Genomic DNA, 109381 nt, shown 5'->3' with positions numbered 1-109381 from the left:
AGGCCTTGGATGATCAGGCCTTCGGGGCCACCTTCGAGAGGCCGTTGATGATGCGGTCCATCGCGTCGCCGCCCGTCGGGTCGGTGAGGTTGGCCAGCATCTTCAGGGTGAACTTCATCAGCACCGGGTGGGTCAGGCCGCGCTGGGTCGCGATCTTCATGACCTTCGGGTTGCCGATGAGCTTCACGAAGGCGCGGCCCAGCGTGTAGTAGCCGCCGTAGGTGTCCTTGAGGATCTGCGGGTAGTTCCGCAGGGCCAGCTCGCGCTGGGCGGGGGTCGCGCGGGCGTGGGCCTGGACGATGACGTCGGCGGCGATCTGGCCGGATTCCATCGCGTAGGCGATGCCCTCGCCGTTGAACGGGTTGACCAGGCCGCCCGCGTCGCCCACGAGCAGCAGGCCCCTGGTGTAGTGCGGCTGCCGGTTGAAGGCCATCGGCAGGGCCGCGCCCCGGATCGGGGTGGTCATGTTGTCCGGCGTGAAGCCCCAGTCCTCCGGCATGGACGCGCACCAGGCCTTGAGGACCTCGCGCCAGTCCAGCTCGCGGAAGGCCTTGGAGGAGTTGAGGATGCCGAGGCCGACGTTGGAGGTGCCGTCGCCCATGCCGAAGATCCAGCCGTAGCCGGGAAGCAGCCGGTCCTGCGGGCCGCGCCGGTCCCACAGCTCCAGCCACGACTCCAGGTAGTCGTCGTCGTGCCGGGGCGTGGTGAAGTACGTCCGGACGGCGACACCCATCGGCCGGTCCTCGCGCCGGTGCAGGCCCATGGCGAGGGAGAGCCGGGTCGAGTTGCCGTCGGCGGCGACGACGAGCGGCGCGTGGAAGGTGACCTCGCGCTTCTCCTCGCCGAGCTTGGCGTGCACGCCGGTGATCCGCCCGGTGCGGTCGTCGACGATCGGCGCGCCGACGTTGCAGCGCTCGTGGAGACGCGCCCCGGCCTTCTGCGCCTGCCGGGCGAGCAGCTCGTCGAAGTCCTCGCGCTTGCGGACCAGTCCGTAGTCCGGGTACGAGGCGAGATCCGGCCAGTCGAGCTGGAGCCGCACCCCGCCGCCGATGATCCGCAGGCCCTTGTTGCGCAGCCAGCCGGCCTCCTCGGAGATGTCGATACCCATCGACACCAGCTGCTTGGTGGCGCGCGGGGTGAGCCCGTCGCCGCAGACCTTCTCGCGCGGGAACGCGGTCTTCTCCAGGAGCAGGACGTCGAGCCCCGCCTTGGCCAGGTAGTACGCGGTGGTCGAACCCGCCGGGCCGGCCCCGACGACGATCACATCTGCGCTGTGCTCGGACAGGGGCTGCGGCTCGGTCACGGCGGGGTCTCCCGAGGGGTCGAGGAATGAGTGATGAGGAACGAGGGCGAGGGAAGTCTATGGGTGAGGCCTGCGGCCCGTACGGGCGCCAGGGCCTGTCCGGCGGATCCGGCCCTGGGCCTGATCCGAGCCCAGGCCTACGCCTTGAAGCCGCGGTGCATCGCCACGATGCCGCCGGTCAGATTGCGCCACGCGACCTTCGACCAGCCCGCCTTCTGCATCATCCCCGCGAGGGTCGGCTGGTCGGGCCAGGACTGGATGGACTCGGCGAGGTACACGTACGCGTCGGGGTTGGACGACACGGCGCGGGCGATCGGCGGCAGCGCGCGCATCAGGTACTCCTCGTACACCGTGCGGAACGGGCCCCAGGTGGCGTGCGAGAACTCGCAGATGACGACCCGGCCGCCGGGCTTCGTCACCCGGTACAGCTCGCGCAGCGCCTGGTCGGTGTCCTGGATGTTGCGCAGGCCGAAGGAGATGGTGACGGCGTCGAAGACGTCGTCCTTGAACGGCAGCTTCGTGCCGTCGCCCGCCGTGAACGGCATCCACGGGTGGTTCTTCTTGCCGACCCGCAGCATCCCGAGCGAGAAGTCGCACGGCACGACGAACGCCCCGGCGCGCGCGAACGGCTGCGAGGAGGTCGCGGTGCCGGCCGCCAGGTCCAGGATCCGCTGCCCGGGCCGCGCGTCGACCGCCTTGGCGACCTCCTTGCGCCAGCGCCGGTCCTGGCCGAGCGAGAGCACGTCGTTGGTGAGGTCGTAGTTCGCGGCGACGTCGTCGAACATCGAGGCGACTTCGTGCGGCTGCTTGTCCAGGGTTGCGCGGGTCACTGGTGTTCGCCTCACCTTGTGTCGTACGGCCGGATCACTTACGCCCGCATTGTCGCAGGGCACTCTGGACAGATGGGTCAGCGGGCCCGGTAGACGAGCCGTCCGCCCAGGACCGTCGCCACGCAGGTCGCCGGGCCGCGGCGGACCAGCTCCGCGCGGTCGGCCACGTCGAAGACGGCGAAGCGGGCCGGGCCGCCCGCCGCCAGTGCGGGAAGCAGCACGAGCGGGCTCGGCGTCAGGGACGGCGGGCCCGGGAGGTTCGGCGGGCGCTGCCCGATCGCGAGCCCGGCCCGCCGCACCGCGTCCTGCGCGGCCCGCCCGCGCAGCTCGCCGCCGATCGCGACCGTGCCGTGCGCGAGGAGCCGCTGCACCCCGCGCCGGGCGCTGGCGCCGAGCCGTACCGGGTCGGCGCGGAAGATCTCCCGCGCCCGCTCGCCCGTGATCGGCTCGGTGCCGTACGTGTCGGCCTCGCGCGGATCGGGGTGGTAGGTCCCTTCGAGCAGCTCGGGGCCGTACGGGTTGAGCAGCCCGGGCGTGAGGATGCCGGGCCACAGGCGCAGCCGCGCGTCCTGGTGGGCGGCGGCCAGCTCCTCGTACGGGCCGACGGCCGCGAGGCGGGCTCCGTCGACGAGGACGGCGGTCTCGGGCGACGCCTCGGCGGCGTGCAGGGTGAGCATCAGCGGTCCGCGATCAGTTCGCGTCGAGGAGCTTCAGCTCCGGATGCGCCGTCCCGCCCTCGATCGCGATCGACGAGATGTGGGAGGCCACCCGCTCGTCCACCGGGTCGTTCGCCGGGTCCTCGTGCACGACCAGGTGCTCGTACGTCGTCGAGCGCTGCGCCGGCACCCGCCCCGCCTTGCGGATCAGGTCGATGATCTCCAGGCGGTTGGAGCGGTGCTTGGCACCGGCCGAGGAGACCACGTTCTCCTCCAGCATGATCGAGCCGAGGTCGTCCGCGCCGTAGTGGAGCGACAGCTGGCCGACCTCCTTGCCGGTGGTGAGCCAGGAGCCCTGGATGTGCGCCACGTTGTCCAGGAAGATGCGGGCGATCGCGATCATCCGCAGGTACTCGAAGAGGGTGGCCTGCGTCCGCCCCTTCAGGTGGTTGTTCTCCGGCTGGTAGGTGTACGGGATGAAGGCCCGGAAGCCGCCCGTCCGGTCCTGCGTGTCGCGGATCATCCGCAGGTGCTCGATGCGCTCGGCGTTGGTCTCGCCGGTGCCCATCAGCATCGTGGAGGTGGACTCGACGCCCAGCTTGTGGGCGATCTCCATGATCTCCAGCCAGCGCTCGCCGCTCTCCTTCAGCGGGGCGATCGCCTTGCGCGGCCGCTCCGGGAGCAGCTCGGCGCCGGCGCCCGCGAAGGAGTCGAGCCCGGCCTGGTGGATCCGGGTGATGGCCTCCTCGACGGAGACCTTGGAGATCCGGGCCATGTGCTCGACCTCGGACGCGCCGAGGGAGTGGATGACCAGCTCCGGGAACTCCTTCTTGATGGCCGAGAAGTGCCGCTCGTAGTACTCGACGCCGTAGTCCGGGTGGTGCCCGCCCTGGAACATGATCTGGGTGCCGCCGAGCTCCACGGTCTCCGCGCAGCGGCGCAGGATGTCGTCGAGGTCGCGGGTCCAGCCCTTCTTGGTGTCCTTCGGCGGCGCGTAGAAGGCGCAGAACTTGCACGCCGTCACACAGACGTTCGTGTAGTTGATGTTGCGCTCGATGATGTACGTCGCGATGTGCTCGGTCCCCGCGTAGCGGCGCCGGCGTACGGCGTCGGCGGCGGCGCCCAGCGCGTGCAGCGGCGCCGAGCGGTACAGGTCGAGCGCCTCCTCGGGGGTGATCCGGCCACCGGCGGCGGCGCGGTCGAGAACGGACTGCAGGTCGGCCTTCTCGGTCACCGGGTGTGTCCCTTTCGGAGGGGTGCGGACGCGTACTGAACGGACCGAGCCAGCCTACGCCAGGGGCTTCGGGCGGATTCTTACCGGTCCCGAGCCAACCGAACGGCTCCCATGCCCCTCTCCTCCTCCGGAATCCTCCGTATCGCCCGAATCGCACCCGGAGCACGTCATGACACGCCGTCGCCGCCCGACCCGGACCCTCGCGGCCCTGCTCGCCCTGGGTTCCTCGCTCGCCCTGGTCACCGGCTGCTCGTCCTCCGAGTCCGACAAGGGCGGCCCGGTCTCGTTCGACACGCCGCGCGGCGACAGGACCGCCAACCGCCAGATCGCGCAGCAGCAGCACAAGCACGGGGGCGGCGGCGCCGAGGTTCCGGAGACCGTCTTCCCCACCGGCCCGAAGGCGACGTTCACCACCGCCGACACCCTCGACGACGGCACGAAGATCGGGGTCACCGAACTCCACGGCGGGAAGTCCGGGTTCACGGGCAAGGTGTGGGTGTGGGCGCCGAAGCAGTATTTCGATCCGAAGTACGCCGACAGCGGCTTCCCCGTCCTCATCTCGCTGCCCGGCGCCCACGGCTATCCGACGAATTACTGGAGCAACCCGGACCGCGAACTGGAGTCGAGCATCGCCCGGTGGTCGGAGGAGGGAAAGAGCCTTCCGTTCATTGTCGTGATGCCTGTGCTCAATCCCGACGCCAAGTACTACTACGACGGCAGTGATATTCCGGGCCGGCCGCGAATGGGCACCTGGCTGACCGAGGACGTACCGGATTTCGTCCGGGCGAATTTCCGTACGTTCACGTCCCGGGACGGCTGGGCCTTCATGGGTTCGTCCTCGGGCGGCTTCGTGGCCCTCAAGTCCGTACTGCAGAGGCCGGACCGGTTCAAGGCGGCCATCGCCTCCGGCCCGGACCTCATCCCCGACTCGCCGCTGTGGAAGGGACACGAGAAGGAACGGCGGGCGAACGACCCGGGGCGGCTCGCCGCGGCGCTCGGCGCGAAACCGGACACCAGGGCGAACCAGGTCTTCCTGGCCTTCCAGGTGGGCAGCAAGGAGACCCGGATGGCGCCCCGCCTCAACGCCTTCATCCGGACCCACACCAAGGGCCCCGTGAAGTCCCGGCTGCAGGTCATCCCGGACGGCGAGCACAACCCGCGCAGCTACATCCGCGGCATGGACGCGGGCTCGATCGCCTGGATCAGCAAGCAGCTCCAGGCGCCGATCCCCGCGCCCTGAGGGCCGCCGGCGTCAGTACGACGGCCGTCAGCGGGACGGCAGCAGCTCCACCCGTACGTCCGCCGGGAACCCGGTCGTCGGGCCGGTCCGGCGGGCGAACTCCCGCACCCCCGCGAGCTGCTCGGGCCCGAAGCGGAAGTCGAGCGTACGGAAGTAGCGCTCCAGCAGCTCCGCGTCGAAGGTCTCCCAGCGCGCCGCCTGCTCGGCCACCTTGGCGACCTCCTCCAGGGACAGGTCACGGGAGGCGAGGAAGGCCCGGTGCACGTCGTGGACGGTCTCCGGCTCGCGCGCCAGGAAGTCCTTGCGGACCGCCCAGACCGCGAAGACGAACGGCAGGCCCGTCCACTCCTTCCACATCAGCCCCAGGTCGTGGACCTGGAGCCCGAGCCGCGGCGCGTCGTGCAGCGAGGCCCGCAGCGCGGCGTCGCCAATCAGCACCGCCGCCTCCGCCTCCTGCATCATCAGGCCGAGGTCGGGCGGGCACGTGAAGTAGTCGGGCGACACGCCGTACGACTCGGAGAGCAGCAGCTGCGCGAGGCGCACGGAGGTGCGGGAGGTGGAGCCGAGCGCGACCCGCGCGCCGTCCAGTTCCGCCAGCGGGCGCTGGGAGACGATCACGCACGACATGACGGGGCCGTCGCAGCCGACGGCGATGTCCGGGAGCGCGACCAGCTCGTCCGCGTGCCTGAGGTATTCGACGAGCGTCACGGGACCGATATCGAGGTCGCCGCGGACCAGCTGCTCGCTGAGCTTCTCCGGCGTGTCCTTGGTCAGCTCCAGGTCGAGCAGCGTTCCCGTACGGGCCAGACCCCAATAGAGGGGCAGACAGTTCAGGAACTGGATGTGGCCGACCCGGGGCCGGCTCCGCTGGTGGTCATCGGTTGCATTGTCCACATCGCGAGGCTAGACCCGTCTCGTACGATGGACATCGCCGGGTCCGCGCCGGGCGCGCCGGGGCCGTACCGGGCCCACGCTGTCGGCACATCCGCGTCAGCTCATCAGAAGCGCATCAAACATGTGAGTGACGTGATCTTTCCCTCTACCGCTTCGCGCACGCTGCGTGCTACGCTCGACGCAAGTTGCAGTTTGGTTTCCCTTGCAGTACAGAGCCTGCGGAGCATGTGACCCGCAGGCTTTTGTAGTTTTCAGACTTGGTTGCAGGTTCTGGAGCAGGGCGACCCTTTGGCCCATAGGAGGGCTCATGGCTACCGGAACCGTGAAGTGGTTCAACGCTGAAAAGGGCTTCGGCTTCATTGCCCAGGAAGGCGGCGGCCCGGATGTCTTCGTCCACTACTCCGCGATCAACGCGTCTGGTTTCCGCTCCCTCGAGGAGAACCAGCAGGTGAACTTCGACGTCACCCAGGGCCCGAAGGGCCCGCAGGCGGAGAACGTCACCCCGGTCTAAGGACCCCCGGGTCGACGATCGCGATCCTCTAGAGCTGTACCCAAGGAGCCCCGCTCAGTGCGCGCACGCCGCGCACGAGCGGGGCTCCTGCCCGTTGTGGGCCCCGTTTCACGTGGACGAGGCCCGTTTCCGGAACGCCCGGCGGTTCGGGATCACGGTTTCGTACGCTGGACGCATGACCGAACGCAAACCGCCCGGAGTCAGCTTCGAGTCATTCGTCGACAAGCAGATCCGCGAGGCGGCCGAGCGCGGCGACTTCGCCAAGCTGGAGGGCTTCGGGAAGCCCCTCGACGACGACACCGTGCCGTACGACGAGCTGTGGTGGATCAAGCGCAAGATGCACCGCGAGGGCATGTCCGCGCTGCCGCCCGCCCTGGCCCTGCGCAAGGAGGCCGAGGACGCGGCCGAGGCGGCCCGTACCGCCGTCTCCGAGTCCCAGCTCCGCCGCATCCTCGGCGCCGTGAACACCAAGATCGCCGAGGCCCTGGCCCGGCCCCCGGCCGGTCCGCCGCTGAACCTGCGCCCGTTCGACGTGGAGGCGGCGGCGGAGGAGTGGCGGAAGGCGCACCCCGGGCGCTGAGGTACGCGGCCGCCAGAGCCCCCGGGCACCCGGACCCCAGCCCCCGTCCGGAACCGGCATCCCCTCCTCGCGAGTCCTCATCTACCCTGAGGCGCGTTCGACTTGACCATGCATCAGGTGTGACGACCAGGGGGACCGGACCGGCATGAGCGGCGAGAACGGGACACGCGCGCCCGAAAACGGGAGCGGGAGCGGGCACGGGATGGAGCCGCTCGGGAGCGGGGATCCGCGGGCGATCGGGCCGTACCGGCTGCTCGGGCGCCTCGGGTCCGGCGGGATGGGCCGGGTGTACCTGGCGCGCTCCGGAGGCGGGCGGACCGTCGCGGTCAAGGTCGTGCACGCCGAGCACGCGCAGGACCCGCAGTTCCGGGCCAGGTTCCGGCGCGAGATCGCGGCCGTACGGAAGGTCGGCGAGCACTACACCGCGCCCGTCCTCGACGCGGACCCCGAGGCCGAGCGGCCCTGGGTGGCGACCGGCTTCGTGCCCGGGCCGTCCCTGGAGCAGGTGGTACGGGAGCACGGGCCGCTGCCCGCCGACTCGGTCCTCGCGCTCGCGCTCGGCCTGCTGCGGGCCCTCCAGGGCATCCACGGCGCCGGCATCCTGCACCGGGACCTCAAGCCGTCCAACGTGATGCTCACCGTCGAGGGCCCCAGGGTGATCGACTTCGGCATCGCGCGCGCCCTCGAACCCTCCGTCGAGTCGCTGCTCACCAGCACCGGCATGGTGGTCGGCTCCCCCGGCTTCATGGCCCCCGAGCAGGTCCGCGGCGAGGCCCTGGGCCCGGCGGCCGATGTGTTCGCGCTCGGCTGCGTCCTGATGTACGCGGCGACCGGGCGGCTGCCCTTCGGGCACGGCGCCAGCAACCAGCACGCGATCATGTTCCGGATCGTGGAGGGCGAGCCGGAGCTCGACCGGGTGGAGTCCGAGGAGCTGCGTGCCTTCCTCGCCCGCTGCCTCGTCAAGGACCCCGCCGAGCGCCCCGCCATCGCCGCCCTCCTCGCGGACCCCGCCCTGCCGGGCGAGGAGTCCGGCCGCGGCCCGGCCGCCGCGGGCGGGACCTGGCTGCCGCCCGAGCTGGTGGCACGCCTCGCCCGGCAGGCGGCCCGGCTGCTCGACATCGAGGCACTGACGCAGGAGCTGGGGCGGGACGCGGCGGGTGCGGCGGGCTCGGCGGACGCGGCGGGCGCGGCGGACGGCGGCGGAGCCGGAGCCGGAGCCGGAGGACCCGACACGGGGACGGTCGGGCTGCGCCCGCAGGCCCCGGGCCCCACGGGGGGCACGGGGGCCACGGCTGCCCCCGGCGCCCCCGGCACCGCCGAGCCGGTCGCCGCGACCCCCGTCGCCGTACGCCGCGAGCCGCGCCGCGCCTCCCGGATCTGGACCGTCGTCGCGGCCGTCTTCGTCGTCCTCGGCGTCAGCGGCACGGTCGTGAAACTCATCGACGACAACGCCCGCCAGCGCGACCTCCAGGCCGCCCACGACGCCCCGGGCGCCACGACCACCACGCCCGGCACGACCACCGGCGCCACAGGCACCACCGGCCCCTCCAGCACCCCGCCGGCCACCACCACCGGCCCCACGTCCGCTCCCCCGCCCGGCCAGGCCCCGCCCCCGGCCGGGCGGCCCCCCGCCGACGCGAGCGGCGGGGGTGCGGGCGGAGGCACGGCCTCCGGCGGCTCCTCGGCCTCGGGCGGCTCCTCCGGCGGCTCCTCGACGAGCTCGGGCGGCGGCGGTACGACGTCGTCGGGCGGCGGCGGTACGACGACCAGGCCACCCGCCACCACCGCGCCCCAGACCACGGCCCCCAGCAGCACGGGCCAGGTCCCGTCGGCGTTCGTCGGCACCTGGTCGTACACGAGCCCGTACAACATCGGCCAGCCGAAGACGGTGTACATCTACCGGGTGGCCCCGGGCCAGATCGCCGCCAGGATGATCACCGAGATCAACGGCGCCCACTGCGAGCACGTGGCCAAGCTGGTCTCGATCACCGACGGCGGCAAGCGCATCAACCTCGGCACCACCATCCTGGACCAGGCCAGGTCCAGCTCCTATCCGTCCTGCACCAACGGCGACGCGTCCGCGTTCCTCCTCGCCGTGCCGACCGGCCTCACCCACGACGTCGGCCCCGCCCACGGCGACGGCTACCACTACGAACGCGCCTGACCGCGTACCGTGACGCCATGAACAGCGCCGAGCTTCTGACCGACGCGTTCGACCGAGTCCGGGAGGCCGTGCACGAGGCCGTCGAAGGACTGTCGGACGACGAGCTGACCGCCCGCGTCGACCCCGACGCCAACTCGATCGCCTGGCTCGTCTGGCATCTGACCCGCATTCAGGACGACCACATGGCCGACGCGTTCGACACGGAGCAGGTCTGGACGTCCGACGGCTTCTCCGGCCGCTTCGGCCTCCCCTTCCCCGAGGACGCGACCGGTTTCGGCCACTCCTCCGCCCAGGTCGCCGCCGTCCGCGCCCCCGGCGAGCTGCTCCTGGCGTACTACGACGCCGTCCACGCCCGCAGCCTCACCCACCTCGCCTCCCTCACCGACGCCGACCTCGACCGCGTCGTGGACACCCGCTGGACCCCGCACGTCACCCTCGGCGTCCGCCTCATCAGCGTCGTCGCCGAGGACAACCAGCACGCGGGCCAGGCGGCGTACGTCCGGGGCGTGGTGGAGCGGGCGGCGGCGGGCTGAGCGGCAGCCCGGTCAGATCCGCTGCCCGGGCCCGATGATCGCGAGCCCCACCTGCGCGGCGAGCCAGTGCGCGTAGGGCTCGCGCGTCTGGACGCCGTCGTGGACGGTGCTGCGGACGTGCACCAGGACGGTGTGGTCGTCGGCGGGCTCTGCGTATTCGCGGTCGCGGGTGTTGAAGAGCAGGGTCACCTCGGCGTGCTTGGACTCACCGTAGAAGCCCGCCTCGGGCGCGTCCGGCCAGGACAGGGACTGCCAGTTGATCTCGCCCGTGTGCGGACCGATCGCGGCGGTGAAGGCGTCCTCGATGCTGCCGACCGGAAGGTCGAACTGCTCGAACTCCACCGGCAGCCGCCCCTCGTACGCGGCCGGGTCGGCGGGCAGGCCGGCCGCCTGGACGCCGATGACCAGCGGAGGCTGTTCGTCGAACGGCACGCCCTCGAACTCCCAGCCGGACTCCCCGCGCCCCTCCCGCCCCCGGAACCACCCCTCGGGCAGCGCCTCGGCCACCCTCCGCACCTCCGCGACCGAGGGCAGCTCGGCGTACACGGACACGTCGGAGTGCTCGCATCGGCCGAACTCCATGAGCCGGCGGGCGGTGGCCAGAGCGAGTGCGGGGTCGGGCGTACGGAAGACGGGATAGGCGATGTCGTTGGACATGCGAAGGACCCTGCCAGGTCCGCTCCCCGCAGGTCATCGCATTTACGCCCACGAAGTGGCCGACGGGCGCCCGGCTCGGCGTAGCCTCTGGCGCGTGACCAGCGAGAACACCTTCGTACTCTTCGACGTCGACGGCACCCTGATGGACGCCGTCGAGAACCAGCGGCGCGTCTGGCACGCGTGGGCCGAGCGGCATGGGCTCGACGGGGCCGAGGTGTACGCCGTCGCGCTGCGGACGCGGCCGGTGGAGACGTTCGCGGCCGTCGCGCCGGAGGCGGATCCGGAGGAGTGCCTGGCGCTGCTGCACGCGCTGGAGGACGAGGACGTACGGACGGGGGTGTACGAGGCCTTCGCCGGCGCCGCCGAGCTCCTGAAGGCGCTGCCCGCCGGGCGTTGGGCGCTCGTCACGTCCAACTACGAGCACCGGGTGCGCGGGCGGTTCGAGCGGACGGGCCTCCCCATGCCCGAGGTCGTCGTGGACGCGGCGTCCGTGGCGGAGGGCAAGCCGTCGCCCGTGCCGTATCTGCGGGCGGCGGAGATCCTCGGAGCCGACCCCGCCCACTGCCTGGTGATCGAGGACGCGCCCTCGGGCGTACGGTCGGGGCGCGCGGCCGGGATGACCGTCTGGACCGTCAACACTGCGGCGGAGGCGGCGGACGCGGCGGACGCGGCGGACGCGGCGGAGGGTTCGCACCGGCACTTCGGGACGCTGGCGGAGGCGGCGCCGGAGATCCTGGCGTGGGCGGGTCCTACGGGTGGCCGTTGCTGGTGAGCTTCTGGTGCGGCCGCCCTCACTCCGAGTGTGGCCCCCTCCACCACCGCCTCAAGGGCGCCTCCGGCGTCGCTTCGCGATGGGCTGCGCCCACCCTTGACCCGGCGCCTCCGGGGTCCTTTTCACACTCGGAGGGCGGCCCGGGGGGCCCGGCCGCGCGGGGGCGTTGTCGTTCCCGGGCGCCGTAGGCGGCCGGAAGGCCGGTGGGTGGGTAGGCCCGGGTATCGCTCCCGAGCGGAGGGAGCCAGCCGGCCGGTGGGTGGGGGCCCGGTTCGCGGCGGGGGTGGGCGGGGCCGTGTCCGCCGGTCCGGGGTGCGCGGGAGGGGAATGGGGCGGCCTGGCCCGGCTCAGCGGCTGACGGCCGTCATCGGGCCGGGGCGCATGCCCCGCTGGTCACTCCCGGTGGGCGGTGCGAACCCCGCCCGCGCGAGCCCTTGGGCCGCCATCGACCCCATCAGACCGCCACCGGAGTCACAGCAGTCCCACATGCCCCACCGAGGGACGGGGATGGCGGACTTTGCACCGCCCCGCAAGGACAGGCGAGGGTCGCGGGCAGGCAGGCTCCGCTCGCGCGAGCCCTTGGGCCGCCATCGACCCCATCAGACCGCCACCGGAGTCACAGCAGTCCCACATGCCCCACCCGTGAACAGGGATGGCGGGCTTTGCACCGCCCCGCAAGGACAGACGACGGTCGCGGGCGGCCTTGGGGCGGCATCGACACCCACGGACCACCACTGGAGTCACAGCCGTCTCACCCGCCCCACCCAGGGACGGGGATTTCGCAGTTTGCGCCGCCCGGCGGGGCGGGCGGGCGTGCCGGGATCCCCGGCCCGTGGTCGTCTCCCTCGTCACACGGGCCCCGAACCGGGCCGGGATTCCCGACGTGGAACCGCGCTGCGGGACTCAGCCGCCGAGCGGCAGCCCGCCGAGGGTCGAGAGACCCGAGGTCGGCAGGGCGCCTCCGAGGTTCGTCAGGCCACCGAGGCCCGAGGTCGTCGCACCGTCGGCGCCGGCGGTCTCGGTGACACTGCCGAGGGCGTTCGTCACCGTCCCCAACGGCAGGGGCGCGGCGCTCGCGGCCGGGGCAACGGCACCGGCGACGGCGAGGGATCCGAGTACGACAGCGGCAGCCTTCAGCGGCTTCATGGGTCCAACCTTTCTTCGGCGACCTGCGGTCGCCCGGGGACGTTCATCGACCGGGTGCGTGCCCGGCGATCGATACGCCGTGGATAACGACGAGGTCACGAAGCAGACACCCCTTCCGGGCCGATTACCGGCAGACGAACTCGATCGTGGCGGACGAAGTAGGGAATCCCGAGCCCGGAATGGGGCCCCCGTGCACTCGTGTGACGAGGGAGGCGCCTCCTCCCCCGCTCCGGCTCCGGGATTCCCGACTTCGCCCGCCCGCGCCCCTCGCCTGCCCTTGCTGGGCGGTGCAAAGCCCGCCATCCCTGTTCACGGGTGGGGCGGATGGGACTGCTGTGACTCCGGTGGCGGTCTGATGGGGTCGATGGCGGCCCAAGGGCTCGCACCACCCACCGGTCGTGACCAGCGGGGCATGCGCCCCAGCCCGACGGCGGTGGTCGGCCGCCGAGCCGGGAACGGCCGCCCCATTCCCCTCCCGCGCACCCCCAACAACGGACACGACCCCGCCCGCCCCGCCGCGAACCGAGCCCCCACCCACTCACCCGCCACCCGCCCACGGCGGGGACGGCTACCCGGACCGATCCGCGCGGCCCCGCCCCCGGCCGCCCTCCGAGTGTGAAAAGGACCCCGGAGGCGCCGGGTCAAGGGTGGCCGAAGGCCATCGCATCGCGACGCCGAAGGCGCCCTTGACGCGGTGGTGGAGGGGGCCACACTCGGAAAGAGGGCGGCCGCACCAGAAACCCGCAAGAAGCGGCGACCCGTAGGGCCCAAGACCCGCACCCGACCTTTCCCGGCATCGATCGTCGGGTGCTGCGAGGCCGGCCCTTCCTACGGTGGACACACCCCACAAGGGGTGGAAGGACACAGAGGGCGGAAGGCGGATGGCCGTGTTGGAGGGGCTGAACAAGGCGCTGGACCATGTGGAGCGCCATCTCGCCGAACACGACGTGGACGTCGCCGAGGCCGCGCGGATCGCGGCGACCTCGGAGTACCACTTCCGGCGTCTGTTCTCGGCGCTCGCCGGGATGCCGCTGTCGGTGTACGTGCGCCGGCGCCGGATGACCCTGGCCGGGGCCGAGGTGCTGTCCGGCGAGCGGACCCTGCTCGATGTGGCCGTGTCGTACGGCTACGGCTCGGGCGAGGCCTTCGCCCGCGCGTTCCGCTCCGTGCACGGCATCGGGCCGGGCGAGGCCCGGCGCACCGGCGCCGCGCTCGTCTCGCAGCCGCGGATGTCCTTCCGGGTCGTCGTCGAAGGGAGCAGCAGCATGCAGTACCGGATCGTCGAGAAGGAAGCGTTCCGGATCGCCGGCCGGAAGGCCCGGATCCCACTCGTCCACGAGGGCGTCAACGAGGCCGGCGCCGCGCACGTGGAGAGCCTGGGCATGGAGGCGATCGTACGGATGAAGGAGCTGTCCGACCGGGAGCCCGCGGGGGTCCTGTCGGCCGTGCAGCATCTGACCGAGAGCCGTGAGGAGGGCGCCGAGGTCGACTACTGGATCGGCGTCGCGACCGGCCCCGAGGCGGTGCCGACGGAGGACCTCGACGGCCTCGACGGCCTCGACGTCCTCGACGTACCGGCCGGGACCTGGGCGGTCTTCGACAACCACGGCCCCTATCCGCTCGCCCTCCAGGAGCTGTGGCGGGATGTGTTCACGCAGTGGTTCCCGTCCAACCCGTACGCGAGCCGGCCGGGTCCTGAGCTCCTGAAGACCCAGCCGGTGGCGATCGGCACGGAGACGGACTCCCAGCTGTGGATCCCCGTCGAGCGGGTCAGCGGGGGCGCAGGGGCCTGAAGACGGGGACCTGGAACTCGCCGCTCCCGCCCTCCGGCCGGAAGGCGAGTTCCAGGTCCATCCCGATCCGCAGGTCCGTCTCCGGGCAGTCGACGATCTCCGTCATCATCCGGGGGCCCTCGGCGAGGTCCACGACCGCCGCGACGTACGGCACGCGGTCGCCGAAGGGCGGCAGGTCGTTGCGGTGCACCACGGACCACGTGTAGAGCACCGCGCGGCCCGCCGCCCGCCGCCACTCGACGGCCTCGCTCCAGCAGTACGGGCAGAACTCGCGCGGGTAGTGGTGCGGGCGGTCGCAGGCGGTGCAGTGGCGCAGCAGGAGGCGCCCCTCGGCGGCGGCGTCCCAGTAGGGCCGGGTGAAGGCGTCTACCTCTGGCACAGCCGTCATCAGAAGAGTCCGATCGCATGGTCGAGGGACCAGGTCTGCCAGGACATCGTGAAGAGGGCGACGAGCGAGATCAGCGCCATCATCGCGTTCTGCCCCTGCTCCGCCCAGTCGTGGATCATCAGCGTGAGGTAGAGGAGGTTGAGGAGCAGCCCGCCGACGAGCGCGACGGGGGTCAGCAGGCCGGTGATCAGCCCGAGGCCGAGGGCGAGTTCGGCGTAGACGACCACGTACGCCATGAGCCTGGGGCGCGGCGCGACGACCGTCCGGAAGCCGCTCCGTACCGCCTCCCATCGGTGCTTCCCGGCGACGTCCGCCGCCCAGGCGATGCCCGTGCCGCGCTCGAACCAGCCCTTCTTGTCCTTGTGGCGCCAGCTCTCCAGCCACCACAGGCCGAGGCCGATGCGCAGGACGGCGAGCCATTCGGCGCCGGTGAGCCAGATCGTCCGCATGTGCCCCGCCCGCCCCTCGGTCCGCCGAGGCGGACATGAGATCCGACATGAGATCCGGCATGACATCTGAGATGACATCCGACATGACATCCGACATGAAATCTGACAGGCCGTCAGTTCACCGGATGTCGATGGTTCTTCGCAAGACCTCTGCGGGCGTGATCGATTCGCAACCGAACTCCCTCTTGACCGAGACCCACGGCGTGTACGCGTCATTACGCTCAGCAGTCATGACCGTCACCCCCCAGCCCCACCCCGTCTACGTCATCGGCGCCGGCCCCGGTGGCCTCGCCGTCGCCGCCGCCCTGCGCGCGCGGGGCGTACGGGCCGTCGTCCTGGAGAAGGCCGACGCCGTCGGCCACTCCTGGCGCCACCACTACGACCGCCTGCGGCTGCACACCACCCGGCGCCTCTCCTCACTGCCCGGGCTCCGGATGCCGCGCTCCTTCGGACGGTGGGTGGCCCGCGCGGACGTGGTGCGTTACCTGGAGAAGTACGCCGAGTTCCACGACCTGGAGATCGTGACGGGGGTGGAGGTCACCCGCGTCGAGCGCGCCGAAGCGGAAGGCGCGGAGGCGAAGGGCCCGCAGGGCCCGGAGGCGCGCTGGGTCCTGCACGCGACCGGCGGGCGGCGGCTCGTCGGCTCCGCCGTGGTCGTCGCCACCGGCTTCAACCACACGCCCCGCCTTCCGGACTGGCCCGGCCTGGAGACGTACACCGCGAAGGCGGAGCTCGTGCACGCGAGCGCGTACCGGAACCCCACGCCGTACGAGGGCCGCGACGTCCTCGTCGTCGGCGCGGGCAACACCGGCGCCGAGATCGCGGCCGACCTCGCCGGGGGCGGCGCCGCGCGCGTCCGCCTCGCGGTGCGCACTCCCCCGTACATCGTGCGCCGCTCCACCCTCGGCTGGCCCACCCAGCGCAGCGGCATCCTGGTGCGCCGCCTCCCCGTACGCCTGGTCGACGGGCTGACCGGACTGCTCGGGCGCTTCATGGCAGCCGACCTCTCCGCGTACGGGATGCCCCGCCCCCAGGGCGGCCTCTACTCGCGCGTCCGCGCCGGGGCGATCCCGGTGCAGGACGTCGGCCTGGTCGCCGCCGTGAAGGCGGGCACGGTCGAGCCGGTCGCCGCCGTCGCCTCCTTCGACGGCTCCGAGGTCGTCCTCGCCGACGGCACCCGCCTCGCCCCGGACGCGATCGTCGCGGCCACCGGCTACCGCCGGGCCCTGGAGCCGCTGCTCGGGCACCTCGGGGTGCTCGACGAGCGCGGGCGCCCGGTCACGGGCAAGGCGCTGCCGCCGGGGCTGTACTTCACCGGGTTCACGAACCCGATCAGCGGGATGTTCCGGGAGATGGCGCTGGACGCGGAGAGGATCGCGCGGCGGATCGCGAAGCAGGCGGCGGCGTAGCGGCGCCCGGGCGCCCCCTCCTCTGCAGCACCTCGCCCCCCACCGATCGCGACCTCCACCGACCCCGGCCCCGACCTGCCCGCCCCGACCTGCCCGCCCCGGCCAGCCCAGCCCCGACCTGCCCGGCCCTGACCTTTCGCAACCGCTTCAGGCGCCCGCGACCAGCATTCCGCCCATGGCCAGCATGGTCGCCGCGACCAGCCCGTCCAGTACGCGCCAGGCCTTCGGCCGGGACAGGACGCCGCTCAGCAGCCGGGCGCCGAAGCCCAGGGCGAAGAACCAGCCCAGGCTGGCCAGGGCCGCGCCCACGCCGAAGGCCCAGCGCAGGTCGCCGCGGTCGGAGGCGAGCGAGCCGAGCAGCAGCACGGTGTCCAGATACACGTGCGGGTTCAGCCACGTCATCGCCAGGCAGGTCAGGACCGCCCGGCGGGCCGAGCCGGCCTCCGGTCCGCCTGCGGTCAGGGCGGCGGCCGGATCCGGGCGCAGGACGCGCCGGGCCGCGAGGAGGCCGTAGCCGAGCAGGAACGCCCCGCCCACCAGGCCCACCGCGGTCAGCGCCGCCGGCCACGCCGTGACCACGGCGCCCACCCCCGCCACGCCGAGTGCGATCAGTACCGCGTCCGAAACGGCGCAGATCGCGACCACCGCGAGGACGGCGTGACCGCGGGCGCCCTGGCGCAGGACGAACGCGTTCTGGGCGCCGATGGCCACGATGAGGGAGAGTCCGGTCCCGAATCCGGCGACGAGGGCGGCGAGGATGCTGCTGGTCATGACGTCGACCGTAAGGAATACGCCATGATGAGAACAGCTAAAGATTCTTAAGTACCCTTAGCCCCACTTATGGACGAGCTCCCCCTGGACCAGGTCCGGACGCTGCTCGCGGTGGTCGACGAGGGCACCTTCGACGCCGCGGCCGCCGCCCTGCACGTGACACCCTCGGCCGTCAGCCAGCGCGTCAAGGCGCTGGAGCAGCGCACCGGCCGGGTCCTGCTGATGCGCACCAAGCCGGTGCGCCCCACCGAGTCCGGCGAGGTGGTGGTGCGGTTCGCCCGCCAGCTGGCACGCCTTGAACGGGACGCCCGCGCCGAGCTGGGCCTGGCGGCCGAGCGGGGCCCGGTCCGGATCCCGATCGCGGTCAATGCCGACTCCCTGGCCACCTGGTTCCTGCCCGCGCTCACCCGGGTCCCGCAGGACCCGCCGATCTGCTTCGAGCTCCACCGGGAGGACGAGGCGCACACCACCGCCCTGCTGCGCGAGGGCCAGGTGATGGCGGCCGTCACCTCCTCGCCCGACCCGGTGGCCGGCTGCACGGTACGGCGGCTCGGGCTCGCCCGCTACCGGGCGGTGGCCGCACCCGAGTTCGCCGCCCGCCATCTCCGGGGGCCCCTGCCGGAGGACCTGCGCGAGGCACCGACCGTGGCCTTCGACCGGCGCGACGGCCTCCAGGACGCCTTCGTCCGGTCCCTCACCCGGGGGCGTTCCGGCGCCGGTCGCATCCGCCACCTGGTGCCCACGTCCGACGGGTTCCGGGACGCGGTGGCCTTCGGCCTCGGCTGGGGCATGGTGCCCGAACCCCAGGCGGAGCCGCTCCTGCGCTCCGGCCGGCTGGTGGAACTGGCGCCGACGCGGCCCATGGACGTCCCGCTGTACTGGCAGCAGTGGAAGCTGGACTCGCCCGCCCTGTCCACAGTCGCCGAGGTCGTGGCGACGGCCGCCGCAGAGGCACTGCTGACCGACCGGGGAAGCGGCTCGCCCGAGCACCCGTGACACCCGTGACACCCGAACGGTTCGCCCGGCGGCGCGCCCCCGCCCCGCCCCCGCCCCCGCCCCGCTTCCCCAAGGGCCGCCGTACGACCTATTCCTGACTCACCGTCAGTTGAGTAATAATCTGACTCATCGTCAGATAGCGCCGGGACCCCACGGGACGGGTGGTCCGGTCTTCGGGATGGGCGGTGCGGAACGATGCTGGGATCGACTCACGGGACCTTCACCACCGGCCTCCGGGCCCGGGTCGACGCCTGCGGCGAGCAACCCGGGCGGACCGTCGTGCACGGCGTCGCCGCCGTCGAGGGCGACACGGACGTCAGCGGACGCCCGCTGCACACGCCGGTGCCGGAGCTCGACCGGTTCTTCCGGCCCCAGGTGGTCGCCGTCGTCGGGGCGTCCGACACCGAGGGGCGGCCGAACACCGGGATCACCAGGCAGCTGCTCGACTGGGCCGGGCGGGTCGGGGCGCGGGTGGTGCCGGTGCACCCGACCCGTACCGCCGTCTTCGGGATCCCGTGCGTGCCGTCCGTGGACGGGCTCGCCGGCCTCGACGAGCCCGTCGACCTCGCCGTCCTCCTCGTCGGCGATCCCCTCCCCGTCGTCGAGCAACTCGCCGCGGCCAAGGTGAGGTTCGCGGTCGCCTTCGCGTCCGGCTTCGCCGAGACCGGGGAGGCGGGCGCCCGCGCCCAGGAGCGGCTCGCGGCCGCCGTCGCCCGCTCCGGGATCCGGCTCCTCGGCCCCAACACCAACCTCAACGCCTTCGAGCGCTTCCGCGAGGACCTGGAGGGACCGGCGGTGGCCCTGATCACCCAGTCCGGGCACCAGGGCCGGCCCGTCTTCACCCTCCAGGAGCTGGGCGTCCGGCTCTCGCACTGGGCGCCCACCGGCAACGAGGCCGACCTGGAGGCCGCCGACTTCATCTCGTACTTCGCGCACCGGCCCGAGGTCGGGGCCATCGCCTGTTACGTGGAAGGGCTGAAGGACGGGCGTTCCTTCCTGCTCGCGGCCGACCGGGCCGCGCGCCGCCAGGTGCCGGTGGTCGCGGTCAAGGTCGGCCGGACGGAGGCCGGGGCGCGGATGGCCGCCTCGCACACCGGGAAGCTGACCGGCGCCGACCAGGTCGTGGACGCGGCGATGCGGCAGTTCGGGGTGATCCGGGTCGACGGGCTCGACCAGCTCCAGGACACGGCCGCGCTGCTCGCCCGGGCGCGCAAGCCGGTGGCGGAGGGGGTCGTCGTCTACTCCATCTCCGGCGGTACGGGGGCCCACTTCTCCGACCTGGCCACGGCGGCGGGCCTGCGGCTGCCCGCCCTGTCGCAGGCCCGGCAGGACGAGCTGCACCAGTGGATCCCGGAGTATCTGAGCGTGGCCAACCCGGTCGACAACGGCGGGCACCCGGTGGGCGACTGGCGCGGCCGGAAGATCATCGACGCGATCCTCGCCGATCCGGCGGTCGGGGTGCTCATCTGCCCGATCACCGGCCCCTTCCCGCCCATGAGCGACCGGCTCGCGCGGGATCTGGTCGACGCGGCGGAGCAGACGGACAAGCTGGTGTGCGTGGTGTGGGGCTCGCCGGTCGGGACGGAGGAGGCCTACCGTACGACCCTGCTCGGCTCGTCGCGCGTCGCCACCTTCCGTACGTTCGGCAACTGCATCGGCGCGGTCAAGGCCTACCTCGACCACCACCGCTTCACCACCGGCTACCGCTCCCCCTTCGACGAGGCCCCGCGCACCCCGTCCCCCTCGCTCCGCAAGGCGCAGGCCCTGATGCGCCCCGGCACCCGGCTGAGCGAGCACGCGGCGAAGCAGCTCCTGCGCGCGTACGGGATACGGGTGCCGCGCGAACAGCTCGTGACGAGCGCGGCGGCGGCCGTACGGGCGGCGGGCCTGGTCGGCTACCCGGTGGTGATGAAGGCCTCGGGCCCGCAGCTCGCGCACAAGACGGAGCTCGGTCTGGTGAAGGTCGGGCTCACCTCGGCGAGCCAGGTGCGGGACGCCTACCGGGAGTTGACCGACATCGCCCGTTACGAGGACATCGATCTGGACGGCATCCTGGTGTGCCAGATGGTCGGGCGCGGGGTCGAGATGGTGGTGGGCGTGACGCACGACCGGCTCTTCGGGCCGACGGTCACGGTGGGGTTGGGCGGGGTCCTGGTGGAGGTCCTGAACGACGCGGCCGTGCGCGTACCGCCGTTCGGGGAGCGGGAGGCCCGCGACATGCTCGGCGAGCTGCGCGGGCGGGCGCTGCTCGACGGGGTGCGGGGGGCGCCGGCGGCGGATGTGGACGCGCTGGTGGAGGTCGTGCTGCGGGTGCAGCGCATGGCGCTCGAACTGGACGGCGAGCTGGCCGAGTTGGACATCAATCCGTTGATGGTGCTGCCGCGGGGGCAGGGGGCGGTGGCCCTGGACGCGCTCGCGGTCTGCCGATAGTCGAAGGGGTTCGCGTGTCGGACGTTCTGCACTCCGCCGAGAACGGCGTCTCATGGATCACGCTCAACCGCCCGGAGGCGATGAACGCGGTCACCTGGGACCAGCGGGAGCGGATCATCGCGCTCCTCGCCGAGGCGTCCGCCGACCCGGCGGTCCGGGCGGTGGTGATCACGGCCACCGGCCGGGGCTTCTGCGCGGGCGCGGACCTGCGGGGCGGGCCGCAGTCCGGAGACCGCGTCCCCGGTGACGTGACCCGGATGATCCGCCGGGGCGCGCAGCGCTTCGTCTCCGCCGTCCTCGACTGCGAGAAGCCGGTCATCGCGGCGGTCAACGGCACCGCGGCCGGCCTCGGCGCGCATCTCGCCCTCGCGTGCGACCTCGTCCTCGCCGCCGAGTCCGCGACGTTCGTGGAGGTGTTCGTCCGGCGCGGGATCGTGCCGGACGGCGGCGGCGCGTATCTGCTGCCCCGGCTCGTCGGCCCACAGCGGGCGAAGGAGCTGATGTTCTTCGGCGACACACTCCCGGCGGCGGAGGCGCGGGCGATGGGCCTGGTGAACCGCGTCGTCCCGGCGGAGGACCTGGAGAAGACCGCGCGCACGTGGGCGGAACGCCTCGCCCAGGGCCCCACCCGCGCCCTCGCCCTCACCAAGCACCTGGTCAACACCTCCCTGGACACCGACCGCGCCACCGCCTTCGCGGCGGAGGCGACGGCCCAGGAACTGTGCATGACGACACGCGACGCGCAGGAGGGGGTGGCGGCGTTCGTGGAACGGCGGTCGCCGTCGTACGAGGGCCGGTAGAAGTCGCCAGGGCTCTTCTCATCTGACGGTGCGTCAGCTTCAATGGGCGACATGATGGGACACGCTGGGATGGCCGCCGCCGCCGTCCGATACCTCAGGTCGGCCGGGGCGCCCACGGCCGTGGAGCCCCTGCCCCGCCCGGCGCTGCGGGCGGTGCGGGAGGGCGAGCGGATGCCCGTCGACCGGGGCGAGTTCCGGCGGGTGCTCGGGCACTTCGCGAGCGGGGTCACGATCGTGACGGCCCTCGACGAGGACGGCCCGGCGGGCTTCGCCTGCCAGTCCTTCGCCTCCCTGTCCCTCGACCCGCCGCTCGTCGCCTTCATGGTCGCCCGTACGTCGACGACCTGGCCCCGGATCGCCCGCGCCGGGCGCTTCTGCGTGAACGTCCTCGGCGCCGACCAGGGCGCCTTGTGCCGGGCGTTCGCGGTCAGCGGCGCGGACAAGTTCGCGGGCGTCACCTGGACCCCGGCCCCGTCCACCGGCTCCCCGCGCCTCACGGGCGCCCCGGCCTGGATCGACTGCGAGATCACCGCGGTCCACACGGGCGGCGACCACCTGATCGTGGTCGGCCGGGTGACGGCCCTGGACGCGACGGACGGGCCCGAGGGCGGGGACCCGCTGCTGTTCCACCGCGGACGGTTCGGGCGCTTCGCGGGCTAGGACGCGACCCACCCGCGAGCCCCTGTGGCCGCGCCACCCGTTCGGGTACTCCTGAGCGGAACGGCTCCCGCAGGACTAGGCTGTCTATAACGTCCACGTTATGTCGTGGGGAAGCGTTGAAGTCGAGCCGGAGGTGGAGAAGTGGTTCCTCGGGCTCAGCCCTGGCCATCGCGGTACGGTCGCGTTCTACATCGACCTGCTGTCGGACCAGGGGGTCCACTTGGGCGAGCCGTACACGCGGCAACTGTCCGGCAAGGTCCGGGAGTTGCGCTTCCACCTGGACGGCGACGCGATGCGCATCACGTACTGGATCGCGCCGGAACGGCGGATCATCCTCCTGACCGCTTTCCGCAAGACCCGGCAACGGGAGCCGGCCGAGATCGAGCGCGCCGTCCGCGCCTGGGGCCGATGCGTCGCGCAACAGCACACCGTCGACGAGGGGTGACTCGATGACCAGCCGCGGAGACTGGGCCCAGCTGCGGGAGGACGCTCTGCGCGACCCCGAGGCCGGAGCCGCCTACGAGGCCGCTCGGATCCGGTTCGAGCTGGGCAACACCGTGCGGGAGCGGCGCGAGGAGCTCGGCATGACGCAGGCCCAGCTCGCCCGCGCGGCCGGGCTCCAGCAGCCCGCCGTCGCCCGTTTCGAAGCCGGTGGCACCATGCCGACGCTGCCCATGCTCGAACGCCTGGCGGCAGCCCTGGGCATGCGTCTGCGTGTCGGGTTCGAGCCCGCGGACCGCGTGGCCGGCTGAAGGCAACCGCTCCCGGTCAGGGTCGGCCTCCCGCCGTGCCGTCGGTCCAGGTCCCGGCGGACTGCACCGTGTTCGACCGAGGCGGCTCGTCGCCGACCCCTGCCCACAGGGCGAAGCCGGTGAGCGCGAACGCGGTGACGAGGGCGAGCGTCCCGTACAGCGCCACCCAGCCGAACAGCGCGCCGCCGCTGACGTACGGACGGTCCGTGAGGAGCAGTCGACGGGAGACCAGGGCCGGGACCGTGAGTCCCGCCGTGGCCGCGAGCCAGCACACCGGGCTCCACAGCGGCCCGGCCCCCAGCTCCGCCGCCCCGCCGAGGACCGGCAGGACGGTGACGGCGGCCGTCACCGCCGGCACCCAGTACCAGGACGCGCGCCCCTCGATCCGGCGGCCGGTCCAGTCGGCGAGCATGAGCAGCGGCGCCACCACGGCGACCGACAGCAGAGCCCCGACAGCGGTGCCGGCCACCGCGGAGACCGGCACGAGCAGCAGCAGGGCGAAGATCGTCCCCGGGGTGTAGGTCAGGCTCGGGCTCCACATGAACAGCACGGTCGCGCCGATCACTACCTCGATGCCGAGCACCGTCATCGACACGATGATGATCGCGCCGAGCCGGTCCCCCAGACGCAACAGCCGTTCTGAACGCATTCAAATCCCCTCCGGCCCCGCAGCCTACGCCATGGCGACCCCCGGCCGCCGCCGGATCACCAGCGCCATCAGCGCCGCCGCCGCGCACAGCGCGCCCGAGGCGTACCAGACGACGTCGTACGAGCCGAAGACGTCCCTGGCCAGGCCGCCCGCGAAGGCGATGGCGGCGGCGCCGACCTGGTGGGAGGCGAGGACCCAGCCGAAGACGATCGCGCTGTCCTCGCCGTAGTGCTCGCGGCACAGCGCGATGGTGGGCGGGACGGTCGCGACCCAGTCGAGGCCGTAGAAGACGATGAAGAACAGCATCGGCGGGTGCACGGCCGGGGCGAGCAGCATCGGCAGGAAGAGCAGCGAGATGCCGCGCAGCGCGTAGTAGACGGCGAGCAGACGGCGCGCCTCGAAGCGGTCGGTGAACCAGCCGGAGGCGACCGTGCCGACGACGTCGAAGACGCCGATGACCGCGAGGAGTCCGGCCGCCGCCGTGACCGGCATGCCGTGGTCGTGGGCGGCGGGCACGAAGTGGGTCTTGACCAGGCCGTTCGTCGAGGCGCCGCAGATCGCGAAGGTGCCGGCGAGCAGCCAGAAGGGGCCGGTGCGGGCCGCCTTGAAGAGGACGGCGACGGCGCGGCGCGCGGCACCCGTGACGGGCGCGGGCTTCTCCGCGTACTCCCCGCCGTACGGGGCGAGCCCGACGTCCGCCGGGTGGTCGCGCAGGAGCAGCCACACGAACGGGACGACGACGAGCGCGGCGAGCGCCACCGTCACGGCCGCCGGGCGCCAGCCGTGGTGCTCGACCAGCCACGAGAGGAGCGGCAGGAAGATCAGCTGGCCGGAGGCGCCGGCCGCCGTGAGGATGCCGGTGACCAGGCCGCGCCGCGCGGTGAACCAGCGGTTGGTGACGGTCGCGGCGAAGGCGAGGGCCATCGATCCGCTGCCGAGGCCGACGAGCACGCCCCAGAAGAGGATCAGCTGCCAGGCCGCCGTCATCCATACGGTGAGCAGCGACCCGGCCGCGATGACCGTGAGGGCGACGGCGACGACCCGCCGGATGCCGAACCGGTCCATGAGCGCGGCGGCGAACGGCGCCGTCAGGCCGTACAGCGCGAGGTTGACCGACACCGCGAAGCCGATCGTGCCCCGCGACCAGTGGAACTCGCCGTGCAGCGGCTCGATGAGCAGCCCGGGGAGGGAGGCGAAGGCCGCCGCGCCGATGATCGTGACGAAGGCGACGGCCGCGACGAACCACGCGCGGTGGATGCGAGGGGTACCGGGGTTACGGCGCCGAGGAGGGGCGGGTGCGGTGGCGAGGGGCTCGGTTGTCTGGGTCACGTCACCCAGCATCCCGAGCGGGCCCCTCCCCTGCCATTGGCCCGAATGACAGCTTTCCAAAGGATCGGGCCAACGAGCCTCATACTCTCGGCAACGTCCTGATCGGGCGCACCACCAGCAGCGCCGCCACCACCAGGACCGCGATCCCCGAACCCGCCAACAGCACCTCCTCCGTGCCGACCACCGCCGCCACCGGCCCCGATAGGGCCCGGCCGACGCCCATCATCAGCAGCGATCCGGCCACGTCGTACGCGTGCATCCGGTTCAGCGCGTCCTGCGGCACATGCGTCTGCACCGAGGTCGACCACATCACCAGCCAGAACGCGAACGCCGCACCGCCCACGAACGCGCCCGCGTGCAGCAGCGGCACCGGCGCCCCGATCCCGAGCAGCAGCAGGTTCACCGGCAGGCCGAGCAGCGCCACCGCGCCGGCGGCGAGCGGGCGCACCGGGCGGATGCGGAGCGCGAGAAGGCCGCCGACGGCGCTGCCCGCGCCGTTCACGGCCATCAGGACGCCGTAGGTGGCGGAGCCGTACTCCTCGGTGATCAGGCTCGCGGTGAGCGGCACCATCGGCCCGGCGACCGTCAGGCCGTACACCGTCCAGATCGCGATGACCCCCCACAGCCAGCTGCGGGCCCGGAACTCCCGCCAGCCGAGGGCCATTTCGGAGAGGAGCGAGCCGCGGGGCGCGTCGTCGGACGGTATCGGGGCGACCCGGAGGAGGACGAAGCAGACGGCGCTGACGGCGAAGGTCGAGGCGTTGACGGCGAAGGCCGCGCCCGCGTTCCAGAGTGCGACGAGCAGACCGGCGAGCGCCGGGCCCGCCATGGTCATCAGCGCCTCGACCACCCGCAGGACCGCGTTCGCGCGCTGCACGTCCGGCGCGATGCGCGGGATGGTGGACGCGACGCCCGGCTGGAACAGCGCGGCGCCGACGCCGGCGACGGCCGACAGCACGTACACCGCCCACAGCGGCGGGCTGCCGAGCGCAAAAGTGACCGCGAGCAGCAGCGCCCCGGGGAGGCGGAGCAGATCGGCGAGGATCATCATCCGGCGGGCGGTGAAGCGGTCCGCGAGGACGCCGCCGAAGAGTACGAAGACGGCGAAGGCGGCCGTCCAGAGGCCGAGCGCGTAGCCGACGGAGGAACCGGGATGGCCGGCGCCGAGGAGTCCGGCCGCGAAGGCGACCGGGACCATGCCCTCGCCGAGGACGCCGGCGGCGCGGGCGACGAAGAAGAGCCGGAAGTCGCGGTTCCAGAGGGCGGCCGGCGGCCCGGCCGGCGCAGAGGCCCTTCCGGCCTCCTCGGCCTCTTCGGCCTCTTCGGCCCCTTCGGGCTCTTCGGCCGCTCCGGGCTCTTCGGCCGCTCCGGCCGCTCCGGCCGCTCCGGCCGCTCCGGCCGCTCCGGGAATCCGGCCGGCGGCCTCAGACTTGTACATGTTGTCCGTCACGAACACAGACACGTATCAGCAATGTGGTCTGGACCACCAGTGATTTAACGTTAAACGGAGGGATCCCCCATGCGGGCGCACCGCGTCGCCGTCCTCGCCCTGCCCGGGCTCCTCCCCTTCGAACTCGGCATCCCGCACCGGATCTTCGGCCGCGCCAAGGACCCGCAGGGGCGGCTCCTGTACGAGATCGTCACCTGCGCGCCCGCCCCCGGGCCGGTCCAGACGGACGCCGACTTCTCCATCCACGTCGAGCACGGCCCGGAGGCGCTCGCCACCGCCGACACGGTGGTCGTGCCCGCCTCGTACCAGCTGGGGCCGGTGTACGAGGAGGGCAGGCTCACCGAGGAGCTGGCCGCCACCCTCGCCCACATCCGGCCCGGCACCCGTCTGGTCTCCATCTGCACCGGCGGATACGTGCTCGCCGCGGCCGGGTTCCTCGACGGGCGCCCGGCGACCACGCACTGGTCCTCCGCCGACCACTTCCAGCGCCTCTTCCCGAGGGTGCGGGTCGACGCGGACGTGCTCTTCGTCGACGACGGGGACGTCCTGACCTCGGCCGGCGTGGCCGCCGGGATCGACCTGTGCCTGCACATCGTGCGCCGCGACCACGGCACGGGCGTCGCCAACGACGTGGCCCGCCGCACGGTGGTGCCCCCGCACCGGGACGGCGGGCAGGCGCAGTACATCGCCCGGCCGCTGCCCGAGCCGGGCTCCTCGACCACGACCGCCGCCCGGGCCTGGGCGCTCGCCCACCTCCACGAGCCGATCCAGCTGCGCGATCTGGCCGTACGGGAGTCGATGAGCGTACGGACCTTCACGCGCCGTTTCCGCGAGGAGGTCGGCGTCAGCCCCGGGCAGTGGCTCACGCAGCAGCGCGTGGAGCGGGCCCGGCACCTGCTGGAGTCCACCGACCTGCCGGTCGACCAGATCGCCGCGGACGCGGGCTTCGGCACCGCCCAGTCGCTGCGGACGCACCTCCAGGCGGCGATCGGGGTGACGCCGACGGCGTACCGGCGCACCTTCCGGGACGCGGCGGGCGTGGCGGGCGTGGCGGGCTGAGCCCTCCGGGCCTTCTGGACCTGGGCCTGGGCCTCCCGGGCCTCGTACTGTGGCGGGGAGGTCCTTCCCGCCGCCACGGGCCCGCCGCCACAAGCCCGACACTCCGAACCCGACACCACGAGGTCGACGCATGAAGCACACCGCCCAGCCCCGTCATGTGATCTTCGGTACCGGCGCCGTGGGCACGGCCGTCGCCGAGGAGTTGGTGCGCGAGGGCGAGTCCGTCCGCGTCGTCAACCGGTCCGGCCGCGCCGACGTCCCCGACGGTGTCGAGGTGGTCGCCGGCGACGCGGCCGACCCGGCGTTCACCACCGCCGTCGCGGCCGGGGCGGCCGTCGTCTACCAGGCGCTCAACCCGCCGTACCACCGCTGGCAGCAGGAGTTCCCCGCGCTCCAGGACGCCGTGCTCACCGCGGCCGAGGCGGCCGGCGCCCGCCTGGTCTCGATGGACAACGTCTACAGCTACGGCCCGCCCGGGGGCCGCCCGTTCACCGAGGAGAGCCCCGACGCCGCGACCACCCGCAAGGGCCGGCTCCGGGGCCGGATGCGCCGGGATCTGCTGGCGGCGCACGAGGCCGGCCGGGTGGAGGTGGCGATCGGCCGCGCCTCCGACTACTTCGGGCCGCGCGGCGGCGCCCAGTCCAACCTCGGCGACCTGGTCTTCCCCGCGCTCCTCGCCGGGCGCACCGCGACCGTCCTCGGCGATCCGGACCAGCCCCACACGTACACCTTCATCCCCGACATCGCGGAGGCGCTCGTCCTCCTCGGCCGCCACCCCGACGCCCCGGGCCGCGCCTGGCACCTCCCCAACGACCCGCACACCCGCACCACGCGCGAACTCGTCGACCTGGCCCACCGCGCCACCGGCCGCCCCGGCGCCGCCCGGCTGCGCCGGATGCCGACGGCCGCCCTGTACGTGATGGGCGCGGTGAACCGGACGGTGCGCGAACTGATCGAGATGCGTTACGAGTTCGCGGAGCCGTTCGTGGTCGACGCCGGCCTCATCCGGGAGCGGCTCGGCGCGGTCGCGACGCCGTACGAGGAGGCGTTGGCCCGGACGGTGGAGGCGTACCGCGCGCGGGAAGCCGGTAGCTGATCCCTCGAACCGGCGCGTGATCCCTCAGAACGTGAGCACGCCCCGCGCCACCTTCCCCTGCTCCGCGTCCTCCACCGCCCGCGCGAACTCCTCCACCGGGTAGGTGGCGGTGACCAGTTCGTCGAGCAGGAGGCGGCCGGAGCGGTAGAGCTCGGCGTAGAGGGCGATGTCCTTCTGCGGGCGCGAGGAGCCGTAGCGGCAGCCGAGGATCGACTTGTCCAGGAACATCGCGGCGGGCGGGAAGCTCGCCTCGGCGGTGGGCGCGGTCATGCCGAGCAGGATCGCCTGGCCGTGCCGGTCGAGCAGGTCGATCGCGGTGCGGACGAGGCCGGTGTGGCCGACGCACTCGAAGACGTGGTCCGCGCCGGTGGGCAGCACGTCCCGTACGGAGTCGGTGGAGGCGGAGGTGAGGAAGTGGGTGGCGCCGAAGAGGAGGGCCGTCTCCTCCTTGGCCGGGTTGGTGTCGACGGCGACGATCGTGCGCGCACCCGCGATCCGGGCGCCCTGGATCACGTTGAGGCCGATGCCGCCGGTGCCGATGACGACGACGGTCTCGCCGTACGCCACCTTGGCGCGGTTGAGCACGGCGCCGACGCCGGTCAGGACGCCGCAGCCCATGAGGGCGGCGGAGGTCAGGGGGATGTCCTCCGGGATCCGCACGGCCTGGACGGCCTTGACGACGGTCCGTTCGGCGAAGGAGGAGTTGGACGCGAACTGGAAGAGCCGGGTGTGCGGGGTCCCGGCCCGGGAGAACGGCCGGCCGGGCCGCCCGATGGCCTTGCGGCACATGGTGGGCCGGCCCCGGTCGCAGTCGGCGCAGGCGCCGCAGTTGGCGAGGGTGGACAGGGCGACGTGGTCACCGGGCGCGACGTGCGTGACGCCGGGTCCGACGGCTTCGACCACCCCGGCGCCCTCGTGGCCGAGGACGACGGGCGTGGGGAAGGGGATGGTCCCGTCCACGACGGACAGGTCGCTGTGACAGAGCCCGGCGGCCCGTATCCCGACGAGCACCTCACCGGGCCCGGGCTCCCGAACCTCCAGATCGCCGACGACCCGGACCTCCTTGCCGTCGAAGACGACGCCTCTCATGTGCATGCACCTCCGTCGTGGGCGGGGCCTGGGGAATTCCCCCACCCCGCCCCTTCCCGAAACTCTGACGAGACTGGTGAGGCAGGCGACACCTGGGGCGCCGCCCAGGTCCGGCGCGGGCGGGCCGCGGCCCGCGCCCCGCTGATACGGGGGGCAGGGCTGAACGGCGCACGACACGAGCCGGTTCGACGCGGGCCCGGTGCGGGTCGCCCCGGGCCAGACACGGCGGGGGTGCCCGCCAGTACACCCCCGCGCCCCGCTGCCGCCGGGCAGGGCTGAACGGCGCCCGGCACGATCCGCCTCGACGCGGCCGCCGGACCCGCTGACGCGGCCCGGTGCGGGTCGCCCCGGGCGGGCCGGGCGCAGCCCGCGACCCCCGGACCAGACACGTCCCGGCCCCGCCCGCAGGGGCCCGGGCCGCCCCCGGGCGGGGCGGGCTCGACGCGGGCGCCGGGCCCGCTGACGCGGGCCGGCCGAACAACGTCCCCCGCCCGGGTTGACCCGGCCGGACACGGCGCACGCCCGCGCCGCACGGCGCCCGGCCGCGAGCGCGCCCCCGTCCGCAACATGCGCCCGCACCCCCCTACGCGTTCGGGCGCGAGCCCCGGGCCGCCGCTCGGGACATTTCCTCCAGTTGCTGGAGCATCGGCATCGGGTCGATGCCGACCGTGGCCGGGAGGACGTCGGCGATGCGGTCCGGGGTCCAGGTGCCGGACTCCGTGTAGGCGGCGCGGAGTTCGCGGGGCTGGGCCCAGACGGCGATCTTGGGGCCGGCGATCGTGTAGACCTGGCCGGTGATCTTCTCGGCCTTGGCGCGGTCGGAGAGCAGGTAGACGACGAGGGCGGCGACGTCCTCGGGCTCGCCGATCTCCTTGAGCTCCATAGGGACGTTGGCGGACATGCGGGTGCGGGCGACCGGGGCGACGGCGTTCGCCGTGACGCCGTACTTGTGCAGGCCGAGCGCGGCACTGCGCACGAGGGAGATGATGCCGCCCTTGGCGGCGGAGTAGTTGGCCTGGGCGACCGAGCCCGCGTGGTTGCCGCTGGTGAAGCCGATGAGCGTGCCCGAGCCCTGGCGGCGCATCACCGCGGAGGCGGCGCGGAAGACGGTGAAGGTGCCCTTGAGGTGGGTGGCGACGACGGGGTCCCACTCCTCCTCGGACATGTTGAAGAGCATCCGCTCGCGCAGGATGCCGGCCACGCACACGACACCGTCGATGCTGCCGTACTCGGCGAGCGCCACGTCCACCAGGCGCTGCCCGCCCGCCATGGTCGAGATGTCGTCGGCGACGGCGACCGCCGCGCCGCCCGCCGCCTCGATCTCCTTGACGACCGCCTCGGCCACCGCGCTCGTCGGCTCGCCGCCCTCGATCGAGACGCCGTAGTCGTTGACGACGACCTTCGCGCCCTCGGCGGCGCAGGCGAGGGCGACCGCACGGCCGATCCCCCGCCCCGCGCCCGTGACGGCGACGACCTTCCCTGCCAAGAAGTTCCCCACGCCCGGCCCCTTCCCGCGCTTTCTGACGGTCCGTTAGATTCGTGCGTCAGCAGGATTCTACGACCCGTCAGATACCGGAGAACAAGACCCCGGAGGCGCCCGATGTCACTTCCCCCGACACCCCCTTCGGCCCTTCCTCCCGAGTTCCACGAGATCGCCAAGCGCGTGAACAACTGGGGGCGTTGGGGTCAGGACGACGAGATCGGCACCCTCAACCTGATCACCGACGAGGTGGTACGGGCGGCCGCCGCGACCGTACGGACCGGCCGGCGCGTCCCGCTCGCCGTCGACCTCAAGCAGGACGGCGTGCAGAGCGGGGTGATCCCGGGCCGGGTCAACCCGCTGCACGTCATGGTGCAGGTCAACCAGGAGCTCTTCGGCCCCGGCACGGTCGCCACCAGCGACGACGCCGTGACCATGGGCCTCCAGGCCGGCACCCACTGGGACGCCCTCACCCACGCCTCGCACTCGGGCCGGATCTACAACGGACGCCCCGCCACCACCGTCACCGCCCACGGGCGCTCCGAGTTCAGCGGGATCCACACCGCCCGGCACCTGGTGAGCCGCGGGGTGCTGCTCGACGTGGCGGCGGCCAAGGGGGTGGACCGGCTGCCCGGGGACCACGCGGTCACCCCCGAAGACCTGGACGAGGCGGCCGAGTTCGGCGGGGTCACGGTCCGGTCCGGCGACATCGTGCTCGTACGCACCGGGCAGATCCAGGTCTATCTGGCCGGGGACCGGCACGGTTACGCGTTCCCGTCGCCCGGCCTGTCCGTCCGTACCCCCGCGTGGTTCCACGCCCACGACGTGGCGGCGGTCGCCGACGACACGCTCACCTTCGAGATCTTCCCGCCGGAGATCGAGAACCTGTGGATGCCGGTGCACGCCCTCGACCTGGTCGAGATGGGCATGCTCCAGGGCCAGAACTGGAACCTCGAAGAGTTGTCCACAACCTGTGCACAAGAGCGGCGGTACACGTTCCTGCTCGCCGCGATGCCCGAGCCCTTCGTCGGCGGCACGGGCACACCCGTGGCACCCGTGGCCGTCTTCTAGAAGGGATCACCCGTCTCCCGGACGGGATGGATCGCGGGTGGCGGCACACTCGCGCGCGCCCCGAGCACGGCACGACCGCCGCCGCCACCCGTCACGACCCGCGCTCACCGAGGGGCACGGCACGGCCCCTCGACTCCCCTCACAGAACGAATCGCTCACCCAAGGGTGATCAATTCGCCACGAACCGTCAACAGCGCACCCAGGAGGGTGACACCCGATCGGGCTGACCCGGTCCGGCGCCCGGCGCCGCCGCCCGGTCGACCTCGCACCAGATGCTCTTGCCCGCGCCCTCGCGCTGCCAGCCCCACCGGTCGGCGAGGCCGTCCACCAGCTCCAGGCCGCGCCCGTTGGTGTCCTCGCCCTCCGCGCGCCGGGGCCGCGGCGGCCGGTCGCTCGTGTCGGCGACCTCGACCCGCACCCCGCCCCCGCCGAAGAGCATCCGCAGCACCGCCGGACATCCCGTGTGGACCACGGCGTTGGTCACCAGCTCGGAGATGAGCAGCACCAGCGTCTCCGCCAGCGGCTCGTCGTCCCCTATGCCGGACCCGGCCAGCCGCTTGCGCGCCCAACGCCGGGCCCGCCCCACCTCGGCCGGGTCGGGCCCGACCTCCAACTGCACCTGAAGCACCTGCACCGTTCACACCATCCGAACCGGCGGACACACCTTTACGGAACGTGATTCCCTTGTGAGACAGCATGGTTGACGTACAGTCACGGCAACAAGCGCTTCGGGCATATTCCAGCGCGAAGGAGTACGCGTGGTCCATACTGTGCGACGCACGCCGCGCGGAGTCGAACGCGGGGCGCTGAACCCTGCCCGGGCCGCGGACATTCCCGGCCGCGGAGCCGCCGCGTCGGCGGCACCGGCACGCCCCGGGCCCACAAGCACTCGCATTCAACGGAGCGTACCGGAGCGGACACCCGACTCCGGCGCGTGACCACCCCCGCGAAGGACACAACACGGTATCGACGCTGAGTGACGTCACAGGTACGGTCACGTCACCCCTCGATCAGCTGTCGCCCCACAGCCGCGCGGCCACCAGCTCCTCCGCCGCCGCGCCGCCGAGGCCGCGCTCGGCCCGTACCCAGGCCCGTTTCAGATGCAGATGGACGTCGGCCTCCCACGTGAAGCCCATGCCGCCGTACACCTGCAGGCAGTCCCGGGCGCCGGCGACGGCTGCCTCGTCGGCGAGCAGCCGGGCGCCGGCGATCTCGACGGGGTCGGCGGTGACGGCCGCCGCGTAGACCGCGGCGCGGGCGAGCTCGGTCCGTACGAGCATCCCGGCGCACAGGTGCTTGACGGCCTGGAAGGCGCCGACGGGCTGCCCGAACTGTTCTCTCGTACGGGCGTGGGCGACGGCGAGTTCGGTGCTGCGGGCGGCACTGCCGAGCTGCTCGGCGGCGGTGAGGAGCGAGACGAGGGAGGAGAAGGGGGAGGAGAAGGGGAAGGAGAGGGAGGAGAGGGAGGAGACCGGGACGACGAGGTCCGGTCCCGGCTCTCCCACGGCACCCGCCCGACGCACGCGGTGCAGCGGCGTCAGCGGGTCGACGGACCGCAGCGGTACGGCTCCGGACGCGTCGCCGAGCACCACGTCCGCCGCGTCCAGCCACTCCACCACCCCGCTCCCGCCGTCCACGGCCGTCACCACGGCGTCCCCCTCCGCCGCGCCCGGCACCTCCCCCGCCGCCAGGTGCGTGGCGATCAGCGGCCCGGGCAGCAGCGCGCGCCCGGCCTCCTCGAAGAGGAGCACGGCCTCGGGCAGGCCGAGCCCGGCCCCGCCCGCCTCCTCCGGAAGCCGCAGCGCGAAGAACCCGGCCGCGCCGAGCTCCCGCCACAACGCGCGGTCCAGGGAGCCGGCGTCCACGGCCGCCCGGAGCGCCTCGCGCCCGAAACGGCGGTCCAGGAGCTCCCGTACCCCCCGCTTCAGCGCCCGCTGGTCCTCGGTCAGTCGGAAGTCCACGGTGTCGGCTCACCGCCCCTTCGGCAGGCCGAGGATGCGCTCGGCGACGATGTTCCGCTGGATCTGGGAGGTGCCCGCGGCGATCGTGTACGACAGCGAGGACAGCCGGTCCAGGTTCCAGTCGCGCCCGAGGTCGAGCGCGTCCGGCCCGAGGACGGCGGCGGCCGCGTCGTACAGCTCCTGGCGGGCGTGCGAGTAGCGCAGCTTGAAGACCGAGCCGCCGGTGCCGGGGACGCCGCCGGTGGCCTGGGCCTCGCTGACGTTCCACTGGGTCAGCCGCCAGAGCGCCTGGAACTCGGCACCGAGGCGGCCGAGCCGGCGGCGCAGCACCGGGTCGTCCCAGCGCCCGTTCTTCCGCGCCTCGCGGGCGAGTTCGCCGAGGACGCGGCGGCAGGCGACGACCTCGCCGACGAAGGCGGTGCCGCGCTCGAAGGAGAGGGTCACCATGGTGACCCGCCAGCCGTCGTTCTCCGCCCCGACGCGAGAGGAGACCGGCACCCGCACCTCGTCGAGGAACATCTCGGCGAACTCCGCCGACCCGGCGAGGGTGCGCAGCGGCCGTACGGTGATCCCGGGCGCGGACATCGGCAGGGCGAGCCAGCTGATCCCGCGGTGTCTGGGGGCCTCCGGGTCCGTCCGTACGAGAAGTTCGCACCAGTCGGCGGCCTCGGCGTGCGAGGTCCAGATCTTCTGCCCGGTGACGACGTACGCGTCCCCGTCCCGGACGGCCCGCGTGCGCAGGGACGCCAGGTCGGAGCCGGCGTCCGGCTCACTGAAGCCCTGGCACCACACCTCGTCGCCGCGCAGGACCGGCTCCAGCCAGCGGGCCTTCTGCTCCTCCGTCCCCTCGGCGGCGATGGTGGGTCCCGCGTGGAGGAGGCCGACGAAGTTGGCGCCGACGTACGGGGCCCCGGCCCGTTCGGTCTCCTCCAGGAAGATCAGCCGCTGGGTCGGCGACGCGTCCCAGTGGACGTGCCCGTACCCCGCGTCGTAGAGCCGCCGCTGCCAGCCGCAGTCGTACGCGCGGCGGCCCGGCCAGTCCAGCGGGTCGGGCCTGGCGGGGAGCGTCGGGAGCTCGGCGGCGAGCCATTCCCGCAGCCGCCCCCGGAACTCCTCCTCTTCCTCCGTGTACGTGAGCTCCATCAGACGATTCCGAGACCGAGCATGCGGATGGCGTTGCCGCGCATCAGCTTGTGGACGGTCTCGTCGTCGAGGCCCCTGACGTGGTCGAGGGCGATCTCCTTGGTGTGCGGGAAGGTCGAGTCGACGTGCGGGTAGTCGGTCTCGAAGGTGGCGTTGTCCCGCCCGACGACGTCGATCGCGTCGATGCCGTGCTTGTCGCGGAAGAAGCAGCAGAAGATCTGCCGGTAGTAGTACGTGGACGGCGGCTCCGGGATCAGGTCGCGCACCCCGCCCCAGGCCCGGTGCTCCTCCCACACGTCGTCGGCGCGCTCCAGGGCGTACGGGATCCAGCCCATCTGGCCCTCGCTGTACGCGAGCTTGAGGCGCGGGAACTTCACCAGGACGCCGGAGAAGAGGAAGTCCATCATCGAGGCCATCGCGTTGTTGAAGCTGAGCGAGGCCTGGACGGCGGGCGGGGCGTCGGGGGACGCGGCGGGCATCTGGCTGCTGGAGCCGATGTGCATGTTGACGACGGTCCCGGTCTCCTGGCAGACGGCGAAGAACGGGTCCCAGTGGCCGGAGTGGATCGACGGCAGCCCGAGGTGGGTCGGGATCTCGGAGAACGTGACGGCCCGGACCCCGCGGGCGGCGTTGCGCCGGATCTCGGCGACGGCCAGGTCGATGTCCCAGAGCGGGATGATGCACAGCGGGATCAGCCGGCCGCCGCTGTCGCCGCACCACTCCTCCACCATCCAGTCGTTGTACGCGCGGACGCACGCGAGCGCGACCTCCTTGTCCTTCGCCTCGGCGAAGGTCTGCCCGCAGAAGCGCGGGAAGGTCGGGAAGCAGAGCGAGGCCTCGACATGGTTGAGGTCCATGTCGGCGAGACGCGCCTTCGGGTCCCAGCAGCCGCGCCGCATCTCCTCGCGGGTGATCCCCTCCAGGGTCATCTCGTCCCGGTCGAAGCCGACGGCGGCGATGTTGCGCTTGTACGGGAACTTCAGGTCCTCGTAGATCCACCAGTCGGTGGGCGGCCCGTCGGGGTCCATGGTGATCTGGTACTTCCCGCCGATGTACGCGAGCTCGCCGATCCCGGCGGTGAGCGGCTGCGGCCCCCGGTCGCGGTACCGGGCGGGGAGCCAGGTCGCGAAGAGATGCGCGGGCTCGATCACGTGGTCGTCGACGCTGATGATGCGGGGCAGTTCCGCCATGACCCCTCCAAGGATCCCGTTTCCCGTTTCGCGTTTCGCGTTTCTGATGGACCGTCAGATTTGGACGCGACCATCAGGCTAGTCCCGGACCCCTGGACCGACAAGGACCACCCCTCTACGCTCTCCGCACGATCTGACGGACAGTCAGCTACCGGGAGTGGTCATGACCGAAACCGCACACGCCCTGGGCGCCTCCCGCACCCTCTGGGAGCTCGTCGAGCGCCGCGCCGCCCTCACCCCCGACCGTCCCGTCCTCCTCCAGGGCGACCGGGTGCTCACCTTCGGCGAGCTACGCGACCGGGCCGAGCGGTGCGCCGCCGGGCTGTACGGGAGGGGCGTGCGGCCGGGGACGGTCGTCGCGTGGCAGTTGCCGACCCGGATCGAGACCGCGGTGCTGTCCTTCGCGCTCGCCCGGCTCGGGGCCGTACAGACCCCGGTCATCCCGTTCTACCGGGACAAGGAGGTCGGCTTCGCGCTGCGCGAGTCCGGGGCCGAGTTCTTCGCCGTGCCGGGGGTGTGGCGCGGGTTCGACCACACGGAGATGGCCCGGCGGCTCGGCGCGCGCGGCGTCTTCGAGGCGTACGCGAGCCTCCCGGAGGGCGACCCGGCCCTGCTGCCGCCCCCGCCCGCCGACGGCACCTCCGTCCGCTGGATCTACTGGACCTCGGGGACCACCTCCGACCCCAAGGGCGTGCTCCACACCGACCGCTCGCTGATCGCCGGCGGCTCCTGCCTCGCCCACGCGCTGCACCTGAGCGCCGAGGACGTCGGCTCGATGGCCTTCCCGTACGCGCACATCGCGGGCCCCGACTACACGGTCATGCTGCTCCTGTACGGGTTCCCCGCCGTCATGTTCGAGCAGTTCGCGCTGCCCGAGGCGCTCGCCGAGTACCGCAGGCACGGCGTCACGGTGGCCGGCGGCTCCACGGCCTTCTACTCGATGTTCCTCGCCGAGCAGCGCAAGCGGCCGGGCGAGCCGGTCATCCCCACCCTGCGGCTGCTCGCGGGCGGCGGCGCGCCCAAGCCGCCGGAGGTCTACCACGCGGTGGTCCGCGAACTGGGCTGCCAGCTCACCCACGGCTACGGCATGACCGAGGTCCCGATGATCACCATGGGCGACCCGGGCGACACGGCCGAGAACCTGGCGACGACGGAGGGGCGGCCGCCCGCCGGGATGGAGATACGGATCGCCGAGGGCGGCGAGGTCCGGCTGCGCGGGGAGGCGGTGTGCCGGGGGTATCTCGACCCGGCGCAGACCGCCGCCGCGTTCGACGCGGACGGCTTCCTCATCACCGGCGACGTCGGGCATCTCACCGCCGACGGACATCTCGTGCTGACCGGGCGGCTCAAGGACATCATCATCCGCAAGGGGGAGAACATCTCCGCCAAAGAGATCGAGGACCTGCTGCACGAGCACCCGGGCGTCGGGGACGCGGCGGTGATCGGCCTGCCGGACGCCGAACGCGGCGAGCGGGTGTGCGCGGTGATCGAGCAGCCGGCCGGCGCCGAGCCGCTCGCCCTGGACGAGGTCACCGCCTTCCTGCGCGAGGCGGGCCTGTCGGTCTTCAAACTGCCCGAGCAACTGGAGGTGGTGGAGGCCCTCCCGCGCAACGAGACGCTGCGGAAGGTCCTCAAGTACAAGCTGCGCGAGCGGTACGCGTAAGCCCGGCCAGGCGGGCGGTACTCAGTCCGTGACGGCCTCGCCGGCCGCCTCGTCGGCGTCCTTGTCGGCGCCCTCATCAGCTGCCTTGTCGGCGTCCTCGCCCGCCGGCTGCGCCTCCCGGCGCCCGGCGCGCCGCTCGCGCCACCAGGCGACGAGCGCGACGATTCCGGCGAAGGCGGCGACACCGCCCTTCAGGCCGATCTTCACCGCCAGATAGCCGACGAACAGCTGCCTGGGCCAGTCCAGCGCCCAGAGCACCGCGAGGATCAGCGCGGCGACGGCGACCGCCACCAGTGTCCCGATGACCGTACGGGTCGCCTTCGTGGGCCCGTGAGCATCCCGTTTGCCTGTCTCGTCATGCACGGAATCTACGATCGGGCCAACTTTCCGTATTTCCGTACGACTTCAGGAGGATTCACACGGTCACGCCGACAGCGGCACGGCCGTCTCGTCGAGGGCCGCGGGCACGTCCGCGTACACCTCGAAGAGGCGGCGGACGCCGAGCGCGGCGAGGACGCGGTTGACGTGCGCGCCGTCCTCCGCGCCGCGGGCGGGCAGGATCAGGCGCAGCCGGCCGCCGCAGGAGCGCATCAGACGGCGGGCGGCGACGAGTACGCCGACGCCGCTGGAGTCGCAGAAGCGGACCGTGGAGAGATCGAGGACGACGTCGCGCCGGCCGCCCGCCACGGCCGCGTGGAGGCGTCTGCGGATCAGCGGGGAGGTCACGAGATCGAGCTCCCCGCTGATGCGCAGCACGGTCCACGGTTCCTGCTCGTCCTCGTCGACCTGGATCGTCACGAGCGGCGCCTTTCAGACGGCAAACGGAGGGAGGCCTTCCTGTCCCCTCCCGCTGCCCCGGCTCAGCGTCTTGAAACCCGGGTTTCCAGGGTTGTCGCTTTCCTTACCATCCGCCGGAACCGTCCGGAGCACACTTGCCGCAAAGCATCGTGCGCCGGGGCCCCGGCGCATTACTTTGGAGTTCGGAAGTCGGGTCGGGAAGGTGTCGCATGGCGACGAAGGACGCACCACCGCGCTGGGACCGCCGGATGCAGCAGCGGCTGGCGCGCGGCGAGGCCGCGGCCCTCGGCGAGTTCTACGACAGGTTCGCCTCGCTCGTGCACAGCCTGGCCCACCGGGTGCTCGACGACGACGAGGCCGCCGACCAGGTCACCCGCGAGGTCTTCGGCTACGTCTGGGAGAACCCCGACGCGTTCGACCCCAAGCAGGGCAGCATGCGCGCCTGGGTCGCCCGGCTCGCCCAGCGGCAGGCTGTGCACCGGCTGCGGCAGGCCGAGGCCCTGGCGTACGCGGAGACCGGCGAGGGCACGGCGGAGGAGCTGGAGCAGAAGGTGCGCCGGGCCTCGGTCGCGGCCCGCGCCGACTACATCGTGACATCGATGCCGACGCCGCTGCGCCGGGCGCTCGAACTGGCGTATTTCCAGCGCCGCGACTACCGGCAGACGGCGGCCGACCTCGGGGTGACCGAGGACGAGGCGCGGCGCCGGCTGCGGCTCGGGCTCCAGCTGCTCTCGTCCGCCCACACCCGTCCCCTGGAAGGCTCCTCACCGCCGGGCGGCGGCAGTTACGGGCGGACGCTGTGAGCGGCGCGAACGACGAGCCCGAGGAGGTCGCACGGGCGCCGCGCATACCGGGCCCGCGCCGCTCGGCGGACGACCACGCGGACCTGACCTCGCCGTTCGCGGACCCGCGCACGAACCCGGAGCCGGAACCGGCGCCGTACGCGGACGGTTTCACGGACGGGTTCGCGGACACGTACGCCGAGCCCTTCAGGGAAGCGGCTCCCGCGCCGGAGCCGGAGGAGACCGCGCCCGTCCTCGAACTGCCCCACCGCGTGCTGAAGTCGCTCCTCGGCGCGTGGGCGCTGTCCGCGTGCTCGGCCGAGGAGACCCGGGCCGTCGAGGCCCACCTCACCGAGTGCGCCCCGTGCGCGGACGAGGCGCTGCGGCTGCGCGACGCCGTCGGGCTCCTGCACGCCGAGCGCGATCTGGACCTCGACCCGCTGTTGCGCTCGCGGGTCCTGGAGAACTGTCTGGGCCGCCGCCCCGCCCGTATCCCCGTACCGGCGTGGGCGACTCCGTACGACGCCGAGACCGCCCGGCTCGACGCGCTGCTCCGCGACATCGGCGAGTCGGAGTGGCACGCTCCGGTACGGCTCAGGTGGTACGAGGACGAGCGCGCCGTGAGCCGGAAGACCACGGTCGCCGGGGTGATCGGGCATCTGCTGGCCGTGGACGGCCTGGTGGCGGCCTCGCTCGGGCTCGACGACCCGCTGGGCGCGGGCGTGGGCGAGCTGGCGCCGACCGAGCGGACCGAGGCGTACTGGGCGAGCGCGGGCCGGCCGCCGACCATGGCGATCCGCGAGCCGTGGCGCGACCAGAGCCACACCCTGATCCGTACGGTGTCCTTCGCCGGGCGCGGGGTCGCGGACCTCACGGTCACCTACGGGGACTTCGCGATGCCGCTCAAGGACTCGCTCCTGGAGCGGGCCTTCGAGTGCTGGCGGCACGCGGACGACATCGCGAACGCGGTGGCGTATCCGTACGACCCGCCCAGCGGCAGCCATCTGCACGGCATGATCGACCTGGCCGCCCGGCTGCTCCCGGCGGCGCTCGCCGACCGCCGCCGCACCGGCCTCGCGGGCCCGCCCCGCGAACTCGTCACGGCCGGCGCGCCCGGCCGCTCGCTCCACCTGGAGATCGAGGGCGCGGGCGGCGGCCACTGGTACATCGCCCTGGACTCCCCCGCCGCCCTCGGCTCCCCGGACCACACGGTGGCCCAGGTCGCGATGGACGGCGTCGAGTTCTGCCAGCTCCTGGCGGGCCACATCCCGCCCCAGGACGCGGCGGCGGGCCAGGAGGGCGACCGCGAGGCGATCCGGGACGTCCTGTTCGCGGCGGCGTCGCTGAGCCGGATGTAGGGGCTGGGCGCCCGGCGGGCGCCCGGCAGTCGCCTACGCGAAGACGACCGTCCGGCGGCCGTTCAGGAGGATCCGTCGCTCCGCGTGCCACTTCACCGCGCGTGCCAGCGCCTGGCACTCCACGTCGCGCCCGATCGCCACCAGCTGGTCCGGGGTCACCTCGTGGCCGACGCGCTCGACCTCCTGCTCGATGATCGGGCCCTCGTCGAGGTCGGCCGTCACGTAGTGCGCGGTGGCGCCGATGAGCTTCACGCCGCGCGCGTGCGCCTGGTGGTACGGCTTGGCGCCCTTGAAGCTCGGCAGGAAGGAGTGGTGGATGTTGATGATCCGGCCGGAGAGCTGCTTGCACAGGTCGTCGGAGAGCACCTGCATGTAGCGGGCCAGGACGACCAGCTCGACGTTCTCCTCGCGAACCAGCTCCAGAAGCTCCGCCTCCGCGTCCGCCTTGGTGTCCTTGGTGACCGGAATGTGCCGGAACGGGATGTCGTACGAGCCGACCAGTTCGGCGAAGTCGGTGTGGTTGGAGACCACCGCGACGATCTCGACCGGCAGCGCCCCGATCCGCGAGCGGAACAGCAGGTCGTTCAGGCAGTGCCCGAACTTCGACACCATCAGGACGACCCGCATCCGCTCGTCGGCCCGGTTGATCTGCCAGTCCATCTCGAAGGCGTCGCCGACGGCCGCGAAGCTCGCCCGCAGCTTGTCCACGGTGACCGGGGCCTCGCCCGAGAAGTGGACCCGCATGAAGAAGAGACCGGAGTCACGGTCTCCGAACTGCTGGCTGTCCTCGATGTTGCAGCCGGTGATGAAGAGGTAGCTCGACACGGCGTGCACGATGCCCTGCTTGTCGGGGCAGGAGAGGGTGAGGACGTACTGGTCGGTCATTCGCCCAGCCTGCCACACGCGCGCGTGCGGGCAGGACCACGTCCGTCAGGCGGACCCCGTCAGGCGGACCGCGTCACGCGGACCGCGTGATGATCCGCAGCACTTCCAGCGAGCGCGGCGGCTCGTCCGGGTCCTCCCCGTCCGCCGTCGCCATCCGTACGTGCGCCTCGCGCGCCGCCCGGACCGCCTCCGGCCAGGCGTGGTGCTCCATGAACGCGGACACATGGGCGTCCGCGCCCACCTGGTGCATGATGCGCAGCACCCGCAGCACGGCCACGTCGACGAGGGCGGCCTCGCCGGAGTCGCGGAAGATCGTTCCCACGTACTTCTCCGCTGACCAGCTGTCCAGCCACGTGTCCTCCACGAGTCGGTAGACGGCGTCGGTGACGTCGCCGTACCCGTCCTGGCCGGCCAGCCAGGTCGTCTCGTGGAAGCCCGGGTCCGAGAGCATGTGCAGCGCCGAGCGCACATTGGCGCGCCAGCGCCACCAGGGCATGTCGTTGAGCGGCATGCCGCCCATGGTGGAGGAGCGACGGCCGCGACGGGAAGAGTTCACCGAAGAGGAGGTGCTGGGGGAGGTGCTACCGGACACCGTTCGATCGTACGTTCCCTCGAATCCGGAACCGAGCGGCCCCCGTAATTCACCTTCACGTCACCCGCCGTTGATTCTCGCTCACTGTCGCGTTACCCATGGGGCGGAATTGTGCATGCCCATGACCGGTAGGCGACTTCCTTCCCTTCTCGCGTACGTCACGACAGCGGCGGCCGCAGCGTCGCTGCTCGCCGGCTGCGGCGTACTCCCTGGGGCCACGGGGGGCTCCAGGGAGCCCGTCACCGTCATGACCTGGGCTCCCGACCAGACCCGCGCCACCAACATGCCCGGCATGCCCGCCATGGCCCAGGCCTATGCCCGCTGGGTCAACGCCAACGGCGGCATCGACGGGCACGAGCTGCGCGTCCTGACCTGCAACGAACAGAACACCAACGCGGGCGCCGCCGCCTGCGCCCGGCGGGCCGTCCACGAGGGCGCCGTCGCCGTCGTCGGCTCGTACAGCCAGTTCGGGCGGGCCTTCATGGCCCCGCTCGAGTCGGCCGGCATCCCGTACATCGGCGGCTACGGGATCTCGGAGGACGAGTTCGCCAGCACCCTCTCCTACCCCGTGAACGGCGGCCAGGCCTCGCTGATCGCCGGGCACGGCCTGCAGCTCGCCGAGAGCTGCCGCAAGGTCTCCCTCGTCCGCCCCGACACCATCGCCGGCGACCGGCTGCTCAACCTGCTCAACTCCGGCCTCCGCAAGGCCAGCCACGGCAGCGCCGTCGACATCCCGGCTCAGGAGGACTCCGCCGAGTACACCCAGCCGGCCACCCGGGCCCGTACCAAGGCGGGGTCCGACGACGGATGCGTCACCGCCGTGCTCGGCGAGCGCACCCAGACCTTCTTCGACTCCTTCCGCCGCCTGCCCGGCCAGGGCGGGGCGCAGGAGGGGACGGAGAGCGGGAAGAGCGGGAAGAGCGACAAGAGCGACGACGGCGCCGTCCGGATCTCGTCCGTCCTCGGCAGCGTCGGACAGCCGCTCATCGACCGCACCGGCGGCGCGCACAGCCCCTTCGAGGGCGCCTACGTCACCGGCTGGTACCCCTCGGCCGACGACAAGGCCTGGGACCCGATGCGGAAGGTCATCAAGGAGCACGCCTTCGTCGACAACCGGGTCGACCCGACCGACGCGGGCGTCCAGACCACCTGGATCGCGTACACCGTGCTCAAGCAGGTCGTCGAGGGGCTCGACAGCGACAAGGTCACCCCGCTGCAGATCAGCCACGCCCTCGACCAGGGCGAGAAGATCGACACCGGCGGCCTCACGCCCCCGCTGCGCTGGCGTTACGACGACCTGCTCGGCGCCCGCGACTTCCCCCGGATCGTCAACCACGACGTGACCTTCCAGGTGGTACGGGAAGGGCAGCTGGTCGCGCAGAAGCCGGGCTTCGTCGACGTGGGCGACACGGTCCTGGCCGCGCCGTGACGGCCAGGTACCTCCCTCGGCTCGCCTACAGCTGGGTGTAGGTGCGCTTCGTCAACGAGTACTTCGCGGCGGTCGGGTTCCACAGCCCGGCCGCCTCCTTCTTGGCGGCGGTCGCCTCGTTGCTCTTCTTGTCGCCCTCGTTGGCCGCGCCGGTGTGCTTGGCGTGGCCGCCCTTGCAGACCTTGTCGTTGCTCTTCGCCTGGTCCGCCCAGGAGGCGTAGAAGGTGTCCGCGGCGGCCGAGGCGTTCCAGGCCTTGACCAGGGCGGCGGAGAGCGCCGTGTTGTCCGGCACCTTGTCGATGGTCAGCCCCTGGAGGCGGGTGACCAGACCGCGCCGCTGCTGGGCCGCGGCGCGCAGATCGCTCGCCGCCTGGTCGAGGTTCTGGCACTGCCGGATCGACGCGACGGCGGAGATCACCGAGTCGCGGCTGCTGTTGCTGTCCGCGAGCAGCTTGTCGAGCGCCTCGGCCTGCGCCTTGGCCGGGTCGGCGGCGGGCTCCCCGGACGACTGGGCGGAGGGCGCGGCGGAGCCGGCGGCGACGTTCTGGCCGCCCTTGCCGCCCGCGTCGTCCTTCTTGTCGTCGTCCCCGCCGCTGAGCAGCGCGCCCGCGCCCAGGCCGACCACGGCGCACCCGATGACGACGGCGGCGATCAGCGCGGCCGGCGACTTGCGGCGCGGCGGCTCGGGCTCGTCGTCGTAGTAGGCGTCCTGGTACGCGCCCTGGTACCCCTGCTGCTGCGGCGGCGGGTACGGGCCGCCCTGCTGCTCGTAGCCGTACGGCTGCTGGTGCTGCGGCGCCGGGGGCTGCTGCGGGTAGCCGTACCCGTATCCGGGCGCGGGGGCCTGCTGCGGGGCCGGGTTCGGGGTGTCGCTGCGGAACAGGTTGTCGAAGTCGGCGAGCGGCGGGCGCTCGCCCGCCGGTGCCTGCGGCGGCACCGGCGCCATGTACTGGGTCGCGGCCTCCTGCGGCGCCTGCTGCGGCGGGACGGGCGGGAGGTACTGCGTGGCCTGGTCCGGCTGGGCCGGGGGCGCCTGGTGCGCCTGGTGCGCCTGCGGCGGCACGGGCGCTATGTACTGCGTCGCCTGCGAGTCCGGGCCCGGGTAGCCGTACCCCGGCTGGGGCTGGGGCTGCGCCGGGGGCTGCTGCTGCGGGTAGCCGTACGCGGCATGCGGGGCCTGCGGCGGGACCGGCGGCAGGTACTGCGTCGCCTGGGCATCGGAGTGGCCACCAGGGGTCACCTCAGGGGGGAGGGGCTGAGCGGCCGGATACTGCTGCTCCGGCCCCTGTCCGCTGTGCGTCACCGGGACTCCTGTTGATGGACCTAGCTGATGGGCCTACGCGATCGTCGGCCCACGCTACCGGCTACGCCCCCGCGCCCGCACACGCGTGTGACAGAGGTGTGACGTACCCCCCTCCCCCGTCACGCCGCGTGCAGATCCAGCCGCGCGCCGAACTCCCGGACCGCCGCCTCCGCCGCGTACGGCTCCAGGCGCTCGCGCAGGTCGACGAGGTACTCCGCGCCGCGGCTGGAGCGGAGGGTGCCGAGCAGATCGAGGGCGCGGCCGGCGGTGTGGCAGGCCTCCTCGACCTCGCGCTGCTGGACCTGCGCGGCGGCGAGCAGGGCGAGGCCGATGGCGCGGCGGCGGGCCCGGGACTCGGGGTGGCCGGCGAGCGAGCGCTCGGCCGCGGCGGCCGCCTCGCGGGCCTGGCCCAGGTCGCGGTGGCAGTGCGCCAGCTCGTCCGCCAGATACGCCTCGTCGAAGTGGGCGATCCAGGCCGGGTCGTCGCCCGCCTCCGGATCGGCCCGCTCCAGGACCTCCTCGGCGTGCGCCGCGGCCTGCGCGAAGGACCGGGCGTCACCGAGCAGCGCGTGCCCGCGCGCCTCCGCCGCCAGGAACATCGCCTGCGCCCGCGGCGGCACCTGCCCCCGCGCGCCCTCCTGCGCGGCGCGCGCGAGCTGCGCGATCTCCCGCGGGTTGCCGAGCTGCGCGGCGAGATGGCTCATGGACGCGGCGAGCACGTAACCGCCGTACGCCCGGTCGCCCGCGGCCTGCGCGAGCCGCAGCGCCTGGATGTAGTAGCGCTGGGCGAGCCCCGGCTGGCCGGTGTCGACGGCCATGTACCCGGCCAGCTCCGTCAGCCGCGCGACCGCCGCGAACAGCTCGCGCCCGACCGCCTCCCGGTACGAGCCGGACAGCATCCCGGACACCGCGCTGTTGAGGTAGTGGACGACCACCGGCCGCACGTGCCCACTGCCGAACTGCCGGTCCAGGTCGACCAGGGCCGCCGTCATGGCCCGTACCGCCGCGACGTCCGAGAGCCCGACCCGCGCCCCCGCGTGCCGCGCGACCTGCGGGTCGGTGCCGGTGATCAGCCAGTCGCGACTGGGCTCGACGAGCGCCGACGCGGCGACCGTCGTACCGGACAGGAAGTCCCGCCGCCCCACGTCGCTCCGCCACAGCTCGCAGACCTGCTCGATCGCCCCGAGCACGGTCGGCGCGAACTGGAGACCGACCCCCGAGGCGAGATTGCGGCCGTTGGCCATCCCCACCTCGTCGATGGTCACCGTGCGCCCGAGCTTGCGGCCGAGGGCCTCGGCGATGATCCCCGGCGCCCGGCCGCGCGGCTGCTGCCCGCGCAGCCAGCGCGCCACGGACGTCTTGTCGTACCGCAGATCGAGGCCGCGCTCCGCGCCGACCATGTTGACCCTGCGGGCGAGGCCGGCGTTGGAGCACCCGGCCTCCTGGATGAGCGCCTGCAGCCGTTCGTTGGGCTGGCGGGCGACGAGTGGCCTGGCTGCCATGTGACTACCCCCTGAGGCCGGTGTGATGAGCGAGTGCGGTGAGCCGGGTGCCCTCTGCGACTGGCTGGATCACTGCCCGGCGAATATCCGGTCAATGCAGATGTGAACACGCGAAACCGGACACGTCGGCCGACAACCGGCCGCAGCGCGGCACGGCTCCGACGCCCCCCACCTGTGGATACCCGCCCGCCGCTCCCCGGCCCCACGCGCGCCCCCGCCCGTGCACCCGTGCGCCCCGCATGCAGGATCGATGCGCCACACCGCTGTCCACGGCGCCCGTAACCCCTGGTGACGTGGGGAGTTGTGTTCGACGTGGAAGAGACCATGGGAGTCACGGAAGCCGCACAGATCCCCAAGCAGCGGGGCGAGCTGCTGCTGGACAACGCCGTGCGGTACGCGGAAGAGCGGCACTGGGACGTGTTCCCCGGGACCTGGCTGGAGGCGGTCGAGGGCAGGGAGCGCTGCTCCTGCGGCGCGGACGAGTGCCCGGCGCCCGGTGCGCACCCCGCCCGCCCGGACTGGTCGACGCAGGCGACGGGCAGCGCCGTGGGGGCGCGGCGGATGTGGTCGAAGCAGCCGAAGGCGTCGATCCTGCTGCCCACCGGCCGTACCTTCGACGCGATCGAGGTGTCCGAGTCGGCCGGCTTCCTCGCCCTGGCCCGCATGGAGCGGATGGATCTGACGCTCGGCCCGGTGACCTGCACGCCCGACCGCCGGATGTTCTTCTTCGTGCTGCCGGGCGCCGCGGTCAAGGTGCCGGACCTGGTGCGGAAGCTGGGCTGGGTGCCGTCCTCCATCGATCTCACCACGCGCGGCGAGGGTTTCTACGTGGCGGGCCCGCCGACCCGGGTCGGCGGCAGCGGGGCGGTGCAGTGGGCCCGTAAGCCCACGGCCGCGAACCGCTGGCTGCCGGACGCGGAGGAGCTGATCAGCGCGCTGGCGTACGCGTGCGGCCGGGAGGCGGCGGACGCGCGGGCGCGCAAGGGGTAGCGGGCACAGGGGCGGGTCCGCTGCCCGGTTCCGGCAATCTGCGGGGCCGATCATGGCGTGGTCCTTGCCATGTGGCGCGATCGCGCTCAGCCGTAAGGTGGTTTCCGACTACACGGGGACAACCGAAGGGTTGACGCAGCATGGTGCCTGACCGGGCATACGAGGGACAGTTCGCGGGGGCGGGCGAGACGACGGGCACGACGGCGGGCGACGCACCGGGGCACGGGCACGGTGCGCCGCCCGCCGTTCAGGTCGAGGGGCTCTGGAAGCGCTTCGGACAGCAGATCGCCGTCAACGGCATCGATCTCGTCCTGCCCGCGGGCAAGTTCATCGGTCTCGTCGGCCCGAACGGCGCCGGCAAGACCACCACCCTCTCGATGATCACCGGTCTGCTGCGGCCCGACGCCGGCCGGATCCGGGTCGCCGGCCACGACGTGTGGGCCGACCCCGAGTCCGTCGCCCAGGTGAAGGCCCGGATCGGCATCCTGCCCGAGGGACTGCGGCTCTTCGAGCGCCTCTCGGGCCGTGAACTCCTCGCGTACAGCGGGCGGCTGCGCGGTCTGCCCGGCGCCGAGGTCGACAAGCGCGCGGCGCAGCTGCTCGACGTACTGGACCTGACCGGCGCGCAACACAAGCTGGTGGTCGACTACTCGACCGGTATGCGGAAGAAGATCGGTCTCGCGGCGGCGCTGCTCCACAACCCGGAAGTGCTGTTCCTGGACGAGCCGTTCGAGGGCGTCGACCCGGTGTCGGCGCAGACCATCCGCGGGGTCCTGGAGCGGTACACCTCATCCGGCGCCACCGTCGTCTTCTCCAGCCACGTCATGGAGCTGGTGGAGTCGCTGTGCGACTGGGTGGCCGTGATGGCCGCCGGCCAGATCCGCGCGCAGGGCCCGCTCGCCCAGGTGCGGGGCGAGGCGCCGTCGCTCCAGGCCGCGTTCCTGGAGCTGGTGGGCGCGAACGGGCGGGACGCGGGCGCGTCGCTGGACTGGCTGGGCGGCGGTTCGCCCCGATGACGACCCTGTCCCCCGCGGCCGAGGCTCCGTCGCTGACCTCGGTCTTCGTACGGCTCAAGCTGTCGCTCCTGAAGAACGGCCTGAAGCAGTCGGGCGGCCGCACCGCCGCCTACGTCGCGTCGATCGTCGTGGCGTTGTTCTTCGCCGCGGGCATGATGCTCGCCTTCCTGCTCCTGCGCGGCCACACCGACGCCGCCACCGTCACGGTGCTGATCGCCGGCGTCCTCGCGCTCGCCTGGACGGTCATGCCGCTGTTCGTGCCGAGCGGGGACGAGACCCTCGACCCCTCGCGCCTGACGATGCTGCCGCTGGCGCCCCAGCCGCTGGTACGGGCACTGCTCGTCGCCTCGCTCGTCGGCGTCGGCCCGGTCCTCACCCTGTGCCTGGCGACCGGCTCGGCCCTCGCGCTCGCGCACGGCGCCGCCGGGGTGGGCGCCGCCGTGCTCGCCGTACCGCTGCTCGTGGTGGGCTGCGTGGCGCTCTCGCGGGCCGTGGCCGCCGCGAACGTACGGCTCCTCACCTCGCGCAAGGGCCGCGACCTCGCCGTGCTCTCCGGCCTGGTGATCGCGGTCGGCGTGCAGGTGGTCAACTTCGGCGCCCAGCGGCTCAGTCAGTCGGGGGGCGGCCTCTCCACCCTCGAACCGGCCGCCGAGGTCGTCGGCTGGCTGCCGCCCGCGTCCGCGGTCTCCGCGATCGACGCGGCGAGCACCGGTGATTACGCGGTCGCCGCGGCCAAGCTCCTGCTCACGGCCGCCGCGCTGGCCGGGCTCCTCCGCTGGTGGCAGCGCTCGCTCGTCCGCCTGATGGTCGAGCCCGACGGCTCCACCATCGGCGCCGCCTCCGATGCCGGCGCCAAGGACAAGTCCTCCTCCGGCCTCCTCGGCCGCATCCTGCCGGGCGGGCGCACCGGCACCGTGATGGAGCGCAGCCTGCGCTACATCTGGCGCGACCCGAAGACGAAGGGCGCGTGGGTGACCTCGCTGGCGATCGGCGCGATCGTCCCGCTCTTCAACGCGATCCAGGGCACCGGCTCGCTGTACTTCGCGTGCTTCGCCTCCGGCATGCTCGGCGTGCAGATGTACAACCAGTTCGGCCAGGACACCTCCGCCTTCTGGATGGTCGCCCAGACCATCTCGACGACTGCCGACGCCTACGCCGAACTGCGGGCCCGCGCCCTCGCCCTGCTCCTGATCACGGTGCCGTACACGCTGCTCGTGCTCGTCGCCACGGCCTCCGTCCTCGGCGAGTGGGGCTCCTTCCCCGAGGCCCTCGGCACCGCGCTCGCGCTGCTCGGCGCGATGATGGCGACGGGTGCGTTCGCCTCGGCGAACTTCCCGTACTCGATCCCGCAGGACAGCGCGTACAAGAACGTCGCACCGGGCCAGGCCGGCCTCGCCTGGATCTCCATCTTCGGCGGCATGCTCTCCGCGGCGGTCCTCTGCGCCCCGGTGCTCGTCGCCAACCTCGTCCTGCACCTCACGGACCAGGAGTCGGCGCTGTGGCTGCTGCTCCCGGGCGGCGCGCTCTACGCCGCCCTGATGGTCTGGGGCGGGCTGAAGCTGGCGGCGCCGCGGGTGGCGAAGCGCCTGCCGGAGATCCTGGCGGCGGTCAGCAAGGGCTGAGTCGTACGCGGCCGCGCGTGGCGTGGGGCCCGGTCCGGAACGACGGACCGGGCCCCACGGCGTTCCGGGGGCGGCGGTTCCGGACGATCATGGGGGCGGGCGACTGGTCCAAGCCTGGACGATTACGGGATCGGTGCAGGTCAGCGGATTGTTTCGGCTTGTACGGACCGGGCGCGCGGCTCGCGCGGGCGGCGGGTCACGGCCCGGCGGCGTACCGGAACACCGCCTGCCAACTGCCCGAATGACCGTTCAGTAACCGGGCGTTGAGGGCTCGCACACACGTGCGGCCGGATTCTTGCGGCCGGATGTGCGATCACCCTCCGCGTCGACAAGACTCCGGACCGCAGCCGGCGGGCGCCGCGCCCGACCAACGCGGCCGAGCCGGCGCGCATCCCCCGATCCCCCGTGAAGGGACAGTCCCCGTGCGCTACTTCCGACCGCTCGGCGCCACCGTGTTCGCCACCGCGACCGGCCTCGCCCTGGTCACCACGGCGTTCACCGGCTCGGCCACCGCCGAACCCGTGACCGCCGCCGCCACCGCTCCCGTCACCGCCACCGCCATGACGCCCGGCCTCTACGCACCGACCGCGCTGGTCCTCACCGTCGGCAAGGGCGAGCACCCTCGCACCGCCACGACGATCCGCGCCGTCACCCTCGCCTGCACCCCGGCCCCCTCCGGCACCCACCCCGCCCCCGTCGAGGCCTGCCGCGAACTCGCCGAGGTGAAGGGCGACTTCACCCGCCTCAGCGTCGTCTCCCGCCACCGCCCCTGCACCCGCGAGTGGGACCCGGTCACGGTCACCGGCGACGGCGTCTGGCAGGGCAAGCGGGTCCGCTGGTCGGCGCGCTACGGCAACGAGTGCGAGCTGCGCGTGGCGACGGGCGAGGGCTCGGTCTTCGCGTTCTGACGGGCCTCGGCTCGCCGTCAACTCCCCCTCCGCATCGTGTACTTGGTTGAACCGAAAACGGCACGGATATGACCAGCCTCACCTTTGCCGGGTGCGACCGATCATGCGAGGATCACCCTCCGAATCCTGAAATAGGCGACGAGCAGGGGGAGTTGGCGTGCGAAGATCGGCAGCCCTGGGGGCGGTTCTGGCGGCGTTTCTGCTGGCCGGGTGTGGTGGCGGTGGTACGGACGCGGGTGCGTCGGCCGGGCCGAAGGCCTCGGCGACGACCGGCGCCGGGCAGGACGGGCAGGACGGGCAGAGCGGACAGGGCAAGCCGAAGACGGACCCCGGCAAGCCCGCGGCTCCCCCGCTCACGGACGCCCAGCTGTCCACGGCGCTCCTGAACCTCGCCGACATCAGCGGCTACATGTTCCAGGACTGGCCGGTCAGCCCCAGGGACAGCCTGAAGACGTCCCCGGCCGACTGCCAGCCGATCTACGACATCAACATCCCGAGCAAGACCCCGGCACCCAAGGCCGCCAAGGGCCAGATCGCGCTCAGCATGATGGGCGAGACCAACGGTTCCGGCTTCACCATCGTCCTGCTCTCGTACGAGCAGTCCGACGCCGAGAAGCTCCTGGGCAACCTGCGTACCGCCCTGGAGAAGTGCACGGCGTTCGAGGGCGGTGTCCCCTCCCGCACGACGGTCAAGCCCCTCAAGGCCCCGGACGCCGGCGACGAGGCGGTGGCCTTCCACCTGTCCAGCGCCGGCTCGGCGGGCAGCTACTTCACGGTCGTGCGCCGCGGCTCCACGGCGGCCCTGTTCATCACGGCTCCGTACGACAAGAAGCCGGTCGAGCCGCCGAAGGAACTCATCGACGCCCAGGTCAAGAAGCTGGGCTGAGCGGTCTCACCCGACGGCCCTGACCACCATCGCGTGGAGCAGGGCCGGTTCCACGAAGGGGTCGGTGTCGGTCGGCCGCGACCGCCAGTCGAGCGGCCACGTCACCCCGTACAACGCCGGAATCCCGACGAACGCCTCCCCACCGACGGCACCCCCGCTCCGGCCCAGCGCCCGCGCCGGCGCGGGCCACGCGCGCGCGGCGGCTGCGCCGGGCGCGAGCAGGAAGTAGTGGTACGTCGGACCGTTCGCCGCGCGGACGATCGGCCCGGCGCTGAAGTCCGTGAACTCCATGAGCCGGTACGCCACGTCCTCCCCGAGGAACCCGGCGATGCGGACGGCGTCGAAGTGGACGCCGACATGCCGGAGGGCGTGGCCGGTCGCGGGTACCCATGGGGGCATCGTGTCAAGCGACTTGCGCGAATTCATGCGGCCAGCTTGGCGGCCCGGCTGTACTTGTGACCAGCGCCACAGGACGTTTGTGGCGGACTGTGAGATCAGGGAGGTCGGGTGTGAGCAAGGCGAGCCCAGGGGCTGCGAAGGCCTTCGGAAGACTGCTGCGCTTCTACCGGGAGCGGGCGGGTGTTTCGCAGGAGAAGCTGGGGTCGGCGACCGGGTATTCCAAGTCCCAGGTGGCCATGATCGAGCGCGGCGAGCGCCGCGCGAGGGGGAACTTCGTCCCGATCGCGGACGACACGCTGGGTGCACAAGGTGCACTGATGGAAGTCGCGGAGGAGGTGCCGCTCAGCGCGGTACCGGCCTGGTTCGAGGACTACCTGGAGGAGGAAGCCAAGGCCGTCGCCATCTCCGCGTACGAGAACCGCGTCATCCCGGGGTTGCTGCAGACGCCGGAGTACGCGCGAGCGGTGTTCAACTGCGCCATCCCGCCGTGGGAGGACGGCGAGCGCGAGACCATGATCGAGGCCCGTATGGCCAGACATGCGGTGCTCCACCGCAAGCCCGCGCCGCTCGTCAGCTTCGTCCTGGAGAAGACCGTGCTCACCCGCCCCATCGGGGGTCCGCAGGTCCTCAAGGACAACCTGTTCCACATCCTTGATGTCGGCCGAATGCGGCACGTGGAGATCCAGGTCATGCCGGAGGATCTGGAAGTCCATGCCGGCCTCAGCGGCTCGTACATCATGCTGGAGACCGAGCGTCGCGAGAATCAACTCGTGTATGTCGAGGGGCAGAGCGGCAGGTACTTTCTCACTGAGCAGCCCGACTTGGGGGATGCCTTCGCTCGCTACGGCACTCTGCGAGCCCAGGCGCTCTCGTCGGAAGAATCAGCACGATGGATCGAACAGGTGGCGGACAAGCTATGAGCAACGACCTCAACTGGTTCAAGAGCAGCCACAGCGGCGAGCAGCTCGACGCCTGCGTAGAAGTTGCCGTCGCCTGGACGAAGTCCTCGTACAGCGTCGAGCAGGGCGGCGACTGCGTCGAGGTCGCCGCCTGCCCCCACGCCGTGCACGTCCGCGACTCCAAGGACACCGCCCTCCCCTCCCTCACCCTCTCCCCCGCCGCCTGGGCGGCCTTCGTCACCGCCGCCCGCTGACGCGGGCCTGGCTGAGGGTGCGGGTCCGCACCCGTACCCTCAGCCGCGCTCAGGCCGAACCGGCGCGGGTGCGCAGTTCCTGGAGGCGGCGCAGGGCGGACTGCCGTTCGCCCTGGAACCGGCCGACGCGGGCCTGGGTGAGGGCGGTCCAGTGGTCGACGGCCTCCTGGGCGTGACCGAGCGCGTCGGTGAAGCGCCCCTGGGAGGCCAGTTCGTCCCGTTCGCGGTCGGCTCGCTCGGCGTGCCGCAGCAGCGCCTGGGTGGGGTCCTCCGTGGAGGTCCCGGTGGCCTCGGCGCGGGCGGCCTGCCGGCGGCGGCGCGCGGCGCCGGCGTATCCCGCCAGGCCGATCAACCCGCCCATGATGGCCGCGGAGACAAGCTTCATCAACAGATCATCCATGGCCGCAGTATGGAGCAGGAGGCCCTCATTCTGGAGAATGTTTCTAGAAAAATGTTCGAGTTGTTCACCCCTGCCTATACTCCCTGCATGGCAAAGCAGTCCCGTGGCGAGGCCACCGTCGAACGTCTCCTGGCCGCGGCACTGGAGGTGTTCGCCACGTCCGGGCAGGCCGGGTTCACCGTCAACGCGGTGACGAAGGCGAGCGGGGTCAGCCTCGGCAGCCTGTACCACCACTTCGGCAGCTTCGACGGCCTGGCGGCGGCCCTGTACGGCCACTGTCTGCAGCAGACGTACGCGGAGGCCCTCGCCGCCCACGACCGGGCCCGGACCGCCCGGACCGGGATCCGGGCCTTCGTGACGACGTATCTGCGCTTCATCGAGGCGCACCCGGCCGTGGCCCGCTACCTGCACGGCTCGGCGTACTCCAGCTATCTGGCCGTCGACGCCGACCGGGCCCGCGGCGTCGAACCGGACCACTTCCCCCGGGTCGCCGACCACCTGAGGCGCTGGGTCGACGCGGGCGAGATCGCCCCGCTCCCCGGCCCGCTCCTGGAGGTCCTGGTCGTCGGCCCGGTCGCGGTGGCCGCGCACCGCTGGCTGGCCACCCCGGAGGACATCGACCTCGGCCAGGCGACCCGGGTCCTGTCGGACCGCATCTGGGCGTCCGTACGGGCGGACTCTCCTACGCCGTGAGGACGCCACTCACGACGTGAGGACGCCGCTCAGGAACGGGGCGACCGCGTCCCACCACGCGTCGGCGTGCTCGTAGTGGAGGAGGTGGCCCGCGTCCGGGATCTCCGCGTAGGCGCCGCGGGGGAGGACGCGGACCATCTCCTGGGCCTCGGCGCGGCCCAGTTCGCCGTCGAGGCCGCGGACGACGAGGGTGGGGCAGCGGACCTGGGCGAGGGAGTCCCAGTGGGCGTCGTGGACCCAGGTCTCGCGGGAGGTGAGCATCTGGGCGGGGTCGAAGACCGGGCCCCAGCCGCCGTCCGGCCGCTCGGTCATCACCTCGGCGAAGAAGGCGCCGCGGGCGGGGTTGGGGCGCTCCACCCACGGGTCGTCCTCGCCGAACCACCGGCGGACGGCGTCGAGCGAGGCGAACGGGGTGGGCCAGCGGCGGAACCAGTCCTGCCACTCGCGCTGCGAGGCCGCGCCGAGCGCGGAGGCGCGCATGTCGCAGATGACGAGGGCGTGGACGAGGTCGGGGTGCTCGGCGGCGAGCTGCCAGGCGGTGAGCGCGCCCATGGAGTGCCCGACGAGGGTGACCGGGCCGATGCCGAGCTGTTCGATGGCGGCGCGCGCGTCGGAGACGTACGCCTCGCGCGTGAAGGGGCCCGCGGCGGGCTTGTCGCTGGCGCCGTGGCCGCGCTGGTCGAGCGCGATCGTGCGGTGGCGCGGCGAGAGCCGGCGGGCCGCCGGGGCCCAGTGGGAGGCGCGGCCCATCAGCCCGTGAAGCAGTAACACGCCCGGCCCGGCCTGTGGCGCGGTCCGTTCCGTGAAGTCCCAGGCCGCCAGGCGTACGCCGTCGGCTCCCGTGACGTCGAGTCGTCGCACCATGCTGCTCGGCACCCCCTCTTTCCCGTGGAACTGCGCCAGACTATCGAACCTGTATTCGAAAATGCGCTTCTGCCGCTCAACACCCCACGTTCGAGTGACAGGGCTCAAGGATTGACGGCTGTGGCCGAGGGGAGATCTTCAGCGGGAGGCGGACCGCTCGGGGAAAACGGTCCGAGGGGACTGACCCTGGGAGCTCGGGGCTCCGGGTCAGCACAGGGGAGGACGGACCCCGGCGCCTGCGGGCGCCGGGGTTCTTCGTGTGGTCCCTCGTCCAGGACCTGGTCGGGCAGGACCTGCCCCGGCCCCTGCCCCGGCCCCTGGTCCGGTTGCTCGTCTCATGGGCGACGACCCTCATCGCACCAGCGTGGCACGGCGGGCGCCGCCGCGTGGCGATTCCGCCGTAAAACGGGCCCGGCGTGAACCGGGCGCGTCAACGGAGCGCGTCAACGCGCCGGGGCGGGCAGGGGGCGCGCCGGGCGCCCTCGCCGGAGATGGCGCCGGGCACCCCGCACGGGGAAGCGCCCCTCGCCGAGAAGCGCCCGCCCCTCGTACGGACACGAGAGGCGCCCCGCGTACGGAAGGGGGCGCCGGGGCTCAGCGCTTGGCGACGAAGACGTGGGCCGCGATGTCGGCGTCCAGCTCGGCCGCCTCGCCGCTGCTGCCGACCAGGACGCCGCCCGGGGACTCCGTCACCGACACCACGGAGCCGGGCTGCACGCCGGCCCGCCGCAGGGTGTACATCAGCTGGGCGTCCGTCTGGATGGGCTCGCCGATACGGCGCACGATCACCGTCTTCGCCTCGCCGCCGGCCTCCAGGTCGGCGAGGGAGACCATCGAGTCGTCCAGGAAGGACTCCGCCTCGGTCTTGTCGCCCAGCTCGTCCAGGCCCGGGATCGGGTTGCCGTACGGCGACTCCGTGGGGTGGCGCAGGAGCTCGAGGACCCGGCGCTCCACGGCCTCGCTCATCACGTGCTCCCAGCGGCAGGCCTCGGCGTGGACCTGCTCCCACTCCAGACCGATCACGTCGACCAGCAGGCACTCGGCCAGCCGGTGCTTGCGCATCACCCGGGTGGCCAGGCGGCGGCCCTCGTCCGTGAGCTCCAGGTGGCGGTCGCTGGCGACGGCCACCAGGCCGTCGCGCTCCATGCGGGCCACGGTCTGGCTCACGGTCGGACCGCTCTGGTCCAGCCGCTCGGCGATCCGGGCGCGCATGGGGACCACACCTTCCTCTTCGAGCTCAAGGATGGTGCGGAGATACATCTCCGTGGTGTCGATCAGTCCGGACATACGTGCCCCTCGATGAGTCGTGCGCTGGCCCTGCACCAATTCTTGCGCATCGCACCGACAACCGGGACGCGTCGGGGCGACGCGGTATTGACAGAGCAATGGTCCAGACCGCACGGTGATCCGCGACCACGACGAGAAGGAGCCGCCGCCATGGGCGAGAGCAAGCTGGCCGGACAGTTCTTCGACGCCGCGATCGGCCTGCTCCAGAAGGTGCGGGACGAGGACGCGACGGACATCGCCGCCGCGGGCACGGCCATCGCGGAGGCCGTCGCCGCGGGCGGCCGGCTGTTCGCGTTCGGCGCGGGGCACTCCTCGCTCGCCGCCCAGGACGTGGTGTACCGGGCCGGCGGCCTGGCCCTGATGAACCTGCTCGCCGTGCCCGGCGTCGTCGGCGTCGACGTGATGCCCGCGACCCTCGGCTCGGCCCTGGAGCGGGTCGACGGCCTGGCCGGCGCGGTCCTGGACTCCTCCCCGGCCCGGGCCGGCGACGTCCTGATCATCATCTCCCTGTCGGGCCGCAACGCCCTGCCGGTCGAGATGGCGATGAACGCGCGCGCCCTCGGCCTGACCGTGATCGGGGTGACCTCGGTCGCGTACGCCACGGAGACGAGGTCCCGGCACGTCTCGGGGACGTACCTCAAGGACCACTGCGACATCGTCCTCGACTCCAAGATCGCGATCGGCGACGCCGAGCTCACCCACGAGGCCGTCGAGGCCCCCTTCGCCCCCGCCTCGACGGTCGTCACCAGCGCCCTGATGCAGGCCACGATGGCCGCGGCCGCCGAGGAGATGGTCCGCCTCGGCATCGAGCCGCCGCTGCTGCGCTCGGGCAACGTGGACGGCGGCCACGAGTGGAACGGGCGCGTGATGACGGAGTACCGCGACCGGATCTTCTTCCGCCACTGAGGTCTTGCCGCTGAAGCGGGACAGGGCCGTACGACTCCGTCAGGTCCGGTCCGTCAGGTACGGCCCCACTCCCCCGACCCGTCGAGCGCCGCCGCCACCTGCGCGGCGACCGTCTCCGCGTAGACCGCGTCCTCGCGCGCGAAGGCGGGGCGGGACGGGGAGCGCAGGAAGGTGGCGACGCCGAAGGTGCGGGCGCGGGAGCGGAGGGGAAGGCACAGGGCGTGGGCCGCGTCGGCGGGCCAGAGGCGGTCGGTGCCGGGGGTGGTGCTGGTGCGGGTGGCGCCCGGGCGGGTCAGGGCCCGGAGGGCGGGGTGGGCCGGGCCGTAACGGAGCGGGATTCCGCCGGTGGCGACCGGTGCGACCGGGCCCGGGGCGCCGGACGGGGTGGCGAGGGCACGGACCAGGCGCCCGTCCGGGGTCGCGCGGTCCACCAGGACGTGGTCGGCGAAGCCCGCCAGGGCGAAGTCGAGCAGCACGGCGGCCGCCCGTAGCGGCTCCTCCACCTCCGCCGCCGCCGCGCTCGCCCGGTGCAGCTGGCTCCAGCGGAACCGCAGCCGGTCGGCGTCCTGCGCGGCGTGCCGGTCGTCCGTGACGTCCTGGAACAGCCAGGCCACCCCGAGCGGCACCGGCTCCGGCCCCTCCGCGAGCGGCGAGGCGAGCCGTACGAAACCGCAGCGCCAGCAGCGACGGCGCTCGCCGCGCTCACCGCGCGGGCCGCGCAGGGTCACCCACACGTCGGCCGGCTCCGCCGGGGAGCCCGCCGCCAGGACGTGCTGCAGGGCGCTCTCCAGCTCCTCCACGCCGTGGGTGAGGACCTCGCCGAGGGGACGGCCGAGCAGCGAGGCCCGCGCCGCGCCGAGCGCCCGCGCCGCGTACCCGTTGACGACGGCGGGCCGCAGGTCCACGTCGACCAGGACGACACCCCAGGCCGCGTCCGCGAACAGCGCCTCGCTCACCGCCAGCGAGCGTTCCAGGTCGATCTGTACGTGCACCTCGCTGAACGCGCAGTACACCCCCGCCGGGCTCCCGTCCGCGCCCCGCACCCCCGCCGTCTGGGTACGGACCAGGACCCGCCCGCCGTCCTTCCGCAGCAGCGCGAACTCGTGCACCTGCCGCCCCGGCGCGGTCATGGCGCGCCGCAGCCGCCCCGCGATGTCCTCGGCGTCCGCACTCCGCGCCGCCCACCCGTCGAACCCGCGCCGCCCCACCGCCTCCCCGGCTGACCAGCCGAGGATCCGCTCGGCCTCCCGGTTCCAGTGGGTGACGGTGCCGTCGGCATCCAGCGCGCACAGCGCCGCGTCCATCCCGTCGAGCAAGGCGGCGAGGAGATCGGACCCGGGCATCCCGGGCATCCTCGCCACATCGGCCGTGTCACTCGCAGAGCCACTCATGCGGGCACCCCCCTGGCCTCGTTCAACTGGGCTCATTCAACTGGAACGTGACGCAGAGCACATCGGCTTCGACGAAATCGTCGCACCACGGAAACGAACAAGGCCCCCTGCCCGAGCCCTCGTCCCGCCGGTCGACGAGCCACAGCGACCCGTCGCCCGTGCGTGCGCAAGCGGTGATCTCGTGCGCGCCACTGTGCCGGCGGGGCGTTGGTCGGGGGTCTGGACCGGCCGTGTCGCGGTCCGCAGTACCGGTCGGCACAGCGTCGCCACGCCCCTCGGCCGGTTCAACGTGTCCCACGAGAACCTGAGGCTGCTCCAGCGGGCCGACGGGTTCACCTACACCTGGCGGGATGAAGCCGGATTAATCAGTTGAGTGCCCGGGGCGGCGTTCGTATCGTGTGTGCCACGCATGAAAGGAGGTGATCCGGAAGTGATTTCTTACCGGACCAGCGAGGTGGCTGCGGGCTAAGGCCTGCCGTCGCACTCTTGTGCACCTTGGCAGACCTTCTGCCGACACCATCGCAGTCACCCGACCCGTGGGCCGCCGGTCAGTCCGGCCGGCTCCCGTCCGAACCTAGGCGGACGGGACCAAGGCCCACGGGTCGTCTGCGTTTCCGGGAGCGTCGAATGTCGTGATGCGCGTCACAGGGAACGTTCCTCGTGCTCGCCTCCTCCTTCGGGTGTCGACTCCGGGTGTCGACTTCGACCGGGGAGGTAACCGTGGTGGACAACCGCAGGGCCGCGCGAGCGGGGGCAGTACTGCTCGGGGTGCTCGCGCTCGTGCATGTGTACTGGGCGACGGGGGCCGTCTGGCCCGCGGGCGACGAGCGGGGGCTCTCGCTCGCGGTCCTGGGGAGCGTGGTCTCCTTCGGGCCCGCGGTCGTCCTGCCGCTCGCCGCGATGGAGGGTGTGGGGGCGGTGTGCGTGGGTGCGTACGCGTGGGGGCTCGCGGGCCGGTTCGCGCGGCTCGCCCAGCTGGGGACCGCCGTGTTCGCCGGCGGGCTGCTGCTGCGCGGCGCCGTCGGGGTCGTCTGGATCGTCGCCGGAAAGGACGGGGCGGGGGCTGTGTTCCCGTGGCTGAACGCGCTCGCGTACACACCGCTGTGTCTCGCACTCGGCGGGGCGGTGGCGCGTGAACTCCGGCGCTGAGCCGCGTCCGAGGGACCGGGGTGTCGCGCTCGCCCGGGCCGCCCGGCGCGGCGACACCCTCGCCCTGCACGAACTCCTCGACCACCTCGCCCCGTACGTCACGCGCGTGTGCGGACCGATCGCCCTCGACGACGGCCCCGACGCCGCCCAGGAGGCCCTGCTCGCCGTCTTCCGCTCGCTGCGCAGACTCCGCGAACCGGAGACGCTGTACGGCTGGGTGCGGACGATCGCCGTACGCGAGGCGGTACGGGTGGCGCGGCGGGCCGCCCGGGAACGGCCGGCGACGGACGTGCTCGCCGAGGTGCCGCAGCGGGGCGATCCGCAGCTGGCCGCCGACATCGGGGACGTACTCGCCCGGCTGTCCCCCGAGCACCGGGCCGTACTCGTGCTCCGGGACGTCGAGGGGCTCGACGAGGAGGCCGCCGCGGCCGTCCTCGGCATTCCCGCCGGTACCGCCAAGTCCCGGCTTCACCGGGCCCGGCAGAGCTTCCGAAAGGCGTGGTCCGCATGACGGATGACATCCCCGCTGATGTTCTCGACCCGGTGCGGCGGCTGCGCGTCATGGCCGGCGCCGTGCGCGGCGCGCGCCTCGTCGAGCGGGTGCTGCCCGCCGACCCCGCCGCCGTGTGGGCTGTCATGAGCGACCTCGAAGGCGGCTTCGACGGCTTCGGTGGCGTCCAGCCCGACATGCGGTCGGTGCGCGTGCTGCGCGTCAACGGCGACCGCGTCGAGGCCCTCGCCCGCAGCCGCTACGGGATGCGCGCCCGGCTCCACGGAGTGCTGCGGCCCGGCTGGTGCTGGCTGCAGAGCCGGTTCCTGGTGGTCGGCATGGCCGCCGCGCCGGAGGAGGGCGGCGGCACGCGGGTGGCGCTCACCGGGGGTGTACGCGTGCCCGGGCGCGCCGCGCTCGTACCGTTCGGCGCACGCCGGGAGCTGGAACGGGGGATGGCACGTCTGGCCGCCCGGTTCCCGGCACCGTGAGTCCAGGCACCGTGAGTCCAGGCACCATGAGTCCCCGTACCGTGAAGTCCGGCCCGGCTCAGGGCGAGAGCCGCTCGACCCGCCAGGACACGCCCTCGGCCCCGGATCCGGCCCCGGCCCCGGCCTCGCCCCCGGGCCCGGCCTCGGCCACGTACCGGAGCCGGTCGTGCAGGCGGTTCTCGTGGCCCTGCCAGAACTCCACCGCGTCCGGGACCACCCGGAAGCCGCCCCACTCCGGCGGCACCGGCACCTGCTCGCCCTCCGGGTAGCGGGTGTGCAGTTCCTCGTAGCGGGCGAGGAGTTCGGCGCGCGACTCGATCACCGTGGACTGCCGGCTGGCCCACGCGCCGAGCTGGGAGCCGTGCGGACGGGTGCGGAAGTACGCCACCGTCTCGTCCCGGCCGACCCGCTCGGCGCGGCCCGTGACGATGACCTGGCGGGCCAGCGGGTGCCAGGGGAAGAGCAGCGAGACATACGGGTTGGCCGCCAGCTCGCGGCCCTTGCGGGAGCCGTAGTTGGTGAAGAAGACGAAGCCGGCCTCGTCGTAGTGCTTGAGCAGCACGGTGCGGGAGGAGGGGCGGCCGTCGGGGGTCGCGGTGGAGACGATCATCGCGTTCGGCTCGTGGATCGCCGGGTTGGCGGCGGTGTCCTTGAACCAGCGGGCGAACTGTTCGACCGGCTCGGGGGCGAGGTCGTCCACGGTCAGTTCCATGGTCCGGTACACCTCGCGCATGTCGGCGGGATCGAGGGCGTCGGCCAGAGCGGCGCGGGCATGGGCCGCGTGGGGGTGTGCGGCATGCGGATGTGCGGCGTGAGGATGATCCTGGGCGTCGGTCACGGGGCCCATCCTGCCGTAGTGCCTCCCGTGGGCGGTGGCGCAGGCCCTTCTGTGGCACCCCAGTCTGCCCGGCACTCCGTGCCGCTAATCCTCCGTCGCCGGATCGGCGCAGTGTGCCGGATGTCACGCTTCCCCGCATCATCGGAACCGTACAGACTCATCCGCTGGACGCTGTTCCGTCCCGCCAATCGACCACCGGGATGATTGATCATCGATCAGATCGTCGGATGGTCATCCTTCCGCGCAGCAGAGGAGCCGCCTCATGTCTGACTTCGTACCGGGGCTCGAAGGAGTCGTCGCGTTCGAGACGGAGATCGCCGAACCCGACAAGGAGGGCGGCGCCCTCCGCTACCGCGGGGTCGACATCGAGGATCTCGTCGGTCACGTCTCCTTCGGCAACGTCTGGGGCCTGCTGGTCGACGGCGCGTTCAACCCGGGCCTGCCGGCCGCCGAGCCGTTCCCGATCCCGGTGCACTCCGGTGACATCCGGGTCGACGTGCAGTCCGCGCTCGCCATGCTCGCGCCGGTGTGGGGCCTCAAACCGCTCCTCGACATCTCCGCCGAGCGGGCGCGCGACGACCTCGCCCGCGCCGCCGTCATGGCCCTCTCGTACGTCGCGCAGTCCGCGCGCGGCCAGGGCCTGCCGATGGTGCCGCAGAGCGAGATCGACAAGGCGCAGTCCGTCGTCGAGCGATTCATGATCCGCTGGCGCGGCGAGCCGGACCCGAAGCACGTCAAGGCCGTCGACGCGTACTGGACCTCGGCCGCCGAGCACGGCATGAACGCCTCCACCTTCACCGCCCGCGTCATCGCCTCCACCGGCGCCGACGTGGCCGCGGCCCTGTCCGGCGCCGTCGGCGCGATGTCCGGCCCGCTGCACGGCGGCGCGCCGTCCCGCGTCCTCGGCATGATCGAGGAGATCGAGCGGACGGGTGACGCGACGGCGTACGTGAAGCGCGTCCTCGACAGCGGCGAGCGCCTGATGGGCTTCGGCCACCGCGTGTACCGCGCCGAGGACCCGCGCGCCCGCGTGCTGCGCCGTACGGCGCGCGAGCTCGCCGCGCCGCGCTTCGAGGTGGCGGAGGCGCTGGAGAAGGCGGCCCTGGAGGAGCTGCACAACCGGCGCCCCGACCGCGTCCTGGCGACGAACGTCGAGTTCTGGGCGGCGATCGTGCTCGACTTCGCCGAGGTCCCGGCGCACATGTTCACGTCGATGTTCACGTGCGCGCGTACGGCCGGCTGGTCGGCGCACATCCTGGAGCAGAAGCGCACGGGGCGGCTCGTCCGCCCGTCGGCCCGCTACACGGGTCCCGGCCAGCGGGACCCGCGCGAGATCGAGGGCTACTCCGACATCGCGAGCTGACCGGCACCGGATTCGCTGAGCAGGTCCGCGTGGTGGCGGGCCGCGGCGAGGGGGTGGGCACGGAGCTTGCCCTTCAGCTCGTTCCGGCCGTACTCGGCGAACAGCGGATTCGCCGGGTCGGCCGTCACGCCGGGCGCGGCGGAGGCGTGCGGGAAGTCCAGCGGGACGATCCGGGCGTCGAGCCGCGGGTTGTAGAAGAACGGGACGGAGAACCGTTCCGTCGCACCGGGCGGGGACACGACGCGGTGGTTGGTGGCGACGAGATAGCCGTTCGTCGCCACTTCGAGCAGCTCGCCGAGGTTGACGACGAACGCGCCGGGCAGCGGCGGCACGTCGTGGAAGATCCCGTCCTCCCGCAGCACCTGCAGCCCGCCGACCTGGTCCTGGAGGAGCAGGGTCAGGAACCCGTAGTCCTTGTGCGCGCCGACGCCCTGGGCGTCACCCGCGTCGCCGCTGCTGCCCGGGTAGCGGACCAGCTTGAGGTGCGGGTGGGCGCCGGGGCCGAAGGCGGCGTCGTAGAAGTCGGGGCGGGCGCCGATCGAGGCGAGCAGCTCGTGCAGCAGCCGCTCGGCGACGCCGCTGAGCCGCTCGACCCAGTTCAGCGCGGCGAGCCGCAGCTCGGGCAGCGCGCCGGGCCACTGGTTGGGCCCCTGGAGCCACCAGTACGGGGGCTCCCCCGGCCCCGGCACATGCGCCGGCCGCTCGGCCCCGATGTCCAGCTGATCCCGCCAGTCCCGCGCCCCGGCGGTCCGCTCGTCGCCGATCCGGGTGTAGCCCCGGAAGTGCGGCGAGTTGGTGGTGTCGAGCGCGAGCCGCTCCGCCTCGGGCAGCGCGAAGAACGCGTGCATGGCATCGGTCAGCGCGCGGGTCTCCGCCTCCGTCACGCCGTGCCCGACGAGCTGGAAGAAGCCCACGTCATGGGCGGCGGAATGCAGCTGCGCGTGCAGCAGCCGCCGGGCCTGGGGGCCGCGGTCGGCGGCGGAGAGGTCGACGATCGGAAGCTGGGAGGGGTACGAGGGCTTCGAGGCGACGAAGGCGTTCGAGGGGTCACTCATGGTGTGCGTCCGCAGGGGGTGTACGGCGCCCGGTACGCCGCGGGGGTGGTGCGGCGGGTCCGGGCGGTGGGTGTGGGTGTGCCGGGGTCGGTGGTGAGTCGGTGACTCAGCGGTGGCCGGGACAGCCCATGCTCGCGACGCGGAGGAAGTCCACGTGGCGGCGACGTACGAGCGAAAGCATGCGACAAGCGTACTGCGGGGCGGGGCGCGAGCGCTGTGACGCCGGTCATGGTCCCGGCGCCCCTGTAGGTCCCGGCGCCCCTGTGGACGGCTTCCGGTGTCAGCCCAGGGCCTCGTCCAGGAGCTTCGCCCACTGGGCCACCACGCGTTCGCGGCGGGCGCGGTCGTCCGTGAGGAGGGTGGCGAGGCCCAGGCCGCGGGCCATGTCGAGGAGGCCCTGGACGGATTCGCGGACGCCGGGGCGGGCCTCGTCGGCGGCGAGGAGGGTGACGGCGATGCGGTGGGACTCGCGGCCGACGCGGGCCTCGAGTTCGGTGACGCGGGGGCGGAGCTGCTCCTCGTTGGAGGCGGCGACCCAGAGGTGGAGGGCGGCGCGGAAGAGGGGGCCGGTGTAGAGGTCGACGAGGGCGGCGACGACGGCCCGGCGGTCCTGGGTGGGGATGGTGCGCAGGGCCTGGGAGCGTTCCTCCGCCACGTACTCGACCGCCGCCGTGAAGAGGTCCTCGCGGGTGGGGAAGTGGTGCTGGGCCGCGCCCCGGGACACCCCCGCGCGCTCGGCCACCACCGCGACCGTGGAGCCCGCCCAGCCGTGCTCGGCCAGGCAGGCCACCGCCGCCTCCAGGAGCCGCTGCCGGGTGGCCCGGCTCCGGTCCTGCTTGGGGCCGGAGCCAGGGCCGGAGCCGGAGCCAGGGCCGGAGCCGGAGCCAGGGCCGGAGCCGGTCACAGTCGCCACGAAGGGTCCCGTCGTTCGAGGAAGGCCGTCATCCCTTCGCGCGCCTCGGCGGAGGCGAACAGCGAGGCGGCCAGCTGCACCAGCTCCTCCGCCTCGCGTTCGAAGGTGTCCAGGACTCTAGCCGTGACCAGGCGCTTCGCCTCCCGCAGGCCCTGCGGGGAGCCCTGCCGCAGGCCGTCCAGGATCACGTCCAGGTCCGCGGCCGGCCCCGTCACCAGGCCCATCGCCCGCGCCTCCGCCGTACCGAAGCGCTCCCCCGTCAGGTAGTAGCGGGCGGCCGACCGCGCCTCCAGCTTCGGCAGAAGGGTGAGGGAGATCACCGCGGGCGCGACCCCGATCCGTACCTCCGTGAGCGCGAAGTCCGAGCCCTCCGACGCGAGGACCACGTCGCACGCGCCGAGCAGCCCCAGACCGCCCGCCCGCGCGTGCCCGTCCACCACCCCCACCACCGGCTTCGGCAGCTCCACGATCTGCCGCAGCAGGTCCACGAAGGCGTACGGGCCGGGCGGCGCCTTCAGGTCCGCGCCCGCGCTGAACGTACCCCCCGTGTGCGTCAGGACCACCGCCCGCACCCCCGGGTCCTTGCCGCACGCCGTCAGCGCGTCCGCGAGCTCGGTCACGAGCCGCGCCGAGAGCGCGTTGCGGTTGGCCGGGGAGTCCAGGGTGAGGGTGGTGACGCCCCGGTCGGATGTCGTAAGGAGCAGGCTCATGCGCGGTTCCTCAGTTCCCGGCGCAGGATCTTGCCCGACGCCGCTCGGGGCACGGTGTCGATGAACTCCACCTGCCGGATCTTCTTGTACGGGGCGACCCGCTCGGCCACGTACGCCATCACGTCCTCGCCGCTGAGCCCGGGCGCCGCGGGCTGGCGCACCACGAAGGCCTTCGGCACCTCCGTGCCGTCCCCGTCCACGACCCCGATGACGGCCGCGTCGGCGATGCCCTCGTGCGTGAGCAGCAGCGCCTCCAGCTCGGCCGGCGGCACCTGGAAGCCCTTGTACTTGATCAGTTCCTTGACCCGGTCGACGACGTACAGCCAGCCGTCCTCGTCCACCCGCCCGATGTCGCCGGTGTGCAGCCACCCGTCCTCGTCGATCATCGCCGCGGTGGCCTCCGGGCGCCCCAGATAGCCCTTCATGACCTGCGGCCCGCGGAGGGCGATCTCGCCCTCCTCGCCCGCCGCGACGTCCTTCGCCGGGTCGTCGAGCGCCACGAGCCGCATCTCGCTCGACGGCAGCAGCTTGCCGACCGTCCCCGGCGGGGGGTTCTCGGTCGAGATCGGGACGAGGTGGGAGGTCGGGGACAGCTCCGTCATGCCGTACGCCTGGAAGATCGGCGGCAGGCCGAGCCGCGCCGAACACGCCTGCGCGAGCGCCGCGTCGAGCGGGGCGGCGGAGCAGACGATGTACCGCAGGGACGACAGGTCGTAGTCGGCGACCGCCGGGTGCTTGGCGAGCGCGAGGACGATCGGCGGCGCCACGAACAGGGCGTTGATGCGGTGCTTCTCGATGGCGGCGAGGAAGGTGTCGAGCTCGAAGCGCGGCAGCACGACGACGGTGGCGCCGAGCCGCAGCGGGCCGTTCATCAGCGCCGTCAGGCCGTACGCGTGGAAGAACGGCAGTACGGCGAGGATGCGGTCGCCGGGGGCCATCGGCAGCAGCGGTTCGAGCTGGGCGAGGTTGGTGGCGATGGACGTGTGGGTGAGCATGACGCCCTTGGGGACGCCGGTGGTGCCGGAGGAGTACGGGAGGGCGGCGATGTCCGTGTCCGGGTCGATCGCGATGTGCGGCTCGGGCGCGGTGGAGGCGAGGAAGGACTGGAGGGAGCGGGTCTCGTCCCCCTCCGGCGCGGTGTCGCAGACGAGGATCTCCTCGACGCCGCCCGCGAGTTCGGCGGCGGCGCGGGCCGAGGCGAGCAGCGGCGACACCGTCACGATCCAGCGCGCGGCGGAGTCGCGGAGCTGCTTGGCGAACTCCTCCGGCGTCGCGAGCGGATGCACCGTGGTGACGGACGCCCCGGCGCGCGTCGCGGCGTAGAACGCCACCGGGAACAGCACGGTGTTGGGGCTGTGCAGGGCGAGCACGTCGCCCTTCCGCACGCCGGCCTCGGCGAGGCCCGCGGCCACGCGCCGGTGGAACGCGTCCACTTGCGCGTACGTGAGGGTGAGGGCCGCCCCGTCCCCACCGGTGCCGTCGATCAGCGCCGGCCGGTCGCCGAACTCTGCGGCGCGGCCGAGGACGGTGTCGTGGATGGGACGGGAGACGACCGGTACGTCGGCGAATTCGCTGCGGAACACCATGCGTGCGCGTCCCCTGACTCTGGGTGGTTGGTGGCGTGGCGACAGGATGGCTTGTGCGCGTGCGTTGTGGGGAGACCTGGGCAGACCTTGGCAGCAGTACGGGAAACAATCAAGCGTGCATGCATGATTCGGCTCCGCCGCGTATTGCCCTGGCGGGGCCGGTCGGCTTGTGGTTACGATCGGCGCGATGACGACTCATTCTGCTCTCAGATGGGGGGTCCCGTCCGCGCAAGGTGAGTGCTGATGCCCACTCACATCGCGAACGGTGAAACCCGTTTCCCCGCTTTCTGGCCGCGTGTGCGCGAGTTCGCCGTGCCGGCCTCCATGATCGAGACCGCGACCGCCCGTCGCCTGCGCGGCGACTGGGCCGGGGCGTGCGCCGCCGCGGGCTTCGACGTCGACCTGGACCTCAAGCACCTCGCGCGGGTCCGCGGCCGTGAACTGGCCACCCGGGTACGGGCGGACCTGCGCCACCTGGCGCCGGACCTGCTGCGCTGGCACATGCCGCGGATCGCCCCGGACGGGCTGCTGCGGCCCGGCCTCACGGTCCCGCTCGCGCGCTACGAACTCCCCGCGGGCCGACCGCCCCTGCACCTCGTGGTGCGCACGCCGCCGGCCTGGGCCGGGGGCGGGCAGCGCCTCGGGCTCGCCCTGTGGGACGGGGTGGACCCGGCCTGGGACGACGACGGCCTGCATCCGCATCCCCGGCCGAGCCGGCGCTTCCGGCTCGACCTGCACCGGCATCTGTGGGACGCCCGCCGGGCCGGTGAGCTGCGCGAACGCTCCGGGGCCGGCCGTCCGCCGCTGCCGGAGACCGAGCGCTGGGCGGCCGAGGCCCGGATCCTGCTCGCGGCCGAGGGGCGGGCGGCCGGTGCGGTGGCCGTACGGGCGGGTGAGCGGCGCCTGGTCCTCGACGTCGGCGACCTCGACGGCGACCCCAGAGGCGATCCCGACGGCGGTTCGGGCAGCCGCCTCCCGCTCCTGCCCGACGCGGCGACCTGGCTGCCACCCGACCTGGAGCTGCTGCGGGCCGGGGCCGTCTCGCCCGGGCGGCTGCACCCGCTGGTGGCGGCCGCCCTCGCACCGGGGGCCGCCCCCGCCGTACGGGTCCCGGACGACCCGAACGCGCCGCGCATCGTGGAGTGCCGCGGCGCCCGGCACCGGATCGCCCTGGTCGACGGCGTACTCGCACCGCTCGACCACGATCCGGCGCAGGTACGGCGCGAGGAGCTGTTCTTCGCGCTGTCCGGCCCCCCGCTGCCCTGCCTCCAGGCGATCGACGACGCCCACCGGCGCCCGGACTGCCTCGACGGGGTACGGGACCGGATCGCGCACGGCGACGTCGCCGGGGCGCTGGCCGTCGTCGAGGGCCTCCTCGGACCCGCGGCGGTGCTGCGGGACGGTCCTCTGCGCGGCGCGCTGCTCGGCGTGGAGGCCGAGCGTCTCGCGTACGGGCTCTACCGAGCGGGCCTCGCCGGCCCGCCGCCGCCCCGCCGCCTCTTCGACCACCGCGAGCGCCTCGATCCACACGAACGCCCGCACCCACGCCACGCCTTCAGCGTCTGAGCCGACCGGCCCCGGCATGACCGGCCTGGCTGACCTGAGCCGACGTGACCGGCCTGGCCGACCTGCCCGACCTCACCCGACCTGCCTGACCGACCTGAGCCGACCTGACCAGCCTGGCTGACCCGCCCGGCTGACCTGAGCCGACGTGACCGGCCCGACCGACCTGAGCCTGGCTGACCCGCCCGGCTGACCTGAGCCGACGTGACCGGCCCGACCGACCTCACAGACCTGACCCGGCCCGACCGACCTGACTGGTCCGACGACCCGACCTGACCCGGCCAGACCGACCCGGCCTGAGCCCACCTGACCAGCCTGGCTGACCCGCCCGGCCCGACCTCACCCGGCCCGACGCAGCCGACGCAGCCCGACCTGCCCGACCGACCTGGCTTGGCCCCGCCCGACCGGCCCGGCCGCGCCGGCCCCGGGCCGGACACCCGCGCCCTCCCCTTCCCCTCCCCCCTCCCTCCTCACACACCACGGTGACCCTTATGACCACATCCGTCCTGCTCGCCGCCCCTTCGGAGATGGACGTCGCCACCGACCTCCTCGCCCTCCTCCGCGACACCCGCACCGAGCCCCGCCCCGACCCCCAGCTGGAGGCCCTGACGCTCGCCGTCGCCGCCGACCTGCCCGTACTGCTGTGGGGTGAGCCGGGCATCGGCAAGACCGCCGCGCTCAATCAGCTCGCCGAGTCGCTCGACCTGCCGCTCACGACCGTGATCGCGAGCGTCCACGAGCCGTCCGACTTCTCCGGTCTGCCGATCGTCGGCGACGACCCGGCCGAGCAGGGTGTGCCCCTCGCGCCGCCGGACTGGGCGGTGCGGCTGGTCCGGGCCGGGCGTGGGCTGCTGTTCCTGGACGAGCTGTCCACGGCCACGCCCGCCGTGCAGGCGGCGCTGCTGCGCCTCGTCCTGGAGCGGCGGATCGGCTCGCTCCGACTGCCCTCCGGCGTACGGATCGTGGCCGCCGCCAATCCGCGGGCCTCGGCCGCCGACGGGTGGGAGCTGAGCGCGCCGCTCGCGAACCGTTTCGTGCATCTGCACTGGGCGCACGACCACGAGGTGGTGGTACGGGGCCTCGGCGGCACCTGGCCGCGCGCGACGCTGCCCCGGCTCGACCCCGGGCGGCTGCCGGAGGCGGTGGACTTCGCGCGGCGGGCGGTGACCGGGCTGCTGGCCGCCCGGCCCACCCTCGTACACCGGCTGCCGAACAGCGAGGCCGGCAAGGGCGGCGCGTGGCCGTCGCCGCGCAGCTGGGACATGGCGCTGTCGCTGATCGCGTTCGCGACGGCGGCCGGGTCCACCCGGGACGTGCTCGCGCAGCTGGTGCGCGGGACGGTCGGCGACGGGCCCGGGCTCGAACTCCTCGCCTGGATCGACCGGATGGACCTGCCCGACCCCGAGGCGCTGCTCGCCGATCCGCTCGGCGCGGAGCTGCCGGAGCGCGGGGACCGGCGCCAGGCGGCCCTGGAGGGCGTGGTGGCCGCGGTCAACGCCCGGCCGGAGCAGGCGCGTTGGGACGCGGCCTGGGAGCTCCTCGTACGGGCGGCAGAGACGGGCGCGCCGGACCTGGTGGTGGTACCGGCCACGACGCTCGCCGCGCTGCGGCGCGAGGACTGGGAGGTGCCGGCGGCGATCGAACGCCTCGCGGGTGTGGTGGACGTGTCGCGGCGCGCGGACCGCGTGACGGCGGGTGCGGCGCGATGAGCGCCCCGGCCCCCACCCCCGTGTCCGCTGATACGGGTGTCCCGCTCGACCGGGAGAAGCTGTACGCCGCGCGTCTGCGGGCCGTCCGGGCCCGCCCGTACCTCGCGACGGCGCTGTTCGCGCTGCGCGTGGTCGAGTCGCGGCGGGTGCCGACGATGGCGGTCGACCGGTACTGGCGGTGCTACGCCTCGCCGGGCTTCGTGGCGCGCACGCCGGTCGAGGAGCTGGCCGGGGTGTGGGTGCACGAGGTGGCGCATCTGATCCGCGACCACCACGGGCGCGGCGACCGGCTCGCCCGCCGGGAGGGCTTCGACGGGCCCGCCGACCGGCTGCGGCTCAACATCGCCGCGGACTGCGAGATCAACGACGACATCTATGGGGACGGGCTCGACGAACCGGAGGGGGTGGTCACCCCGGCGCTGCTCAACGTGCCCAAGGACGAGCTGATGGAGGACTACGTACGGCGGATCCGCCTGGAGTCGCTGCCGGGCGGCCTGCATCTGTGGCTGGACTGCGGCAGCGGCGCCGACGGGCTCGAACGGGAGTGGGACCTGGGTCCTGACGACGCGGACGGGCTGAGCGCGCAGGAGCAGGACGCCGTGCGCTTCCGGGTCGCGCAGGCGCTCACCGGGCGGCCGGGGAGCGAGCCGGCGGGCTGGCGGCGCTGGGCGGAGGAGGCGTTCCAGCCGACGCAGCCGTGGCGGCAGTTGCTGGGTTCGGCGATCCGCGCGGCGGTGGGCGGGAGCGGCTCGGGCGACGACCACAGCTACGGGCGCCCCTCGCGCCGCTCGGTCGCCCTGCCCGGCACCGTCCTGCCGAGCCTGCGGCGCCGGCCGCCCCGGGTCTCGGTGGTGATCGACACCTCGGGCTCGGTCAGCGACGCCGAGCTCGGCAGCGCGCTCCTGGAGGTGGTCGCCATCACCCGGGCGGTCGGCGGGCGCCGCGACCTCGTCCGCGTGGTGTCCTGCGACGTCGCCGCCCGCATCGCGCACCCGCTGTGCGCGGCGGAGGGCATCCCCCTGATCGGCGGCGGCGGCACCGACCTCCGCACCGGCTTCAGAGCCGCCCTGCGCACCCACCCCCGCCCGGACGTCGTGGTCGTCCTCACCGACGGCCAGACCCCCTGGCCCGCCACCGCCCCACCCTGCCGCACCGTCGTGGGCCTGTTCCCCCGCCCGTACTACCGCCTCCGCCCGGGCGACGACGGCTACGTCCCGGACACGCCACCGGAGTGGGCGCGGACGGTACGGATCGGGTGAGCGCCGCGCATCGACCGGCCCGCCCAGCCCCGGCCCGGCCAGCCCCGCCCAGCCCCGCCCAGCCCCGCGGGCGCCAGGACGAACAGCACATTCAGCCCTCGCATGCGCGTTCGGGCGATTAGCCTGCGCGCATGGTGTTCAAGAGACTGTGGGGCAAGGGCGGGGGCGGCAGCGGGATTCCGCTGTGGGTCGACACCGTCATACCGGACGAGCCGGTGCAGCCGGGAGGGCTGCTGCGCGGGGAGATCGTGCTGCGCGCGCCCGACCGTGACGTGCGCGTGCGGGCCGTGAAGGTGAAAGTCGTCGTCAACGCCTCGCCCGCGCTCGGCAAGAACGCCGAGGTGGACACGGAGTCGGGCGACGCGTTCGCGGAATTCTGGGCGAGCAGCGACTTCACCGTGGAGAAGGGCCAGGAACGGCGGGTGCCGCTCCTGTACCGGCTGAGGTGGGAGAGCCCGGTCTCCGAGGTGTGTGGGAAGCGGCTCGACGGGGTGCGGCTCGCCGTGTACACCGAGGTGGAGTCCGACGGGATCGAGGAACGGACGGACAGCGACCCGCTGCGCATCGGCGCGACGCCGCTGCACGAGACCGTCCTCGACGCCTTCGCCGCCGCGGGTTACACCTGCAGCAGCGCACAGGTCGACTACGCGGAACGCATTCCGCGCACCGAGTACTTCCTCTACCTGCGGCAGAGCTTCCGCCTCATCGACACGCTCGCCGTGACCGGGCCGGACCGCCCGCAGCACCTGGAGGTCAACTTCCACTCCAACGCGGTGGGTTGTGAGATCTTCGTCCGCAAGGCGGCCCTCTTCCAGAAGAGATGGGCCGAGAAGCCGCCCTACGAGCGCTACACGGCCGCACACCACGAGGTCGGCCAGGCCGACTTCGAGGCGAAGGTCCGGCAGTGGATCGACGAGGTCGCCGCCCTGCCCGAGAAGCGCGAGGACCCCAGGATCGTGCGGGTTCAGTACGACTTGGGCAGCCCCAGGGTCTGGTGCGACACGTAGTTCAGGATCATCTCGCGGCTGACCGGGGCGATCCGGGCCACCCGGGCCGCCGTGATCAGGCGGGCCAGGCCGAACTCCTTGGTGAGGCCGTTGCCGCCGAGGGTGTGGACGGAGGTGTCGACGGCCTTCACGCAGGCCTCGGCGGCCGCGTACTTCGCCATGTTGGCCGCCTCGCCCGCGCCCAGGTCGTCGCCCGCGTCGTACAGGGCGGCGGCCTTGGCCATCATCAGGCGGGCGAGTTCCAGCTCGATGTGGGCCTGGGCGAGGGGGTGGGCGATGGCCTGGTGGGCGCCGATCGGGGCCTTCCAGACCTGGCGCTCCTTGGCGTACTTCACCGCCTGCGCGAGGGCGTAGCGGCCCATGCCGATCGCGAAGGCGGCCGTCATGATCCGCTCCGGGTTGAGCCCGGCGAAGAGCTGGAGCAGGCCCGCGTCCTCGTCGCCCACCAGCGCGTCCGCCGGGAGGTGCACGTCGTCGAGGGTCAGCTCGAACTGCTTCTCGTTGGCGTCGAGTTCCATCTCTATGTGGCGGCGCCCGAAGCCCGGCGTGTCACGCGGCACGATGAACAGGCAGGCCTTGAGGTTGCCCGTGCGGGCGTCGGACGTACGGCCGACGATCAGCGTCGCGTCGGCGATGTCGACGCCCGACACGAAGACCTTCCGGCCGTTGAGGACCCAGCCCTCCTCCGTGCGCGTGGCGGTCGTCGTGATCCGGTGGGAGTTGGAGCCCGCGTCGGGCTCGGTGATCCCGAAGGCCATGGTGCGGGAGCCGTCCGCGAGGCCCGGCAGCCACGCCCGCTTCTGCTCCTCCGTGCCGAAGCGGGCGATCACCGTCCCGCAGATCGCGGGCGAGACGACCATCATGAGGAGCGGGGCCCCGGCCGCGCCCGCCTCCTCCAGGACGATGGACAGTTCGGTCATGCCGCCGCCCCCGCCGCCGTACTCCTCGGGCAGGTTGACGCCGAGGTAGCCGAGCTTGCCGGCCTCCGCCCAGAGCGTGGCCCGGTCGAAGCCGGGGCCGTGCCGGTGGCCGAGGGCGGAGACGGCGGCGCGGAGGGCGGTGAGTTCCGCCGATTCGATGAGGCTGCTGCTCATACGGGGTCTTCCTCCTGGGCTTCGGTCGATACGTCGACGGGCGATACGACGGCCGACGATTCGGCGGCGGGCGATACGACGGCGAGCAGGGCGCCGACCTCGACCTGGCGGCCGGGAGCGGCGTGGAGCGCGGTGAGCGTGCCGGAGGCGGGTGCGGTGACCCGGTGTTCCATCTTCATGGCCTCCAGCCACAGCAGGGGCTGCCCGGCCTCCACCCGGGCGCCGGCGGCCAGACCGTCGGCGATCCGGACGACGGTGCCGGGCATCGGCGCGAGCAGCGAGCCCGGCTCCTGCCGTTCGGTGGGGTCGGTGAAACGGGGGCGGGCGGCGAGGCGGTGCGGGCCGACGTGGACGACCCCGCCGGGGTAGCGGGTGACGTCGAAGTCCCGTACGACACCGTCGGCTTCGAGGCGTACGCGGTCCTGCGCGGCGGACACGCACACCACCCCCTCGGGGGCGGTGACCTCGTAGCCGCCGGTACGGGTCGGGCGGTACCGGACCTCGTACGCGCCCCCGGCGCCCCCGGCCCCCTCGTACGTCCTCGTCTCGTCCTGCGAGCGCACGTTCCGCCAACCGCCCCCGAAGCGGCCCGCGTGACCGGCCGCCTCCGCGAGCGCCGCCGCCACCGCGGCCTGCTCCGCCCCGGCGCGCGGCGCGGCCACGGCCTCCAGATTCCGGTCGTAGAAGCCGGTGCCGAGACGGGCCGGGGCCGTGAAGTCGGGGTGCCGGAGGGACGCGACGAGCAGGTCCCGGTTGGTGGCGGGGCCGTGGAGCCGGGCCCGTTCCAGGGTGCGGGCGAGGAGGCGGACGGCCTCGGCGCGGGTGGGCGCGTGGGCGACGACCTTGGCGAGCATGGCGTCGTAGTGGACGCCGACGGTGTCGCCGGAGGCATAGCCGGTGTCGACGCGCACGCCGGGTCCGGCGGGGAAGTCGACGGCGTGCAGCGGGCCGGTCTGCGGGGTCCAGCCGCCGGCCGGGTCCTCGGCGTAGAGCCGGGCCTCGACGGCGTGCCCCCGGGCGGGCGGAGGGTCGGAGGGCAGCATCCGGCCCTCTGCGACGCGCAGTTGGAGGGCAACGAGGTCGATCCCGTACACCGCCTCGGTGACCGGGTGCTCGACCTGCAGGCGGGTGTTCATCTCCAGGAAGTGCGCCCGGCCGTCCGCGACCAGGAACTCGACCGTGCCCGCGCCGACGTAGCCGACGGCCTTCGCGGCCGCAGCCGACCGCTCGTACAGCTCGTCCACGAGCGCGGCCGGAAGGGCGGGCGCCGGGGCCTCCTCGATGACCTTCTGGTGGCGGCGCTGGAGGGAGCAGTCGCGGGTGCCGAGGGTCCAGACGGTGCCGTGGGTGTCGGCGAGGACCTGCACCTCGACATGCCGGCCGTCCTCCACGTACGGCTCGACGAACACCTCGCCGTCCCCGAAGGCGCTCAGCGCCTCCGCCGAGGCGGCCTTCGACTCCCCCTCCAGGTCGCCCAGGTGGCGGACGACGCGCATGCCGCGGCCGCCACCGCCGGCCGCCGCCTTCACCAGGACGGGGAGATCGGCCTCGGTGACCTCGGCCGCCGTCAGGGGCTCGATGCCGAGAAGCTCCTTCGCCCGCGTCTTGGACGCCATCGCCTCGATCGCGGCCGGCGGCGGCCCGACCCACACCAGGCCCGCCTCGGTCACCGCCCGCGCGAAGTCCGCGTTCTCGGACAGGAAGCCGTAGCCGGGATGCACGGCGTCGGCACCCGCCGCGAGCGCCGCCTTCACCACCAGGTCGCCGCGCAGATACGTCTCCGCGGGCGTCGCCCCCGGCAGCCGTACGGCCGCGTCCGCCTCCCGTACGTGCAGGGCGCCGGCGTCCGCGTCGGAGTACACGGCGACGGTGGCGATGCCCAGGTCACGGCAGGTGCGGAAGACGCGGCAGGCGATCTCGCCGCGGTTCGCGACGAGGACGGAGGAGATCGGTCCTCCACCGCTGGACGTCGGCTCGGTGGCGGTCAGGTCGGTGGCGGTCAGGTCGGTCATGGTCTGCTCGGTCATGGCCGGCTCGGTCGCCGTCAGGTCGGTCGCGGTCAGCTCGGTCGTGGTCTGCTCGGTCATCAGCTCAGGCCTCACATTCGGAAGACGCCGAAGCCGCCGCGCGCGCCCTCGACCGGTGCCGTGTGGATCGCGGACAGGCAGAGGCCGAGGACCGTGCGCGTGTCACGCGGGTCGATGACCCCGTCGTCGTACAGCCGCCCGGACAGGAACATCGGCAGCGACTCGCTCTCGATCTGCGCCTCGACCAGCGCGCGCAGCCCGGCGTCCGCCTCCTCGTCGTACGGCTGCCCCTTCGCCGCCGCCGACGCGCGCGCGACGATCGACAGCACGCCCGCGAGCTGCTGCGGGCCCATGACGGCGGACTTGGCGCTCGGCCAGGCGAAGAGGAAGCGCGGGTCGTACGCGCGGCCGCACATGCCGTAGTGCCCGGCGCCGTACGACGCGCCCATGAGGACGGAGAGGTGCGGGACCTTCGAGTTCGAGACCGCGTTGATCATCATCGCGCCGTGCTTGATGATGCCGCCCTGCTCGTACTCCTTGCCGACCATGTAGCCGGTGGTGTTGTGGAGGAAGAGCAGCGGGATGTCGCGCTGGTTCGCCAACTGGATGAACTGCGCGGCCTTCTGGGACTCGGCGGAGAAGAGCACGCCCTGCGCGTTGGCGAGGATGCCCACCGGGTAGCCGTGCAGCCGTGCCCAGCCGGTGACCAGGCTCGTCCCGTACAGCGGCTTGAACTCGTCGAAGTCGGAGCCGTCGACGATCCGGGCGATCACCTCGCGCGGGTCGAACGGGGTCTTGAGGTCGCCGGGCACGATGCCGAGCAGCTCGTCCTCGTCGTACTTCGGCGGCTCGACCGTCCAGCGGTCCGGATCGGGGTGCGCCTTGCGGTGGTTGAGCCGGGCGACGATCCGGCGGGCCTGGCGCAGCGCGTCGGGCTCGTCCAGGGCGTAGTGGTCGGCGAGCCCGCTGGTGCGGGCGTGCATCTCGGCGCCGCCGAGGGACTCGTCGTCGCTCTCCTCCCCCGTCGCCATCTTCACCAGCGGCGGGCCGCCGAGGAAGACCTTCGAGCGCTCCTTGATCATCACGGTGTGGTCGGACATGCCGGGGACGTAGGCGCCGCCGGCCGTCGAGTTGCCGAAGACGACCGCGATCGTGGGGATGCCGGCGGCGGAGAGCCTGGTCAGATCGCGGAAGAGCGCCCCGCCGGGGATGAAGATCTCCTTCTGGGAGGGGAGATCGGCGCCGCCGGACTCGACGAGCGAGATCACGGGGAGGCGGTTGGCGAAGGCGATCTCGTTCGCCCTCAGGGCCTTCTTCAGGGTCCACGGGTTGGACGCGCCACCGCGCACGGTCGGGTCGTTGGCGGTGATCAGGCACTCGACGCCCTCGACGACCCCGATGCCCGTCACCAGGGACGCCCCTACGGGATAGTCGCTGCCCCAGGCGGCGAGCGGCGACAGCTCCAGGAACGGCGAGTCGGGGTCGACGAGCAGCTCGATCCGCTCGCGGGCGAGCAGCTTGCCGCGCTTGTGGTGCCGGGCCGTGTACTTCTCGCCGCCGCCCGCGAGCGCCTTGGCGTGCTCGGCGTCGAGCGCGGCCAGTTTCTCCAGCATGGCGGCGCGGTGGGCCGCGTAGTCGGGTCCGCCGGTGTCGAGGGCGGAGGCGAGCACGGTCACAGGAGATCCTCCGGTACGTCGAGGTGGCGCGAGCGCAGCCACTCGCCGAGAGCCTTGGCCTGGGGGTCGAAACGGGCCTGGGAGGCGACGCCCTCGCCGAGGATCCCGGTGACGGTGAAGTTGAGGGCGCGCAGATTGGGCAGGACGTGCCGGATGACAGGCAAGTCGACGGTCTCCGGCAGGAGTTGCTTGAACGTGTCCACGGTGAGGGTGTGCGCGAGCCAGCGCCACTCCGCCTCCGTGCGCACCCAGACGCCGACGTTGGCGTCCCCGCCCTTGTCGCCGCTGCGGGCTCCGGCGACGAGGCCGAGGGGGGCCCTGCGCGTCGGCCGCCCGTGCGGCGGCGCCGGCGGCAGGTCCGGCTCCGGTACGGGTTCCAGGGCACGGGTCGTCGGCGGTACGGGCACGGGGGCGCGGGTCCCGTCGGGGAGCACCGCCGTGTGCGGGACCTCGCCGACGGGGACGTACACGGCGTCGAAGACCCCGTAGGGGGCACCCTTGCCCGGCGGGGCGGTCACATGGAAGCCGGGGTAGGAGGCGAGGGCGAGTTCGATCGCGGCCCCTGTCAGGGTGCGGCCGACCTTCTCGGGGTCGGGGTCGCGGACGACGAGGCGGAGCAGGGCGCTCGCGGTCTCCTCGGTGCCGGCGTCCGGGCGGTCGGTGCGGGCGAGTTCCCAGCGCACCTCGCCGGGCGCCGACGTGGCGCCGTTCGCCTCCAGCGCGTCGGTGATCTGCGCCTTGACCAGCTCCGCCTTCGCCTCGATGTCGAGGCCGGTGAGGACGAACACGACCTCGTTGCGGAAGCCGCCGAGCCTGCTGAGCCCCACCTTGAGCGTCGGGGGCGGGGCCTCGCCCCGTACGCCGTCGATCCGGACGCGGTCGGGGCCCTCCTGGGTGATCCGGGCGGTGTCGAGGCGGGCGGTCACGTCGGGCCCGGCGTAGCGGGCGCCGCCCGTCTCGTACAGGAGCTGGGCGGTGACCGTACCGAGGTCGACGAGGCCGCCGGTGCCGGGGTGCTTGGTGATGACCGCGCTGCCGTCGGCGTGGAGTTCGGCGACGGGGAAGCCGGGGCGGCGTACGTCGTGTCCGGTGAAGAAGGCGTAGTTGCCGCCGGTGGCCTGGGTGCCGCACTCCAGGACGTGCCCGGCGACGACCGCGCCCGCGAGTTCGTCGTACGCCTGCGGGCCCCAGCCGAAGAACCACCGCGCGGGCCCGGTGACGAGCGCCGCGTCCGTGACCCGGCCGGTGACGACGACGTCCGCGCCGGCGGCCAGGCACGCGGCGATCCCGGCGCCGCCGAGGTAGGCGTTGGCGGCGAGGACGCCGTCGCCGCCGGCCGGCAGCTGGTCGGCCGACAGCCGGTCGCCCTCGACGTGGGCGATCCGTAGCGGCAGGCCGAGCTTCGCGGCGAGGGCGCGCAGGGCGTCGGCGAGTCCGGCGGGGTTGAGGCCGCCCGCGTTGGCGACGATCCGGGTGCCGCGCTCGTGGGCGAGCCCGAGGCCCTCCTCCATCTGGCGCAGGAAGGTCTTGGCGTAACCGGCGGCGGGGTCCTTGAGCAGGTCGCGGCCGAGGATGAGCATGGTGAGCTCGGCGAGGTAGTCGCCGGTGAGGACGTCGAGGCGCCCCTCGTCCCCTCCCCCGGTGAGCATCTCCTTCACGGCGTCGAAGCGGTCGCCGTAGAAGCCGGAGGCGTTGCCGATCCGCAGGACGCTCTTCACGCGTCCCCCTTGGCGGCGCGGCCCTGGCCCGCCGGGCCCGCGAAGGCCTGCGCGATGCCCAGCCACTCCTCCGCGTCGGCGCCGACGGCGGTCAGCGCGGTGTCGGCGCGGTGGGCGCGCTGGGTCACGAGCAGGCAGAAGTCGAGCGCGGGGCCGGTGATCCTCTGGGCCGCGTCCTCGGGGCCGTACGTCCACGACTCGCCGCTCGGCGCGGTGAGTTCGACCCGGAAGGGCTCGGCGGGCGGGGTGAGCCCGCGCACGAGGTACGCGTAGTCCCGGGCCCGCAGCCCGATCCAGGCCACGTGCCGCAGCCGGGCGGTCGGCTGTCGTACGACTCCGAGGGCGTCGGCCACGTCCTGGCCGTGTGCCCAGGTCTCCATCAGGCGCGCGGTCGCGAGCGAGACGGCGCTCATGGCGGGCCCGTACCAGGGGAAACGCGTCCCGGGCGGCGCCTCGGACAGGATCTGGTGGAGTCGCTCCCGGCCCTCGCGCCAGCGGGCGAGGAGTTCGGCGGGCGGCAGGGCCGCGCCCTCCTCGGCGCCGTCGTCGACGAAGCGGTCGGGCGCGGCGAGCGCCTTCTCGGTCTCGGCGGCGAAGGCCTCGGGGTCGGTCGCGGCGAGCAGTGCGGCGTCGTCGGTCCAGGCGAGGTGCGCGATCTGGTGGGCGACCGTCCAGCGCGGGGCGGGCGTGGGCAGGGCCCACTGCTCGTCGGTCAACTCCCTGACCAGGGCGTCGACTTCCTCACTCTCGGCACGCAGGTCGGCGAGGACGACGGCGGGGTCGGACACGGTGCGCTCCCCTCGGGGGACGGGCGGGTCACGGAGGTGCGTGAGGAGCATGGCAGCCGGGCCAGAAACAATCAAGCGTGCTTGCTTTAGATTTTGCGGGCGGTTTCGGAGGGCCGGGGAACGGGGGGAACGCCGGAGGGCCGGGGAACGGGGGGAACGCCGGAGGGCCGGGGAACGGGGGGAACGCCGGAGGGCCGGGGGGTGCCGGCCCCCGGCCCTCCTCACGTGCGCCCTTGCGGGCCTGACCCCTACTGGCCGACCCGCCCGTCGACGCACTCGCGCAGCAGGTCCGCGTGCCCGCAGTGACGGGCGTACTCGTCGACGCGGTGCACCATCAGCTCACGGATCGCGATCTCGTCCGGACCGACGCGTTCGCCGAGGTCGGCGTACTCGGCGAGGGCGGCGTCCGTGGCGGCCTGCTCGCGCTCCAGGTCACGGAAGGCCTCCTCGACCACGGCCGGGTCGGCGACGGCACCGTGGAAATCGGCGTCCCGCGCCCCGTACAGCTTCGGCATCCGCCGGTCCGCGCCGAGCCAGCCGCGCCAGTCGCGCTCGACCTCGGCGAGATGCCGTACGAGGCCGAGCAGCGACATGGTCGACGGCGGGACGGAGCGGCGGGCGAGCTGCTCGGCGTCCAGGCCCTCGCACTTCATGCGGAGGGTGAGGCGGTAGTCGCGGAGGAAGTCCTGCAGGGTCGCGAGCTCCCCGTCCGGGCCGGGGCCCTGCTTGTCGCGGGGGTCGTCGTCGGGGTCGGCCCACATGTCGGGGTAGACGGTGGCCACGGTCCAGCGCTCGGGGGTCTCGTCGGTCTCGTCGGTCTCGCGGGATTCGAATTCGCGTGCGGTCATGCCCGCATCGTGGTACGCAACGGCCCGCGCCCGCCACCGAGTTGTTCTGGCTAATCGCCTGCGCGGCCGCCGACCTGGGTCCGTACCGCGCCCATGCTCGCCGCGATGACGAGGGCGATGGCGAGCGCGTCCGTCAGGCCGAGGGACTGGTGGAGGACGAGGAAGCCGGCGGTGGCGGCGATGGCCGGTTCGAGGCTCATGAGGATGGCGAAGGTGGGGGCGGGGAGGCGGCGCAGGGCGAGGAGTTCGAGGGTGTAGGGCAGCACGGAGGACATCAGCGCGACCGCGAGGCCGAGCCCGATGGTCGAGGGCACGAGCAGCCTGTCGCCCGCCGAGACGATGCCGAAGGGGAGGCTGATGACCGCGCCGACACCCATCGCGAGCGCGAGTCCGTCCGCCTGCGGGAAGCGGCGGCCGGTGCGGGCGTTGAAGACGATGTACGTGGCCCACATGGCGCCGGCGGCGAACGCGCACACGACACCGACCGGATCGAGGCCGTCGAGACCGCCGCCACCGCCGCCGCCACCGCCGCCGGCGAGGCCGCTGAGGAGGGCGACGCCGACGAGGGCGAGTCCGGCCCAGAGGAGGTTCATCAGACGGCGGGAGGCGAACACGGAGAGCGCGAGCGGGCCGAGCACTTCGAAGGTGACGGCGGCGCCGAGCGGGATCCGCTCGGCGGAGAGGTAGAAGAGGATGTTCATCCCCGACATGGCGGCGCCGAAGGCGAGCACCGTGCCCCAGTCGGCGCGGCTGTAGCCGCGGACCTTGGGGCGGCAGACGACGAGCAGGACGAGCGCGGCGAGCATGAGCCGCAGGGTGACGACACCGAGGGCGCCGGCCCGGGGCATGAGGAGGACGGCGACGGCGGACCCGAACTGGACGGAGAGGCCGCCGGCGACGACGAGGGCGACGGGGCCGAGGCGGGTGGACCGGGCGGGGCGGGCGGTGGCCGCCCGGGGTGCGTGGGGCGCGGCCGGGGCGGCGGGTGCCGGGGCGGCTGCCACAGGGCCGGCGGTTATGTCCTTGACCGGGCTGTCCACCGGCGTGCTCCTTGTCCTGGCGCGTGAGGGGAAGTCCACAGTACTGAACCTTGGAGTCCAGAGTAATGGACCACCGGCTCGGGCGCAGAACCCTTTTCCCCGGTACGGTTCCCTCCGCTTCACGCTACGAGCCTCCGCGCGGCACCGGAAATGCCGATTGCGCTGCGGTTATGCTCCGCACGCATGAGCCGCACCAGCATCGAGGTCCGCCATCTGCGCTGCTTCCTCGCCATCGCCGAGGAGGGCAACCTCACCCGGGCCGCCGCCCGCCTCCACCTCACCCAGCCCGCGGTCTCACGGACGCTCGCGGCCCTGGAGAAACACCTGGGGGCGCGGCTGGTGGACCGTTCGACGCATCATCTGGCGCTGACGGCGGAGGGGCGGGCGTTCCGGGAACGGGCGACGGCGGCGGTAGCCGCGTTCGAGGCGGCGGTGGATCCGGGGCGGCTGCGGCACCGGCCGCTGCGGCTCGGGCACGCGTGGTCGGCCTTCGGCCCGTACACCACTCCCCTGCTGCGCCGCTGGCGGCGCGAGCATCCCGAGACCCCGCTCGAACTCCTCCGCATCGACGACCGCACCGCCGGCCTGTTGCGCGGCGAGGTGGACGCGGCGCTGCTGCGCGGGCCGGTGGACGTGCCGGGCCTGGCGACGGAGGAGCTGCTGCGGGAGGCGCGGGTGGCGGCGCTGCCGGCGGACAGCGCACCGGCCGGGCGCGCGGAGCTCGCCCTCGCGGACCTGGCGGGCGAGACGGCCGTCCTCAACACGGTCTCCGGTACGACGACCCTCGACCTCTGGCCGCCGGACCAGCGCCCCCGCTCGACCCTGACGGTCGCCAACACCGACGACTGGCTGGCCGCCATCGCCGCCGGCCGCGGCATCGGCGTCTCCTCCGCCTCCACGGCCGCCCTCCACCCCCACCCGGGCGTCACCTACCGCCCCCTCCGCGACGCCCCGCCCCTCCCCGTCGTCCTGGCCTGGCGCCCGGCGGCCCCGCACCCGGCAACGGCGGCGCTGCTCGCGCTGGCGCGCGAGATCGTACGGGAGAGCGAAGATCACCACACGGGTAGTCATATGCCGGATGCATAGCGCGAAGTGAGGGCCGCGCCCTACGTTCACGGCATGGTCAGCTCACCGCACGAAGCGTCGCACCGGATCTTCCAAGACCGTCCGGAGTTACTGTCGCCGGTCTTCCGGCTCCTCGGCGTACCCCTGCCGGCCGCGGCGAAGGTCGAGGTCCTCACCCCCGACACCACCGAGATCCGCCCCTTGGAACGCCGCGTGGACAGCGTCCTGCGCGTCGAGCCGCCCGACGGCGACGGCTTCCTCCTCGCCATCGAGGCCCAGGGCAGGCGGGACCCGGACAAGGCGTCGAGCTGGACGTACTACCTCGGATATCTGGGCGCGAAGCACGGCCTTCCCGTGCTGCTCCTCGTGGTCTGCCAGGACCCCGCCACGGCGCGGTGGGCCGCCGGGCCCTTCCGCAGTGGCTACAGGGACTGGACGGCGATCAGCGTTCATCCGCTCGTCCTCGGCCCCGACAACGTGCCGATCATCACCGATCCCGCCGTGGCGGTCCAGAACCTCGCCATGACGGCCTTCTCGGCCCTCACTCATGGCAGGAGTCCGGAGGCTCCGGCCATACTGGATGCCCTGGCGACGGCGCTGGGGTCGGCCGACCGGGACTCCATCTCGTACTACTCCGAATTCATGGAAATCGGCCTGGGCGACACCCTGGCCAGGGACATCTGGAGGAAACTCATGGCTACGGTCAGCTACTTCCCCGGCCGAGGCACCCTCGTGGAGGAGACATACCTCAAGGGCAAGGCCGATGGCGAGGCGGAGGGCAAGGCGGAGGGCAAGGCGGAGGCCTTGTCGGAAGCCGTTCTGCGCGTGCTCGCGGCCCGAGGTGTAGAGGTCCCCGAGGAGGCGGCCGGCCGGATCACCGAGTGCACCGACCTGGGGACGCTCGACTTGTGGCTCGACCGGGCGGCCACCGCCACGCGTGTGGAGGAGCTGTTCACCCCTGAGACGCCAGAGAGGTAAGGGCGCACCGTTCCGTACGCTGGAGGGCGCGCGCGGTGGAGTGAGGCGAGGAGGCCGGCGGGGACGTGGACGTGGACGAGGTCATGGCCGAGCTGGCCGCCCTGGAGGATCCCAAGGCGCGCGCCGTGAACGAGCGGCACGGGGACGATCACGGGGTGAACCTCGGGAAGCTGCGGGCGCTCGCCAAACGCCTGAAGACGCAGCAGGAGCTCGCACGCGAGCTCTGGGCCACGGACGACACCGCCGCGAAGCTGCTCGCGCTGCTGATCTGCCGGCCGAAGGACTTCGGACGCGACGAGCTGGACGGGATGCTGCGCACCGCCCGTACGCCCAAGGTGCAGGACTGGCTCATCGGGAACGTGGTGAAGAAGAGCCCGTACGCCGAGGAGCTGCGGGTGGCGTGGTCCGCCGACCCGGATCCGGTGGCGGCCGCCGCCGGGTGGACACTGACCGCCGACCGCGTCGCGAAGAGGCCGGCCGGTCTCGATCTGCCGAGGCTGCTCGACGTCATCGAGGCGGACATGCAGGACGCCCCCGACCGCCTCCAGTGGGCGATGAACACCACCCTCGCCCAGATCGGCATCGAACACGCCGGGCTACGCGCCCGCGCCGTCGCCATCGGCGAACGCCTGGAGGTCCTGAAGGACTACCCGACCTCCCCCGGCTGCACCTCCCCCTACGCGCCGGACTGGATCGCCGAGATGGTCCGCCGCCAGGGCTCCTGAGCGGAGGAGCCCGTTCACTCAGTGGCCGGACGCCCCGGCTCGCAGGGGTGCCTGTGGGTGGTAGAGGGTGCGGGCGCGCGTCAGGTCTGCGGGTGTGTTCCGGCCGAGGTCGAGGAAGTGGTTCACCTGCCATCGCTGGGTACTGCGGGCCTGCCGGTTGGTCGTGGTCACCCACGGCGGATAGACGCGGAAGCCGCGCTTCCCTCCGCAGCCGCCGCGGGAGACGATGTCGTGCTCGCACAACACCTCGCGTGGGAACACGAACTGCCCGAAACCGGTGTCGTCGCGGCTGCTGATGACGAAGAGGTCCACCCCGTCGTCGGCGTCGAAGGGCCGGATCGGCCCTTCAGCAGACCGCTGCCACACGGTGACGAACTGACCCACCTTCGTCGGGGTGGTCTTGCCCACGCGGAACCGGACCGAACGGCCATCGACCGTGAACGCGCACGCCGCGTACTCGGCGCTCTCCGATTCGGGCACCGGCAGCGAGCAGACGAAGCCACTCGGGTCGTACACCCGGGCCTTCGCCGCCGACAGGTCGTCGTGAAGGCCCGTCCACAGCCGATTCGTCTCCATGCGGTCATCCTGTCACCGCGTCCGTGCCCGCCGCTTGGGCTCGGCCGGAGCCTTGGGGCGTGGCGCCGGGTGGGCGCCCTATGCTCCGGTCGCCCCACGTGACCGCGCTCGTCCCCACGGCCGGGGGCCTTACCGCTCCCCCTCCGACGGGGGCACCTCCTGCGGCTGCGGCTGCGGCTGCGCCTGCGGCGGCTGCGCGTACAGGATGTCCCGCGCCTGTTCCGCCGCCCTCGTGATGCTCTCCGAGATGAAGTCGAGGAAGCGCGCGATGTTCTCCAGGCGCGCCGCCGCCGGGGTGCCCGCGCCGTAGACGCCGACGCCCTCCCGTGCCGTCTCGGCGAGCCGGGTGTTGGCGCGGGCGCTGGCCATCGTCGACTCGTACCAGACGTCGGCGTCCACGAAGTAGCGGTCGCGGCGCCGTTCGTCGCGCTCCCGCCGCACCAGGCCCTGCTCCTCCAGGAAGGCGACGGCCTTGGAGACGGAGGCCGGGCTGACGTGGAGGTGCTGGACGAGTTCGGCCGCGGTGATGCCTTCCGTGTCGCTGAGCAGCAGGCGGCCGAGGATCTGGGCCGACATGCGGTTCATGCCCGAGGCCATGAGGACGGCGGTGAAGGTCTCCTCGTACGCGCGCACCTCCGCCGCGTCGCGGCCGTACGGCTGCTCGGGCGCGGTCCGCGCGTCGCGCGGCGCGGCGGCGGCCGGCGGGTGGCCGCGCCGGGCGCGGTGGCCGGTGGCGCGCTGGGCGAGGTCGGCGCGGTAGCCGGCGGGGCCGCCGTTGCGCATGACCTCGCGGGTGACGGTCGAGGTGGGGCGGTCGAGGCGCCGGGCGATCTCCGCGTAGGCGAGGTCGTCGGCCAGACCCTGGGCGATCTGCTGACGTTCCTGCTGGGTGAGCCTGCCTCCCGGCATGTCCTGCCTCCTTCGTACCCGTCCCGCTCCGTGGTGAGCCCACCTTAGCGTTCACCTTCACCTCATTGCAACGCACCCCGCTCCTGACGTTGCATTAGACGTCAGAGTCGTTGCAATGATTTAGCCCATCTGGCCTGCAATTACTGGGATTCACGGCAACAAGCCTGTTGCCGCAACCATGAACGCAACGTAGCGTTTCCCATGTCAGAAAACAGAAACGCACCACACGAACCCAGGAGCTCACCATGCAGAAGTTCGCCACCACCACCCCCGTCTCCGTCGTCCTCGACGTCCCCGCCGGCCACGTCCGCCTCATCGCCGCCGACCGCTCCGACGCCACCGTCGAGGTCCGCCCCGAGAACGCCGGCAAGAGCCGCGACGTCAAGGCCGCCGAGCAGACCGAGGTCTCCTTCGCCGACGGGGTCCTGCGGATCACCGGCCCCCAGGGGAAGAACCAGGCCTTCGGCCCGTCCGGTTCGATCGAGGTCACCGTCCAGCTGCCGGCCGGCTCCCGCGTCGACGCCAAGGGCGCCGCGCTCGACCTGCGCGGTGTCGGCCGCCTCGGCGACGTCGCCTGCGAGGCCGCGCAGGGCCCGGTCAAGCTCGACGAGGCCGCGAGCGCGCGGATCGCCCTCCAGGCCGGCGACATCACCGTCGGACGCCTCGGCGGCGACGCCGAGATCAGCACCCAGATGGGCGCCCTCCACATCGCCGAGGCCGTCCGGGGCGCCGTCTCCCTGCGCGCCGGCAAGGGCGACATCACCGTCGGCGCCGCCCGCGGGGTCTCCGCCTCGCTGGACGCCGGCACCTCGTACGGCCGGATCCACAACTCCCTCAGGAACAGCGACGGCGCCGCCTCCGCGCTGACCGTCCACGCCACCACCTCCCACGGCGACATCACCGCCCGCAGCCTCTGAGACCGGACCCCGAAGGAGAACGCACCATGACCGACCTGGCCATCGCGGCGAACGGACTGCGCAAGTCCTACGGCGACAAGACCGTCCTCGACGGGATCGACCTCGCCGTCCCGGAAGGCACGATCTTCTCCCTGCTCGGCCCCAACGGCGCCGGCAAGACCACCGCGGTCAAGATCCTCTCCACCCTCGTGTCCCCCGACCCCGCGAGCGGCCCGATCCGCGTCGGGGGCCACGACCTCGCCGCCGCCCCGCAGTCCGTACGGGCCGCGATCGGCGTCACCGGGCAGTTCTCGGCCGTCGACGGGTTGATCACCGGCGAGGAGAACATGCTCCTCATGGCGGACCTGCACCACCTCTCCCAGCGCGAGGGACGGCAGGTCGTCACCGACCTGCTGGCGCGCTTCGACCTCACGGAGGCCGCGAAGAAGCCGGCCTCCACCTACTCCGGCGGCATGAAGCGCCGCCTCGACATCGCCATGACGCTGGTCGGCAGCCCGCGGATCATCTTCCTCGACGAGCCGACCACCGGACTCGACCCGCGCTCCCGCCACGACATGTGGCAGATCATCAGGGAACTGGTCTCCGGCGGCGTCACGGTCTTCCTCACCACCCAGTACCTGGAGGAGGCCGACGAACTCGCCGACCGGATCGCCGTGCTCCACGGCGGCCGGATCGTGGCCGAGGGCACCGCCGAGGAGCTGAAGCGGATCGTGCCCGGCGGGCATGTACGGCTCCGCTTCACCGACCCGGAGGCGTACGGGGCGGCCGCCATCGCCCTGTCCCGGGCCGCGCGCGACGACGAGTCCCTCACCCTGCAGATCCCCAGCGACGGCACCCAGCGCGAACTGCACGCCCTGCTCGGCGAGTTGAACGGCGCCGGCATCGAGGCCGACGAACTCACCGTGCACACCCCCGACCTCGACGACGTCTTCTTCGCCCTGACCAGCAGCACGGCTCAGGAAATCCCCTCCCAGCACACCCCGACCGAGGAGAACGCCCGATGAGCACGAGCACCCTGTCCCTCGCCGCGCGCGACTGCTCCACCATGCTGCGGCGCAACCTCCTGCACGCCCGGCGCTATCCGTCCCTCACACTGAACCTGCTGCTCACGCCGATCATGCTGCTCCTGCTGTTCGTCTACATCTTCGGCGACACCATGAGCGCGGGCATCGGCGGCGGCGGCGCCGACAGAGCGCGGTACATCGCCTACCTCGTGCCCGGTCTGCTCCTCATGACCATCGGCAGTACGACGATCGGCACCGCGGTCTCCGTCGCCAACGACATGAGCGAGGGCATCATCGCCCGCTTCCGCACCATGGCGATCCACCGCGGCTCGGTGCTCGTCGGGCATGTCGTCGGCAGCGTGCTGCAGTCGGTGGTCAGCGTGGTCCTGGTCGGCGCCGTCGGTGTGGCCATCGGCTTCCGCTCCCACGACGCCTCGGCGCTCGAATGGCTCGCCGCGCTCGGCCTGCTGGTCCTCTTCGCCACGGCGCTCACCTGGATCGCCGTCGGCATGGGCCTGATCAGCCCCAACGCGGAGGCCGCCAGCAACAACGCCATGCCGCTGATCTTCCTGCCGCTGATCTCCAGCACCTTCGTCCCGGTCGACGCGATGCCGGGCTGGTTCCAGCCGATCGCCGAGTACCAGCCCTTCACCCCGGCCATCGAGACCCTGCGCGGACTGCTCCTCGGCACCGAGATCGGCCACAACGGCTGGCTCGCCGTCGGCTGGTGCGTCGGCCTCGCGGTCCTCGGCTACTTCTGGTCGACGGCCACGTTCGACAAGGACGCGCGGTAGCCCTGCGAAGGGCCGCTACCGGTCCAGCTCCTCCGCAAGAACCTCCGCCAGATGGCGCACGTGGTACTCCGGTGCCAGGTGCGCCATCTGCGTTCGGCAGGAGAAACCGTCCGCGAGGACGACCGCGTCGTGCGGCGCCGCCCGCAGCGCGGGCAGAAGCTGGTCCTCCGCGCACGCCACCGACACCGCCTGATGCCCCGGCTCGAAGCCGAAGTTGCCCGCGAGACCGCAGCAGCCTCCCGCCAGCTCCCCTTCCAGGCCCGCCCTTTGCCGTAGCCGCCGGTCGGCCGCGTCTCCGAGCACCGCGTGCTGATGGCAGTGGGTCTGGCCGGTGACGGGGCGGTCCGCGCGGGGCGGGACCCAGCCGGGCGCCAGCTCCTCCAGGGCCTCCGCGAACGTCCGTACGGAGGCGGCGAGTCGGGCGGCACGAGGGTCGTCCGGCAGCAGCTCGGGCAGATCGGTGCGCAGGGTCGCCGCACAGGACGGCTCAAGGACCACCACCGGCAGATCCGGGAGATCCGGGAGATCCGGCCGATCCGGGAGATCCGGGAGATCCGGGAGATCCGGGGCGAGCTCACCGAACACCACGTCCAGCGTCCGGCGCATCACCCGGCGCGCCGCGCCGCGCCGCCCCGTCGAGACATATGTGAGCCCGCAGCAGACCTTCCCCGGCGGCAGCGCCACCCCCAGGCCGGCCGCCTCCAGGACCCGTACCGCCGCGGCCCCCACCTGCGGGGCGAGATGGTCGGTGAAGGTGTCCGGCCACAGCGTCAGCGCCGGCGGGCGGCCGGAGGCCCGCTCCCCGAACCACGACACGAACGAGCGCTCCGCGACCCTCGGCAACTCCCGCTCCGGCGCCACCCCCGCGAGGCGGGCTGCGAACGGCAGGCCCATCGCCACGTTGAGACCGGTCCCGAACCGGTCGAGAAGGCGCGGAAGCCCGCCCATCGTCCAGTGCGAGCGCGGCCGCCGCCACGGCCGGCCCGCGTAATGGCCCTCCAGGAAACGGGACTTGTACGCGGCCATGTCGACGCCCACCGGACAGTCGCTGCGACAGCCCTTGCAGGACAGGCACAGATCGAGCGCCTCGCGCACCTCCTCCGACCGCTCCCCGTCGGTGATCAGCTCCCCGAGCGCCATCTCGTGCAGCAGTCGTGCCCGCCCGCGCGTGGAGTGCTCCTCCTCGCCCGTCGCCCGGTACGAGGGGCACATCACGCCCGGCCCCGAACTCGGGCCCTCCACCCGGCACTTGGCGACCCCGACGCACCGCGCCGCCTCCCGCCCGAGGTCCGCGACCGGGCCCACGACCGGCAGCCCCTCGAACCGCAGCCCGGAGTCCAGCGGCTCGGGCCGTACGAGCATCCCCGGGTTCAGGCCGCCGTCCGGGTCCCACAGGTCCTTGACCGCGCCGAAGAGCCCGACCAGCTCGTCCCCGTACATCTTCGGCAGCAGCTCCGCCCGCGCCTTGCCGTCACCGTGCTCGCCGGAGAGCGAGCCCCCGTGGGCCACGACGAGATCGGCCACCGCCTCGGAGAACCGGCGGAAGTCCCGTACCCCGTCGCCTGAATACAGGTCGAAGTCGATCCGTACGTGCACGCAGCCGTCACCGAAGTGCCCGTACGGGATCCCCCGGAGGCCGAATTCGGCCAGCAGGCCCCGGAACTCCCGCAGATACGCCCCGAGCCGGGCCGGCGGCACCGCGCAGTCCTCCCACCCCGGCCAGGCCGACCCGCCGTCCGGCATCCGGGTCGCCGTCCCCGCCGCGTCCTCCCGGATCCGCCACAGCGCCCGCTGCCCGGCCGGGTCCGTCACCACGACCGCGTCGAGCGCGTCCGCCGCCCGCGCCAACTCCCGTGCCGCGCCCGGCCCGTCCACCTCGCAGAACAGCCAGGCCGCGCCCTTCGGAAGCCCCGAGGCCCCCCGTACGAGATCGGCGGCCATGCCCTCCACGGTCAGCGGACCGTACGGCAGCAGGCCCGCCGCCGCGTCGGCGGCCGCGCTCTCGTCCGCGTACCCGAGGACGACGAGCACCGGCTCGGCGGGCAGCGGCACGAGCCGTACCTCGGCCTCCGTGACGACGCCCAGCGTGCCCTCGCTGCCGCAGAGGGACCGGGCGACGTCCGCGCCCCGCTCGGGCAGCAGCGCGTCGAGCGCGTAACCCGAGATCCGGCGCGGAAGACCCGCCGGATAGCCCGTCCGGAGCAGCGCGAGATGCCGTCCGACCAGCTCCCGCAGTCCGGCGGGCGCGCCCTGCCCGTCCTGCCCGGCGCGCAGCCGCCGCCCGTCGTACGTGACGACGTCGAGGGCGCGCACGTTGTCGGCCGTCGTCCCCCAGGCGACGGAGTGCGCGCCGCACGCGTTGTTGCCGATCATGCCGCCGAGGGTGCAGCGGGAGTGCGTGGACGGGTCGGGGCCGAAGGTGAGGCCGTACGGGCGGGCCGCCGCGCGCAGCCGGTCGAGGACGAGCCCGGGCCGGACGACGGCGGTCCGCGCCTCCGGGTCGAGGGACACGAGGCCGTCCATATGGCGCGTGAAATCGAACACGACACCCGTTCCGGTGGCCTGCCCGCCGATCGACGTACCGCCGCCGCGCGCGACCACCGGCACCCCGTGCTCACGGCAGACGGCGAGCGCGGCGACCACGTCACCGGCGTCGCGCGGGGCGACGACACCGAGCGGGACCCGCCGGTAGTTGGAGGCGTCCATGGAGGTCAGGGCGCGGGCGGTGACGGAGAAGTCCACGTCGCCGGCGTCGGCGACGGCGGCGCGCAGTGCCGCCGCGAGGTCTCCGGCGGGCCCGGACTCCGGGCCTGCCTTCGCGCCCGACGTGCCCGACCTGCCCGACCGGCCCTTCTTTCCCGTTCCCGTACGCGCTCCCGTACGTGCTTCGTGTGATCCCACGACTACCCAGTGTCTCAGTCTTCGTCTCATCCGGCGGACATGCCTCTGCCCCGATCCGCCCGAACCGATACGCTCCGCCTCGTGGCCGATATCCAGATTCCCGCTGACATGAAGCCCGCCGATGGCCGTTTCGGCGCGGGCCCCTCCAAGGTGCGTACGGAGGCGCTGGACGCCCTGGCCGCCACCGGCACCTCTCTCCTCGGTACCTCCCACCGCCAGGCTCCGGTCAAGAACCTGGTCGGCGAGGTGCGTGCCGGGATCCGTGACCTCTTCTCGCTGCCCGAGGGCTACGAGGTGATCCTGGGCAACGGCGGCTCCACCGCCTTCTGGGACATCGCGACGCACGGTCTCATCGAGAACAAGTCGCAGCACCTCACCTTCGGCGAGTTCTCGTCCAAGTTCGCGAAGGCCGCGAAGCTGGCCCCGTGGCTGGCCGAGCCGACCGTGATCTCCGCCGACCCGGGCACCCACCCGGAGGCGGTGGCCGAGGCCGGCGTCGACGTCTACGCCTTCACCCACAACGAGACCTCCACCGGTGTCGCCACCCCGCTGAAGCGGGTCGCGGGCGCCGACGAGGGCGCGCTGGTCCTCGTGGACGCGACCTCGGGCGCCGGCGGTCTGCCGGTCGACATCACCGAGACCGACGTCTACTACTTCGCCCCGCAGAAGTCCTTCGCCGCCGAGGGCGGTCTGTGGCTCGCGGCCTTCTCCCCCGCCGCCCTGGAGCGCGCGGCCCGCATCCACGCGTCGGGCCGGCACATCCCGGAGTTCTTCAGCCTGCCGACCGCGATCGACAACTCGCTGAAGAACCAGACGTACAACACCCCGGCGCTCTCGACCCTCTTCCTGCTCAACGAGCAGCTCAAGTGGATCAACGGCCAGGGCGGTCTCGACTGGGCCGTGTCCCGGACGAAGGAGTCCTCGGACGCGCTGTACGGCTGGGCGGAGGAGTCCAAGTACGCGACCCCGTTCGTCACCGACCCGGCGAAGCGCTCGCAGGTCATCGGCACGATCGACTTCTCGGACGACATCGACGCGGCCGCCGTCGCCAAGGCGCTGCGCGCCAACGGCATCGTGGACACCGAGCCGTACCGCAAGCTGGGCCGCAACCAGCTGCGCATCGCGATGTTCCCGGCGGTCGACCCGGCGGACGTGCGCGCGCTGACGGCGTGCATCGACTACGTGATCGGCCAGCTGTAACGGTTCCAGCAGTACGAGGGCCCCGCACCGGCCGTGTCCGGTGCGGGGCCCTCTGGCGTCCCCCAGGGGTCAGCTCTTGCGGAAGACGCGCTTGAGGCCGACCACGAGGACGGCCGCGCCGGCGAGGACGAGGAAGCCGACGGTGGCGCTGCCCTTCCCGGTCTCGCCGTCGGCGGGGGCCGCCGGGGACTCGGGCGTGCCGCCCGGCGCCGCCCCGGTCGGCTTCGCCGACGAAGGCGACGAAGACGACGAAGGCCCGGATGCCCGCTCCACCCGCACCACCCGGCTGTCCTTCCCCTCCGCGCCGAACAGGAAGGCCGAGCCGTCCGGGGTGTACGTCACCGACTCCGCCTGCCCCTGGAAGGGCGCGCCGACCGAGGTGCCGTCGTCGGCGAGGCGGCCGCCCTCCCACGCGTACTCCTTGGCCATCAAGTAGCCGCGGAGCACGAGGCGGGTGCCGTCGGGCGAGAAGGCGCCGTCCGTCACCCAGGGGACGTCCCCGATGCGGTGGAAGACGTTCGTCCGGGTCGGGTCGAGGCGCTCGGGGCCGGCGTAGAGGCCGGCGCCGTTCTCCTTCTTGCTCGCGACATAGACCCGGCCGGTCTTCGGATGGACCATCAGCGCCTCGGCGTTGCGCGGCCCGTCGGCGTACTTCACGTCGTACTGGGTGGCCCGGACGGTCTGGTCGCGCAGTTCCTTCGGCTCGGGGAAGCGGTAGATCCAGACGTGGTTCCAGGAGCCGTCGAGGTTGTCCCCGATGTCACCGACGTAGATGTCCCCGTCCGGGCCGACGGAGATCGCCTCCATGTCCCGGGGCGTGCCGACCCCCTTCATCGTCAGGGTCGCGACGGTCTCCCCCGTACGGGAGTCGACGCCGTAGATCAGGGGCGCGTCCTGGTCGTTGTGCGTCCAGTAGATCCCGGGGTGGGCGCGGCTGGCGGCGAGCCCGCTGGACTCGGTGATCCGGGGATCCTGGATGGTGAAGCCCTGATCGGCATCGGCCGCGACGGCGGGGACAGCGGCGGCCAGCGGCAGGACAAGGGCGGTGACCCCCAGGGCCGTCGCCCCGAGGGCGCGCGTCACAGCAGATCGCATGCCCTCCAGCCTGCCACGGGCCGCCGGGACGGGCTCGCACAGGTCGCCTCTGTCTCCCGGGTGTCCGGGGTCACGTCGCCGGACGTCAACGGCCTCGGCGAGAATGAGCGCCATGCGTTTTCTGTTCGTCGGCGACAGCATGACCATCGGACGCGCCGGCGACTTCACCTGGCGGTACCGGATGTGGCAGCACCTGGAGTCCGTGCTGCCCGGGGCCGGTTCGTACGAGATCACCGGCCCGCGCACGGCGCTGTACGAGCCCGCCGAGGACGCGGCGACCTCCGGCGCGTACGCCGACCCGGCCTTTCCCGCGGCCGCCCGGCGCCATCTGGCCGGCTGGGGCGAGGGCTGGCTGCACATGGCGCCGCTGATCGGGGAGACGGTGACCGCGACCGGCGCGGATCTGCTGCTGATCTCGCTCGGCCTGATCGATCTGGGCTTCTACACCAACAGCGACCAGACGGCGGACAACGTGCGCGCCTTCCTGGGCGCCGCGCGCGCCGCGAACCCGCACGTCCGGGCGGTCATGCTGCCGGTCATCCCGAACGTACGGGCCGAGTACGACGCGCCCTTCGCCGCCGAGTGCGCCCGCTTCAACGAGCTGCTCGCGAAGACGGTCGCGGACCTGGACTCGGCGGCCTCGCCGCTGCTCCTCGCGACGATCCCGGAGTCGTACGACATCCACGCGGACACGTACGACGGCACCCACCCGGGTCCGACGGGCGAGCACAAGCTGGCGGCGGCCTTCGCGGACGCGCTGCACCAGGCGTGGGGTGTGGGCGGCCCGTACGTGTATCCGTAGGGGACCCCTGGGATCCCTGGGACCCCTAGGCAGCCCTGGTGAGCCGGTTGGCGAAGGTGGAGACGGTGTACGTGCCGATGCCGAGGACGACTTCGAGGGCGTTCTGGCGGGTGTAGCCGTGGGCGAGGAAGGCGTCGAGCTCGGCGTCGGAGACCGCGCCGGACGCGGCGAGCACCTGGAGGGTGAACCGGCGTACGGCGTCGAGGCGTTCGGCGGACGGGGCCGGGCCGAGGGCGGAGAATTTGGCCTCGTGCATGTCGATGCACAGGTGGCACTGGTTGCGGGCGGCGACGGTCAGGATGACCGTCTCGCGGGAGTGCGGGTCGAGGGTGGTCGACTCGAAGATCTCGTTGAGCTTGAGGAAGCCGTCGAGGGTGTGCGGGGAGGTCTCCTTGAGCTGGGCGGCGGCGCGCTGCATACGGGTGGAGAGGTCGAGTGTCATGACAGTCCGGTCCCCCTGGCGAGTGGCGATAAGATGGACAACATGGTTGACCATGCCGACGAGGAAAACGTAAACCAGGTTGTCGATCGAGGCAAGGGGAATCCCGGCGACCCGGGCGACACCCCTGGCTTCGAGCTGCCCCTCCTCCTCTTCGCCGGCTTCCGGACCCTCATCGACCGCCTGCACGCCGAACTGGCCGCCCAGGGCCACCCCGAGATGCGCCCGGCGCACGGCTTCGCGCTCCAGGCCATCGCCGCCAGCCCCTACGGGGCGACCGCCAGCGACATCGGGCGCAGGCTCGGGGTCTCGAAGCAGGCGGCGGGCAAGACGGTCGACCGGCTGCTCGCCCTCGGTTACGCCCAACGCGCCGACGACCCGGGCGACGCCCGCCGCAAACTCGTCCGCCTCACCCCGTACGGCATCGACGCCCTCGCCCGCTCGGCCGCCGTCTTCGACCAGCTCCGCGCCGACTGGGCCGCCCGCCTCGGCCCCGACCGCCTCCGCGGCCTGGAGGACGCCCTGCGCACGGTCGTCCCCGCCGAGACCGCCTTCCGCCTGGACGCGACGAGCTGGCTCGGCGGGGTGTGAGCCGTCGGGCGGCACTCACCAGGCGAAGGCCTCCGGCGCCGGGCCCGGGCCCGGGAAGATCTCGTCGAGGCCGCTGAGGACCTCCTCGCTCAGCTTCAGCTCCAGCGCCCGCAGCGCGCCCGTCAGCTGCTCCGGGGTGCGCGGGCCGATGATCGGGCCCGTCACGCCCGGGCGGGTCAGCAGCCAGGCCAGAGCCGTCTCGGCCGGGTCCAGGCCGTGCTTGGCCAGCAGGTCCTCGTACGCCTGGACGCGGGCGCGCTCCACCGGGTCCGCGAGCCGCTCGGCGGTACGGCCGCCGGCCCGGCGGCCGCCCTCGACCTCCTTGCGGAGCACCCCGCCGAGCAGACCGCCCGCCAGCGGCGACCACGGGATCACACCGAGCCCGTACTCCCGGGCCGCCGGGATCACCTCCATCTCGGCGCGCCGCTCGTGCAGGTTGTAGTGGCACTGCTCGCTCACCAGGCCGACCATCCCGCGCCGGGCCGCGGCCTCGTTCGCCTGGGCGATCTTGTAGCCGGGGAAGTTGGACGAGCCCGCGTAGAGGATCTTGCCCTGCTGGATCAGGGTGTCGACGGCCTGCCAGATCTCGGCGAAGGGGGTCAGGCGGTCGATGTGGTGGAACTGGTAGACGTCGATGTGGTCCGTGCCGAGCCGCCTGAGGCTGGCCTCGACCGCCCGCCGGATGTTCACGGCCGACAGCTTGTCGTGGTTGGGCCAGACCGGGCCGGTGCCCGCCGCCATGTTCCCGTACACCTTGGTGGCGAGGACCACCTTGTCGCGGTGCGCCGGGTCCTTGGCGAACCAGGAGCCGATGATCTCCTCGGTACGGCCCTTGCCCGCCGTCTGGCCGTAGACGTTCGCCGTGTCGAAGAGGTTGAGGCCCGCGTCGAGGGAGGCGTCCATGATCGCGTGGCTGGTGGCCTCGTCCGTCTGCGGCCCGAAGTTCATCGTCCCGAGAACGAGCCGGCCGACCTTGAGTCCCGTACGTCCGAGCTGCGTGTACTCCATGTCCATGGGGATCAAGCCAACTGCTTGGAGCGCACTCCAGGCAAGGGGGCGCGGACGCAGCGTCACGGACCCGGCCGCAGAACTACCGGCCCACCACCGACGCCACCGCGATGATCGCGAACATCAGGACGAGTACGGCGGCCATGATCGTGTTACGGGTCTTCGGATCCACCCACCGAGCCTAACCCGCACCGCCGAGCGGCCATGCATCGACCGTCTCGTACCGCGGCTGCTGCCCCGGGGTTCCGCCGCCGGGGAGGTTGCTGCGGACCAGGGCGAGCTCGGTGACCTGCCAGCGGGTGCCCTCGAAGGGGGTGAGAGCGGTGACGAAGGGGCGGAGGTCCGTGTGGGAGGAGCGGGAGCGGGCGATCGTGAGGTGGGGGTGGTACGCGCGGTGCTCGTCCATCGGGACGCCGGCCCGGCGGGCGGCGGCGTCCGCCCGCTCGGCGAGCAGCCGCACCTCGTCCAGGCCGCCCGCCGCGCCCGTCCACAGCACCGCCCGGCCGAAGTGGCCCCCGCCGTGCAGGCGCAGCGGGAAGGGCGCGGTGCGGTGGGCGGCGCGGCCGAGGCGGGCACGGAGGTCCGGGAGGAGCTCCTCGTCGACCTCGCCCATGAACGCGAGCGTGAAGTGCCAGCCGGGCCGGGCGGTCCAGCGAAGGCGGTCGGCGCCGGGCACGTGGGCGAGCCGGTCGACCTCGTCGGCGAGCTCGGCGAGCTGCGCGGGCGGGGGGACGACGGCAGCGAAAAGCCTCATAGGGCGAGTGTGGCAGGCACTAGCCTCGGACGGATGGACACCATGATCAGGATCCGGCAGGGTGGCGCGGCGGACGTTCCCGCGATGCTCGCGATATTCGACAGCGCGGTCGTCTGGCTCAACGAGCGGGGCATCACCGCCCAGTGGGGCACCGAGCCGTTCAGCGCCCGGCCGAAGACCGTGGAGGCGATCGAACGGCTCGTGACCGAGGGCACCCCGTGGATCGCCGAGATCGACGGGGTCCCGGTCGGGACGCTGACCCTCACGCCGCACCCGGGCTCGTACGTGGCCCCCGCGGACGAGCCGGAGCAGTACGTGCGCTACCTGGCGACCGACGGACGCCGGCACGGCCACGGCGTCGGCGCCGCCCTCCTCGCCCACGCCGCCGACGAGACCCGCCGGGCCGGTGTCTCGCTCCTGCGCGTCGACTGCTTCGCGGGCAGCGAGGGCCGGCTCGTCCGCTACTACGAACGCCAGGGCTTCACCCGCACGGAGGCCTTCTCGGTCGGCGACTGGCCGGGGCAGGTGCTTGAGCGCCGGGTCTGACCCGCCGCTCAAGCGCACCCGGCCGGATCAGCCGTGGAAGGTGATGTAGCCGTTGCCGTCGCGGTCGTTGGCCGCCTTGGTGTAGGCGTGCGTGTCGGCGTAGGCGCCGCCCGGCTTGATCAGCTTGATCGTGTCGCGGTCGTTGTTCCAGATGAAGTTGCAGTTGTTGCGGTAAGCCACGTTCTTGGCGTCGGACTCGGTGCCGTAGTTGCCGCGCAGGTGCACGTAGTCGCCCGGCTGAAGGTAGTGGTTGTACCGGAAGGTGTAGGAGTTGCCGACCGCGTCCTTCACCACGTAGCCCTTGAGGTTGACCGTGGCGGTCCGCGAGTAGTTCTTGATCGTGACGTACTCGGCGGCTGTGTTGCCACCGGAGCACCGGTTGGAGTCCGGGCCCGGGGCGTCGTACTGGACGCCCTTGATCTTCAGGGCCGAGGAGTACTCGGTGGCCTGGGCCGGTGCGGTGGTGAGGGCGGCCAGGGCGCCGGCGGCGAGGACGACGGCTATGGCGGTGGAGCGCTTGCGCAAGGGGGATCTCCTGTGACTCCGATAGGCCCCGGAGGTGACTCCGGGTGCTCGAGCGGCGCTCAACGTACACAGGATCTTCACCATTCGTCCGGCGAATGCACAGATCGATGCGGGACCGCACATCGGATACGCCAAAGGGCGGACCGGCCTCGACAGGCCGGTCCGCCCTTTGGCCCACAACGGAGCTACGCCGGGACTACGCCGCCGTCGCCAGGCTCTCCTGGCGCTCGTTCGGCACGAAGCGCACGCTCGGGTGGCCGTGGTGCCAGCGCATCGAGAGCTTCAGGCCGCCCACCCGGGCCAGGATCAGGCCGATGGCCGCCGCCGCGGCCAGGGAGACCAGGCCGCCGGTCGCGAAGCCGACGCGCGGGCCGAAGGTGTCGGTGACCCAGCCGAGGAGCGGGGCGCCGATCGGGGTGCCGCCGGCGAAGACCATCATGTACAGGCTCATCACCCGGCCCCGCATCTCCGGGTCCGTCGCCATCTGGACCGCCGAGTTGGCGCTGATGTTGACCGTCAGGCCGATCATGCCGATCGGCACGAGCAGCAGCGCGAACAGCCAGAAGGACGGGGACAGCGCCGCCGCGACCTCCAGGACGCCGAACACGCCCGCCGCGATCACCAGCATCCGCAGTCGCGTCGAGGCGCGCCGCGCGGCGAGCAGCGCGCCCACAAGGGAGCCCGCCGCCATCAGGGTGTTGAGGAAGCCGTACGTACCGGCGCCGACATGGAAGACCTGCCCCGAGAACGCGGTCAGCCAGATCGGGAAGTTGAAGCCGAAGGTGCCGATGAAGCCGACCAGGACGATCGGCCAGATCAGATCCGGCCGCCCGGCCACGTACCGCAGGCCCTCCCGCAGCTGCCCCTTGGCGCGCGGTACGCGCTCCACCCTGTGGAGCTCGCTCGTCCGCATCAGCAGCAGCGCGGTGATCGGCGCGAGGAAGGACAGGCCGTTGATCAGGAACGCCCAGCCGCTGCCGATCGAGGCGATCATGACACCGGCGACGGCGGGGCCGATCAGGCGGGCGGACTGGAAGTTCGCCGAGTTCAGCGAGACCGCGTTGCGCAGCTGCGCCGGGCCGACCAGCTCGGAGACGAAGGACTGCCGGGTCGGGTTGTCGACGACGGTGACCATGCCGAGCAGGAACGCGATCAGATAGACGTGCCAGACCTGGACGTGTCCGGTCAGGGTGAGGACGGCGAGGGTCAGTCCGCACAGGCCGAGCGCGGCCTGGCTGACCAGGAGCAGCGGCCGCTTCGGGAGGCGGTCGGCGATGACGCCGCCGTACAGGCCGAAGAGCAGCATCGGCAGGAACTGGAGCGCCGTCGTGATGCCGACGGCGGCGGCGGAGCCGGTGAGGCTCAGGACCAGCCAGTCCTGGGTGATCCGGGCCATCCACGTACCGGTGTTGGAGACGATCGCTCCGCTGAAGAACAGCCGGTAGTTCCGGATCGCGAGCGAGGAGAAGGTCCCCTTGCTCCGGCGGGGGTCGGTGGTGGGTTGATGGACGGGTGCGGAGTCTGCTCCGGGTCCCGTACTCAAAGTGCGTCGCCTCCTTGGCGCCTCGGGTCTACAGGTGGGCGAGCTTCTCCAGGACCGGGGCGGCGGCGCGCAGCTTCGCCCAGTCGTCCTCGTCCAGACCCTCGGCGAGGGAGGCCAGCCAGGCGTTCCGCTTGTTGCGGGACTCTTCAAGCATGGCCTCGGCCTGCTCGGTCTGGCTGACCACCTTCTGCCGGCGGTCGTCGGGGTGCGGCTCCAGCCGGACCAGGCCCTTCGCTTCGAGCAGCGCGACGATGCGGGTCATCGACGGCGGCTGGACGTGCTCCTTGCGGGCCAGCTCACCGGGGGTGGCCGAGCCGCAGAGCGACAGCGTGCCGAGCACCGACATCTCGGTGGGGCTCAGCGATTCGTCGACGCGCTGGTGCTTGAGGCGTCGGCCGAGACGCATGACGGCGCTGCGGAGCGCGTTCACGGCCGCGGCGTCGGCGGTGCCGGGGGACAGGTCAGGCATGTCCTTAGCGTAACTCATTACTCTCTCTAAAGACCAATCGAAAACCTTCCGCCACAATCCATCACCCAAATGAGTGAGAGTGGTCCGGAAAATGACGCGCGAAGGCCTTCCCTGGCGCGAACCTGACGGGCATGGATTCGACCGTGCTCAGCCTGCGCATCGACGGAGAGCTGCTCGAACGGCTCCGCGCACACGCCGCCAAACGCGGAATGAGCGTCCAGGACTATGTCGTCCGGACGCTCATTCGCGAAGACTTCGACGAACGGTTCAAGACCGCCGTCGACGAGACGGAGAAGTTCTACGGGGCCTCCGACGCGCCCCGCGATCAGGTCAGGCCCAGCGCCGGCATCGCGTAGTAGAAGACGAACACCGCCGACACGACGTACATCGCCACCGGGACCTCGCGGCCCCGGCCCGCGGCGAGCCGCAGCACACAGAAGCTGATGAAGCCGATGCCGATGCCGTTGGTGATCGAGTACGTGAACGGCATCATGATCATCGCGAGGAAGGCCGGCATCGCGATGGTGTAGTCGCTCCAGTCGATCTCCTTGACCGACCCGGCCAGGATCAGGAAGCCCACCGCCAGCAGGGCGGGGGTCGCCGCCTGCGAGGGCACCATCGTGGCGAGCGGCGTGAGGAACAGCGCGAGCGAGAACAGACCGCCGGTCACCACCGAGGCGAGACCGGTGCGCGCGCCCTCGCCGACACCGGCCGTGGACTCCACGAAGCAGGTGGTGGCGGAGGACGAGGTGGCACCGCCGGAGGCGACCGCGACGCCGTCGATCAGCAGGACCTTGTTGATGCCCGGGAAGTTGCCGTCCTTGTCCATCAGCTTGGCCTCGTCGCCGACACCCATGATCGTGCCCATGGCGTCGAAGAAGCAGGACAGCAGCACGGTGAAGACGAAGAGCACACCGGTCAGCACGCCGACCTTGTGGAAGCCGCCGAACAGGCTGAACTGGCCGAAGAGACCGAAGTCGGGGCTGGCGACCGGGTTGCCGGGCCACTCCGGGGTGGTCAGACCCCAGGACGGGACGTCGGCGACCGCGTTGACGACCACCGCGAGCACCGTCATCACGACGATCGAGATCAGGATCGCGCCCGGCACCTTGCGGACGATCAGCGCGAGGGTGAGCAGGGCGCCCAGGATGAAGACGAGCACCGGCCAGCCCATGAGGTGCCCGTTGCCGCCGAGCTGCAGCGGGACGGTGGTGTGGGCGGCGTCCGGGATCCGGGAGACGAAGCCCGAGTCGACCAGGCCGATCAGCATGATGAAGAGGCCGATGCCGATCGCGATGGCCTTGCGCAGACCGGTCGGGACCGCGTTCATCACGCGCTCCCGCAGACCGGTGGCGACCAGCAGCATCACGACGATGCCGGCCAGGACCACCATCCCCATGGCGTCCGGCCAGGACATCTTCGGCGCGAGCTGGAGCGCGACGACCGTGTTCACGCCGAGACCGGCGGCGAGCGCGATCGGCACGTTGCCGATGACGCCCATGAGGAGGGTCGAGAAGGCGGCCGTCACGGCGGTCGCGGTCACGAGCTGGCCGTTGTCGAGGTGATGCCCGTACATGTCCTGGGCGCTGCCGAGGATGATCGGGTTCAGCACGATGATGTAGGCCATCGCGAAGAAGGTGGCGAAGCCGCCCCGGATCTCGCGGGCGACGGTGGAGCCGCGCTCGGAGATCTTGAAGAAGCGGTCGAAGCCGGAGGCGGGCTGCCGCGGAGCGGTGGGCTGCGAATCAGCGGGCTCCGGGGTGGTGGCCTTGGCGGGGGCCGTGGTAGTCATGGATTCTTCCATTCCGTTTGGCGGTTCATACGAAGGAAACCCGCCATAGGCAAACCGTTTCAGTATGAACACATGAACGAGCGGGAGTCCATCTCCGCGCGTAGACCCCGGAACCAGGCGCCTAGACTGCCTCCCATGGCGAAGTGGACACCGAAGCACGAGGCACCCGAGCCCCTCGAAGGGCCGGTCGTCGCCACCATCACGGGCGGCACGATCCTCTGGTTCGTCCTGTTCCTCGTCCAGATCCCGTTCTACGGCTGGTTCGCCGACCGGGATCTGACCTGGTGGGTGTGGACCTGCCTGGCCGGCGCCGGACTCGGCCTGATCGGCATCTGGTACGTACGGAAGCGGGACGCGGCGCTCAAGCGGCACGCGGCGCAGCGCCAGGGGCAGGGGCAGGGGCAGGGGACGGACGCCCCCTAGGGCATCCCCGTAGCACCCGGGGACGATTCCGCTCCTCCCCCGGTCTGATCTTCGGGCCGCTCGGCGGGTGAGGCGCCCCATCCCGCCGTACCGTCGAGAACATGACTCAGCGGGCGAAGATCGACACGGACGGCGGAGGCGAGCCCGGGGCCCGGGCCGGGGCCGATCCCGTGACGAGCGACACCGTCGTGCACCGGCCGCACGGTCTCACCGCCGCCGAGGTCGCCGAGCGGATCGCCCGCGGCGAGGTCAACGACGTCCCCGTCCGCAGCTCCCGCTCCACCACCGACATCGTCCGCGGCAACGTCTTCACCCGCTTCAACGCGATCATCGGCGTGCTGTGGGTGGTCATGCTCTTCGTCGCGCCGATCCAGGACAGCCTCTTCGGCTTCGTGATCATCGCCAACACCGGCATCGGCATCGTCCAGGAGCTGCGCGCCAAGAAGACCCTCGACGGACTCGCCGTCATCGGCGAGGCCAAGCCGACGGTGCGAAGGGACGGCGCCGCCGCCGAGATCTCCACCTCCGAGATCGTCCTCGGTGACCTCATCGAACTCGGCCCCGGCGACAAGGTCGTCGTCGACGGCGTCGTCGCCGAGGCCGACAGCCTGGAGATCGACGAGTCGCTGCTCACCGGCGAGGCCGACCCCGTCGTCAAGAAACCCGGCGACCGGATGATGTCCGGCTCCTTCGTCGTCGCCGGCGGCGGCGCCTTCACCGCCACCAAGGTCGGCCGCGAGGCCTACGCCGCGCAGCTCGCCGAGGAGGCCTCCCGCTTCACCCTCGTCCACTCCGAACTGCGCACCGGCATCTCCACGATCCTCAAGTACGTGACGTGGATGATGGTCCCGACCGCGCTCGGGCTCGTCATCAGCCAGCTCGTCGTCAAGGACAACGACTTCAAGGAGTCCGTGGCCCGCACCGTCGGCGGCATCGTCCCGATGATCCCCGAGGGGCTCGTGCTCCTCACCTCCGTCGCCTTCGCGATCGGCGTGATCCGGCTCGGCCGCAAGCAGTGCCTCGTGCAGGAACTCCCCGCGATCGAGGGCCTCGCCCGGGTCGACGTCGTCTGCCTCGACAAGACCGGCACCCTCACCGAGGGCGGCATGGACGTGACCGGGCTGCGCATGCTGAACGGCGCGGACGAGGCGTACATACGCAAGGTGCTCGGCGCCCTCGGCGAGTCCGACCCGCGGCCCAACGCCTCCCTCCAGGCCATCGTCGACGCCTACCCGGACTCGGTGGACTGGCGGTGCACGGAGTCGCTGCCGTTCTCGTCGGCGCGCAAGTACAGCGGCGCGGCGTTCAGCGAGGGCGACGGCGAGAGCTCGACCTGGCTGCTCGGCGCGCCCGACGTGCTGCTCCCGGCCGGGGACGCCTCGCTCGCGGAGGTCGACCGGCTCAACGAGCAGGGTCTGCGGGTGCTGCTGCTCGCCCGTACCGCCCATGAACTCGACTCCCCGGACGTGGCGAAGGACGCCCGGGCGTCCGCGCTCGTCGTCCTGGAGCAGCGGCTGCGGCCCGACGCCGCCGACACGCTCGCGTACTTCGCCGACCAGAACGTCACCGCCAAGGTCATCTCCGGCGACAACGCGGTCTCGGTCGGCGCCGTCGCCGGCAAGCTCGGCCTGCCCGGCGCCGAGAACACCGTGGACGCGCGCACCCTCCCGGCCGACCGGGACGAGATGGCGAAGGCCCTCGACGCGGGCACGGTCTTCGGCCGGGTCACTCCGCAGCAGAAGCGCGAGATGGTCGCGGCGCTCCAGTCGCGCGGGCACACGGTCGCGATGACGGGCGACGGCGTCAACGACGTCCTCGCGCTCAAGGACGCGGACATCGGTGTGTCCATGGGCTCCGGCTCGGAGGCCACCCGGGCCGTCGCCCAGATCGTGCTGCTCAACAACTCCTTCGCCACGCTGCCGTCGGTGGTCGGCGAGGGGCGCCGGGTGATCGGCAACATCACCCGGGTCGCGACCCTCTTCCTGACGAAGACGGTCTACTCGGTGCTGCTCGCGATCCTGGTGGTGGTCAGCCAGGTCGAGTACCCCTTCCTGCCCCGGCACCTCACCCTGCTCTCCACCCTCACCATCGGCATCCCCGCCTTCTTCCTCGCCCTCGCCCCCAACAAGGAGCGCGCCAAGCCCCACTTCGTACGGCGGGTGATGCGGTACGCGATCCCCGCCGGCACGATCGCCGCCGCGGCCACCTTCGCCACGTACCTCCTGGCCCGGCACCACTACACCGGCCCCGGCGCCCTCGACGCCGAGACCAGCGCCGCGACCCTCACCCTCTTCCTCGTCTCCATGTGGGTCCTCGCGATCATCGCCCGCCCCTACACCTGGTGGCGGATCGCCCTGGTCGCGGCGATGGGCGGCGCCTTCCTGCTCGTCCTCGTCGTGCCGTGGCTCCAGGACTTCTTCGCCCTGAAGCTGGTCGGCGTGACGATGCCGTGGACGGCGGTCGCGATCGCGGCGGCGGGCTCGGCAGTCCTGGAGTTCGCGTGGCGGTGGGTGGGGCGGCGGTTCCCGGCGTGACGGAGGGCGGGGCCGGGGTGTGGGGTGTCTGCGCAAAATCCTTGACTTGAGGCAAGTACTGAGTCAAGCAAATCCGTAAGGAGGTGGCACCATGAGCGGCCTGGACGACCTTGAGACGGCGGTGTGCGAGGTGCGGGAGGGGGCGCTGACGCCGGCATGAACCGACCACAGATCGAGGAACCCGCGTTCGCGCGGCGCGTCTGGGAGGTCATGGAGCCCGTGCATGCCGTGACGTACTTCGCGGGCGAGTGCCGGGAGGCGAACCGCGAGGTCGGGCTGCGGGGGTTCTGGATGGGGTACTTCGGGGCGCGGGCCGCGCCGTTGGGGGCTGTGGCCGCGGGGGTGGTGGAGGCCGCGTTCTACAACTTCCATCCGGCGATGGTGCGGCGGGCGGTGCCGGACGCGTGGACGTTCGCGGCGCCCGAGGCAGTACTGCGGGCGCGGGCCGCCGGGGCGACGGCGGCGCTGCGGCGGGTCGCGCCGTCGGCGGCCGGGGCGGCGGCGGAGCTCGTACCGCTGCTCGGACGGGTGGTGGGCGTGGCCGACGGGGCCGGGCGGCCCCTGTTCGCCGCGAACCGCGACGTACCCGCGCCCGAGGACCCGGTCGGCGCCCTGTGGCAGGCGACGACCGCGCTGCGCGAGCACCGCGGCGACGGGCATGTGGCCGTGCTCGCGGCGGAGGGCCTGGACGGCTGCGAGGCGCACGTCCTGTTCGCTGCGGCCGAGGGCGTACCGCCCGGGACCCTGCGCGAGAACCGCGGCTGGTCCGAGGACGATTGGCGGGCCGCCGCCGCCCGCCTCGCCGCGCGCGGCCTCCTCGACACCACCGGCGCCCCGACCGCCGAGGCCCGTGCCCTGCGCGCCCACATCGAGTCCCGTACCGACACCCTCGCCGTACGCCCCTACCGCACCGCCCTCACCCCGGCCGAGGCCGAGCGGGCGGCGGCACTCCTCGGCGCGGTGGCGGACGAGGTCCTCGGCTCGGGGACCATCCCCTTCCCCAACCCGATGGGCCTGCCGGCCCGCCGACCGTAAGGCCGACCGTAAGGCCGACCGTAAGAGCGGGGCCGCGGCGGCCGGTTCCGGCCCCTACGACGACTTTCGGCCCACTCCCGGCGATTGTGACCCCCGCCACGTCCCGCGTGATCAGTGGCGCGTTACTGTCACGCCATCGCTATCGCAATGACCAAGCCGTAGCGATGGCGACGCAGTCATGCAGCTGACCCCTGCAGACGACCTGCAGACCACCACGCAAGGGGGAACAATTTCATGAAGCTCACCCGTACCCGGATAGCCGCCCTGGGGCTCGCCACCGTGCTCGCCCTGCCCGCCGGTGTCGCCGTCGCCGGCGAGATCACCAACAGCCGGCTGCCGTTCTCCATCGCAACCTCCGGCTCCAAGGAGGACGGCGACCGCTGGAACGGCCCCGGCTCCGGCCATGCCCGCGCCTGCGGCGACGTGCCCTCGTCCGACCTGAAGACGTTCAGCGCGTACGTCTACCAGGACAAGTCCTTCATGCCCGACCCGCAGATCGCCTCCACGTCCCGGAGCTACCGCTCCGGCTACGGCTGCGGCTCCTACGGCGGTACGACGACGGGCGGCAAGTACTACACGAAGGCCACCTGGGCCGGCATCCCCAACAGCCGCGCCTACGGGTTCGTGGCCGCCGAGAACTGAGCACGAGAACCGAGCGACCGCGCACCAGACACCACCCACTGGGAACTGGTCAGGAACAGGAAGACGTGTCCGACCACACGGAGAACGACCCGGCCGGCGCCACCCCGGCGCCGGCCGCCCCGGCACAGCCCGTCACCGCACCGTCCGAGCCCGCCGCCTCGGTCGAGGGCGCCACGGTCCGGTTCCGGGGCGTGGCCGCCCTCGACGGCGTGGACGCGGAGTTCCACTCCGGCGTCACCGCCCTCCTCGGGCCCAACGGGGCCGGGAAGACCACGCTGCTCTCGCTCCTGAGCACCGCCCGCCGGCCCGACGCCGGCACCGTCCGGCTGCTCGGCGAGCCGGTGCGCGGGCGGGCCGCAACGCTTCGGGTGCGGGAGCGGATCGGGGTGCTGCCGCAGGCCTTCGGGCACTATCCGCGGTTCACCGTACGGGAGTTCGTCGAGTACGCCGCCTGGCTGCGCAAGGTGCCGGGCGGCGAGCGGCGCGACCGGGTGCGCGAGGTGCTGCGCCTGGTGGACCTGGAACGTCAGGCGGACCAGCGCATGGGCGCCCTGTCCGGCGGGATGCTCCGGCGGGCCGGCATCGCGCAGGCGATGGTCAACCGGCCCGCGCTCGTGCTGCTGGACGAGCCGACGGTCGGCCTCGACCCCGCCCAGCGGGTCGGCTTCCGTGCCCTCATCCAGGACCTGGGCGAACGCGCCGCCGTCGTCATGAGCACCCACCTCGCCGAGGACGTCGCCCAGGTCTGCGACCGCATCCATGTGCTCCTGGAGGGGCGGATGCGCTTCAGCGGCACGGCGGCCGAGCTGTGCGGGGGCAGCGGCACGGAGGTCAACGGGCCGGCTCTGGAGGCCGGTTACCTCGCCGTCGTGGAGCAGAGCGGGGTGCGCGTGTGATCCGCGTCCTCGGCCACGAGATGCGGCGCGGCGAGGCGGGCAGGGTCGCCGCGCTCGCCGCGGCCGCCGGCGTCTGGTACCTGGCCTCCGCCGATCCGGCGACCAGCGACTGGATCGGCTGGTGGAACCAGGCGAGCATCAAGGTCCAGGTCTTCGGCGTCATCGTCATGGGCTCGCTCATGAGCGCCGCCGCGGCCTGGAGCGCCGGCCGCGCGCACCGCACCCGTACGAGCGCGTGGGCGGACACGACCCCCCGTGGCGGCTGGTCGCAGGCGCTGCTCCTGTGGGGCGCGGCCTGGCTGTGGTCGGTGGCGGTGTACGCCGTCATGACCGCCGTCGCCTTCATCCGTACGGCCGGGGTCAGCGAGGTCACCGAGCCGGTGTGGAGCCCGCTGGTCCTCGCCGTCGCGATGACCGGCCTGCAGATCGCCGCCGGGGTCGCCGCCGGGACCCTGCTGCCGTCGCGGATCGTCGCCCCTGCGATGGGCGTGTTCTGGTACGGGGCGTTCGTCGTCCTCGCGTTCGCGCCTGGGCTCTCCGTGGGGCGGCTCCTTCCGGCCATCGACGACCACTGGGACGTCA

The 109381-nt window shown here is 72.8% G+C and carries 108 protein-coding genes (1 of these 108 only partly in view); 55 read left to right on the top strand and 53 right to left on the bottom strand.

Annotated features, from left to right (window positions below):
• Positions 1 to 13: 13 nt before the first annotated feature.
• From AB0C73_RS01940 to mqnC, 4 genes are all read right to left on the bottom strand, one after another.
• Positions 14 to 1303, bottom strand: a complete 1290-nt coding sequence (locus AB0C73_RS01940) for a geranylgeranyl reductase family protein (protein ID WP_362523474.1) — start codon at positions 1301 to 1303, stop codon at positions 14 to 16.
• 137 nt (positions 1304 to 1440) lie between these two features.
• Positions 1441 to 2133: a demethylmenaquinone methyltransferase gene (locus tag AB0C73_RS01935; RefSeq protein WP_362523472.1), complete on the bottom strand. Its 693-nt coding sequence runs from the start codon at positions 2131 to 2133 to the stop codon at positions 1441 to 1443.
• Between the two features lie 77 nt (positions 2134 to 2210).
• Positions 2211 to 2810, bottom strand: a complete 600-nt coding sequence (locus AB0C73_RS01930; protein ID WP_362523470.1) for a hypothetical protein — start codon at positions 2808 to 2810, stop codon at positions 2211 to 2213.
• Between the two features lie 13 nt (positions 2811 to 2823).
• On the bottom strand, positions 2824 to 4023 hold the full coding sequence (mqnC, locus tag AB0C73_RS01925; RefSeq protein ID WP_362523468.1) for a cyclic dehypoxanthinyl futalosine synthase: 1200 nt from the start codon (positions 4021 to 4023) through the stop codon (positions 2824 to 2826).
• Between the two features lie 169 nt (positions 4024 to 4192).
• Between mqnC and AB0C73_RS01920 the strand changes: the two genes are divergently transcribed.
• Positions 4193 to 5263 (top strand): alpha/beta hydrolase-fold protein, encoded by a 1071-nt coding sequence (locus tag AB0C73_RS01920; protein ID WP_362523466.1) that lies wholly within the window; start codon positions 4193 to 4195, stop codon positions 5261 to 5263.
• Between the two features lie 27 nt (positions 5264 to 5290).
• Here AB0C73_RS01920 and AB0C73_RS01915 read toward each other — a convergent pair whose 3' ends face one another.
• Positions 5291 to 6157, bottom strand: a complete 867-nt coding sequence (locus tag AB0C73_RS01915) for a menaquinone biosynthesis protein (protein ID WP_362523464.1) — start codon at positions 6155 to 6157, stop codon at positions 5291 to 5293.
• Positions 6158 to 6464: 307 nt separating this feature from the next.
• Between AB0C73_RS01915 and AB0C73_RS01910 the strand changes: the two genes are divergently transcribed.
• From AB0C73_RS01910 to AB0C73_RS01895, 4 genes are all read left to right on the top strand, one after another.
• A complete protein-coding gene (locus AB0C73_RS01910; RefSeq protein ID WP_046908818.1) occupies positions 6465 to 6668 on the top strand; it encodes a cold-shock protein in 204 nt (67 codons plus the stop codon).
• Positions 6669 to 6843: 175 nt separating this feature from the next.
• Complete coding sequence (locus AB0C73_RS01905; protein ID WP_362523462.1) at positions 6844 to 7248, top strand: DUF1992 domain-containing protein; 405 nt, start codon at positions 6844 to 6846, stop codon at positions 7246 to 7248.
• Positions 7249 to 7450: 202 nt separating this feature from the next.
• On the top strand, positions 7451 to 9412 hold the full coding sequence (locus tag AB0C73_RS01900) for a serine/threonine-protein kinase (protein ID WP_362523460.1): 1962 nt from the start codon (positions 7451 to 7453) through the stop codon (positions 9410 to 9412).
• A 17-nt stretch (positions 9413 to 9429) separates the two neighbouring features.
• Positions 9430 to 9945: a DUF664 domain-containing protein gene (locus AB0C73_RS01895; protein ID WP_362523458.1), complete on the top strand. Its 516-nt coding sequence runs from the start codon at positions 9430 to 9432 to the stop codon at positions 9943 to 9945.
• 12 nt (positions 9946 to 9957) lie between these two features.
• Here the strand turns inward: AB0C73_RS01895 and AB0C73_RS01890 are convergent, their stop codons facing one another.
• On the bottom strand, positions 9958 to 10602 hold the full coding sequence (locus AB0C73_RS01890) for a hypothetical protein (protein WP_362523456.1): 645 nt from the start codon (positions 10600 to 10602) through the stop codon (positions 9958 to 9960).
• Positions 10603 to 10696: 94 nt separating this feature from the next.
• Here AB0C73_RS01890 and AB0C73_RS01885 point away from each other — a divergent pair, with 94 nt between their 5' ends.
• Positions 10697 to 11374 carry an HAD-IA family hydrolase gene (locus AB0C73_RS01885; RefSeq protein WP_362523454.1) on the top strand — a complete coding sequence of 226 codons (678 nt, stop codon included), beginning with the start codon at positions 10697 to 10699 and terminating at the stop codon, positions 11372 to 11374.
• Between the two features lie 903 nt (positions 11375 to 12277).
• On the opposite strand, the gene AB0C73_RS01880 is transcribed toward AB0C73_RS01885, so the two are convergent.
• Positions 12278 to 12520, bottom strand: coding sequence for a hypothetical protein (locus AB0C73_RS01880; protein ID WP_362523452.1), 243 nt, complete (start codon positions 12518 to 12520; stop codon positions 12278 to 12280).
• An 887-nt stretch (positions 12521 to 13407) separates the two neighbouring features.
• Here AB0C73_RS01880 and AB0C73_RS01875 point away from each other — a divergent pair.
• Positions 13408 to 14313, top strand: a complete 906-nt coding sequence (locus AB0C73_RS01875) for an AraC family transcriptional regulator (protein ID WP_362523869.1) — start codon at positions 13408 to 13410, stop codon at positions 14311 to 14313.
• Here the strand turns inward: AB0C73_RS01875 and AB0C73_RS01870 are convergent.
• Both AB0C73_RS01870 and AB0C73_RS01865 read right to left on the bottom strand, forming a co-directional pair.
• Positions 14291 to 14701, bottom strand: coding sequence for a Zn-ribbon domain-containing OB-fold protein (locus AB0C73_RS01870; protein WP_362523450.1), 411 nt, complete (start codon positions 14699 to 14701; stop codon positions 14291 to 14293). The two genes, AB0C73_RS01875 and AB0C73_RS01870, sit on opposite strands and share 23 nt — an antisense overlap.
• Positions 14701 to 15150, bottom strand: a complete 450-nt coding sequence (locus AB0C73_RS01865) for a DoxX family protein (protein WP_362523448.1) — start codon at positions 15148 to 15150, stop codon at positions 14701 to 14703. The genes AB0C73_RS01870 and AB0C73_RS01865 overlap by 1 nt, the downstream gene beginning before the upstream one ends.
• Positions 15151 to 15380: 230 nt before the next feature.
• Here AB0C73_RS01865 and AB0C73_RS01860 point away from each other — a divergent pair, with 230 nt between their 5' ends.
• A complete protein-coding gene (locus AB0C73_RS01860) occupies positions 15381 to 16559 on the top strand; it encodes an NAD(P)/FAD-dependent oxidoreductase (protein ID WP_362523446.1) in 1179 nt (392 codons plus the stop codon).
• A gap of 147 nt (positions 16560 to 16706) precedes the next feature.
• Here AB0C73_RS01860 and AB0C73_RS01855 read toward each other — a convergent pair whose 3' ends face one another.
• Positions 16707 to 17330: a LysE/ArgO family amino acid transporter gene (locus AB0C73_RS01855; RefSeq protein ID WP_362523444.1), complete on the bottom strand. Its 624-nt coding sequence runs from the start codon at positions 17328 to 17330 to the stop codon at positions 16707 to 16709.
• A 69-nt stretch (positions 17331 to 17399) separates the two neighbouring features.
• Here AB0C73_RS01855 and AB0C73_RS01850 point away from each other — a divergent pair, with 69 nt between their 5' ends.
• The 6 genes from AB0C73_RS01850 to AB0C73_RS01825 all read left to right on the top strand — a co-directional run bounded on the left by AB0C73_RS01850 (position 17400) and on the right by AB0C73_RS01825 (position 22968).
• Positions 17400 to 18326: a LysR family transcriptional regulator ArgP gene (locus AB0C73_RS01850; RefSeq protein ID WP_362523442.1), complete on the top strand. Its 927-nt coding sequence runs from the start codon at positions 17400 to 17402 to the stop codon at positions 18324 to 18326.
• Positions 18327 to 18521: 195 nt separating this feature from the next.
• Complete coding sequence (locus AB0C73_RS01845; protein ID WP_362523440.1) at positions 18522 to 20756, top strand: acetate--CoA ligase family protein; 2235 nt, start codon at positions 18522 to 18524, stop codon at positions 20754 to 20756.
• Between the two features lie 80 nt (positions 20757 to 20836).
• The gene (locus AB0C73_RS01840) at positions 20837 to 21556 is read left to right on the top strand and encodes an enoyl-CoA hydratase-related protein (RefSeq protein ID WP_362523867.1); all 720 of its coding nucleotides are present in this window, start codon (positions 20837 to 20839) and stop codon (positions 21554 to 21556) included.
• 42 nt (positions 21557 to 21598) lie between these two features.
• Positions 21599 to 22216: a flavin reductase family protein gene (locus AB0C73_RS01835; RefSeq protein WP_362523438.1), complete on the top strand. Its 618-nt coding sequence runs from the start codon at positions 21599 to 21601 to the stop codon at positions 22214 to 22216.
• A 100-nt stretch (positions 22217 to 22316) separates the two neighbouring features.
• A complete protein-coding gene (locus AB0C73_RS01830) occupies positions 22317 to 22661 on the top strand; it encodes a type II toxin-antitoxin system RelE/ParE family toxin (protein ID WP_362523436.1) in 345 nt (114 codons plus the stop codon).
• A gap of 4 nt (positions 22662 to 22665) precedes the next feature.
• Positions 22666 to 22968, top strand: coding sequence for a helix-turn-helix transcriptional regulator (locus AB0C73_RS01825; protein WP_362523434.1), 303 nt, complete (start codon positions 22666 to 22668; stop codon positions 22966 to 22968).
• Between the two features lie 16 nt (positions 22969 to 22984).
• On the opposite strand, the gene AB0C73_RS01820 is transcribed toward AB0C73_RS01825, so the two are convergent.
• The 3 genes from AB0C73_RS01820 to AB0C73_RS01810 form a co-directional block, all read right to left on the bottom strand.
• A complete protein-coding gene (locus AB0C73_RS01820; protein WP_362523432.1) occupies positions 22985 to 23617 on the bottom strand; it encodes a hypothetical protein in 633 nt (210 codons plus the stop codon).
• A gap of 24 nt (positions 23618 to 23641) precedes the next feature.
• A complete protein-coding gene (locus AB0C73_RS01815) occupies positions 23642 to 24958 on the bottom strand; it encodes an MFS transporter (protein ID WP_362523431.1) in 1317 nt (438 codons plus the stop codon).
• 67 nt (positions 24959 to 25025) lie between these two features.
• Positions 25026 to 26408: an MFS transporter gene (locus AB0C73_RS01810; RefSeq protein ID WP_362523430.1), complete on the bottom strand. Its 1383-nt coding sequence runs from the start codon at positions 26406 to 26408 to the stop codon at positions 25026 to 25028.
• A 57-nt stretch (positions 26409 to 26465) separates the two neighbouring features.
• On the opposite strand from AB0C73_RS01810, the gene AB0C73_RS01805 reads away from it, so the two are divergent.
• Positions 26466 to 27455 carry a helix-turn-helix domain-containing protein gene (locus tag AB0C73_RS01805; protein ID WP_362523429.1) on the top strand — a complete coding sequence of 330 codons (990 nt, stop codon included), beginning with the start codon at positions 26466 to 26468 and terminating at the stop codon, positions 27453 to 27455.
• Between the two features lie 130 nt (positions 27456 to 27585).
• Complete coding sequence (locus tag AB0C73_RS01800; protein WP_362523427.1) at positions 27586 to 28551, top strand: NAD-dependent epimerase/dehydratase family protein; 966 nt, start codon at positions 27586 to 27588, stop codon at positions 28549 to 28551.
• Positions 28552 to 28575: 24 nt separating this feature from the next.
• Here AB0C73_RS01800 and AB0C73_RS01795 read toward each other — a convergent pair whose 3' ends face one another.
• Positions 28576 to 29640, bottom strand: a complete 1065-nt coding sequence (locus AB0C73_RS01795; protein WP_362523425.1) for a Zn-dependent alcohol dehydrogenase — start codon at positions 29638 to 29640, stop codon at positions 28576 to 28578.
• Between the two features lie 583 nt (positions 29641 to 30223).
• The gene (locus AB0C73_RS01790; RefSeq protein ID WP_362523423.1) at positions 30224 to 31138 is read right to left on the bottom strand and encodes an SDR family oxidoreductase; all 915 of its coding nucleotides are present in this window, start codon (positions 31136 to 31138) and stop codon (positions 30224 to 30226) included.
• 102 nt (positions 31139 to 31240) lie between these two features.
• Here AB0C73_RS01790 and AB0C73_RS01785 point away from each other — a divergent pair, with 102 nt between their 5' ends.
• Positions 31241 to 32191 (top strand): cyclase family protein, encoded by a 951-nt coding sequence (locus AB0C73_RS01785; protein ID WP_362523421.1) that lies wholly within the window; start codon positions 31241 to 31243, stop codon positions 32189 to 32191.
• Between the two features lie 187 nt (positions 32192 to 32378).
• Here AB0C73_RS01785 and AB0C73_RS01780 read toward each other — a convergent pair whose 3' ends face one another.
• The 4 genes from AB0C73_RS01780 to AB0C73_RS01765 all read right to left on the bottom strand — a co-directional run bounded on the left by AB0C73_RS01780 (position 32379) and on the right by AB0C73_RS01765 (position 36485).
• Positions 32379 to 32825: an ATP-binding protein gene (locus AB0C73_RS01780; RefSeq protein WP_362523419.1), complete on the bottom strand. Its 447-nt coding sequence runs from the start codon at positions 32823 to 32825 to the stop codon at positions 32379 to 32381.
• Between the two features lie 376 nt (positions 32826 to 33201).
• A complete protein-coding gene (locus AB0C73_RS01775) occupies positions 33202 to 34152 on the bottom strand; it encodes an acyl-CoA dehydrogenase family protein (protein ID WP_362523417.1) in 951 nt (316 codons plus the stop codon).
• A 9-nt stretch (positions 34153 to 34161) separates the two neighbouring features.
• Entirely contained in the window at positions 34162 to 35295 is a 1134-nt protein-coding gene (locus tag AB0C73_RS01770) for an acyl-CoA dehydrogenase family protein (protein ID WP_362523415.1), read from the bottom strand.
• The gene (locus AB0C73_RS01765) at positions 35295 to 36485 is read right to left on the bottom strand and encodes an amidohydrolase family protein (protein WP_362523413.1); all 1191 of its coding nucleotides are present in this window, start codon (positions 36483 to 36485) and stop codon (positions 35295 to 35297) included. The genes AB0C73_RS01770 and AB0C73_RS01765 overlap by 1 nt, the downstream gene beginning before the upstream one ends.
• Before the next feature lie 163 nt (positions 36486 to 36648).
• Here AB0C73_RS01765 and AB0C73_RS01760 point away from each other — a divergent pair, with 163 nt between their 5' ends.
• Positions 36649 to 38148 carry an AMP-binding protein gene (locus tag AB0C73_RS01760; protein ID WP_362523411.1) on the top strand — a complete coding sequence of 500 codons (1500 nt, stop codon included), beginning with the start codon at positions 36649 to 36651 and terminating at the stop codon, positions 38146 to 38148.
• 21 nt (positions 38149 to 38169) lie between these two features.
• Here the strand turns inward: AB0C73_RS01760 and AB0C73_RS01755 are convergent, their stop codons facing one another.
• Positions 38170 to 38511, bottom strand: coding sequence for a hypothetical protein (locus tag AB0C73_RS01755; protein ID WP_362523409.1), 342 nt, complete (start codon positions 38509 to 38511; stop codon positions 38170 to 38172).
• Between the two features lie 60 nt (positions 38512 to 38571).
• Positions 38572 to 38946 carry an STAS domain-containing protein gene (locus AB0C73_RS01750; protein ID WP_362523408.1) on the bottom strand — a complete coding sequence of 125 codons (375 nt, stop codon included), beginning with the start codon at positions 38944 to 38946 and terminating at the stop codon, positions 38572 to 38574.
• 209 nt (positions 38947 to 39155) lie between these two features.
• Between AB0C73_RS01750 and AB0C73_RS01745 the strand changes: the two genes are divergently transcribed.
• Together AB0C73_RS01745 and AB0C73_RS01740 are read left to right on the top strand one after the other, a co-directional pair.
• Positions 39156 to 39749, top strand: a complete 594-nt coding sequence (locus AB0C73_RS01745; RefSeq protein ID WP_362523406.1) for a sigma-70 family RNA polymerase sigma factor — start codon at positions 39156 to 39158, stop codon at positions 39747 to 39749.
• Complete coding sequence (locus tag AB0C73_RS01740) at positions 39746 to 41086, top strand: zf-HC2 domain-containing protein (protein WP_362523404.1); 1341 nt, start codon at positions 39746 to 39748, stop codon at positions 41084 to 41086. Before AB0C73_RS01745 ends, AB0C73_RS01740 begins: the two co-directional genes overlap by 4 nt.
• 33 nt (positions 41087 to 41119) lie before the next feature.
• Here AB0C73_RS01740 and purU read toward each other — a convergent pair whose 3' ends face one another.
• Complete coding sequence (gene purU, locus AB0C73_RS01735) at positions 41120 to 41971, bottom strand: formyltetrahydrofolate deformylase (protein ID WP_362523402.1); 852 nt, start codon at positions 41969 to 41971, stop codon at positions 41120 to 41122.
• A 73-nt stretch (positions 41972 to 42044) separates the two neighbouring features.
• Complete coding sequence (locus tag AB0C73_RS01730) at positions 42045 to 42491, bottom strand: hypothetical protein (protein WP_362523865.1); 447 nt, start codon at positions 42489 to 42491, stop codon at positions 42045 to 42047.
• Positions 42492 to 42672: 181 nt separating this feature from the next.
• On the opposite strand from AB0C73_RS01730, the gene AB0C73_RS01725 reads away from it, so the two are divergent.
• Complete coding sequence (locus tag AB0C73_RS01725; protein WP_362523400.1) at positions 42673 to 43992, top strand: ABC transporter substrate-binding protein; 1320 nt, start codon at positions 42673 to 42675, stop codon at positions 43990 to 43992.
• Positions 43993 to 44017: 25 nt separating this feature from the next.
• Here the strand turns inward: AB0C73_RS01725 and AB0C73_RS01720 are convergent, their stop codons facing one another.
• Both AB0C73_RS01720 and AB0C73_RS01715 read right to left on the bottom strand, forming a co-directional pair.
• Entirely contained in the window at positions 44018 to 45295 is a 1278-nt protein-coding gene (locus AB0C73_RS01720) for a hypothetical protein (RefSeq protein WP_362523398.1), read from the bottom strand.
• A gap of 119 nt (positions 45296 to 45414) precedes the next feature.
• Positions 45415 to 46797: a transcriptional regulator gene (locus AB0C73_RS01715; RefSeq protein ID WP_362523396.1), complete on the bottom strand. Its 1383-nt coding sequence runs from the start codon at positions 46795 to 46797 to the stop codon at positions 45415 to 45417.
• A 324-nt stretch (positions 46798 to 47121) separates the two neighbouring features.
• Between AB0C73_RS01715 and AB0C73_RS01710 the strand changes: the two genes are divergently transcribed.
• The 5 genes from AB0C73_RS01710 to AB0C73_RS01690 all read left to right on the top strand — a co-directional run bounded on the left by AB0C73_RS01710 (position 47122) and on the right by AB0C73_RS01690 (position 52219).
• Positions 47122 to 47787, top strand: coding sequence for a bifunctional DNA primase/polymerase (locus tag AB0C73_RS01710; RefSeq protein WP_362523394.1), 666 nt, complete (start codon positions 47122 to 47124; stop codon positions 47785 to 47787).
• A 143-nt stretch (positions 47788 to 47930) separates the two neighbouring features.
• Positions 47931 to 48803: an ABC transporter ATP-binding protein gene (locus AB0C73_RS01705; protein ID WP_362523863.1), complete on the top strand. Its 873-nt coding sequence runs from the start codon at positions 47931 to 47933 to the stop codon at positions 48801 to 48803.
• Positions 48800 to 50425, top strand: coding sequence for a transporter (locus AB0C73_RS01700; RefSeq protein ID WP_362523392.1), 1626 nt, complete (start codon positions 48800 to 48802; stop codon positions 50423 to 50425). The genes AB0C73_RS01705 and AB0C73_RS01700 overlap by 4 nt, the downstream gene beginning before the upstream one ends.
• A gap of 422 nt (positions 50426 to 50847) precedes the next feature.
• A complete protein-coding gene (locus AB0C73_RS01695; protein ID WP_362523390.1) occupies positions 50848 to 51333 on the top strand; it encodes a subtilase-type protease inhibitor in 486 nt (161 codons plus the stop codon).
• 157 nt (positions 51334 to 51490) lie between these two features.
• Positions 51491 to 52219: a hypothetical protein gene (locus AB0C73_RS01690; protein ID WP_362523388.1), complete on the top strand. Its 729-nt coding sequence runs from the start codon at positions 51491 to 51493 to the stop codon at positions 52217 to 52219.
• 6 nt (positions 52220 to 52225) lie between these two features.
• On the opposite strand, the gene AB0C73_RS01685 is transcribed toward AB0C73_RS01690, so the two are convergent.
• Positions 52226 to 52645, bottom strand: coding sequence for a hypothetical protein (locus AB0C73_RS01685; RefSeq protein WP_362523386.1), 420 nt, complete (start codon positions 52643 to 52645; stop codon positions 52226 to 52228).
• 83 nt (positions 52646 to 52728) lie between these two features.
• On the opposite strand from AB0C73_RS01685, the gene AB0C73_RS01680 reads away from it, so the two are divergent.
• Both AB0C73_RS01680 and AB0C73_RS01675 read left to right on the top strand, forming a co-directional pair.
• A complete protein-coding gene (locus AB0C73_RS01680) occupies positions 52729 to 53538 on the top strand; it encodes a helix-turn-helix transcriptional regulator (RefSeq protein ID WP_362523384.1) in 810 nt (269 codons plus the stop codon).
• Positions 53535 to 53771 (top strand): DUF397 domain-containing protein, encoded by a 237-nt coding sequence (locus AB0C73_RS01675; RefSeq protein WP_362523382.1) that lies wholly within the window; start codon positions 53535 to 53537, stop codon positions 53769 to 53771. Before AB0C73_RS01680 ends, AB0C73_RS01675 begins: the two co-directional genes overlap by 4 nt.
• Positions 53772 to 53820: 49 nt before the next feature.
• Here AB0C73_RS01675 and AB0C73_RS01670 read toward each other — a convergent pair whose 3' ends face one another.
• On the bottom strand, positions 53821 to 54171 hold the full coding sequence (locus AB0C73_RS01670) for a hypothetical protein (protein ID WP_362523380.1): 351 nt from the start codon (positions 54169 to 54171) through the stop codon (positions 53821 to 53823).
• Between the two features lie 87 nt (positions 54172 to 54258).
• On the opposite strand from AB0C73_RS01670, the gene AB0C73_RS01665 reads away from it, so the two are divergent.
• Complete coding sequence (locus tag AB0C73_RS01665; RefSeq protein ID WP_362523378.1) at positions 54259 to 54864, top strand: TetR/AcrR family transcriptional regulator; 606 nt, start codon at positions 54259 to 54261, stop codon at positions 54862 to 54864.
• A 9-nt stretch (positions 54865 to 54873) separates the two neighbouring features.
• Here AB0C73_RS01665 and AB0C73_RS01660 read toward each other — a convergent pair whose 3' ends face one another.
• Positions 54874 to 55728, bottom strand: a complete 855-nt coding sequence (locus AB0C73_RS01660) for an alpha/beta hydrolase (protein WP_362523376.1) — start codon at positions 55726 to 55728, stop codon at positions 54874 to 54876.
• A 594-nt stretch (positions 55729 to 56322) separates the two neighbouring features.
• Complete coding sequence (locus tag AB0C73_RS01655; protein ID WP_362523374.1) at positions 56323 to 57015, bottom strand: metal-dependent transcriptional regulator; 693 nt, start codon at positions 57013 to 57015, stop codon at positions 56323 to 56325.
• Positions 57016 to 57165: 150 nt separating this feature from the next.
• On the opposite strand from AB0C73_RS01655, the gene AB0C73_RS01650 reads away from it, so the two are divergent.
• The gene (locus AB0C73_RS01650) at positions 57166 to 57921 is read left to right on the top strand and encodes an SIS domain-containing protein (protein ID WP_362523372.1); all 756 of its coding nucleotides are present in this window, start codon (positions 57166 to 57168) and stop codon (positions 57919 to 57921) included.
• Between the two features lie 53 nt (positions 57922 to 57974).
• Here the strand turns inward: AB0C73_RS01650 and AB0C73_RS01645 are convergent, their stop codons facing one another.
• Complete coding sequence (locus AB0C73_RS01645; RefSeq protein WP_362523370.1) at positions 57975 to 59312, bottom strand: PAS domain-containing protein; 1338 nt, start codon at positions 59310 to 59312, stop codon at positions 57975 to 57977.
• Positions 59313 to 60032: 720 nt separating this feature from the next.
• Here AB0C73_RS01645 and AB0C73_RS01640 point away from each other — a divergent pair.
• The 3 genes from AB0C73_RS01640 to AB0C73_RS01630 are packed head-to-tail and all read left to right on the top strand — an operon-like array spanning position 60033 to position 61442.
• A complete protein-coding gene (locus tag AB0C73_RS01640) occupies positions 60033 to 60461 on the top strand; it encodes a DUF3995 domain-containing protein (RefSeq protein WP_362523368.1) in 429 nt (142 codons plus the stop codon).
• Complete coding sequence (locus AB0C73_RS01635; RefSeq protein WP_362523366.1) at positions 60445 to 60972, top strand: sigma-70 family RNA polymerase sigma factor; 528 nt, start codon at positions 60445 to 60447, stop codon at positions 60970 to 60972. The genes AB0C73_RS01640 and AB0C73_RS01635 overlap by 17 nt, the downstream gene beginning before the upstream one ends.
• On the top strand, positions 60969 to 61442 hold the full coding sequence (locus AB0C73_RS01630; RefSeq protein ID WP_362523364.1) for a hypothetical protein: 474 nt from the start codon (positions 60969 to 60971) through the stop codon (positions 61440 to 61442). Before AB0C73_RS01635 ends, AB0C73_RS01630 begins: the two co-directional genes overlap by 4 nt.
• Positions 61443 to 61500: 58 nt before the next feature.
• Here AB0C73_RS01630 and pdxH read toward each other — a convergent pair whose 3' ends face one another.
• Positions 61501 to 62175: a pyridoxamine 5'-phosphate oxidase gene (gene pdxH / locus AB0C73_RS01625; RefSeq protein ID WP_362523861.1), complete on the bottom strand. Its 675-nt coding sequence runs from the start codon at positions 62173 to 62175 to the stop codon at positions 61501 to 61503.
• Positions 62176 to 62542: 367 nt separating this feature from the next.
• Here pdxH and AB0C73_RS01620 point away from each other — a divergent pair, with 367 nt between their 5' ends.
• Positions 62543 to 63643 (top strand): citrate synthase 2, encoded by a 1101-nt coding sequence (locus AB0C73_RS01620; protein WP_362523362.1) that lies wholly within the window; start codon positions 62543 to 62545, stop codon positions 63641 to 63643.
• Here the strand turns inward: AB0C73_RS01620 and AB0C73_RS01615 are convergent.
• The 4 genes from AB0C73_RS01615 to AB0C73_RS01600 form a co-directional block, all read right to left on the bottom strand.
• Entirely contained in the window at positions 63622 to 64698 is a 1077-nt protein-coding gene (locus tag AB0C73_RS01615) for a 2-oxoglutarate and iron-dependent oxygenase domain-containing protein (protein ID WP_362523360.1), read from the bottom strand. The genes AB0C73_RS01620 and AB0C73_RS01615 overlap by 22 nt on opposite strands.
• 280 nt (positions 64699 to 64978) lie before the next feature.
• The gene (locus AB0C73_RS01610; RefSeq protein ID WP_362523859.1) at positions 64979 to 65500 is read right to left on the bottom strand and encodes a TetR/AcrR family transcriptional regulator; all 522 of its coding nucleotides are present in this window, start codon (positions 65498 to 65500) and stop codon (positions 64979 to 64981) included.
• 98 nt (positions 65501 to 65598) lie between these two features.
• Positions 65599 to 66321: an enoyl-CoA hydratase family protein gene (locus tag AB0C73_RS01605; protein WP_362523358.1), complete on the bottom strand. Its 723-nt coding sequence runs from the start codon at positions 66319 to 66321 to the stop codon at positions 65599 to 65601.
• Positions 66318 to 67907 (bottom strand): 4-coumarate--CoA ligase family protein, encoded by a 1590-nt coding sequence (locus AB0C73_RS01600; RefSeq protein ID WP_362523356.1) that lies wholly within the window; start codon positions 67905 to 67907, stop codon positions 66318 to 66320. Before AB0C73_RS01600 ends, AB0C73_RS01605 begins: the two co-directional genes overlap by 4 nt.
• Positions 67908 to 68150: 243 nt before the next feature.
• On the opposite strand from AB0C73_RS01600, the gene AB0C73_RS01595 reads away from it, so the two are divergent.
• From AB0C73_RS01595 to AB0C73_RS01580, 4 genes are all read left to right on the top strand, one after another.
• Entirely contained in the window at positions 68151 to 69473 is a 1323-nt protein-coding gene (locus AB0C73_RS01595; RefSeq protein ID WP_362523354.1) for a hypothetical protein, read from the top strand.
• Positions 69474 to 69961: 488 nt separating this feature from the next.
• Complete coding sequence (locus AB0C73_RS01590; RefSeq protein WP_362523352.1) at positions 69962 to 71179, top strand: AAA family ATPase; 1218 nt, start codon at positions 69962 to 69964, stop codon at positions 71177 to 71179.
• The gene (locus AB0C73_RS01585) at positions 71176 to 72438 is read left to right on the top strand and encodes a VWA-like domain-containing protein (protein ID WP_362523350.1); all 1263 of its coding nucleotides are present in this window, start codon (positions 71176 to 71178) and stop codon (positions 72436 to 72438) included. The genes AB0C73_RS01590 and AB0C73_RS01585 overlap by 4 nt, the downstream gene beginning before the upstream one ends.
• A gap of 131 nt (positions 72439 to 72569) precedes the next feature.
• Positions 72570 to 73445, top strand: coding sequence for a sporulation protein (locus tag AB0C73_RS01580; protein ID WP_362523348.1), 876 nt, complete (start codon positions 72570 to 72572; stop codon positions 73443 to 73445).
• Here the strand turns inward: AB0C73_RS01580 and AB0C73_RS01575 are convergent.
• The 7 genes from AB0C73_RS01575 to AB0C73_RS01545 form a co-directional block, all read right to left on the bottom strand.
• Positions 73403 to 74539: an acyl-CoA dehydrogenase family protein gene (locus tag AB0C73_RS01575; RefSeq protein ID WP_362523346.1), complete on the bottom strand. Its 1137-nt coding sequence runs from the start codon at positions 74537 to 74539 to the stop codon at positions 73403 to 73405. The two genes, AB0C73_RS01580 and AB0C73_RS01575, sit on opposite strands and share 43 nt — an antisense overlap.
• Positions 74536 to 76626, bottom strand: a complete 2091-nt coding sequence (locus tag AB0C73_RS01570; protein ID WP_362523344.1) for a biotin carboxylase N-terminal domain-containing protein — start codon at positions 76624 to 76626, stop codon at positions 74536 to 74538. Before AB0C73_RS01570 ends, AB0C73_RS01575 begins: the two co-directional genes overlap by 4 nt.
• A gap of 11 nt (positions 76627 to 76637) precedes the next feature.
• Positions 76638 to 78242, bottom strand: coding sequence for a carboxyl transferase domain-containing protein (locus AB0C73_RS01565; protein ID WP_362523342.1), 1605 nt, complete (start codon positions 78240 to 78242; stop codon positions 76638 to 76640).
• Positions 78239 to 79960: an acyclic terpene utilization AtuA family protein gene (locus AB0C73_RS01560; RefSeq protein WP_362523340.1), complete on the bottom strand. Its 1722-nt coding sequence runs from the start codon at positions 79958 to 79960 to the stop codon at positions 78239 to 78241. The genes AB0C73_RS01565 and AB0C73_RS01560 overlap by 4 nt, the downstream gene beginning before the upstream one ends.
• Entirely contained in the window at positions 79957 to 80748 is a 792-nt protein-coding gene (locus AB0C73_RS01555; RefSeq protein WP_362523338.1) for a TIGR03084 family metal-binding protein, read from the bottom strand. The genes AB0C73_RS01560 and AB0C73_RS01555 overlap by 4 nt, the downstream gene beginning before the upstream one ends.
• Positions 80749 to 80996: 248 nt before the next feature.
• A complete protein-coding gene (locus tag AB0C73_RS01550; protein WP_362523336.1) occupies positions 80997 to 81596 on the bottom strand; it encodes a DinB family protein in 600 nt (199 codons plus the stop codon).
• A 50-nt stretch (positions 81597 to 81646) separates the two neighbouring features.
• Positions 81647 to 82636: an EamA family transporter gene (locus AB0C73_RS01545; protein WP_362523334.1), complete on the bottom strand. Its 990-nt coding sequence runs from the start codon at positions 82634 to 82636 to the stop codon at positions 81647 to 81649.
• A gap of 150 nt (positions 82637 to 82786) precedes the next feature.
• On the opposite strand from AB0C73_RS01545, the gene AB0C73_RS01540 reads away from it, so the two are divergent.
• From AB0C73_RS01540 to AB0C73_RS01530, 3 genes are all read left to right on the top strand, one after another.
• A complete protein-coding gene (locus AB0C73_RS01540; RefSeq protein ID WP_362523332.1) occupies positions 82787 to 83722 on the top strand; it encodes a LysR family transcriptional regulator in 936 nt (311 codons plus the stop codon).
• Positions 83723 to 83755: 33 nt separating this feature from the next.
• Positions 83756 to 84679: a hypothetical protein gene (locus tag AB0C73_RS01535; RefSeq protein WP_362523330.1), complete on the top strand. Its 924-nt coding sequence runs from the start codon at positions 83756 to 83758 to the stop codon at positions 84677 to 84679.
• A gap of 83 nt (positions 84680 to 84762) precedes the next feature.
• A complete protein-coding gene (locus tag AB0C73_RS01530) occupies positions 84763 to 85404 on the top strand; it encodes a DNA alkylation repair protein (RefSeq protein WP_362523857.1) in 642 nt (213 codons plus the stop codon).
• Positions 85405 to 85422: 18 nt separating this feature from the next.
• Here AB0C73_RS01530 and AB0C73_RS01525 read toward each other — a convergent pair whose 3' ends face one another.
• Positions 85423 to 85980: a MepB family protein gene (locus AB0C73_RS01525; protein ID WP_362523328.1), complete on the bottom strand. Its 558-nt coding sequence runs from the start codon at positions 85978 to 85980 to the stop codon at positions 85423 to 85425.
• Between the two features lie 129 nt (positions 85981 to 86109).
• Complete coding sequence (locus tag AB0C73_RS01520) at positions 86110 to 86889, bottom strand: helix-turn-helix domain-containing protein (protein ID WP_362523327.1); 780 nt, start codon at positions 86887 to 86889, stop codon at positions 86110 to 86112.
• 245 nt (positions 86890 to 87134) lie between these two features.
• On the opposite strand from AB0C73_RS01520, the gene AB0C73_RS01515 reads away from it, so the two are divergent.
• From AB0C73_RS01515 to AB0C73_RS01505, 3 genes are read left to right on the top strand one after another with little or no spacing between them, the layout of a single operon-like run.
• Positions 87135 to 87806 (top strand): DUF4097 family beta strand repeat-containing protein, encoded by a 672-nt coding sequence (locus AB0C73_RS01515; RefSeq protein ID WP_362523325.1) that lies wholly within the window; start codon positions 87135 to 87137, stop codon positions 87804 to 87806.
• A gap of 26 nt (positions 87807 to 87832) precedes the next feature.
• Positions 87833 to 88810 carry an ATP-binding cassette domain-containing protein gene (locus AB0C73_RS01510; RefSeq protein ID WP_362523323.1) on the top strand — a complete coding sequence of 326 codons (978 nt, stop codon included), beginning with the start codon at positions 87833 to 87835 and terminating at the stop codon, positions 88808 to 88810.
• Complete coding sequence (locus AB0C73_RS01505; RefSeq protein ID WP_362523321.1) at positions 88807 to 89604, top strand: ABC transporter permease; 798 nt, start codon at positions 88807 to 88809, stop codon at positions 89602 to 89604. Before AB0C73_RS01510 ends, AB0C73_RS01505 begins: the two co-directional genes overlap by 4 nt.
• 15 nt (positions 89605 to 89619) lie before the next feature.
• Here the strand turns inward: AB0C73_RS01505 and AB0C73_RS01500 are convergent, their stop codons facing one another.
• Positions 89620 to 92376: an FAD-binding and (Fe-S)-binding domain-containing protein gene (locus tag AB0C73_RS01500; protein WP_362523855.1), complete on the bottom strand. Its 2757-nt coding sequence runs from the start codon at positions 92374 to 92376 to the stop codon at positions 89620 to 89622.
• A 210-nt stretch (positions 92377 to 92586) separates the two neighbouring features.
• On the opposite strand from AB0C73_RS01500, the gene serC reads away from it, so the two are divergent.
• A complete protein-coding gene (gene serC / locus AB0C73_RS01495; protein ID WP_362523319.1) occupies positions 92587 to 93705 on the top strand; it encodes a phosphoserine transaminase in 1119 nt (372 codons plus the stop codon).
• A 69-nt stretch (positions 93706 to 93774) separates the two neighbouring features.
• Here the strand turns inward: serC and AB0C73_RS01490 are convergent, their stop codons facing one another.
• Positions 93775 to 94800: a WD40 repeat domain-containing protein gene (locus tag AB0C73_RS01490; RefSeq protein ID WP_362523318.1), complete on the bottom strand. Its 1026-nt coding sequence runs from the start codon at positions 94798 to 94800 to the stop codon at positions 93775 to 93777.
• A gap of 112 nt (positions 94801 to 94912) precedes the next feature.
• Between AB0C73_RS01490 and AB0C73_RS01485 the strand changes: the two genes are divergently transcribed.
• On the top strand, positions 94913 to 95602 hold the full coding sequence (locus tag AB0C73_RS01485; protein WP_362523316.1) for a GDSL-type esterase/lipase family protein: 690 nt from the start codon (positions 94913 to 94915) through the stop codon (positions 95600 to 95602).
• A 25-nt stretch (positions 95603 to 95627) separates the two neighbouring features.
• Here the strand turns inward: AB0C73_RS01485 and AB0C73_RS01480 are convergent, their stop codons facing one another.
• The gene (locus AB0C73_RS01480) at positions 95628 to 96044 is read right to left on the bottom strand and encodes a carboxymuconolactone decarboxylase family protein (protein ID WP_362523314.1); all 417 of its coding nucleotides are present in this window, start codon (positions 96042 to 96044) and stop codon (positions 95628 to 95630) included.
• 42 nt (positions 96045 to 96086) lie between these two features.
• Between AB0C73_RS01480 and AB0C73_RS01475 the strand changes: the two genes are divergently transcribed.
• The gene (locus AB0C73_RS01475; RefSeq protein WP_362523312.1) at positions 96087 to 96632 is read left to right on the top strand and encodes a MarR family winged helix-turn-helix transcriptional regulator; all 546 of its coding nucleotides are present in this window, start codon (positions 96087 to 96089) and stop codon (positions 96630 to 96632) included.
• A gap of 15 nt (positions 96633 to 96647) precedes the next feature.
• On the opposite strand, the gene AB0C73_RS01470 is transcribed toward AB0C73_RS01475, so the two are convergent.
• Together AB0C73_RS01470 and thpR are read right to left on the bottom strand one after the other, a co-directional pair.
• Positions 96648 to 97640, bottom strand: a complete 993-nt coding sequence (locus tag AB0C73_RS01470) for an aldo/keto reductase (protein ID WP_362523310.1) — start codon at positions 97638 to 97640, stop codon at positions 96648 to 96650.
• A gap of 181 nt (positions 97641 to 97821) precedes the next feature.
• Positions 97822 to 98394, bottom strand: a complete 573-nt coding sequence (gene thpR / locus AB0C73_RS01465; RefSeq protein WP_362523308.1) for an RNA 2',3'-cyclic phosphodiesterase — start codon at positions 98392 to 98394, stop codon at positions 97822 to 97824.
• Between the two features lie 33 nt (positions 98395 to 98427).
• Here thpR and AB0C73_RS01460 point away from each other — a divergent pair, with 33 nt between their 5' ends.
• Positions 98428 to 98940, top strand: a complete 513-nt coding sequence (locus AB0C73_RS01460) for a GNAT family N-acetyltransferase (RefSeq protein ID WP_362523307.1) — start codon at positions 98428 to 98430, stop codon at positions 98938 to 98940.
• Between the two features lie 27 nt (positions 98941 to 98967).
• Here AB0C73_RS01460 and AB0C73_RS01455 read toward each other — a convergent pair whose 3' ends face one another.
• From AB0C73_RS01455 to AB0C73_RS01445, 3 genes are all read right to left on the bottom strand, one after another.
• Complete coding sequence (locus AB0C73_RS01455) at positions 98968 to 99465, bottom strand: lamin tail domain-containing protein (protein ID WP_362523305.1); 498 nt, start codon at positions 99463 to 99465, stop codon at positions 98968 to 98970.
• A 196-nt stretch (positions 99466 to 99661) separates the two neighbouring features.
• Positions 99662 to 101008 (bottom strand): MFS transporter, encoded by a 1347-nt coding sequence (locus tag AB0C73_RS01450; RefSeq protein ID WP_362523303.1) that lies wholly within the window; start codon positions 101006 to 101008, stop codon positions 99662 to 99664.
• A 28-nt stretch (positions 101009 to 101036) separates the two neighbouring features.
• Positions 101037 to 101477, bottom strand: a complete 441-nt coding sequence (locus AB0C73_RS01445) for a MarR family transcriptional regulator (protein ID WP_362523301.1) — start codon at positions 101475 to 101477, stop codon at positions 101037 to 101039.
• Positions 101478 to 101608: 131 nt separating this feature from the next.
• Between AB0C73_RS01445 and AB0C73_RS01440 the strand changes: the two genes are divergently transcribed.
• Positions 101609 to 101833 carry a ribbon-helix-helix protein, CopG family gene (locus AB0C73_RS01440; protein ID WP_362523300.1) on the top strand — a complete coding sequence of 75 codons (225 nt, stop codon included), beginning with the start codon at positions 101609 to 101611 and terminating at the stop codon, positions 101831 to 101833.
• Here the strand turns inward: AB0C73_RS01440 and AB0C73_RS01435 are convergent.
• Complete coding sequence (locus tag AB0C73_RS01435) at positions 101803 to 103269, bottom strand: NCS2 family permease (RefSeq protein WP_362523298.1); 1467 nt, start codon at positions 103267 to 103269, stop codon at positions 101803 to 101805. The two genes, AB0C73_RS01440 and AB0C73_RS01435, sit on opposite strands and share 31 nt — an antisense overlap.
• A gap of 135 nt (positions 103270 to 103404) precedes the next feature.
• Here AB0C73_RS01435 and AB0C73_RS01430 point away from each other — a divergent pair, with 135 nt between their 5' ends.
• The 6 genes from AB0C73_RS01430 to AB0C73_RS01405 all read left to right on the top strand — a co-directional run.
• A complete protein-coding gene (locus AB0C73_RS01430) occupies positions 103405 to 103692 on the top strand; it encodes a DUF2530 domain-containing protein (RefSeq protein ID WP_362523296.1) in 288 nt (95 codons plus the stop codon).
• 101 nt (positions 103693 to 103793) lie between these two features.
• Positions 103794 to 106226: an HAD-IC family P-type ATPase gene (locus AB0C73_RS01425; protein WP_362523294.1), complete on the top strand. Its 2433-nt coding sequence runs from the start codon at positions 103794 to 103796 to the stop codon at positions 106224 to 106226.
• A 156-nt stretch (positions 106227 to 106382) separates the two neighbouring features.
• Positions 106383 to 107261 carry a hypothetical protein gene (locus AB0C73_RS01420; RefSeq protein ID WP_362523292.1) on the top strand — a complete coding sequence of 293 codons (879 nt, stop codon included), beginning with the start codon at positions 106383 to 106385 and terminating at the stop codon, positions 107259 to 107261.
• A 234-nt stretch (positions 107262 to 107495) separates the two neighbouring features.
• Positions 107496 to 107903, top strand: coding sequence for a hypothetical protein (locus tag AB0C73_RS01415; RefSeq protein WP_362523290.1), 408 nt, complete (start codon positions 107496 to 107498; stop codon positions 107901 to 107903).
• 65 nt (positions 107904 to 107968) lie between these two features.
• Positions 107969 to 108799 (top strand): ATP-binding cassette domain-containing protein, encoded by an 831-nt coding sequence (locus AB0C73_RS01410; RefSeq protein ID WP_362523288.1) that lies wholly within the window; start codon positions 107969 to 107971, stop codon positions 108797 to 108799.
• Positions 108796 to 109381: the start of a hypothetical protein gene (locus AB0C73_RS01405; RefSeq protein WP_362523286.1), read on the top strand. The gene runs 722 nt beyond the window's last position; 586 of the gene's 1308 nt are visible here — the first part of the coding sequence; it begins with the start codon at positions 108796 to 108798; the stop codon falls past the right edge of the window. The genes AB0C73_RS01410 and AB0C73_RS01405 overlap by 4 nt, the downstream gene beginning before the upstream one ends.

This window comes from Streptomyces sp. NPDC048623 (genome assembly GCF_040650755.1).
Taxonomy (GTDB): Bacteria; Actinomycetota; Actinomycetes; order Streptomycetales; family Streptomycetaceae; genus Streptomyces.
This window is presented reverse-complemented; position numbering and strand designations above follow the sequence as displayed.

What these genes read in the sequence shown, in the direction of transcription:
- AB0C73_RS01540 (WP_362523332.1), top strand. Translation starts at nt 82,787, where the DNA reads ATGCCGATTGCGCTGCGGTTATGCTCCGCACGCATGAGCCGCACCAGC.
- AB0C73_RS01585 (WP_362523350.1), top strand. Translation starts at nt 71,176, where the DNA reads ATGAGCGCCCCGGCCCCCACCCCCGTGTCCGCTGATACGGGTGTCCCG.
- AB0C73_RS01910 (WP_046908818.1), top strand. Translation starts at nt 6,465, where the DNA reads ATGGCTACCGGAACCGTGAAGTGGTTCAACGCTGAAAAGGGCTTCGGC.
- AB0C73_RS01730 (WP_362523865.1), bottom strand. Translation starts at nt 42,491, where the DNA reads ATGGGCGGCATGCCGCTCAACGACATGCCCTGGTGGCGCTGGCGCGCC.
- AB0C73_RS01630 (WP_362523364.1), top strand. Translation starts at nt 60,969, where the DNA reads ATGACGGATGACATCCCCGCTGATGTTCTCGACCCGGTGCGGCGGCTG.
- purU (WP_362523402.1), bottom strand. Translation starts at nt 41,971, where the DNA reads ATGACCGACCAGTACGTCCTCACCCTCTCCTGCCCCGACAAGCAGGGC.
- AB0C73_RS01805 (WP_362523429.1), top strand. Translation starts at nt 26,466, where the DNA reads ATGCGGGCGCACCGCGTCGCCGTCCTCGCCCTGCCCGGGCTCCTCCCC.
- AB0C73_RS01655 (WP_362523374.1), bottom strand. Translation starts at nt 57,015, where the DNA reads ATGTCCGGACTGATCGACACCACGGAGATGTATCTCCGCACCATCCTT.
- AB0C73_RS01765 (WP_362523413.1), bottom strand. Translation starts at nt 36,485, where the DNA reads ATGGCGGAACTGCCCCGCATCATCAGCGTCGACGACCACGTGATCGAG.
- AB0C73_RS01535 (WP_362523330.1), top strand. Translation starts at nt 83,756, where the DNA reads ATGGTCAGCTCACCGCACGAAGCGTCGCACCGGATCTTCCAAGACCGT.
- AB0C73_RS01715 (WP_362523396.1), bottom strand. Translation starts at nt 46,797, where the DNA reads ATGGCAGCCAGGCCACTCGTCGCCCGCCAGCCCAACGAACGGCTGCAG.
- AB0C73_RS01435 (WP_362523298.1), bottom strand. Translation starts at nt 103,269, where the DNA reads ATGACTACCACGGCCCCCGCCAAGGCCACCACCCCGGAGCCCGCTGAT.
- pdxH (WP_362523861.1), bottom strand. Translation starts at nt 62,175, where the DNA reads ATGCGCGAGGTGTACCGGACCATGGAACTGACCGTGGACGACCTCGCC.
- AB0C73_RS01440 (WP_362523300.1), top strand. Translation starts at nt 101,609, where the DNA reads ATGGATTCGACCGTGCTCAGCCTGCGCATCGACGGAGAGCTGCTCGAA.
- AB0C73_RS01445 (WP_362523301.1), bottom strand. Translation starts at nt 101,477, where the DNA reads ATGCCTGACCTGTCCCCCGGCACCGCCGACGCCGCGGCCGTGAACGCG.
- AB0C73_RS01835 (WP_362523438.1), top strand. Translation starts at nt 21,599, where the DNA reads ATGGGCGACATGATGGGACACGCTGGGATGGCCGCCGCCGCCGTCCGA.
- AB0C73_RS01550 (WP_362523336.1), bottom strand. Translation starts at nt 81,596, where the DNA reads ATGACCGCACGCGAATTCGAATCCCGCGAGACCGACGAGACCGACGAG.
- AB0C73_RS01920 (WP_362523466.1), top strand. Translation starts at nt 4,193, where the DNA reads ATGACACGCCGTCGCCGCCCGACCCGGACCCTCGCGGCCCTGCTCGCC.
- AB0C73_RS01520 (WP_362523327.1), bottom strand. Translation starts at nt 86,889, where the DNA reads ATGCCGGGAGGCAGGCTCACCCAGCAGGAACGTCAGCAGATCGCCCAG.
- AB0C73_RS01850 (WP_362523442.1), top strand. Translation starts at nt 17,400, where the DNA reads ATGGACGAGCTCCCCCTGGACCAGGTCCGGACGCTGCTCGCGGTGGTC.
- AB0C73_RS01605 (WP_362523358.1), bottom strand. Translation starts at nt 66,321, where the DNA reads ATGAGCCTGCTCCTTACGACATCCGACCGGGGCGTCACCACCCTCACC.
- AB0C73_RS01515 (WP_362523325.1), top strand. Translation starts at nt 87,135, where the DNA reads ATGCAGAAGTTCGCCACCACCACCCCCGTCTCCGTCGTCCTCGACGTC.
- AB0C73_RS01415 (WP_362523290.1), top strand. Translation starts at nt 107,496, where the DNA reads ATGAAGCTCACCCGTACCCGGATAGCCGCCCTGGGGCTCGCCACCGTG.
- AB0C73_RS01855 (WP_362523444.1), bottom strand. Translation starts at nt 17,330, where the DNA reads ATGACCAGCAGCATCCTCGCCGCCCTCGTCGCCGGATTCGGGACCGGA.
- AB0C73_RS01420 (WP_362523292.1), top strand. Translation starts at nt 106,383, where the DNA reads ATGAACCGACCACAGATCGAGGAACCCGCGTTCGCGCGGCGCGTCTGG.
- AB0C73_RS01800 (WP_362523427.1), top strand. Translation starts at nt 27,586, where the DNA reads ATGAAGCACACCGCCCAGCCCCGTCATGTGATCTTCGGTACCGGCGCC.
- AB0C73_RS01860 (WP_362523446.1), top strand. Translation starts at nt 15,381, where the DNA reads ATGACCGTCACCCCCCAGCCCCACCCCGTCTACGTCATCGGCGCCGGC.
- AB0C73_RS01675 (WP_362523382.1), top strand. Translation starts at nt 53,535, where the DNA reads ATGAGCAACGACCTCAACTGGTTCAAGAGCAGCCACAGCGGCGAGCAG.
- AB0C73_RS01460 (WP_362523307.1), top strand. Translation starts at nt 98,428, where the DNA reads ATGGACACCATGATCAGGATCCGGCAGGGTGGCGCGGCGGACGTTCCC.
- AB0C73_RS01575 (WP_362523346.1), bottom strand. Translation starts at nt 74,539, where the DNA reads ATGAGCAGCAGCCTCATCGAATCGGCGGAACTCACCGCCCTCCGCGCC.
- AB0C73_RS01870 (WP_362523450.1), bottom strand. Translation starts at nt 14,701, where the DNA reads ATGACGGCTGTGCCAGAGGTAGACGCCTTCACCCGGCCCTACTGGGAC.
- AB0C73_RS01845 (WP_362523440.1), top strand. Translation starts at nt 18,522, where the DNA reads ATGCTGGGATCGACTCACGGGACCTTCACCACCGGCCTCCGGGCCCGG.
- AB0C73_RS01490 (WP_362523318.1), bottom strand. Translation starts at nt 94,800, where the DNA reads ATGCGATCTGCTGTGACGCGCGCCCTCGGGGCGACGGCCCTGGGGGTC.
- AB0C73_RS01615 (WP_362523360.1), bottom strand. Translation starts at nt 64,698, where the DNA reads ATGAGTGACCCCTCGAACGCCTTCGTCGCCTCGAAGCCCTCGTACCCC.
- AB0C73_RS01600 (WP_362523356.1), bottom strand. Translation starts at nt 67,907, where the DNA reads ATGGTGTTCCGCAGCGAATTCGCCGACGTACCGGTCGTCTCCCGTCCC.
- AB0C73_RS01595 (WP_362523354.1), top strand. Translation starts at nt 68,151, where the DNA reads ATGCCCACTCACATCGCGAACGGTGAAACCCGTTTCCCCGCTTTCTGG.
- AB0C73_RS01430 (WP_362523296.1), top strand. Translation starts at nt 103,405, where the DNA reads ATGGCGAAGTGGACACCGAAGCACGAGGCACCCGAGCCCCTCGAAGGG.
- AB0C73_RS01510 (WP_362523323.1), top strand. Translation starts at nt 87,833, where the DNA reads ATGACCGACCTGGCCATCGCGGCGAACGGACTGCGCAAGTCCTACGGC.
- AB0C73_RS01590 (WP_362523352.1), top strand. Translation starts at nt 69,962, where the DNA reads ATGACCACATCCGTCCTGCTCGCCGCCCCTTCGGAGATGGACGTCGCC.
- AB0C73_RS01830 (WP_362523436.1), top strand. Translation starts at nt 22,317, where the DNA reads ATGTCGTGGGGAAGCGTTGAAGTCGAGCCGGAGGTGGAGAAGTGGTTC.
- AB0C73_RS01880 (WP_362523452.1), bottom strand. Translation starts at nt 12,520, where the DNA reads ATGAAGCCGCTGAAGGCTGCCGCTGTCGTACTCGGATCCCTCGCCGTC.
- AB0C73_RS01685 (WP_362523386.1), bottom strand. Translation starts at nt 52,645, where the DNA reads ATGAATTCGCGCAAGTCGCTTGACACGATGCCCCCATGGGTACCCGCG.
- AB0C73_RS01470 (WP_362523310.1), bottom strand. Translation starts at nt 97,640, where the DNA reads ATGGAGTACACGCAGCTCGGACGTACGGGACTCAAGGTCGGCCGGCTC.
- AB0C73_RS01475 (WP_362523312.1), top strand. Translation starts at nt 96,087, where the DNA reads ATGGTTGACCATGCCGACGAGGAAAACGTAAACCAGGTTGTCGATCGA.
- AB0C73_RS01815 (WP_362523431.1), bottom strand. Translation starts at nt 24,958, where the DNA reads ATGCTGGGTGACGTGACCCAGACAACCGAGCCCCTCGCCACCGCACCC.
- AB0C73_RS01710 (WP_362523394.1), top strand. Translation starts at nt 47,122, where the DNA reads ATGGGAGTCACGGAAGCCGCACAGATCCCCAAGCAGCGGGGCGAGCTG.
- AB0C73_RS01665 (WP_362523378.1), top strand. Translation starts at nt 54,259, where the DNA reads ATGGCAAAGCAGTCCCGTGGCGAGGCCACCGTCGAACGTCTCCTGGCC.
- AB0C73_RS01650 (WP_362523372.1), top strand. Translation starts at nt 57,166, where the DNA reads ATGGGCGAGAGCAAGCTGGCCGGACAGTTCTTCGACGCCGCGATCGGC.
- thpR (WP_362523308.1), bottom strand. Translation starts at nt 98,394, where the DNA reads ATGAGGCTTTTCGCTGCCGTCGTCCCCCCGCCCGCGCAGCTCGCCGAG.
- AB0C73_RS01760 (WP_362523411.1), top strand. Translation starts at nt 36,649, where the DNA reads ATGACCGAAACCGCACACGCCCTGGGCGCCTCCCGCACCCTCTGGGAG.
- AB0C73_RS01795 (WP_362523425.1), bottom strand. Translation starts at nt 29,640, where the DNA reads ATGAGAGGCGTCGTCTTCGACGGCAAGGAGGTCCGGGTCGTCGGCGAT.
- AB0C73_RS01425 (WP_362523294.1), top strand. Translation starts at nt 103,794, where the DNA reads ATGACTCAGCGGGCGAAGATCGACACGGACGGCGGAGGCGAGCCCGGG.
- AB0C73_RS01620 (WP_362523362.1), top strand. Translation starts at nt 62,543, where the DNA reads ATGTCTGACTTCGTACCGGGGCTCGAAGGAGTCGTCGCGTTCGAGACG.
- AB0C73_RS01645 (WP_362523370.1), bottom strand. Translation starts at nt 59,312, where the DNA reads ATGAGTGGCTCTGCGAGTGACACGGCCGATGTGGCGAGGATGCCCGGG.
- AB0C73_RS01890 (WP_362523456.1), bottom strand. Translation starts at nt 10,602, where the DNA reads ATGTCCAACGACATCGCCTATCCCGTCTTCCGTACGCCCGACCCCGCA.
- AB0C73_RS01785 (WP_362523421.1), top strand. Translation starts at nt 31,241, where the DNA reads ATGTCACTTCCCCCGACACCCCCTTCGGCCCTTCCTCCCGAGTTCCAC.
- AB0C73_RS01530 (WP_362523857.1), top strand. Translation starts at nt 84,763, where the DNA reads ATGGCCGAGCTGGCCGCCCTGGAGGATCCCAAGGCGCGCGCCGTGAAC.
- AB0C73_RS01670 (WP_362523380.1), bottom strand. Translation starts at nt 54,171, where the DNA reads ATGGATGATCTGTTGATGAAGCTTGTCTCCGCGGCCATCATGGGCGGG.
- AB0C73_RS01820 (WP_362523432.1), bottom strand. Translation starts at nt 23,617, where the DNA reads ATGCGTTCAGAACGGCTGTTGCGTCTGGGGGACCGGCTCGGCGCGATC.
- AB0C73_RS01770 (WP_362523415.1), bottom strand. Translation starts at nt 35,295, where the DNA reads ATGGAGCTCACGTACACGGAGGAAGAGGAGGAGTTCCGGGGGCGGCTG.
- AB0C73_RS01930 (WP_362523470.1), bottom strand. Translation starts at nt 2,810, where the DNA reads ATGCTCACCCTGCACGCCGCCGAGGCGTCGCCCGAGACCGCCGTCCTC.
- AB0C73_RS01485 (WP_362523316.1), top strand. Translation starts at nt 94,913, where the DNA reads ATGCGTTTTCTGTTCGTCGGCGACAGCATGACCATCGGACGCGCCGGC.
- AB0C73_RS01505 (WP_362523321.1), top strand. Translation starts at nt 88,807, where the DNA reads ATGAGCACGAGCACCCTGTCCCTCGCCGCGCGCGACTGCTCCACCATG.
- AB0C73_RS01900 (WP_362523460.1), top strand. Translation starts at nt 7,451, where the DNA reads ATGGAGCCGCTCGGGAGCGGGGATCCGCGGGCGATCGGGCCGTACCGG.
- AB0C73_RS01865 (WP_362523448.1), bottom strand. Translation starts at nt 15,150, where the DNA reads ATGCGGACGATCTGGCTCACCGGCGCCGAATGGCTCGCCGTCCTGCGC.
- AB0C73_RS01660 (WP_362523376.1), bottom strand. Translation starts at nt 55,728, where the DNA reads ATGGTGCGACGACTCGACGTCACGGGAGCCGACGGCGTACGCCTGGCG.
- AB0C73_RS01700 (WP_362523392.1), top strand. Translation starts at nt 48,800, where the DNA reads ATGACGACCCTGTCCCCCGCGGCCGAGGCTCCGTCGCTGACCTCGGTC.
- AB0C73_RS01840 (WP_362523867.1), top strand. Translation starts at nt 20,837, where the DNA reads ATGAACGCGGTCACCTGGGACCAGCGGGAGCGGATCATCGCGCTCCTC.
- AB0C73_RS01895 (WP_362523458.1), top strand. Translation starts at nt 9,430, where the DNA reads ATGAACAGCGCCGAGCTTCTGACCGACGCGTTCGACCGAGTCCGGGAG.
- AB0C73_RS01745 (WP_362523406.1), top strand. Translation starts at nt 39,156, where the DNA reads ATGGCGACGAAGGACGCACCACCGCGCTGGGACCGCCGGATGCAGCAG.
- AB0C73_RS01825 (WP_362523434.1), top strand. Translation starts at nt 22,666, where the DNA reads ATGACCAGCCGCGGAGACTGGGCCCAGCTGCGGGAGGACGCTCTGCGC.
- AB0C73_RS01480 (WP_362523314.1), bottom strand. Translation starts at nt 96,044, where the DNA reads ATGACACTCGACCTCTCCACCCGTATGCAGCGCGCCGCCGCCCAGCTC.
- AB0C73_RS01580 (WP_362523348.1), top strand. Translation starts at nt 72,570, where the DNA reads ATGGTGTTCAAGAGACTGTGGGGCAAGGGCGGGGGCGGCAGCGGGATT.
- AB0C73_RS01525 (WP_362523328.1), bottom strand. Translation starts at nt 85,980, where the DNA reads ATGGAGACGAATCGGCTGTGGACGGGCCTTCACGACGACCTGTCGGCG.
- AB0C73_RS01570 (WP_362523344.1), bottom strand. Translation starts at nt 76,626, where the DNA reads ATGACCGAGCAGACCACGACCGAGCTGACCGCGACCGACCTGACGGCG.
- AB0C73_RS01905 (WP_362523462.1), top strand. Translation starts at nt 6,844, where the DNA reads ATGACCGAACGCAAACCGCCCGGAGTCAGCTTCGAGTCATTCGTCGAC.